A 107727-nucleotide genomic window follows, 5' to 3' on the forward strand; every position below is an offset into this window, starting at 1 on the left:
GCACCAAGACCTAGGACTGCCAGCGCATCCGTCCCAGGTGCACCAGGTTCGGCAGCGGGCACCAGGCGCCGATCTGCGGATGGTCGACGATGACGCCCGCGAGGCCGTGCTCCCCGAGCGACAGCACCCAGTCGATCGCGGCGGGCAGCGGCATCGAGAACAGCGGCACGGTCTCCCCCGGCGGCACGAGCCCGTTGGCCTCCGCCGCGGCACCGGCCCTCTCCTCGCTCGTGTAGAGGCAGACCAGCGGACCCTCGCCCGTCTGGAGCGCGAACGGTCGCGGCGCGTCCTCCGTGCCGCGGTTGATCAGGTACCACCGGTCGAGCGCCACCACGGCTTGCCAGAACCTGATCTGCCGATCCTGGTCCTCCGGGGCCGCCAGGTACTCGGCGTTGAGCGCGTCGATCTCCGCCACAGTCGGCGGCGCGGGATTCGCCGGCTGCGCGGCCTCCTCGCGCTGCGACAGCGGGCGCGGATCGCGCCCGCCAAACGCCCGCACGCGGTCCCAGAACCAGCCCGACAGGCTGGGAGCGATCACGACGTCCTCGGAGCCCTGACGCCGGAGCACCACCTCGTGCATCGTCGTGATGATGTAGCCGTCGGCGTCGTCGGTGAGGATCTGCACGTAGTAGTCGTCGAGGCTCTCCTGCGTCCACTGCGACCACGCCACGGGGTCGGCCTCCACCGCGTCGTCCATCGCGCCGATCTCTGCAGCCGACATGAGCCGGAAGTCGCCGCCGGTCTGCCAGAGCGCCCCGGTGCCCGGCTCCTGACCGTCGTGCCAGGCGAGCACGTCGCTCTCGCCGCCGGACTCCCGGGCCGCCTCCTCGTCGAGCGGCGGACGCAGCGCCGCGCGCAGGTCGTCCGGCAGCACCTCGTCGAGCGCCGCCAGCGCAGCCTGGAGGTCGATGCCGAGTATCTGGTCGCGCATCTGCACCCACACGGCCTCGACCGCACCGGCCTGGTGGAGGTCGGCCATCGTGATGTCCTGCTTCGCCGTGACCTCCCGCAGCTCACGGAGCATCGTGATCACGCCCCCGGCCAGCCCGTCCATCGGGTCCTGGCGGAGCGTGCGCAGCGCCAGCTCCTGCGCGTCGTCGAAACGCCCCTGGTGCACGTAGGCCCACATCAGCGGACCGACGACGGTGTCGCTCGACGGATCGGCCCGGATCGCCTCCTCGGCCGCGACGATGAATCGCTCGGACGGCGCGAAGCTCTGGAACAGGTAGATCGCGCGCCCGGCCAGCGCGTACCGCAGCTCGCTCTCCTCGGTGCGCGCACACTGCGCGACGGCCTCGTCGAGCATCTGCCACCCGCGCTCCATGTCGCCCGACATCGCCGAGGCGACGCCCAGCTCCATCAGGTCGTGCCAGCCCTCCTGGTCCTCCTGGAGCACGACCTCGGCCCAGCGCCGCGCCTCGACGAACTGGTTCTCGTGCTGCTCGAGGTCGCGCAGCGTGCGGGCGGCGTTGACGAAGTACTGGTCGCGCTGGCCGAGGATGTCGAGCAGGAGTCGGCGGGCCTCGTCGGCGTCGCCACACTGCTGGCGGTGCATCGCGAGCAGCATGCGGATGCCGTTGCGGCCCGGCTGCTGCGCGAGCACGCGACTCGCGAGGCGCCCGACCTCCGGGTGCGACGGCTGCACCTCGAACAGCTCCCACGCCAGCTCGACGTCTCGCTCCAGCGGATCCATCTCGTCGACGCCGCTCACGCCAGGCCCCGCTTCACCCGGTACGCCCGCAGCTGGTCGAACGTGCCGTCGTCGACGCCGTAGTCGAGCACGGGAGCCACCTGGTCGAACCACGACGTCGTCGACGGCGTCACCCCCGCCGCTGCGGCGAGCAGCGTCTCGGTCGTGACCGGGACGACGCTGCCGGCCTCCATCGACGCCGTCAGCGCCTGCTGCAGCGCGACCGTCGCCACGTGGCTGAGGTCCGCACCGGAGAAGCCCTCGGTGGACGCCGCCACGCGGGCGACGTCGACGTCGGCCGCAGGCTTGCCCTCGAGGGCGCTCTGCAGGATCGCGTGCCGGGCGACCTCGTCCGGCGGCAGCACCAGCACCGTCTTGTCGATGCGTCCGGGGCGTCGGAGCGCGGAGTCGATGTCCCACGGACGGTTGGTGGCGGCCAGGAAGTAGACGCCGTCGTTCACGCTCGACACGCCGTCGAGCTCCTCGAGCAGCTGCGTCACGATCATGCGCAGCGACTGCGCCCCGGCACCGCCGGACGTACGCCGACCGCCGAGCGCGTCGAACTCGTCCATGAAGATGACGCACGGCGCGGCGGCACGCGCGTTGCGGAACACGCTCCGGATGGCCTTCTCGCTGTCGCCGAGATACTTGCTCACCAGGTCGGCCAGCGTCACGTGGATGAACGACGCACCGAGGTCGCCCGCGATGGCCCGCGCGATGAAGGTCTTGCCGCAGCCGGGCGGGCCGTACATCAGGAGCGAGCCGCCGGGCGTCTGACCGAAGGCCGCCGCGAGCTCGGGGTTGCGCAGCGGCGCGAGGAAGGTCGAGTCGAGGTGCTGCTTGACCTCCGCGAGGCCGGCGACGTCGGACAGCGTGACCACGGGACGCTCGGCGTCCCAGTCCCCCGCCGTCGCCGCGTCGACCGGCTCGCGCTCAGCCGGGGACGGCGCAGGGATGGGCCCAGGCTCGGCCGGAGGCGTCGCGGATCCTCCGCGGAGCCGCGCCGCCATGACCCGCGCCCGCAGCACCTGCACCCGAGCCGGGTTGCCGCCGTTGGCCTCGAACACGGCCAGCTCCTGGGCGGCGCGGTCGGGGTCGACCTCCATCAGCAGGGTCACGAAGTCTTCCCGCAACGCCAGGTTGGACGGGTCGCGCGCCACCTCGGTCTCGATCACCCTGAGGAAGTCGTCGTCGGCCATCTCGTGCCCCCTGTTGTCGCCGTCCCAGACGGCACCATCATGGCCCATCCCCGACACGCGGATCCCGGAGCCTGGGTGGCCGCTGTGTGTCACTCCCACGCGCCATCATGAGGACATGACGATTCCCGAAGACCTCGCCGTGTGGCGTCGCCTGCAGGACGCCGGCCAGTCGAACCCGTGGTCCGAGAGCCTCCGCCTCCTCGGCGACGACGAGCAGCCTGCCGCCCTCGACACCGGCTACCTGACCGCCGAGGACCTGGCCAACCCCGACATCGCCGCCAACACCACGGCCATCGCCGAGACCGCCGAGCTCATCACCTGGGCCGCCGAGAACGAGGACGACGGCGTGGCCTTCGGCTACTGGCGCGGACCTCAGGACCTGCCCCTCGACCGCGCACCCGTCGTCACCCTCGACACGGAGGGCCAGTTCGAGCTGCTCCGCGGCACCAGCCTCAGCGAGGCCCTCACCGACGAGTACGGCCAGTGGTCGCAGGACGACTACGACGCGCTCGTCGCCCAGTGCCGGGCGCAGGGCGTGACGATCAGCGCCGACGACCCCGACGACCTGGTCGAGCCCGAGGTCTCGCCCACGCCGTCCGAGCACCACGAGGCCCGCTATCGCGAGCTGCTCGACGGCAGCTGACCTGCGTCAGTCGAACGCGGGCCGCAGCTCCTCGCGCATCTGCCGGAAGTTCGACGGTCGCGTCTTCCACCGCTCGGCGTCGGACTCCTCGAACGTCACCTCGTACCGCCCCTTCGCGCGGTCGAGCTGCACGAGGATCTTCAGCGGGAGCGGGTCACCGGGCTCGTAGTGGCTGCCCAGGTAGTCGTTCACCGCGTCCAGGATGCTCGGCCAGCTGCAAGCCACCGGGATCACGGTGCCGTCGGCCGCGTAGGCGTAGCCCGACGCGCTGCGATAGCCGTCGCCGAACTCGAGCACGATCGCGAAGGACTCCCAGGCGTCGCCGGGGCCGTCGGCCCCCGGCAGCCCCGACGGCTCGTTCATCGCCGCGACCAGCGACCGGATCAGCACCACGGTGACGTCGGACATGCCGTCCCTCACGCCCCGTCCAGGCTCACGCTGCGACGCTCGATCGAGAACAGGTCGGGCTGGCCCCGGTCGAACGCGTCGCCGATGGCGTCGAAGCCGTGCTTCAGGCAGTAGTCGGCCTCCGCGTCGGTCACGGGCACGAGCTGGAGCCACGTCACGTGGATGTCGGGGTCGCTGAACGACTCGAAGCTGCCCCAGAGGAACGGCGGCACCGACATGAGGTGCGGGGTCGAGGCCTCGGTGAAGCGGTCACCGATCGCGCCGCGGTAGATCGTGCCGGGCCGCACCTCGTTCGGCTCACCGATCTGGAAGGCGCACGCCGCCACGGCGTCGCCCACGAACGACCACCGCGAGTCGATGCCGGCCACCATCTCGACCCCGATCGGCCGACCGTCCGGCGTGCGGTACCCCGTCGGGAAGAAGCTCGCGGCAACGGTCGCCCACGTGGTGACCCCACGCGTGGGGCTGTCCGGCACCTCGACCATGCCGATCTTCCTCTCGCCGTCGGAACGCGTCATCGGCGGCGGCACCGACGCCAGGCCCAGTGCGCCGGAGACCCGGTGCACGACCTCGTAGGAATCGATCATTCGCATCACTCCTTCGTCACTTGACCAGGTACGTGTAGTAGTTGCCGAGCTGGTGGAGAGCGGTGTGGGACAGCTCCGGATGGCGGTCGCGCATCGCGTCGCGGACCTCGTCGCCGATCTCGGCGAGCGACTTCTGGCCCCACTCGACCCGGACGTGCATGGTCTCGTCGAGGATCGCTCGCACGGCCTCGCGCGTGGCGGCACTGCTGAACCGGGCGAGGAACTCCTCGTCGTTCGAGCTGGGATAGCGCTTGAGGTGCAGCACGACCGCCTCGCTGAGGTCGTCCGCCGGCTCGGTCATCGCCCGGTGTCCCGGCGCTTGCGGGCTCGCTCGAGCTCGTCGACGTCGAGCATCCACGGGCCGTGCGAGTCGAGCGCTCCGCAGCCGCCGCGCACGTAGTCGTTCACCACGGCGCGGTATCCGGCCATGCCGTCCACGAGCGCGTACTCGACCCGGTACTGCGGGTCCTTGCCGTTCCTGCCCGGCACCGCGGTCGTGACCCGGGCGACGGAGTCGGCGTAGAAGTGGAGCTGGATGCCCTCGCCGCGCTCCGCGTCCTCGATCGTGAACACCTCGTTCCGCGACCCGGAGCGCTGGGCGACGAACTCCCAGAACTCGACGCCCGCAGCGCGCTCGTCGCCGCGGTGCCACTTCTTCTCGGCGCCCTGGTCGTCGGTGAAGGTCAGCGCCGCCTGGTGCGCCGTGGTGTCGCCGCTCTCGTCCTCCGTCGCGTTGCGCGAGCGGTCGGCGGCCTCCGAGCACACCAGGAAGACCACCGACCGGACTGCGTCGTCGGCCAGCCGGCCGTGACGGCGACGCACGGCCGCGGTGACGGCCTTCGACATCCGGTTCCAGTCCTGCTTGTCCGTCGCCCGCTTCCCGCGGCGGGGATCGCGATGGATCACCATCCCCTCGGCCGCGCTCTCGGCCGTGGCGACGACCTCCAGCACCGCGGGCAGGAGGGCGGGGTCGACAGCGTCAGGATTGCGGCCGGGGCGCGTCGACGAGTGCAGGTACTGGCCGGTGAACCGCAGCACGGCCTCGTCGACCGAATCCAGGGTCACACCGCGCCGCTTCCGGTCACGGTTGGCCACGTAGGCCTGCACGGCCTGCGGATTCGACTCCTCCACCGCCGTGTGCAGCGACTCGAGGACCTGCCCGCGCTCGAGCATCCGGACGTCGGCGCCGTGGCCGACGAGCATGTTCGTGTTGATCCGCCGCTCCCGGATCAGCGCATCCACCTCGGCCGGCGAGCCGAGCAGGAACGGATCGAGCAGGGCGACGGCCGCGATCTCGTCGAGGTCGCCTCGCGTGCCGGCGGCGTCGCAGAGCGGCAGGATCGCGCACCACAGCACGAGGTGCCGGGCGAGGTCGTCGCGAATCACCTCGAGGTGGCGCTCCTCGATCGGGAACGCGAACTCCCGCGGATCGTGGTTCGAGTTCGCACCTGCGGCGAGCTCCAGCGTGAGGGCGCCGTCGTCGGCGCGCACGATGCGCGGGTACCACCCGAACCTGCGGACGACGACCTCGCTCATGCCTCGTACCTAGAGGTTCACCGCGCGGCGGCGAGCAGCTCCTCGGAGACGTCCCACAGTCGGCGGGCGTCGGCCGGATCGAGCGCGTGGGGCATGACCCCGTGGATGCCGTCGAGCTGGTCGACGACGTCGGCCTCGCGGCAGTCCTCGAAGTAGCGCCCGCCAACGCCCTCGACGAGCGGCGACGCGGCGAGGAAGACGGAGGTGGCCGCGCCCTGCTCGGGGGTCTTCATTCGGAAGAGCCCGGCCTGCTCGGCCTGCTGCGACTGCGCCTCGGCGGCGGCCCGCTTCTCGGCGCTCCAGTGGCGCTGAAGCGGCGTCCAGATGCCGCCCGGCATGAGGGCGTTGGCGGTGATGCCGTCGTCGGCCCAGCGACGGGTGGCCTCGACCGCGAACAGCGAGTTGGCGGTCTTGGACTGCCCGTAGGCCAGGCCCGGGTCGTAGTCGCGGCGCTCGAAGAAGAGGTCGTCGAAGACGATGGGCGACGCCGCGTGACCGCTGGAGGAGACCGCCACGATGCGCGCGCGGTCCGCGGCGGCGAGCGCTGCGTGGAGTCCGGTCGCGAGAGCGAAGTGGCCGAGGTGGTTCACACCGATCTGTGTCTCCCACCCCTGCGCCGTGGTGCCGAACGGGGTGTCCATCACGCCGGCGTTGTTGACCAGGATGTCGAGCGGTCCGGTCCAGGCGCTCGTGAGCGCGTCGACCGAGGAAAGGTCGGCCAGGTCGAGGCTCACGACCTGAACGTCGTCACGTCCGCTGGTGCGGGCGATGTCGGCCGCCGTGCTGTCGCCGGCCGCGGTGTCGCGTACCGCGAGCGTGACCTGCGCGCCGGCGTGGGCCAGGGCGCGGGCGGTCTCCACGCCGATGCCCGACGCGGCACCTGTGACGAGTGCGCGCTTGCCGGAGAGGTCGATGCCCTCGACCACCTCGAGGGCCGTCGTGGAGTCGTCGAACGGGCTGGTGATCTGTGCTGGTGCCGTCATGGCTCGATCATACCAACTAGTTGGTTGCGTGTACGATGACGTCATGGTCAGGGACGGAGACGCCAGCCGGCGACGACTGCTCGCGGCAGCGACCGAGGAGTTCGCCTCCCACGGCCTGGCCGGCGCGCGGGTCGACCGCATCGCCGCGGCCGCCGAGGTCAACAAGCAGCAGATGTACGCCTGGTTCGGCTCCAAGGACGGGCTGTTCGACGCCGTCTTCGCCGCGCAGCTCGACCGCATCGTCGACGCCGTGCCGTTCACCGCCGACGACCTCCCCGGCTACGCCGTCGACCTCTACGACAGCTACCTCACCGATCCGGAGATCATCCGCCTCGTCGGCTGGAACCGGCTCGAGCGGGTGCCGGTCGGCGACCTGCTGGCCGGTCACGGAGCGCTCACTGATCCCAAGCGGGCTGCGCTCGAGCGGGCCCAGCGCGACGGCGTGGTCGTCGACGGGATCGCCCCCGACGTCGTCTACGCGATGGTGATCGGCATCGCCGGCTCCTGGTCGCCGCTCAGCGGCACCGTCACCGCCGCCCCGGAGGACGACGAGGACGACCACGACCGCCGCCGCACGGCACTGCGCGAGACAGTGGCCCGCGCGTTCTCCCCCGCCCGGCCGTAGCGGTCTCGGATACGGCAGGACCTGCCGCGCGGGGCTACCGTGAGCCCATGCCGCACACCGCTCCCCAGAAGGTCGTGCTCCACGGCCACGAGCTCTCCTACGCCGACCGCGGCGAGGGGCCGGTGGTGCTCTTCATCCACGGCATCCTCGGCTCGCAGCAGCAGTGGTCGCACCTCGTCGACCGCATGGACGACGACCACCGCGTGATCCTGCCGGACCTCTTCGGTCACGGGGAATCGGCCAAGCCGATGGGCGACTACTCGCTCAGCTCGCATGCCGCGACGATGCGCGACCTGCTCGACCACCTCGGCGTCGAGCGCGTGACGCTCGTGGGGCACTCCCTCGGCGGCGGCATCGCGATGCAGTTCTTCTACCTCTTCCCCGAGCGCGTCGAGCGCCTCGTGCTGGTCTCCAGCGGCGGCCTGGGCCGCGAGGTGAACGTGGCTCTCCGCGCCGCGACACTCCCCGGCGCCGCCCAGGTGCTGAGCGTCGCGGCGTCGGCGCCCGTCCTGTCACAGGTGGAAGCCCTCGGACGCGTCGCCTCGAAGGCCGGCTGGCGGCCGGGCGCCGACATCGGCGCGATCTGGCGAGGCTTCAGCTCGCTCGGCGACCGCGAGAGCCGCCGCGCCTTCCTCGCCACGACCCGCGCCGTGATCGACATCGGCGGGCAGAGCATCAGCGCCCACGACCACCTCGAGGGCTCGCTGCCCATCCCCACGCTGATCGTGTGGGGCTCGAAGGACCACATGATCCCCGCGTCGCACGCCCGGAGCGTCGAGGCTGAGCTCCCCGACTGCCAGGTCGAGATCTTCGAGGGCGCGGGGCACTTCCCGCACCTGGACGACCCCGACCGGTTCGCGCGCGTGCTGCGCGAGTTCATCGCATCCGACGCCTGACCCTTCCATGGAGGCCGACATGACCGCTCCTGCTGACCACGACTCCTACATCGCCGCCGCTCCGGAAGCATTCCGCCCGGCGCTCGGCCACCTCCGAGACCTCGTGCGCAGCGCTCTCCCCGAGGCGGAGGAGATGACGGCCTACAACATGCCGGGATTCGCGGTGGGTGGTTCGGTCGTCGCCAGCTACGCCGCGTTCAGCAAGCAGATGGGGCTGTACGTCCTCGCTCCGGCGATCGCAGCCCACGCCGACGAGATCGCAGCGGCGGGCCTGCGAGCCACCAAGACCGGTGTCACCTTCTCACCACGCAAGCCGATCCCGGACGATCTCGTGGTGAGGCTCGCGCAGACGTCCCGCGAGCACGCCACCGCCTGACGCCGCGGCGCGACGACCTACTCCTCGAGCTGGGTCCGCACCGACTGCCACTGCTCCCAGGCACGCTCCGGGTCGAGATCGTCGTAGCCGCGCTGGGCGGTCACGGAGCTCATGGTCGAGATGGTGCCCAACAGGTTGAGGCCTTCGACCGAGCGGGTCGCGTCCCGCACCCGGAGGTGCTGCGGACGAGCGTCGTTGCCCTCCGGCGCTTAGCCTGAGTCATGGGAATCATGCGCAAGGCCGGAGCATTCGGAGTGGCCAAGATGGTCTACGACCAGGCCCGCAAGCCTCAGAACCAGGCCCGCATCAAGAAGGCGGTCGCGAACGTGCAGTCCCGCCGCAAGGGCGGCCAGCCGCCGCGCTGATCGCGAGAGCGATCAGATCCGGCACGAAGACTGAGGCTGTGTGACGTGATGTCCGACGCCTGGCTGTCCACCACCCGCGACTCGTACGACACCGATGCCCCTGGCTACGCCGAGAAGGTCCGGGGACTGCTCGACGGGTCGCCTCACCTGCGCGCGAGCCTGACGCTGTTCGCCGACCTGGCGCGCGAAGCCGGAGGTGGGCCGGTGGTCGACGTCGGCTGCGGCCCGGGATACGTCACTCGCCATCTCCACGATCTCGGCGTGGACGCCTTCGGCATCGACCTCTCCCCGGAGATGATCGCCCTCGCGCGGCGTGACTACCCCGATCTCCGGTTCGAGATCGGGACGATGACCGAGCTCGACCTCGCCGACGAATCCGTGGCCGGCGTGCTTGCCTTCTGGTCGGTCATCCACGTGCCCGACGACGCCGTGCCCGGCGTGTTCAGGGAGTTCCGCCGAGTGGTGCGCCCGGGCTGTCCGGTGCTGGTCGGCTTCCACGTCGGCGCCGAGGCGAGTCACGACACCGAGGGATACACGGGCCGCCCGATCGACGTCGTGAGCCACCGGCGCAGGCCGGAGCAGGTCGCCGAGTGGTTGCGCGAGGCAGGTCTGACGATCGAGTCCGAGTGGCTCATGAGACCGGACGACGACGTTCCCGGAGCAATCATCTTCGCGAGACGTCCGGTCTGAGAGCGCTCGACCGGGCGGCGCACGATGCACTCGGCGCCGCGGTCACTCGTCGCGCCCCAGGTCCCCGAAGCAACCCTCGCCCGGGTGCCAGACGGTCCACGATCCATCATCGAACCCTTGAAGCACCGCGATCTCGACGTAGACCTCCTCGATCGCCGGCTGGATCACGATGGCGCGACGATCGAACTCGAGGCGTAGTCCCGTCTTCGTCGACTCGGCGGTCGACCTCACGGTGGCCGGGATCAGACCGCGAAGGGCATCCGCGTATCCCAGGTCCGCTTCGCGCCACGACCGCACGCCGTCATCCACCCGCGGCCAGACGTAGCTGTTCAGGACGACCGGGCCACCCTTGATCTCATCGCCGTCGAATCGCAGCTGGACGTAGTCCAACACGAACTCGACGGAGTACATCCGAAGGCCCGAGAGACGTGTGAGCAGCCCGTCATCGACCCGCGGTGGCTCGCCCTGCCTCTCACCGAGAATCCGAGGACGACGCTTTCGCATGACCCGAGGTTAGTGCCGGTCCTCAGGCGAGCTAGACGTTGAACCTGAACTCCACCACGTCGCCGTCGGCCATCACGTAGTCCTTGCCCTCCATGCGGACCTTGCCCACAGACTTCGCGGCGTTCATGGAGCCGGCCTCGACGAGGTCGTCGAACGAGACGATCTCAGCCTTGATGAAGCCCCGCTCGAAGTCGGTGTGGATCACTCCGGCGGCCTGGGGCGCGGTGGCGCCCTTCGGGATCGTCCAGGCGCGCGACTCCTTGGGACCCGCGGTCAGGTAGGTCTGCAGGCCGAGGGTGTCGAAGCCGACGCGGGCCAGCGCGTCCAGGCCCGGCTCCTCGACGCCCATGTCGGCGAGCATCTCGGCACGCATCTGCTCGGCGTCCTCGTCGTCGCCCAGCTCGACCAGCTCGGCCTCGCCCTTCGCGTCGAGGAAGATCGCCTCGGACGGCGCGACCAGGGCGCGCATCTTGTCCTTGAGCGCGTCGTCGCCCAGCTCGTCGGCGTCGCAGTTGAAGACGTAGATGAAGCGCTTTGACGTCATCAGGTGCAGGTCGCGCAGCAGGTCGAGGTCGAGCCCCGCCTTGAGCACGCCGTCGCCGGCCTCGAGGGCGTCCTTGGCCTTCTTGGCCTCCTCGAACACCGCCACGAGCGACTTGTCCTTGCGCGACTCCTTGTCGAGGCGCGGCAGCGCGTTGTCGACGGTCTGCAGGTCGGCCAGCACGAGCTCGATCGAGATGGTCTCGATGTCGCTGCTGGGGTTCACCTCGCCGTCGACGTGGGTGACGTCCTCGTCGCGGAACACGCGGGTGACCTGGCAGATCGCGTCGGACTCGCGGATGTGCGACAGGAACTTGTTGCCCATGCCCTCGCCCTCGGACGCGCCGCGCACGATGCCGGCGATGTCGACGAACTGCACGGTCGCGGGGAGGATCTTCTCCGAGCTGAAGATCTCGGCGAGCTTGCCGAGCCGCTCGTCGGGCACCCCGACGACGCCGACGTTGGGCTCGATCGTGGCGAACGGGTAGTTCGCGGCGAGCACGTCGTTCTTGGTCAGAGCGTTGAAGAGCGTGGACTTGCCGGCGTTGGGCAGGCCGACGATGCCGATGGAGAGAGCCACGAGGAGACAGCCTACTGGCCGGGTCGGCTGGCCTCGAATCGCCGGTCGAGGGACCCGCTCGACGTCCGCGCGGCTCGTTAGGGTCGGACCGTGACCGACGACTACCTCGCGCTCAACCGCGCCATGTGGGACAGCCGCGCCGCTGCCCACGCCGGCTCCGTCGACTACGACGTCGAACGGTTCCACCGCGACCCCGCCGCCATCAGCGACGTGGTCCGCTTCGACCTGCCCCGGCTGGGCGACGTGACGGGACTCGACACCGCGCACCTGCAGTGCCACATCGGCACCGACACCCTGAGCCTGCACCGCCTCGGCGCGCGCGTGACCGGCCTCGACCTCTCCCCCGCGTCGCTCGAGCAGGCGCGCCGTCTCGCGACCGTGACCGGCGCCGACATCTCCTACGTCGAGGCCGACGCGTACGACGCCGTCGCGGCGCTCGGCGCGACGTACGACCTCGTCTACACCGGGATCGGCGCCATCATCTGGCTGCCGAGCATCGACCGGTGGGCCGAGGTCGTCGCCGAGCTGCTCCGGCCGGGCGGCCGGCTGTTCATCCGCGAGGGTCATCCCATGCTCGGGACGCTGGAGCCGGTCGACGGGCGCGCGGAGCTCACCTACCCCTACTTCGAGCACGAGGACCCGCTGGTCTTCGACGGCGACGAGACCTACGTCGACACCGACGAGCAGCTCGAGTCCCTGCCCAGCCACGAGTGGCAGCACGGCATCGGCGAGATCCTCACCGCCGTCCTGCGGCACGGCCTCGTCGTCGAGTCGTTCACCGAGCACGACAGCGTCCCGTGGCGCGCCCTGCAGGAGCTGATGGAGCCCCACCCCGACCACCCGGGCGAGTTCCGCCTCGCCGACCGGCCCGAGCGGCTCGCAGCCAGCTTCACGCTCACGGCACGCAAGCCGGGCTAGGCGACTTCCTCAGCGAGGAGCCGCTTCGGTGGCGAGGCGGAACGCCCGCACCGTCGTGTCGTACCAGTCGTCGCGCGGACCGAGGTCGGTCATGCCCAGCCGCCCGCACACCGCCTGGGAGGGAGCGTTCGCGGGATCGGTGACGGCGTACACCTCGGTGATGCCACCGGCAGCCGCTCGCTCCACGAGGGCTCGCGCCGCCTCGGTGGCGTAGCCGTGGCCCTGGGCGCGCGGGAAGAAGTGCCAGCCGATCTCGTGGTCGTGGCGGTCGACGCCCGAGCTGGCGGGCAGCGGCCCGAGCATGACCTGTCCGATCGGGCGGTCATCACCCTTCACGCACACCGCGAAGATCGCTGCGGCCGGATGCGTTCCGGCACGGCCGGGCTGGTTGGCCAGGCCGATGCGCACCTCCTCGCGGGTGCGCGGCCGGCGCGGCCCGCTCCAGCGCGCGACCTCGGGCAGAGCGAACAGCTCGGCGAGCACGTCGAGGTCGTGGCGGGTGAAGCGCCGCAGCACGAGCCGCTCGGTCTCGACGTGCGCGAGGTGCTCCGACCTCAGCGCGAAGAGCTGGCTGTCGCCGCCGTACCAGGGATCGGGCAGCACCCCGCGGTCGAAGGCACCGAGTCGACGAGCCACCGCGGCGGAGGCGACGTTCTCGGGATACATGCCGATGACCAGCTCGTCGAGGCCGGCGGTGAACGCCTGGTGCGCGAGGATGCGTGCCGCCGTGCTGGCGTAGCCGTGGCCGTGCGCGTCGGGATGGAGGTGCCAGCCCAGCTGGTACTCCCCCACGAATCCACCGTCGATGCGATCGCAGTGCGACACGAGCACCGTGCCCACGACCCGGCCGGTGTCGTGGGCGACGATCGCGCGGAACGCGCACAGCGGGTCGTCGGCCTCGATCCTGAGGTACTCGTCGACGCGGGCCACGGCCGCAGCCTCGTCGGGCATGAGGTGGAACGGCGGGTTGTCGAGCCAGCGCACGACCTCGAGCAGCGAGTGGATCGCGAGCACGTCCGCCGCGTCCTCGTGGCGATACGGGCGCAGCGTGAACCGCTCGGTCGTGACGTCGGGGTACCAGCCCCGCAGCTCATCCCGGGACTCCTCGGTGGTCGACACGGCTCCAGTCTGCCTTCCGCGTCCGACGGAACGTCAGACCCGGGGCCTACCGTCATGACATGGCTGGAATGGCGGCGCCTGCCGCCCTCGCGCAGCGCGACCTCACCCTCGCCGGGGCCGCGTGCGGAGCAGCGCTCCTGATCGGGGCAGCCGCACTGCTCGACCTGGCCGACGGGCGCCTCGGCGTCGTCACGTCCGTCGCGGTGGTCATGGCGTCGCTTACCGTGCCGCTCGCCGTGGCACCCCACCAGCTGTGGAACACGCTCTTCGCTCCCCCGGTGCTCCTGGTCGGCACCCTCGTCGTCGTGGCCATGGTCGCCCCGGGCGCCATCGCCCCCGACGGCATGCCCGAGTCGGCCGGTCGCGCGGGGCGGGTGCTCGCCGGCACCGTCAGCAACGGCATCACGCTCGCGCTCGCCGAGGTGCTTGCGCTGGCCGCGATCGGCCTGCGCCGCCTCGGGCTGCGCTAGCGAGCGAGGGGCCTAGCCGGTCTCCTCGTCGACGAAGCACCAGCGCCAGGCCTCGCCCGGCTCGAAGCTGCGCATCACCGGGTGACCGGAGTCGTGGAAGTGCTGCGTGGCGTGACGGCCCTCGGAGGAGTCGCAGCACCCGACGTGACCGCAGGTCATGCAGATGCGCAGGTGCACCCACGTGGCCCCGGTCTCCAGGCACTCCGCACAGCCCGTGGGCGTGAGGGGCTTGGGCACCTCGCACGCCTGACGCAGGTGCTCGCACGCGCCCGCGGGGTCGTAGCTCGAGCGGAGGTCGGTCTCGCGTCCCTCGGTCGACTCGTCCTCGGCCAGCCGGTCGAGGATCGACTCCTCCACGTCGAGCGCGTAGAGCACGCGCTGCAGCACGGACTGGTCGACGGTGCCCTCGCCGCGGATGCGGATCAGCTCAGCGCGCTCGCGTGCCAGGGTGGCGGCGCGGGCCCTGCTGTACTGCGCGGCAGGGGTGTCGACGCTGCCGAGGCGCTCCCAGATCGCGTTCGCCCGGTCGGCCGCGCGGTTGCGCAGTCGCTCGAGGACCTCGTCGGACACCGTGCCGGCGATCTCCTCCTCGAGGTAGCGCAGGCCCGCGTTCGAGGCGGCCTGGTGGACGGCGGCCTCCTGGAGGTGGTCCTCGTGCCGGTCCGGCCCGGTCACGCCCAGGATGCGCACGAGCCACGGGAGGGTGAGTCCCTGCAGCATGAGCGTCCCGACCGTGACGACGAACGCGATCACCACGAGCACGTCGCGGTGCGGCGTGTCGGCGGGCAGCAGGAAGACCGCGGCCAGCGTCACGACACCGCGCATGCCGGCCCAGCCGATCAGCAGCGGCGTCGTCCAGTGCGGGGCCGGGTCGCGGCGACGCACCGACGGGATCAGGCGCGGCAGGTAGGTCGCGGGGAAGATCCAGATCAGGCGGATGCCGATGACCGCGGCCAGCACGATGAGGCTCACCGCGATCACGCGGCCGGTGCTCAGCTCGCTCTCGCCGGCGTCGGAGAGGATCGACTGCACCTGCAGCCCGATCAGCAGGAACGTCGTGTTCTCCAGGACGAACGAGATCGTGGCCCAGTTCATGCGCTCGAACAGGCGCGACGTGGCCGACTGGATGATCGGCGACTTGTGGCCCAGCAGCAGCCCGGCCACGACGACCGCCAGCACGCCCGACGCGTGGGCGTCGGTGCCCGCCCAGTGGATCTCCTCGGCCGGCACGTAGGCGAGCCACGGGGTCAGCAGCGAGAGCGAGACGTCGGTGAGGTCGTCGGTGATCCGCTTGCGCACCTGCACCACCGCGAACGCCACGACCACGCCCACCAGCACGCCGCCGAGCGCGGAGACGACGAACTCGATGCCGATCTCGAACAGGCTGACCGAGCCCGCGATCGCGGCGATCGACGTGCGCAGCAGCACGATCGCGGTCGCGTCGTTGACGAGGCTCTCGCCCTCGAGGATCGTCACGACCCGTCGCGGCAGGCCGATGCGGCGCGCGACCGCCGTCGCGGCGACGGCGTCCGGCGGTGCCACGACCGCGCCCAGCGCGAGGCCGACGGCGAGCGGCACGTCGAGCAGTGCCTGGGTCAGGAAGCCGATCACGACCGCGGTCACGATCACGAGCGCGATGCTCAGCAGCGCGATGGGCCGGCGGTTCGCGCGGAAGTCGACCAGCGGGGTGCGGATCGCGGCGGCGTAGAGCAGCGGTGGCAGCAGGCCGACGAGCACGATCTCGGCCGTCAGCTCGACGTCCGGGATGAACGGCACGTACGAGGCGGCGATGCCGAAGACGATCAGCACGAGGGGCGCGGCGACGGGCAGCCGGCCGGCGACGGTCGAGACGGCGACCGCCAGGCTCACGGCGACGACGATGGTGAGGGCGGTGTCCACCGTCCTATGGTGTCAGGAAGGTCGTGGCGTCAGCCGACGATTCGCACCCAGAGCCCTCGCGCCCACCGTCGAGCGGTGAGTTATGAACCTTTCCTCGGGCCCGGCGGTGAGATTGTGACGTCAAACCCACCGTGACACGTCACTAGCTCACCGCTCCGGGGTTCGACACGTCAATAACTCACCGCCCCGGGGGTGGGACGGGGGTGGGTGGCGGTCGAGGGCCTGACAGGATCGGTCGCATGACCGTCATCAAGATCAATGCGATCACCGTTCCGAAGGATTCTGGCGACGAGCTCGCCCACCGCTTCGCCGCCCGCGCGGGTGCCGTCGACGGGGCCGAGGGGTTCGAGGGGTTCGAGCTGCTCAAGCCGACCGACGAGCGCGACCAGTGGCTCGTCCTCAGCCGCTGGCGCGACGAGGAGACCTTCCAGGCGTGGGTCGCCTCCCCCGCCTTCGCGCACGGGCACCGCTCCGCCTCCGAGCGCAGCGGCGGCGAGCCCGCCAAGCCCGTCTCGACCCACAGCGAAGTGTGGAGCTACGAGGTGGCCGGCGGTTCCGAGGGCTGACCACGCTGTGCGCCCAGATGTGCGGAGCTGAGCCTCAGAAATCGCACAACTGGGCGCACATCTGGGTCGGCGGGCGTCAGGGCTTGCTGGTGGCGGCGCCGGCGGCCTTCATGTCGCGGCGCAGCTCCGGCGGGAGCGCGAAGATCAGGCTCTCGTCGGCGGTGCGGATGGCGCGGGCGTCGCCGATGCCCCGCTCCGCGAGGTAGCCGAGCACGTCCTGCACGAGGTCGTCGGGCACCGAGGCGCCGGACGTGACCCCCACCGTGGAGACGCCTTCGAGCCAGGCGTCGTCGATCTCGGTGATGTCGTCGATGCGGTACGAGGCGGCGGCTCCGGCCTCGAGCGCGACCTCGACGAGGCGCACCGAGTTGGAGCTGTTGGCCGAGCCCACCACGATCACGAGGTCGGCGTCCTTCGCGATCTCCTTGACCGCCACCTGACGGTTCTGGGTGGCGTAGCAGATGTCGTCGGAGGGCGGGTCCTCCAGCTGCGGGAACTTCTCGCGCAGCCGGCGGACGGTCTCCATGGTCTCGTCGACGCTCAGCGTCGTCTGCGAGAGCCACGACAGCGCCGTGCCCTCGGGGAACTCGAGGGCGTCGACGTCGTCAGGGTGCTCGACGAGGGTGATGTGCTCGGGCGCCTCGCCCGCGGTGCCCTCGACCTCTTCGTGTCCCTCGTGCCCGATCAGCAGGATCTGCTTGCCCTCCTGGGCGAAGCGGCGGGCCTCGTGGTGGACCTTCGTGACGAGCGGGCACGTGGCGTCGATCGTCTTGAGGCTGCGCTCGGCGGCCTCCTCGTGCACCATCGGCGAGACGCCGTGGGCGCTGAACACGACCGTGGCACCCTCGGGCACCTCGTCGAGCTCCTCGACGAAGATCGCGCCGCGCGCGGCGAGGTCGTTCACGACGTGCTTGTTGTGCACGATCTGCTTGCGCACGTAGACGGGCGCGCCGTAGAGGTCGAGCGCCTTCTCGACGGTGATGACCGCGCGGTCGACGCCGGCGCAGTAGCCGCGGGGATCGGCAAGGAGCACCTGGCCGCCGACGGAGGGCATGCCGAGCGTGACCGAGGAAGACATGCGTCCATCGTAACGGCCCGACATGAGCGGGCGACGACGTCCGAGGCTCCCTCTAGGGTGGCCGCCATGGCCCTCGACACCAGCGCGGACTCCCCCGCGCCCCTGCGCACGATCTCGCAGGCCGTCGGCGAGTACATCGGCCGGCTCGGCGCGGTGTGGGTCGAGGCCGAGGTCGCCCAGCTCAACCGGCGCCCCGGCATCTGCTTCCTCACCCTGCGCGACCTCGAGGCGAAGGTGTCGATGGGCGCCAAGTGCCACGTGAGCGTGCTCGACGCGTGCGCCGCGCCCGTCACGGCCGGCGCCCGCGTCGTCGTGCACGCCAAGCCCACGTACTACGGCCCGAACGGCAGCCTGTCGCTCGACGTCCGCGAGATCCGTCCCGCCGGCGAGGGCGAGCTGCTCGCCCAGCTCGAGCGCCGCAAGCAGCTGCTCGCCGCCGAGGGTCTGTTCGAGCCGCGGTGGAAGAAGGCCCTGCCGGTCCTGCCGCTCGGCATCGGCCTGGTCACGGGGCGTGCCTCCGCGGCCGAGCGCGACGTGCTCGAGAACGTCCGCCTGCGCTGGGCCGCCGCGCCCATGCACGTGCGACACGCCCTCATGCAGGGGCCGGAGTCGGCGCGAGCGGTCATCGCCGCCGTGGCCGAGCTCGACGCAGACCCGACCGTCGACGTCATCGTCGTGGCCCGCGGCGGTGGTTCCGTCGAGGACCTCCTGCCGTTCAGCGACGAGGCGCTCGTGCGCGCCGTGTTCGCCTGCACCACGCCGGTCGTGTCGGCCATCGGCCACGAGCCCGACACCCCACTGCTCGACCTCGTTGCCGACCTGCGGGCCTCCACGCCCACCGACGCCGCCAAGCGCATCGTGCCCGACGCCGCGGTCGAGCTCGAGGCCATCGCCTCGGTGCGCCAGCGCTCCCGCCAAGCCGTGCACCGACTGCTCGACCGCGAGCTGCACGGCCTTGCCGCCATCCGCAGTCGTCCGGCGCTCGCCCGGCCCACCACCCTCGTCGACGCCCAGGCCGAGCTCGTGCTCACGGCCCGCGACCGCACCCGGCGCGCCCTCGAGCTGCGGCTCGACCGCGCCCGCGACGAGGTCGGCCACCACCTGGCTCGGGTCCGCGGGCTCTCGCCGCTGGCCACGCTGCAGCGCGGCTACGCCGTCGCCCAGGCACCCGACGGCACCGTCCTCACCTCGGTGCACGACACACCCGACGAGATCCACGTGCGGCTCGCCGACGGCCACGTCGTCACGCAGCGCACCTCCATCCACCCCGACCCGCAGGAGCACGTCGATGAGTGAGTCCCCCACGCCCCAGCAGCCCGAGATCAGCTACGAGCAGGCCCGCGACGAGCTCGTCGCCACGGTGCAGCGGCTCGAGACCGGCGGCACCACGCTCGAGGAGTCCCTCGCGCTGTGGGAGCGCGGCGAGGAGCTGGCGCGCATCTGTCAGACGTGGCTCGACGGTGCCCGCGAGCGGCTCGCCGCCGCCACGGGCGAGGGCGAGGACGACGAGTGACTCGCCGCTCTCAGTCGGCGGTCAGGAGGGTGACGTAGCGCTCGACGTCCTCGAACGGAGCCGTGCTGGTGGTCACGAGGGTCGTGACCTCGGGCGTCACCTGCACCAGCGTGATGCGGTCCTTCGGACCGTCGAAGCGCTGCCACGTCGCGCCGGCGATCTCGACCGTTCCGGCCTCCGTGGCGCCGTCGGCGTGCACCTCGAGCAGGTCGTCGAGCTCGACCTTCTCCTGCTCCAGACCGATGTAGCGGTCGTCCGCCGTCAGCACGCCGAGGTGCCACGGCTGCGTGCCGCCCGGGGTGAACCTCACGCCGTTGGCGCGCCAGTCCTTCGGCAGCGACGCGGGTGCGAGCAGCGGGTACGTGGCCGCCTGACGGGCACTTGTGGCGGTGCTGGCGTACTCGACGTCGCGCACCGGGTCGTCAGGGGTGTTGGTGTGCAGCAGCCCGAACGCCCAGATCGCGAGCACGATCAGGCCCATCACGACGACGCTGCGGACGATGTCGCCGATCGCGGGGTTGCCGCGCGAACGCTGCGGCGCCGGTGAGCTCATCGACTCACGCGGTCTGCGACTCGCGACGCCAGCGGATGCCGGCCTCGATGAACTCGTCGATCTCACCGTCGAGCACGGCCTGGGTGTTGCCCGACTCGTGCTCCGTGCGCAGGTCCTTGACCAGCTGGTACGGGTTCAGCACGTAGTTGCGCATCTGGTCGCCCCAGGAGGCGTTGGCGTCGCCGCGCAGCTCGTCGAGCTCGGCGCGCTCCTCGGCCTTCTTCAGGGCGAGCAGCTTGGCGCGGAGGATCACCATCGCGCTGGCCTTGTTCTGCAGCTGGCTCTTCTCGTTCTGGCAGCTCACGACGGTGCCCGTGGGGAGGTGGGTCAGGCGCACGGCCGAGTCGGTCGTGTTGACGCTCTGCCCGCCCGGTCCGCTCGAGCGGTAGACGTCGACGCGGATCTCCTCGTCGGGGATGTCGATCTCGTCGGTCTGCTCGAGCACCGGCACGACCTCGACGGCCGCGAACGACGTCTGGCGGCGGCCCTGGTTGTCGAACGGCGAGATGCGCACGAGGCGGTGGGTGCCCGACTCGACCGACAGCGTGCCGTAGGCGTAGGGCACCTTGACGGAGAACGTGGACGACTTGATGCCCGCGCCCTCGGCCCACGACGTGTCGTAGACCTCGACGGGGTACTTGTGGCGCTCGGCCCAGCGCACGTACATGCGCTGCAGCATCTCGGCGAAGTCGGTGGCGTCGTCGCCGCCGGCGCCGGAGCGGATCGTGACGATGGCCTCGCGCTCGTCGTACTCGCCCGAGAGCAGCGTGCGCACCTCGAGGCTCTCGACCAGCGCCCGCAGGCGACCGATCTCGGTCTCGGCCTCGGCGAGGGAGTCGGCGTCGCCCTCCTCCTGGGAGAGCTCGACCAGCACCTGCACGTCGTCGAGACGGGCGCGCAGCCCCTCGACCCGCTCGACCTCGGCCTGGAGCACTGAGAGCCGACCGGTCACGCGCTGGGCGTTGGCCTGGTCGTCCCAGAGGTCCGGTGCGCCGACCTGCTCCTGCAGCTCATCGATCTCGGCCTGCAGCTTGGGCAGGTCGAGGACCTTCTCGATCGACGTCATCGTCGTGTCGAGGTCCTTGATGAGCTCGGAGAAGTCAACGGCAGCCACGGGCTGAGGCTACCTCGTCGGGTCAGACGCTCTTGCGGCGGAACTCCGGCGACTGCGTCGGACCGTTGGCGCCGTGCGACTTCTCGCTGCCGTCGTGAGCGGCACCCTCGGCAGTCGCGTGGTGCTTGCTCTTCTTCTTCTCGAGAGCCTCGCGGAACTTGGCCTTCATGTCGGCCTTCGGGTCGTTCTCAGAGGAATCAGCCATGACCGCACCATAGCCCTGTTTCATCGGGCGAAGGTCTCGGCGACCACGCGCATCGCGTCGGCGACCGCCGCATCGACCGTGTCGGCGTCCTCGTCGTCGCGCGACGTGAGGATCGCGACGACGATCGGGTCGCGGCCCGGGGGCCACACCACGGCGATGTCGTTGCGGGTGCCGTAGCTGCCCGAGCCCGTCTTGTCGGCGACCTGCCAGTCGGCCGGCACCCCGGCGCGGATCAGCGCTTCGCCCGTGGTGTTGCGCAGCATCAGGTCGACGAGGACCTCGCGGTTCTCGGCCGCGGCGCCGTCGACCGCGTAGTACGTGAGCGTGTCGGCGATGGCCCGCGGCGTGGTGGTGTCGCGCTCGTCGCCGGGCGTCGCCTCGTTGAGACCCGGCTCGTTGCGGGAGGAGTTGGTGACGTCGTCGCCCACGGCTCGCAGCGCCGCCTGGAAGCCGGCCGGGCCCCCGAGCTGCTCCAGCAGCAGGTTGCCCGCCGCGTTGTCGCTGAACCGCACGGTCGCGTCGGCGAGCTCGCCGACCGTCATGCTCGTGCGTCCCGCGGCCAGCGCGGCCTCGACCTGCGGCGCGTACGCCACCAGGTCGGCCTCCGAGATCGGGATGCTCAGCTCGAGCACGCTCACGGACCGCTCCTCGACGAGAGCACCCACGAGCAGCGCCTTGAAGGTGGAGGCGAACGCGAAGCGCTCGTCGGCGCGCTGCTCGATGCGGTCTCCCGAGGCGGTGTCGATGGCGTAGACGCCCAGGCGCACGTCGTGCTGCTGCTCCACGGCGGCCAGCTCGGCGGACCGGTCGATCACCTCACCCTCCACCGGAGCAGCGGTCGACGGGTCGGGCCCAGGATCCGCATCATCACCTCCCGAGCACGCACCCGTGCCCACGAGCAGCACCACCGCCAGCGTCATCGCCCCGAATCCACGCATGCCCGACAGTCCATCACACGGTCACCGCGGTGAGACGTCCGGCGGATCGGTCGCCGGAACCGGCAGGATGCAGCAAGATGTTGCGCCAGGAGCGGGAACATTCCTCGTCACCGCTCGCTCTCAACGTTCGAACCAGTCCCCGAGCCGAAGGTGCGAACCATGTCGTCCCAGGTCCCCGGCCCTGTGCCACCGCCGTCAGAGCCCACTCCTCCCGGCTACGGCGCACCGGCGCCCACGCCCCCCGCGTACGGCGCCCCGGGCCAGCCCGCGTACGCCGCTCCCGGCGGTGGCGGTGGCTACGGCGGAGGCGGCTACCAGCCGCCGGCCCCGCCCAAGGGCGGTGGCGGAGGCGGCAAGACCGGCCTGATCATCGGCATCGTGGTCGCGGCCCTCGTACTGGTGGCCGGCGGCGCCACGGCGCTCATCCTGATCCTCACGGGTGGCGACGACTCCGACGACGAGGGCGGCGACGACACCACCACCGAGACCGACGAGGGCTACATCACCGCGGTCGAGGACTACTTCGCCGCGTACGACGACGGCGACTGCGCCACGATCCTCGACATCTACCCCGACCAGTTCGCGGACGTCGAGGAGTGCGAGGACGAGTACCCGTACACCGATCCCGACGACGTCGAGATCGAGATCTCGAGCATCGAGGCGACCGACGTCGACGACGAGGCCGACGCGACCGAGGCCACTGTCGAGGTCTCGTTCACCGAGGTCAACCTCGAGGACGACTCCGAGGACGACTACTCGGTCGAGTTCACCCTCGAGAAGGACGGCAACGCCTGGATCGTCGTCGAGTACGACTCGGTCTGACCCAGCACTTCTTCACCCACCCTCCTGCCCAGACGAAGGAATAGCGTGACGTCATGAGCTACGACCCGAACACCCCGCCGCCGTCCGGCAACTACCCGCCGGGGCAGGCCTCGCCGCCCCCCGGTGGAGGCTTCCCGCCCCCGGGTGGAGGCTTCCCGCCCCCCGGTGGTGGCGGATTCCCGCCTCCCGGCGGCCCCACCCCGCCCAACGGTGGTGGAGGCGGCTCGAAGACCGGCCTGATCATCGGCATCGTCGTCCTCGCCGTGCTGCTGCTCGGTGGCGGCGCGACGGCCGCCGTGCTGCTGCTCAGCGGTGGCGACGACGACAAGGACACGGACACGCGCTCGAGCACCGAGCCGACCGACGACCCGACCGACGAGCCCACCGATGACGACGAGGACGAAGAGGTCGATCTCGACGACGGCCCGTGGGTCGACACGGTCGAGGACTTCACCGTCGCGTACTACGACGGCGACTGCGCCGCCCTCCTCGAGATCGCCCCGGGCAACTGGCCGGACGAGGCAACCTGCCTCGGCGACCTGAACTCGGAGAACTTCTCGCTCGACGACTACGACATCACCACGACGTCGCTCGACGACGAGCAGGACCCGACCGAGGCGACCGTCGAGATCGAGTACTCGATCTCCGACGACACCTCGGGCGCCGAGGAGAACTACGTCACGACCTTCACGATCACGGACGACGGCAGCAACTGGGTCGTCACCGACTTCCGTACCGCCTGAGGTTCGAGCGTCAGCTCACGACTCCGCCCCGGCCACGCATCGCGTGGCCGGGGCGGAGTCACGTCCAGACCTGGCCCCTGCGTCTCCCCCACGCGGCAGCAGAGGCACTGGAGGTGAGGTGCCAAGCGCCGCGGCACTCTGCGCACGGATAGACGGCTCGTTCCACGCGGCCCTTGCGGCGCATGGCGTCGAGCGCGCGGACGGCGTGCCATCGACTCGGAAACGACTTCTTTGAACAGCCCATCGCGGGCTCCTCTCAACAGGTTTCGATGAGAGGTGCCCGTCCGACTTGAATGTCGTCGACACCACGGCGCCCGGCTAAATCCGTAGAGGCACTCGCGATGGATCGCGCTTCTCGCCCAGGCTACGACCGATCCGTGGCCGATGTCGATAGCCAGTATTCGCGCGACAGTCCACGCCACTGTGGCCCGGGACGGACCGTGACGATGTCTGGTGGTTGCTGCTCGGTACGAGTCCGCATCAGGAAGAATCAGCCCATGACGTACAAGCCCGGCGATCTGGTTCGGTACACGGCCGCTCCGGTCTTCGACGGAGTGATCGACACGGGCGACATCGGTGTGGTGACTCGGGTGGTCGACGGGTGGGTCCACGCGGTGTGGCCGTCGGGCGTCAAGGGCAGTGTTCCGACGTCCAACGTCTAACGGGCACGGCGAACCTGAGAGCCACGGAGCCGGCCGAGGTTTCGAGGCTCGCATCGCAGGCGGCGTTCGCACCTCAACCGGCGGGTGGTGGTGCGGGGCGGAGCTGGCCTGAGGCCTCGGCGACGATCGTGGTCGCGCCGGCGAGGCCGGGTGGTGCGAGCGGTAGCGTGATGTCGCGCTCGAGGCGGACGGTGACGGTGTCGTCACTGAGCCGAACGTCGACCACGCGCACTCCTGGCGACCCGGCGACGTGGTCGGCCACGCGAGCGCGAGCCGCTGCGGGGTCGATCGTCGTGACGCCCGAGGTGTAGAAGGCGTCGAGGTCGAGCGCGTCGGACGCGGCGATGACGGCACCGTCGGCGAGACCGTTGAGCCGTTGCCGCTCGAGAAAGGCGTCGGAGGCGTTGATGACGACGACCCCGAGCAGGCCGAGGACGGCGAAGAAGCCGACCGTGACGAGCGTGATCTGCCCTCCGTCGCGCCTCCTCACGGTCGGCCCTCGCGGTAAGTGCCGTAGGCCTCGACGTGGGTCGCGTCGACCGTGAGCACACCGATGCTCTCGCCGAGCACGGACGGCAGCAGTGGCAGCGGTTGGTCGACCGTCACGACCACCCGCACGCTCGAGCCGGGCTGTAGGCAGTCGGACGGCGTGGGCCGGCACTCGACGTCGACCTGCGCGTCCGTGACGTCGTGGTCGGCCAGAGCCACGAGGGCTGCCTGCTCGGCCCGCGCCTGACCAGTCACGACGTCCGGCGCGCGCACGAACGCGTGCCCGGCGGCCTGGCTGGCGGAGGAGACGGCGAAGGCGGCCCGCTGCGCCTCGAACACCGACAGCAGCAGGTAGACGAGCGGCACGATCAGCAGGACCGTCAGCCACACGAGCTCGACCGTGGCGGCGCCGCGCTCGCACCTCCCCCGCCTCACGGCGCGACCTCGCTGACCGCGTGACCCGTCACCTCGACGGTGAAGGCGGGTCCGAGGAGGCCGAGCGCTGGCACCTCGCTGACCACCGTGACCGCCACCCCCGGCGCTCCCGCGACCGTCGTCGGCGTGACCGAGACCTCCGTGACGAACCGGTCGCTGATGCCGGCGTCGACCTGCGCGCGCGTGCGCCGCTCCCCCGCTCCCGGAGGGGCGTCGAGCGCAGCTTGCGTGCGCGCACCCTCGGCCGCTGCGGCCGTCGTGACGTTGCGGACGTGCATCACGAGAGCGAGCTGCATGATGCCGAGCACGAGCGGGAGGACGAGCAGCATGACGAGCACGAAGTCGACCACGGCGGCACCACTCTCGGTGCTGCCGCGGCGAGCTCGGTGCCGCTGCTCAGCCACCGACCGACGCCAGCGCCTGCTCGAGGATGCGGGCGAGCTCCGGGCCGGCGATCGCCGTCAGGATGGCCACGATGCCCGCCGACATCACGGTGATCATGACCCAGCCGGGGACGTCTCCGTCCTCGCCGTGGTGCGGCGGTCTCAGCAACGGGGTGACGAGCTTGCGGGACATGGCGGTTCCTCTCACATCAGGACGTCAGGTGCAGGCCGACGAGGCCGGGGAAGAAGGCGAAGACGATCGTGACCGGGAGGATCGCGAAGACGACGGGGACCATCATGAGGACCTCACGACGACCGCCGGACTCGATGAGCGAGCGGCGGGCGGACTCGCGGACATCGGCGGACTGCGCGTGCAGGACGTCGATCAGCGGTGTGCCTCGCTCGACCGCTCCGGCCAGCGCCTCGGCGAAGCGGGCGATGCTGCCCACGCCCGTGCGCGAGGCGAGCGCGTCGAAGGCCTCGGCCACGGTGCCACCGGTGTGCACGTCGCCCATCACCCGCCGCAGCTCCTCGGCGAGCTCGCCGTGCGAGATGGTCGCGACCCGCTGGACCGCGGCCGCCGGGCTCTCGCCGGCTGCGACGGCCAGGGCGAGCATGTCGGCGACGGTCGGGAACTCCTGCTCCATCGAACGCTCGCGCTCGACCACCCGCCGCGTCAGGTCGTGGTCGCACCACCAGGCCGCGACAACGGTGACCGCCAGGCAGAAGACCAGGAGAGCGACGGGCTGCACGGGCCGGCGCGCGGCGACCAGGAGCGACAGTGCGATCGCGGCGGCCGCACCCGCGCCTGCCCAGCGCAGCTGGCGGAGTCGGAAGTCCTCGAGGCGAAGCGCCGACCCGAGCCGGTCGAGCCTGCGCTGCACGTCGGCAGGACCACCGATCACGTCGGCCACCGCGGTGACGAGACGGCGGGCCTGGTCCGACCACGTCAGCCGGCCGGGATCGGAGACGGCCGGCGGCGCGACGTCACGCACGTAGGGAGCGACACGGTCGTAGAGCGCAGGCCGTCGGGTCCCGAGCCAGCCGGCGACGACCAGCACGGCACCCAGCGCGATGGCGCCGGTCAGGAGCCCGCCGGCGCCGGCGGGTGTCATGCGAAGACCCTCCGCTCGGTCGGCAGGCGTCCGATCCGCATCATCAGCCGGTAGGCGACGGCACACACCACAGCCCCGCCCACCACGATGACGCCCCCCGTCGGCGTGGAGTAACGGTCGACCACCTCGGGCCGGCCCGCCATGCTGAGCAGCACGAGCCAGGGAGCCGCCGCGGCGATCCGCGCGCCGTTCACGGTCCAGGACTGACGCGCCTCGATCTCACCGCGGGTGCGGAGGTCGTCGCGCAGGAAGCCGGACAGGGATCGCAGCACCCGCCCGAGATCGTGCCCTCCGACGTGGCGCGTGAGCCTCAGGGCCTCCACGACGCGGTCGCCCGTGGGGTCGGCGAGCCGCACCTTGAGCCGGTCGAGGGCCTGGTCGAAGCGGCCCGACTCGCGGTGGTCACGGCCGAACAGCTCGAAGTACGGCCGCAGCTGCTCGGGGCCGCGACGCCCGAGGGCAGCCACCGCCTCGGGCAGCGACATGCCCGCGCGCACCGCAGCCGAGAGGTGGTCGACCGCGTCGGGCCACGCGGCACGGCGCTCACGCAGCTGCCGCTGCCGACGGGCGCGGCGGATCGCGCCCGGAAGCATCGAGGCGAGCAGAGCGACGCCGAGCCCGATCGTCGCCGCTCCCGTGACGCCGGCCACGAGCACCCCGGCCACTGCCGCACTTCCGAGCGCCAGACCCAGCTCGCGAGCAGGCACGCGTGACCGTTCGCGCGCGTTGCGTCGGCGGCTGATCGACGGCGCCTCGGGCGTCATCCACCACGAGGCGATCAGCGCGAGCCCGAGACCGATCACTAGGCCGACTAGCGCTCCCACGAGCGACCTCCCAGCAGTGAGTCGAGGTCGAGTCCCGCCCGCTCGAACGCCTCGGTGCGCACGGGTCGGCCCATGCCGCGCACGAGCTCGCCTCCCCGGCGCTCGAACACCACCTCGCTCTCGGCGCTTCCGGACTCGATGCGGCCGTTGACTGCGACGACCTCACGCACGGCGCGCTGCCCTCGCGAGTCCATCGCCGTGTGCACCACCAGGTCGACCGTGCTGGCGACCGTCGGCAGCACGAAGCCGATGCCGATGTTCTCGCCCGCGAGCAGCGGGAGGGTGCTGAGCTTCGCGAGCGCCTGTCGCGCCGAGCTCGCGTGGATTGATGCCAGGCCAGGCAGGCCCGAGTTCAGCGCCAGCAGGAGGTCGAGACACTCCGCGGCCCGGACCTCGCCGATGATGAGGCGCGTCGGTCGCATGCGCAGCGACTCCTTGACGAGCGCCCGGAGGTCGATGCCACCGGTGCCCTCGAGCCCCGGCGCCCGGCACTGGAGCTGCACCCAGTCGGGATGCGTGATCTGCAGCTCGTAGACCTCCTCGGCCGAGACGATGCGCTCGTGCCCCGGGATCGCGCCGGCCAGGCAGTTGAGCAACGTGGTCTTGCCCGCCTGGGTCGCGCCGGAGACGACGATGTTGAGGCCCGCGACCACCGCACCCCGCAGGAACCGGGCCGCCGCCGGATCGAGCGTGCCCAGATCGACGAGCGCCTCGAGGTCGTGGGCGCGGGCCACGAACTTGCGGATGTTGACTGCGGTGAAGCCCTTCGAGATGCCGTCCAGCACGGCGTGCAGCCGGTGCCCGCCGGGGAGGTTGGCGTCGACGAACGGCTGGCTGACGTCGAGACGACGACCGGTGGAGCTCAGCATCCGTTCGACGAGCTCGCGGACGCCGTCAGCGGTGAGGATCGTGCTCGTGAGCTCGTGGCGTCCGCCCCGCGCGACGAAGACCCGGTCGGGCGCGTTGATCCAGATCTCCTCGATCGTGGGGTCGTCGAGGTAGGGCTGCAGCACCCCGAGACCGGCGACGTCGGCCACGAGCCGGGCGACCTCGGCGTCGGTCTCGTCGAGCGTGCGGACGGCTCCCGTGAGGCTGGCGCGCTCGTGGTCGGCCACGACGTCCTGCGCCGCCTGACGCACCGCTGCCGGGTCGGCACGCGGGTCGATGCGTCGCTCGCGCACCAGCTCGCGCACACGCGTCGTGAGGGTCGTCGCAGGATCCATGACCGGTTCTTCCGTCGGAGGTGTGCGGAAACCGTGACGGGACGCCCGAGAACTCGGCAACCACCCAGGACTGCAATCAGGGGATAAACCGGCAGATGCTACGCAAGAGTCGCGAAATGCGACGGATGGGTCGCGTCACCATGTCCGTCTGCTGTGCACCGACCGAGGTTTCGAGGCTCGCGCCCTAGCGGGCACTCACACCTCAACCACCGGATGCTGCGAGGGCTTCGTCGAGGGAGTCGAAGACCTGGGGGACGTAGCCGTCGCGCGGGGTGTCGTCGCCGGGCTCGCTGACGTCGACGTCCGGGTCGGGCAGGAGGCCGTCAGGGTCGACGAGGCGGACCTCGTGACCGTCGATGCGGAGGCGGCGGACGCCCTCCAGGAGCATCCGGCGGGCGACGTCGTGCACGCGGTGGACGCGGTGGAGGTCGAGGACGACGACGCCGTCGCCCTCCGGCTCGGCCTCGAGCCCGCGCAGCACCCGCTCGGACTCCACGAAGCGCAGGTCGCCGGCCAGCTCGTGCACCGACGGCTCACCGTCGTCACGCACCCGCGGCGTGCGCACGACCGACCGAGCCGACTCGGGCGCCTCCATGAGGTGCAGGCCCATGTCGGCCGACAGCCGCTCGAACACCCGCACGCCGCGGCTGCTGTTGCCGTGCTGGTCGAGGCGCGGCGAGAACACCGCGATGCCGACCTGGCCCGGCAGCACCCCGATCAGCCCGCCGGCCACGCCGCTCTTGGCGGGGATGCCGACCGTGGTCAGCCAGTCCCCCGCCGCGTCGTACATGCCGCACGTCGCCATGACGCTGAGCACCTGACGCGTGACGGCCGGCTCCAGCACCCGCGTGCCGTCGGGCGACATGCCGTTGGCGGCCAGCGTCGCGGCCATGCGAGCGAGGTCCTCCACCGTGACCGAGACCGCGCACTGGCGCGTGTACCCGCGCACCACGTCGGCCGGGTCGTCCTCCAGCGTGCCGACGGTCTTGAGCATGTAGGCGATCGCCATGTTGCGGTCGGCGGTGTCGAGCTCGGACTCGAACACGCCCTCGTCGACCGACAGCTCACGCCCCGCGAGGCGGGAGTACAGCTCGAGGATGCGCTCGAACCGCTTCGGCGCGTCTCCGCCCTCGACGAGAGCGTGGGCCGCGATCGCACCCGCGTTGATCATCGGGTTGCGGGGGCGCCCGGTCGACGGCTCCAGCGAGATCTCGTTGAACGCGTCGCCCGACGGCTCGACGTCGATCCGCTCGAGCACCCCCTCGAGCCCGAGGTCGGTGATCGCGAGCGCGTAGGTGAAGGGCTTGGAGATCGACTGGATCGAGAACTCCACGTCGGCGTCGCCCGCGCTGTAGACCTGCCCGTCGAGTGTCGCGATCGCCACGGCCAGCCGATCGGGATCGGCCTGCGCCAGCTCCGGGATGTAGTCGGCCACCGCGCCGTCGTCCTCGCCACAGATGTCGAGGAGCTCGGTCAGGTAGTCGTTCATCGGCGCCTTCATGCCCCGATGCTGTCACGCCACGAACCGTCCGAGCCGCACGGCAGGATGACCTCATGAGATCCGACCTCGCTCCCTGGCGTCTCGGCCCGCAGCTGCTGGTCGGCAGCACGCTCGACACCCCCGCCGAGGTCGTCCGCCACTTCGGCGCCGTGCAGTCGCAGGAGCACCTGTGGGCGCCGTGGGCCGTCGGCCTGCGATGCGGCGCCACCTTCGAGCAGGTCCTCGACGGGCTGTGGCCGGCCGGGGTCGTGCGCACCCACGCCCTGCGCACCACGTGGCACTACGTCCACACCGACGACCTCCCCCACGTCATCGCCGCCACCGCCGACCGCGTCATGGGCCAGCTCGTCCCGCACGTGCGCCGCGCGGGGCTGGCCGAGGACCGTCTGCTCGCCGCCAGCGAGGTCGTCACCCAGGTGGTGCGAGAGAACCCGGGCTGCACCCGCACCCTCATCGCGGAGCGACTGGCCGAGGCCGGGTACGAGGAGAAGGGCGACCGCCTCGCCCACGTCGTCATGGCCGCCGAGCTTCGCGGCGACATCGGCGGCGAGCGCCGACCCGGCCAGCACGAGTACCACCCGCTCGAGCTCGGTCCCCTGCCGTCCACCGACGACGCCCTGGCCTGGATCGCACGCACCTACGCCCGTGGCCACGGGCCCGTCACCGCCCACGACCTCGCCTGGTGGTCGAGCCTCACGGTGCGGCAGGCCCGCCGCGCGATCGAGCTGGCCGAGCTGCGGCCCGTCACCCTCGCCGGGCAGGAGCTGTGGTCGCTCGGCGAGCCAGAGGCGGTCGAGGTGCCGCCGGTGCTGCTGCTCGCGAACTTCGACGAGGTCATCTCTCACGTGCGCGACGCCGCCGTGAAGGCCGACGCTGGCCACGGCTACGACGCCGCCATGTTCGCGACGGGCCTGCTGTTCCTCCACGGCCGCCTTCAGGGCCACTGGCGGCGGTCGGTCAAGGGCGACGAGGTCGATGTCGAGGTGTCCGCCGACCGACCCCTCACCCGGTCCGAGCAGCGGCACCTCGACGCCCAGGTCGAGCGCTATCGAGCCTTCTCGTCCTGACCTACTGACGGGTACACGACGGCTCTCGCACAGGCGACGCGTGAGTGTCGTCACGACACCCAGAACCCGGGAGTTCATCGTGTGTCCGGCGCGTTAAGGTGACTACAACAACCCCCGTGTTCACCGCGCTATCCGGAAGAGGCGATCTGGGCCGTGGCCGAGTCCTCCACCACTGAAAACTCCAACTCCTCAATGCCTGACTTCGGCACCAATCAGTGGCTCGTGGAGGAGATGTTCGAGCGCTACCAGGAAGACCCGAAGTCCGTCGACGGCGAGTGGGCCGACTTCTTCGCCAAGGGGGGCACGCCGAACGGCGCCTCCAACGGCAAGCCGGCGCAGGCCGCTCCGGCCGCCACCACCCCGGCATCGGGCAAGGCTCCGGCCGCCGCGGCTCCCAAGTCGGAGCCCACCACCGTGACGCCCACCAGCACCACGCCGGCCGCGTCGAACGGCACCGTCCCCGACGGCCGGTCCGCCCCCATCTCGAAGTCGACCCCGAGCGTCGTGAAGTCGACGACCGCCGCCACCTCGGCGCCGGCCGCCTCCGCCCCGGCCGAGGGCCCCGGTGAGGTCGACAAGGTCGTGCTGAAGGGCGCCGCCGCCCGCACGGCGCAGAACATGGACGCGAGCCTCGCGGTCCCCACCGCCACCTCGGTCCGCTCCGTCCCGGTCAAGCTGCTCTTCGACAACCGCACGGTCATGAACAACCACCTCGCCCGCGCTCGCGGTGGCAAGGTCTCGTTCACGCACATCATCGGCTACGCCGTGGTCCGCGCCGTCGCCTCGCTGCCGGAGATGAACACGGGCTACGAGACCAACGACGCCGGCAAGCCGGTGCAGCTCAAGCCCGAGCACGTCAACTTCGGCCTCGCGATCGACCTGCAGAAGAAGGACGGCTCGCGTCAGCTGCTCGTCCCGAGCATCAAGGCCGCCGAGACGATGAACTTCGCGCAGTTCTGGCAGGCCTACGAGGTCATGGTCAAGAAGGCGCGCGACGGCAAGCTCGAGGTCTCCGACTTCCAGGGCACCACGGTCTCGCTGACCAACCCGGGCGGCATCGGCACGAACCACTCGGTGCCGCGCCTCATGGCCGGCCAGGGCGTCATCGTCGGCGTCGGCTCGATGGAGTACCCGCCGGAGTTCCAGGGCGCGTCCGAGCACACGCTGGCCCAGATGGCGATCAGCAAGATGATGACGCTGACCTCCACCTACGACCACCGCGTCATCCAGGGCGCGCAGTCGGGCGAGTTCCTCAAGCGCGTGCACCAGCTGCTCATCGGCGGCGAGGGCTTCTACGACGAGATCTTCCAGGCGCTGCGCATCCCCTACGAGCCCATCCGCTGGGCCCAGGACATCGCGGTCAGCCACGACGACGACATCGACCGCCAGGCGCGCGTGCTCGAGCTCATCCACGCGTTCCGCGTGCGCGGCCACCTCATGGCCGACACGAACCCGCTGGAGTACAAGCAGCGCAGCCACCCCGACCTCGACACCGCCTCGCACGGCCTGACGCTGTGGGACCTCGACCGCGAGTTCCCCACCGGCCCGTCGTTCGGTGGCGAGCGCCGCTACATGAAGCTGCGCGAGATCCTCGGCATCCTGCGCGACTCGTACTCGCGCACGATCGGCACCGAGTACATGTACATCGAGGACCCGGCGGAGCGTCGCTGGTTCCAGGAGCGCCTCGAGCGCGGCTACACCAAGCCGCCGCGCGAGGAGCAGCTCCGCATCCTGGCCAAGCTCAACGAGGCCGAGGCGTTCGAGACGTTCCTGCAGACGAAGTTCGTCGGCCAGAAGCGCTTCAGCCTCGAGGGTGGCGAGACCACCATCCCGCTGCTCGACGAGATCTGCGAGGAGGCTGCCGGCGACGGCCTCGAGGAGGTCTGCATCGGCATGGCCCACCGTGGCCGCCTCAACGTGCTGGTCAACATCGCGGGCAAGAGCCCCGGCGCGGTCTTCCGCGAGTTCGAGGGCAACATCGACCCCCGCACGGTGCAGGGCTCGGGCGACGTCAAGTACCACCTGGGCGTCGAGGGCGAGTTCACCTCCGAGCACGGCGACACGATCAAGGTCTCCGTCGCGGCCAACCCGTCGCACCTCGAGGTCGTCGACCCGGTGCTGGAGGGCATCACCCGCGCCAAGCAGGACGTGCTGAACCGCGGCGAGGAGTTCCCGGTCCTGCCGGTCCTCGTGCACGGTGACGCCGCGTTCGCCGGCCAGGGCGTGGTGGCCGAGACGCTCAACCTCTCGCAGCTGCGCGGCTACCGCACCGGCGGCACGATCCACGTGATCGTCAACAACCAGGTCGGCTTCACCACCAGCCCGTCCTCGTCGCGCTCCTCGACGTACTGCACCGATGTCGCCCGGATGATCCAGGCGCCGGTCTTCCACGTCAACGGTGACGACCCCGAGGCCTGCATCCGCATCGCGGCGCTGGCCTACGAGTACCGCAAGACGTTCCACAAGGACGTCATCATCGACCTCATCTGCTACCGCCGTCGCGGTCACAACGAGGGCGACGACCCGTCGTTCACCCAGCCGCTGATGTACGACACGATCGAGAAGAAGAAGTCGGTGCGCAAGCTGTACACCGAGGCCCTCGTCGGTCGTGGCGACATCACGCTGGAGGAGGCCGAGGCGGCGCTGAACGACTACCAGGCCCGCCTGGAGCGCAACTTCAAGGACGTCAAGGACGCCGAGCACTCCGACCCGGCCTACAGCCGCACGCCGGACTACCCCGAGAAGCCCGAGATCCCGGGTGCGCTCGAGACCGCCATCACCCCCGAGGTGCTCAAGGCGATCGCCGACTCGTACACCAACGTGCCGGAGGGCTTCACGGTCCACCCGAAGGTGCTGCCGCAGCTGCAGCGTCGCGCGGCGTCGATCACGGCCGGCCCCATCGACTGGGGCACGGGCGAGATCCTCGCGATGGGCTCGCTGCTCCTCGACGGCCGCCCGGTGCGCATGGCGGGCCAGGACTCGCGTCGTGGCACGTTCTCCTCGCGCTTCGCGACGATCATCGACCGCCAGAACGCCGACGAGTGGACCCCGCTGTCCAACATCGCCGACGAGCAGGCGCCGTTCTTCATCTACGACTCGCTGCTCAGCGAGTACGCCGCGCTCGGCTTCGAGTACGGCTACTCGGTGGCGCGGCCCGAGGCCCTGACGGTCTGGGAGGCGCAGTTCGGCGACTTCATCAACGGCGCCCAGTCGGTCATCGACGAGTACCTCAGCTCGGGCGAGACCAAGTGGGGCCAGAAGTCCGGCGTCGTGCTGCTGCTGCCGCACGGCTACGAGGGCCAGGGCCCCGACCACTCCTCGGCCCGCATCGAGCGCTTCCTGGCACTCGCGGCGAACGACGAGATCACGCTCGCCCAGCCGTCGAGCCCGGCCTCGTACTTCCACCTGCTGCGCAAGCACACGCTGGAGGCCGAGCACCGCCCGCTGGTCGTCTTCACCCCGAAGTCGATGCTCCGCAGCAAGGCTGCGGCGTCGCAGCCCGACGAGTTCACGAGCGGCACGTTCAAGCCGGTCATCGGTGACGACTCGGTCGACCCGAACGAGGTCGAGCGCGTGCTGCTGGTCACGGGCAAGCTCACGTGGGAGCTGCTGGCCGAGCGCGCCAAGCGCGAGGACACCCGCACCGCGGTGGTCCGCGTCGAGCAGCTCTACCCGCGCCCCGAGGCCGAGCTGGCGCGCGAGATCGCCCGCTACCCGAAGGCCAACGAGGTCCGCTGGGTGCAGGACGAGCCGGAGAACCAGGGCGCCTGGCCGCACGTGAAGTACCACTTCTCGGGTGCCTTCGACGGCCTGCCGCTCAAGGGCGTCACGCGTCCGGAGTCGTCCACGACGGCCGTCGGCTCGCACCCGCGCCACGTCGCCGAGGCGCGCGAGCTGCTGGACCGCGCGTTCGCCTGAGCATGTACTTCACCGATCGCGGGATCGAGGAGCTGGCGTCACGCCGGGGTGACGAGACCGTCACCCTGGCGTGGCTCGCCGAGCGCCTCAGCGAGTTCGTCGACGTGAACCCCGAGTTCGAGGTCCCGACCGAACGCTTCGCCACCTGGCTCGCCCGCCTCGACGATGATGATGACGAGGACTGACCGAGCGCAGCGAGGGAAGCTCCGAGTCAGGTCGAGCGCGACACGCGCGCAGCGCGTCCGCTGACGAGACCCGGTCGGCTGAGGCACCCGCCGGCCACGGGCCGGTCCGACCGCACGCCCTTCGAGGGGCCGCCGTCAGCCGACGCGGCGGGCGAGCAGCGTGGCGTCCTCGATCTCCATCGTCTGACCGTCGCGCTCCGCGACACGCGGGCGCTGCTCGGCCACGACGACCTCGAAGTCATCCGGCAGGGCGGGCAGCAGGTCCTCCGCGCGCCACATGGCGGCGTGCTGGGCCGCGCTGAGCTGCGCGAAGACCTCCGACGGCGCGTGACCGACGACGAGCAGGTGCCCGCCGGGAGCCACGACCGAGGTGAGTGCGCGCACGACCTCGACCATCGGCCCACCCGGGTGCAGGAAGTGCGTCGTCACGAGGTCGAACTCGCGGCCGTCCGACGCGAAGGCGCGGGCGTAGACCTGCCACCAGTCGGTGCGATCCCCCACCCCGGCCTCCTCGGCGTGACGCGACGCGCGGGCCAGGCCCTCGGGCGAGAAGTCCGCGCCGGTCACGGTCCACCCCTGCTGCGCCAACCAGATGACGTCGCCGCCCTCACCGCAGCCGAGGTCCAGCGCGGTGCCCGGCGTCAGGGTGCCGACCTCGGCGACGAGCTGGGGATTCGGGTTGCCGCTCCAGATCTTGTCGGTACCGGAGTACCGCTCGTCCCAGCCTGCCTGCTCGAAGTAGTCGGGAGCGTCCTGCTGGTCGCCGTGGTCGTGCGAGTGCTGGGTCATGGAACCAGCCTCCCCCACCCCTTCCCAACGGGCAAACTTTCTTGCCGGTATGGCAACATCAGGGCCATGAAGGACAGTCGAGACCCGATCGACCATGTCGGACCACGCCTGCGCGCGCTGCGGGTCGCCCGCGGCACGACCCTGGCGACGCTGGCCGACGACACGGGCATCTCGGTCAGCACGCTCTCGCGCCTGGAGTCGGGGCAGCGGCGACCGACGCTGGAGCTGCTGCTCCCGCTCGCCCGGGCGCACCAGGTCTCGCTCGACGAGCTCGTCGACGCGCCCGAGACGGGTGACCCGCGGGTGCGGCCCAAACCGATCGTCCGACACGGGCGCACCTTCATCCCCCTCACCCGTCGTCCGGGCGGGCTGCAGGCCTTCAAGATGATCATCCCGGCACACGACCCGCCGGAGCCCTACGAGCCGCGGGTGCACGAGGGCTACGAGTGGATCTACGTGCTCTCCGGCCGCCTGCACCTCGAGCTCGCCGGAAAGGTCACCGACGTCGGACCGGGTGAGGTCGTCGAGTTCGACACCCGCACGCCCCACGTCGTCGCCAACCGCGGCGACACCCCGATCGAGCTCCTGGCCCTGTTCGGTCCGCAGGGCGAGCGGATGCACGTCAGGTCAGGTGGCTAGCGAGTCAGGACGATCTTGCCGAACAGCGAGCCGTCGATGACCTTGGCGAGGCCGTCGGCCGCCTGCTCCATCGGGATCTCGGAGTCGATCAGCGGACGCAGCCCCGTGACGTCGAGGAACTGGGCGAGGCGGTGCAGCTCGTCGCGCGTGCCCATCGTCGAACCGTGCACACGCATCTGCTGGAAGAAGATGCGCGTCAGCTCGGCGGGCGGAGCGTCGCCGGACGTCGCACCGGAGATCACGATGGTGCCGCCGGGACGCATCGAGCGCACCGAGTGCGACCACGTCGCAGCACCGACGGTCTCCATGACCGCGTCGACCTTGGACGGCAGGCGTGCGCCCGACTCGAACACCTCGTGTGCGCCGATCTCGAGCGCCTTGGCGCGCTTGTCCTCGTCGCGGCTCGTGGCGTAGACGCGGAAGCCGGCCGCGCGGGCGAGCGAGATCAGCGCCGTCGCGACGCCGCCACCGGCACCCTGCACCAGCACGGTGTCGCCCTGCTTCAGGTCGGACTGCGTGAAGAGCATGCGGTAGGCCGTGAGCCATGCGGTGGGCAGGCACGCAGCCTCGGCGAAGGAGAGACCCGCCGGCTTCGGGATGACGTTGCGCGCCGGCACGGCGACCTTCTCGGCGAACGTGCCCGGGTGGCGCTCGGAGAGCAGGGACCGCTTCGGGTCGAGCGTCTCGTCGCCGCGCCACGAGGGGTCGCTGATCACCGCGTGCACGAGGACCTCGTTGCCGTCCTCGTCGTAGCCCGCCGCGTCGCACCCGAGGATCATCGGCAGCGCATCCGACTTCAGCCCCACGCCCCGCAGGCTCCACACGTCGTGGTGGTTGATCGAGGCGGCCTTGACCGTGACGGTCGTCCAGCCGTCGGGGACCTCCGGGTCCGGCTGCTCCCCCACGACGAGCCCGGTCAGCGGGTCGTCGGGGTTGATGGATCCGGCGTAGACGGCGAACACAGAGCCTCCTGGGCGGGTCGGACGATCAGGGTCGGACGGTCAGGGTCGGACAGTCAGTACGGGCGGCGGGCGACGCCCTCGCGGCGGGCCGTCTCGGTGACGGCCCGGGAGACGGCCTGCGCCACCCGCGGGTCGAACGGCGACGGGATCACGTAGCCCTCGTGCAGGTCGTCGCCCACGAGCTCGGCGATGGCCTGGGCGGCCGCCAGCTTCATGTTCTCGGTGATGCGGGTGGCCCGCACGTCCAGCGCGCCGCGGAAGATGCCCGGGAAGACGAGCACGTTGTTGATCTGGTTCGGGAAGTCCGAGCGGCCCGTGGCCACGACGCGCGCGTACTTGCCGGCGACGTCCGGGTGCACCTCCGGGGTGGGGTTGGCCATCGCGAAGATGATGGCGTCCGGCGCCATCTGGGCGATGCCCTCCTCGGGCGTCGTGCCGCCGGAGACGCCGATGTACACGTCGGCGCCGTGCAGCGCGTCGACGATCGTGCCCGGACGGGCGTACTCGGCGGTCTGGTCGGCCAGCCACTGCTTGGCGGCGTTGAGGTCGGTGCGACCGGGATGGATCACGCCGGTGCGGTCCGTGACCTGAATCCGGCGCACGCCGGCGGCCTGGAGGATCTTGGTGATCGCGACACCGGCGGCGCCGGCTCCGGAGATCACGACCTTGAGCTCGGTGATGTCGCGCTCGGTCAGCCGCACCGCGTTGTAGAGCGCGGCGAGGGTCACCACCGCGGTGCCGTGCTGGTCGTCGTGGAAGACCGGGATGTCGAGCCGCTCGATGAGGCGCTGCTCGATCTCGAAGCACCGGGGAGCCGAGATGTCCTCGAGGTTGATCCCGCCGAAGGACGGCGCCAGGCGCACCACCGTCTCGACGATCTCGTCGACGTCGGTCGTGGCGAGCGCGATCGGGATGGCGTCGACCCCGCCGAACTGCTTGAACAGCACGGCCTTGCCCTCCATCACGGGCATCGAGGCCGCAGGACCGATGTCGCCGAGCCCGAGCACCGCGGTGCCGTCGGTGACGACCGCGACGGTGTTGGAGACCCACGTGTACTCGTGGGCGACCTCCGGGTCGGTGTGGATCGCCTCGCACACCTTGGCGACGCCAGGGGTGTACGACAGCGAGAGGTCCGCGGTGTCGCGCAGCGGGACCGTCGCCGTGATGGCCATCTTCCCGCCGCGGTGCAGCGCGAAGACCGGGTCCTCGGGGTCGATGGGGCTCGTGAGGTCGAGATCGGTGTCGATGTGCGGGGCAACCATGATGAAAGAGCAGCTCGAGTCTTCAGGTCCGGGCAGGGGCAGGGGGTCACGAGTGCGGAGGACGATCTCCGCGGCCGGCTCGGGACGCCGGAGGGATCGAGCCTCGGCGGAGCGGGCGGCACCCACCATCGGTGGGCGCCAGACGGGGCAGGTCGTGCCCGTCCGTCATCGTCTCACAGGGTCGATCAGGCGTCGTCGGAGGTCTCCCCGGCCGTCTCCGCCGCCTCGGCGGCCTCACGCTCCATGACGGAGCGGTTGACCGGCGGGGCGAGCACGCAGACCAGCACCACGACCGCGGCGAGCGCCACGAGCAGGGCCAGGCGCGGCACCACGAGCACGTCGGGGTCGACGTCGCGCAGGTTCCAGGCAATGCCGAGCTGCACGAGCTGGCTCGCGATGATCGGCCCGCGAGCACCCCAGCGTCCGCGCAGGAGGAGTACGGCGGCCACCAGCTGGGTACCCCCGTAGACGATGAGGAACACCGCCACGCCCACCCCGATCGCGACCCGGCTCGACGTCAACGACGCCAGGTCGGCCACGGCCAGGGCGATGAGGGCGAGCGCCTCGACCGCCACGACCGCGAAGGCCACGAGCAGGAGGCGTCGGACGTTCGGGGGCCAGGGTGACGACACGGCTCCAGCGTACGGAACGGGCGCTCCCGACCGCGGAGGGACCGAGTGAGGCCCCCCTGTGTGATGGATCGAACACGAACGGAATTGCTACATCCTTGTAAACACCCCGGAATGTTGAAAGCATGATCATTGAGCGCGGTCACCAATGTTTTCCTGCCCAGCATCTGGACAGCAACCCTCGCGCCACCCTTTACTTTTCACATCGCTACCCGAATGTTCGGGAAGGAGCATCCGCCATGGATTGGCGTCACAAGTCGGCATGTCTCGACGAGGACCCGGAGCTCTTCTTCCCGATCGGCAACACGGGGCCCGCGATCATGCAGATCGAAGAGGCCAAGCTCGTGTGCCGTCGCTGCGACGTCAGCGACCAGTGCCTCGCCTGGGCCCTCGAGTCGGGCCAGGACCACGGCGTCTGGGGCGGCCTCTCCGAGGACGAGCGTCGCGCGCTCAAGCGCCGCAACGCCCGCGCCCGCATCCGCACGGCCTGATCCTCCGCGGCTCGCTCGCGAGTCCTCGCTCGACGCTAGGCGTCGAGCGTGATCGACACGGTCGTGCCCCCGCTCGGCCGTGACTCGAACGTCAACGTGCCGTCGAGCTCGGTCTGCACCAGCGTCGTCACGATCGACAGCCCCAGGCTGCTGCTCGTGCGGAAGCCCTCGGGCATCCCGACGCCGTCGTCGCTGACGCGCAGGCGGATGCGGTCACGGATGCGGTTCACCGCGACGGTGATCTGACCGCCGTCGTCGCCGAAGGCGTGCTCGGCCGCGTTCTGGATGAGCTCGGTCAGCACCATCGACAGCGGCGTGGCGACCTCGCCGGACAGCGCCCCGAACGTGCCGATGCGCGTCGCGAGGATCTCGCGCTCGCCCGCCACGTCGAGCACCGTGCGCAGGAGCCGGTCGGCGATGTCGTCGAAGTCGACGACGTCGCCGAAGGACTGGCTCAGCGTCTCGTGCACCAGCGCGATCGAGCCGACGCGTCGCTCGGCCTCCTGCAGCGCGTGCCGCGCCTCGTCGGTCGACATGCGCCGGGCCTGGAGCCGCAGCAGCGCCGCCACGGTCTGCAGGTTGTTCTTGACCCGGTGGTGGATCTCGCGGATCGTCGCGTCCTTCGTCATGAGCTCGCGCTCACGCGAACGGAGCTCGGTGACGTCGCGCAGCAGGATCAGCGCACCGGCCGGCTCACCGGCCGAGCGCAGCGGGATGCGACGCACGTGCAGCGAGGCGGCCGCGTTCTCGAGCTCCCCCGAGCCGCCCTCGGCCCCCACGAGCAGACCCGGAACCGCGTGCCGCGGCGTGCGGCGGTCCATGAGTCCGGCCGTGACGTCGACCAGTCGGGTGCCGATCAGGTCGCCCACCAGGCCCAGCCGGCGATAGGCGGACAGGGCGTTGGGGCTGGCGAAGCGCACCGTGCCGTCGGCCTCGGTGCGCACGAAGCCGTCGCCGACGCGCAGCAGGTCGACGACCGCCGTGCGGTCCGCCGACTCGGGGAACTCGCCGGTGCGGATCATCTCGAGCAGGTCCGACGCCACGTCGAGGTACGCCGACTCCAGTGCCCCGGCGCTGCGCAGCCCGGGCGCCTCGCGTCTCCTCTCGACGACAGCCACGACGCGTGAGCCGCGGCGCACCGGCACGAACTGCGTCGAGCCCTCGATCGTGAGCCCCGTCGTCAGGGCCTGCTCGATGAGCGGCGCCGCGCCGGGAGCGAGCGAGAGTCCGACGACGTCCTCGAGCAGGGCCGTCGGCCCGGTCGTGGGGCGCACCTGCGCGACGGCGCAGACGCCCGTCTCCTCGGCCTCCGGCACCCAGAGCACCAGGTCGGAGAAGGCGAGGTCGGCGATGAGCTGCCAGTCCGAGACCAGGGCATTCAGCCATCGCGCATCGGTCGCGGACACGGCCGTGCGCGAGCGCGTCATGTCCTCGAGCTGGCCCACGGCCACAGACTACGTGGCACGATGGGGACGATGACCGAGTCGACCTGGGAGTCCGTCCGTTCCACGGGCATGGAAGTACCGGTCGACCGACCGCTCCACGAGATGACGGCCGAGCTCGTCTCGATGCTGGGCGACCCGGAGCCCCGTGTGCGCGAGGAGCTCGCCTACCCCGTGCTGACCTCCTGGCTCCAGCGCGGCGTCTACGACGACCTGCTCTCGGGTCTCGGCGACGGCATCGTCAGCGGGCTGGGGTTCGGCCTCGGCCGCGACGGCGACTCCTCCGTCATCCGGCGCTCGTACAGCGCGCTGATGCTGGCCGAGATCGTCGGTCGTGACAACGACCGGCACCTCGTCGAGGCCTCCTCGGTGCTGGCCTGGGGCGACGCCGCGACGAGCTGGTACGTCCGCGAGTTCGACCACCGCGGCTGGATCGCCGAGATGGGCTGGGCCCACGCCATCGCCCACGGCGCCGACCTGCTCGCCGCCCTCGCGAGGTCGCGACACTTCGGAGCCCTGGAGCTCACGGTGCTGCTCGACGTCATCGCCGACCGGGTGCTGGCCCCCACGGCGTACACCTGGCGCCACGGCGAGGACGACCGCCTCGCGTTCGCGGTCATGACCCTGCTGCACCGCAACTCCCTCGACACGACGCTCGTCGAGCCGTGGCTCGCCCGCCTCGGGGCCGGGCTCCAGCCACCGCCCACGCGGGGTCACCTCGAGATCGAGTGGCCGACGACCGAGGCGCGCAACACCTCGGCGTTCCTGCGGGCGCTGCACCTGCAGCTCGCGCTCGGCGTGCAGGGGCGTTCGGACCTGCGCGGCGACGCCGAGCTGTTCGCCGAGCAGCCCACCGACCGCGCCGACCTGCTGCTCGCCGTGCTCGACCAGATCCGCGCCGAGAGCCCGTGGCTGTACCGCCCCACGTCGCGCACGCCCGTCCCGTAATCTGCGTCACATGACTGACGCGGACCAGACCAGCCCCGACCAGCCCGTGCACGGCGGCGTCATCGCGACCGAGGTCGCGCGCGCCCACGGCGTGGAGGCCATGTTCACGCTCTCCGGAGCGCACGTCTTCCCGATGTACGACGGAGCGGTCAAGGCCGAGCCGCCGATGCCGATCATCGACGTGCGGCACGAGCCGTCCGCGGTGTTCGCGGCCGAGGCGATCGGCAAGCTGACCCGGAAGCCGGGTCTCGCGGTGCTCACGGCCGGTCCGGGTGTCACCAACGGCGTCAGCCCCATCGCGCAGGCCCAGTTCGCGGGCTCCCCGCTCGTCGTCATCGGCGGACGCGCGCCGGCCAACCGCTGGGGTCAGGGCAGTCTGCAGGAGCTCGACCACCCGCCGATCCTGAAGACCGTCACGGCCCTCTCCACCACCGCGCACACCACCGCCGACATCGGCCCCACGGTCGACGAGGCCTTCCGCGTCGCCGGGTCCTCGCACCGCGGACCGACCTTCCTGGACGTGCCGATGGACCAGTTCTTCGACACCGCCGCCCGCCACACCAGCGCGGGAGCCGTCGAGGCGATCGCGCCCGACGGCGACGCCCTCGCGAAGGTCGCGGCGCTGCTCGCCGGGTCCTCGCGCCCGCTCCTGATCCTCGGCACCGACGTCTGGGCCGACGGCGCCGAGGAGGCGGCGCTCCGCCTCGTGGAGGAGACCGGCGTCCCGGTCATCGCCAACGGCATGGGCCGCGGCATCGTGCCCGGCGGCCATCCGCAGCTCGTCACCAAGGCCCGGTCCGCGGCACTCAACGGCGCCGACCTGGTGATCGTGGTCGGCACTCCGCTCGACTTCCGCCTCGGCTACGGCGTGTTCGGCGGCAAGGACGACACGACGCCCGCCCGGGTCGTGCACCTGGCCGACTCCCCCGCCCAGGTCTCGACGCACGCGAGCCTGGCCGCCAGCGCCTCGGGCGACCTGACGCAGGTGCTCGACGGCGTGCTCTCCGGGCTGCAGTCGGCCAGCGGCGGCAAGCCCGACTGGACCGCCTGGCTGTCCGACCTGCAGGACCAGGTCAGGGCCGGCATCGAGCGCGACGACGCGCTGCTGACCGCCACGGCCGACCCCATCCACCCGGCCCGCATCTACGGTGAGCTGCTCCCCCGCCTGGCCGACGACGCCGTCGTGATCGGCGACGGCGGCGACTTCGTGTCGTTCGCCGGCAAGTTCGTGGAGCCGAAGCGGCCCGGCGGCTGGCTCGACCCCGGCCCCTACGGCTGCCTGGGCGCCGGCCTCGGTGCAGCCATCGCGGCCCGCATCGCGCGGCCGTCGAGCCAGGTCGTGCTGCTGTTCGGCGACGGCGCTGCGGGCATGTCGCTCATCGACGTCGACACCCTGGTCCGCCACAACCTCCCGGTCGTGATGATCGTCGGCAACAACAGCGCCTGGGGCCTGGAGAAGGGCCCGATGCAGATGCTCTACGGCTACGACGTCGCCGCCGACCTGGCGCCGGGCACGCGCTACGACCAGGTCGTCACGGCACTCGGCGGTGGTGGCGAGCTCGTCACCGACCCGAAGGAGATCGGCCCGGCGATCGACCGCGCCTTCGCCTCCGGCATCCCCTACCTCGTCAACGTGCTGACCGACGTCGACGCCGCCTACCCGCGGGCGACCTTCGGGATCTGATCAGCGGCGCGAGGTGCGCACGGCGGTCGTGCGCTCCTTGCGCCAGTAGCCGGCGATGTCGCAGGTGCCCCGAGCGAAGCCGTGCGCCCGGGCCCAGCGGCGGATCGGCTTGAGGACCCCCGCCTCGCCGGCGGCCCAGAGGAACACCTTCCGCTCGGCCGGGAGCTCCAGCGCCGCGAGGTGCGCACCCAGCACGTCGTCGCCCGCATCCGCGACCTCCGGGTCGTCGAGGTGGAACCACGTCACCCTCACCCCTGGACGCACCGCGAGCTCCTGCTCCTCGCCCGCGTCGGGCACGAGCACTGCGACCTCGGCGTGCACGTGTTCGGGCAGCTCCTCCAGCCACCGGGCGACCGCCGGCAGCGCTGTGTGGTCGGCCAGCAGCACGTGCAGGTCGAGCTCGGGCGGGACAGGATCGGTCGGGCGGGGGCCGGTCAGCCAGAGGGTGTCGCCGGGCTCGGCCCGCTGCGCCCAGTCCGACGCGAGACCGCCCGGGTGCACCACGAAGTCGATCCACACCTCACCGGAAACGGCGTCGAGGCGCCGGATCGTGTACTCCCGGAAGGGCGGGAAGGGGCGGGGCCACACGAGGGTCTCGCCGTCCTCGGCCAGGACCGGGGGCCGCGTCGCGCCGTCCGCATCGGGGAACACGAGCTTGACGTGCTCGTCGGGCGTGAGGCCGACCATCCCGGCGGCCTGGGGCCCACCGAGCACGACCCGCACCATGCGCGGCGTGACCGACTCACGGCGCAGCACCACGAGCTCGCGCACGCTCGGTCCGGCTCCCGTCGCAGTCATGTCCCCATTCTGCGACGAGGACCGCTCGGGCCCGGACCCGGACCGTTCCAGGGCGCGAAGGTGAGGGTAGCCTCATCAGGTGGTCACAGGAGCGAGCAAGGGTCGGGTCGCGCCCCGCTCCACCCGCCGGATCCTGTTCGGTCCGGTGTCGCGCAACCGCCGCCTCGTGCTCAGCGGGACGCCGCTGATCGTCCTGTGGCAGCTGTGCGAGGCCCTCGTGCCGGTCATGATCGGCGTGACCATCGACGTCGGCATCGAGACCGGTGCGCTCGGCCCGTTCGCCCTCGCCTGCGCCGGGATCGTCGTCGTGTTCCTCTGCCTCAGCTACGGCTACCGCTTCGGCGCCCTGTTCCTGATGCGGGCGCTGCAGGACGAGTCGCACCGCATCCGCGTGGAGGTCGCCGAGAAGGCCGTCGAGCCCGTCGACGACCCGCGGCTCGCCGGCGAGTGGCTCTCGCTCGCGACGGCCGACGCCGAGAAGGTCGCGGCGCTCGTGTTCCAGCTCGCGTTCACGGCCGCATCGATCGTGACCGTCCTCGCCACGGCCGTCTACCTCGCCCGCACCGACGTGACGCTCGCACTGGTGATCCTGCTCGGGCTGCCCGTCACCGTGGCGATCACGCAGATCGTCTCGCCAGCCATCGCCCGCCGCACCAGCCGCGAGCAGGCCGCCATCGCCCGCGTCGCCGGCATCGCGGGCGACCTGATCGCCGGCATCCGTCCGCTCAAGGGCATCGGCGCCGAGACCACGGCGAGCGGCCGCTACCGCGAGGCGAGCCGCGCCGCGCGGCACTCCAGCATCGTGACCGCCCGCTCCTGGGGCTACATGTCGGGCCTCACGACGCTGGTCTCCGGCCTCTTCCTCGCGCTGGTGGCCCTCCTGGCGGGCGGCCGCGCGATCGACGGCGAGCTGTCGCTCGGCGAGCTCGTCGCGATCGTCGGCCTGACCCAGTTCCTGGCCGAGCCGATCAAGCTGCTGGGTGACCTGTCGGCCCAGTTCGCCGCCAGCCGGGCCTCCGCCCAGCGCCTGCACGACGCCCTCGCTGCCGGGTCGCACGTGCTCGACGGCCCCGAGCGGCTCCCCGACGGCGCTCCGCGCGAGGTGAGGTTCGACGGGGTGACGGCGGGTCCGCTGGTCGGCGTCGACCTGACCTGCTCGCCCGGACGGCTCGTCGCGATCACGACCGACGGACCCGAGAGCGCCGACGCGGTGGTCGCCCTCCTCGAGGGCACCGTCCGCCCCGTCACCGGCTCGGTGCGGCTCGGCGGGGTCGACCTGCAGCAGCTGGACCGCGCCGACCGCCGTGGCGCCCTGCTGGTCGTGCCGCACGCCGCGACGCCTCCCGAGGGCACGGTGCGTGCCGCGATCGACCCGGACGCACGCCTCGACGAGACCGAGCTCGACGCCGTGCTGACCGCCTCGGCGTCGCACGACGTCGTCGACGCGCACCCCGATGGGCTCGACCACGCCGTGCGCATCGGGGGCAGCAGCCTCTCCGGTGGGCAGCGCCAGCGCCTGACGATCGCGCGATCGCTCGCGGTGGCGCCGCCCGTGCTCGTGCTGCGGGACCCCACGACCGCGATCGACGCCGTCACGGAGCAGCAGATCGCCCTGGGTCTGCGCACGCGCCGCGACGCGGGCACCGCCACGCTCGTCGTGACGTCCTCCCCCACGCTGCTGGCCGCCGCCGACACGGTCGTGTGGATCCGCGACGGCCGCGTCGTGGCCAGCGGCACCCACCACGACCTGCAGGACGACCCGGCCTACCGCGAGGACGTCCTGCGATGAGCCGCAACCTCCTGCCGGTCGCGACCGGACGCGACACGACCCGGCTGCTCGCGCAGCACTTCCGCCGGCGCCCGGCCGCCGTGACTCTCGCGGTCCTCGGCTTCCTCACGACCGGGGCCGCCGGCATCGTGGCGCCTCGAGCGCTCGGCGAGATCGTCGACGTCGTGCAGACCGGTGCCGAGCGGGGCGGGGGCGAGGCGTCCGACCTGGCCGGGCCGGTCATCGCGATCGTCATCGCCTCCGTCGTCGGCGCGATCGCCGCCGCCGTGGCGGTCGCCGCGCTCGCGCAGGCCACGATCCCGGTGCTGGCCGAGCTGCGCGAGACCGTGCTCGACCGCGCGCTGCACCTCGACGCGGGCCGCCTCGAGGAGGCCGGCACGGGCGACGTCATGGCCCGAGTCGGCGACGACGTACGCACCGTGACCGACTCCCTCGACGAGGCCGTGCCGCTGCTGCTGACCTCGCTCATGGCCATCGCGTTCACCGCCGGAGGGCTCTTCGCCCTCGACTGGCGGCTCGGCCTGGCCGGCCTGCTCGCGGTGCCCGGCTACGTCGGCGCGCTGCGCTGGTACCTGCCGCGCTCCGGGCCGGTGTACCGCGCCGAGCGGATCGCCCAGGGCGAGCGCGCGGAGTCGCTCATGGCCACGCTCGAGCACGCACCCACGATCCGGGCGTTCTCGCGGGAGACGCAGGCCGTCGGCGAGATCGAGCGGACGTCGTCGGACGCCCGTGGCCTCGCGATTAAGACCTTCTGGATGCTGATGCGCTACGGCGCCCGCACGAACCGCGCGGAGTGCATCGGCGTGCTGATCATCCTGGTCGCGGGCTTCCTGATGGTGCGCGGCGACGTCGTCACGATCGGCGCGGCGACCGCGGCCGCGCTGTACTTCCACCGCCTCTTCAACCCCATCGGCGGCGTGCTCAACGTCTTCGACGACGTGCAGTCGTCGGGGGCGTCGCTGACCCGGCTGGCCGGTGTCGCGCTGCTGCCCGCGCACGACGAGCGCTCGGAGCCGCTCGCGGGCGAGGCACGCCTCGAGCTGCTCGGGGTCGGTCACGAGTGGGAGCCCGGGACGCCGGTGCTGCACGAGGTCGACCTGGTCGTCGAGCCCGGTGAGCGCGTGGCGATCGTGGGCGCGAGCGGCGCGGGCAAGTCCACCGTCGCGTCGATCGCCTCCGGCATCACGACCCCGACGTCGGGTCGCACGCTCCTGGCGGGCCGCCCGATCGACGAACTCGGCCCCGGGACGGTGCGGCACCACGTCGCCGTGGTCAGCCAGGAGGTGCACGTGCTGACCGGCACCCTGCGCGACAACCTCACCCTCGCCGCTCCCGACGCGTCCGACGAGGACCTCGTGTCCGCGCTCGAGGTCGTGGCCGCTGCACGGTGGGTCGCGGCCCTCCCCGATCGGCTCGACACCCGCGTCGGCAGCTTCGGGCACGCGCTCACGAGCGCCCAGGCCCAGCAGCTCGCCCTCGCCCGGATCGTGCTGCGCGACCCGGCCGTCGTGGTGCTCGACGAGGCGACCGCCGAGGCCGGCTCGGCCGGCGCCCGGGAGCTGGAGGTGGCTGCCGCCAACGTCGTGCGCGGCCGCACCGCCATCGTCATCGCCCACCGCCTCACCCAGGCCCAGACCGCCGACCGCGTCGTCGTGATGGACCACGGCCGCATCGTCGAGCTCGGCACCCACGACGAGCTCGTCGCCGCCGGCGGCCGCTACGCCACCCTCTGGAACGCCTGGTCGGGGGTTTAGGGGTTCCGTTCGGGCCGGGCCGGGAAGGTTGCCGCTCGCGGTGGTGACGGACAAGCGGCATGGACCAGCGCGGTGGCGCCTCCGCTCCCTGAAAGCTTCCAGATGTGTGCGCTAAGCGACCTCCGAGGGCCTGATGGCGGTCGGTTTGTGCACAAATCGGCCACGCGCCGGCGGGTCGGTAACCTCGCTCCATGGCCAGCCTCACCCGCATCGTGACCGACGCCGACACCGCGATCGCCGTGGGCAGTGGTGACCTGGAGGTGCTGGGGACGCCCGTGGTGGTGGCGTGGTGCGAGGCCGCGACCTGTGCGGAGCTCGAGCTGGAGGCGCACCTGACCAGCGTCGGCACGCACGTCGACGTCCGACACCTGGCGCCGTCGCCGGTCGGCGCGACGATCGAGGTCACCGCGACGGTCACCGAGCGGAGCGACCGGGCTGCCACGTTCGCGGTCGAGGCGCGTCAGGGCGAGACCGTCGTGGCCGCGGGCACTGTCGTGCGCGCGGTCGTGGACCGGGCGCGATTCCTCTCACGCCTGTGAGGTGTGCGATCATGGGGGGTCCATTCTTCGAGGAGGCCACCATGGGTAAGACCGGTCGCAAGCGGCGCGCTCGCCGCAAGAAGGGCGCGAACCACGGCAAGCGCCCCAACGCGTGACTCACGCGTGATCAACGAAACCCCCGCACCTGGCGGGGGTTTCGTCGTTCCGGGGGCGTGCGGCGCCCGGATCAGTCGATGATGCGCGTCTCGGAGATCGTCGTGCGCGTGTAGCGCGTGCCGTCGATCTCGACCTGGACGGCCCGGATGGACTGCAGCACCTTCTGGCGCAGCGGCTCGGGCGCCGCCTCCTGGCAGGAGCGCGAGACCAGCGAGCGCACGACCTGCTCGAGGTCGTACTCGGTCAGGCAGTCGCTGCAGCTGTCGAGGTGCGACTGCACCTCCTCGCACGAGGCGTCGTCGATCTCGCGGTCGATGAACAGGTAGAGATTCTGCAGCGCGTCGCCGCAGTCGGGTCCGTCACAGCTCATGAGGACACCTCCTTCGAGGACGCCACGGCCATGCCGCGGTCGCGCGCGTAGTCCGACAGGAGCTCGCGGAGCTGGCGGCGACCCCGGTGCAGCCGCGACATCACGGTGCCGATCGGGGTGTCCATGATCTCGGCGATCTCCTTGTAGGGGAAGCCCTCGACGTCGGCGAGGTAGACCGCGTAGCGGAAGTCCTCGGGCAGCGCCTGGAGCGCGTCCTTGACGTCGGAGTCGGGCAGGTGCTCGAGCGCCACCATCTCGGCCGACTTCAGGCCCGACGAGGTGTGCGCGGCCGCGGCAGCGATCTGCCAGTCCTCGATGTCCTCGCTGACCTGCGTGGGCTGGCGCTGCTTCTTGCGGTACGAGTTGATGTACGTGTTCGTGAGGATCCGGTACAGCCACGCCTTGAGGTTGGTGCCGGGCCGGAACTGGTGGAACGACGAGAACGCCTTGGCGAACGTCTCCTGCACCAGGTCCTCGGCGTCGGCCGGGTTGCGGGTCATCCGCAGGGCGGCCGAGTACAGCTGGTCGAGGAACGGCAGAGCGTCGGCCTCGAACCGCGCCTGGCGCTGCTCGGGGCTCTCGTCGGCACTGACCGTGTCGGTCGTGCGGTCGATGTCATCCATTGCTGACGATCGTACCGGCCTCGTGCGTTCGGGTGCGTCACAGACGAGCATGGGCCCTCCTTTACACCGGTTCACAACGACGCCGGCGCGGAACCTATTCCGAAGGGCTACTCCGCGTCGAGCGGCCTCAGCAGCTCGGGACCGTTGTTGCGCACGTTGTTGACGGCGGTCGAGACCGGCCACGCCTGCAGCCGGCCCGGGGTGGCCGGGTGCAGCAGCGCGAAGAGCTCGTCCTTGCCGTGCGGGGCCGGGTCGAGCCAGGCGTCGAGGTGCTCAGCGGCCACGAGCCACGGCGCCCGGTCGTGCAGGCGACCGTCCTCGCCCTCGGCGGCGGTCGTGAGGATCGTGAAGCTCACGAGCCACTCGGCGTCAGGGTCGTCCTTGGGCTTCCAGAACTCGTAGAGGCCCGCGACGCCGAGACCCTCGCCCCCTCCGTCCGGGGTGTGACCCGTGATGAAGAACGGCTGCTTCGGCGGCTTGCCGGCACCCGTGTCGGGGCCCTGGTACCACTCGTAGAACCCGTCGAGCGGCACCACGGCGCGCCGCTTGGCGAAGGCCCGCTTGAACGACGGCTTCTCGTCGACGGTCTCCGAGCGCGCGTTGATCATCTTGTTGCCGATCGATGGGTCCTTGGCCCAGCTCGGCACCAGCCCCCACTTCGCCGTCAGCAGCTCGCGCGTGACCGCGGACGAGTCGTCGGCGGCACGGGCGATGACGAGCGGCGCCTGCTTGGTCGGGGCCATGTTGAAGTCGGCCGAGATCGCGTCCTCGGCGACGGCGAGCGTCGTGCCGAAGTCGTCGGTGAGCCGCTGGGCCGTCCGTGTCGTCGCATATCGACCGCACATGGGACCAGCAGACCAGATCAGGACGTCAAGCGCGAGAGCAGCCACGTGACGGCGTCGCCGTCGCGGGGCAGCCGCTCGACCCAGACCCGCGGTTCCGGCGCGTCCGTCAGGGCCTCGTGCAGCAGCCGTGCGAGCACCGTCAGCCCGAGCAGGTCGGCGTCACCGGAGCGCGTGAGCGCGGCGAAGCGGTCGACGGCGAGCCGTGCGACCGTCTCGTGCGCCGGGAACGCCACGGTCAGCGCGTGCGCGACCTCGAGCCCCCGCAGGGCGTCCTCGAGCTCGTGCGCTCCCTTCGCACCGAGCTCGACCACCACCAGGGAGTGGGACACCGCGGGCTCCCCACCGCGATGTGCCGCCTGCCGGTAGACGTCGTCGAGCCGGGTCCGCAGGTGCGGGACCGAGGCCAGCGACGTCAGGGGGTCATGACAGTCCGCGTCGGTGACGGCAGGCGGGGCGCTCCCCGTCCACGCCTGCGCCACCGCGCGGACTGCCACGTACGGGGGTTCGCGGCCGGGGCTGAGGTCGGCGATCGCCTCCATCGCCTCCACCAGCGGCACGCCCTGCGACGCTGCACTCGCTCCCACCTCGAGTGCAACGTCGACCAGGGACGGCCGACCGCTGTTCACGGCGCGGGCGAACGCGGCTGTCGCGACGTCGTAGTCGTTCATCCGGTCCCTCCTCGCTCGTGCCGTTCTCGGGAGTGGAACGGGCGGGACCCCGGGTCGTGACGCGGGTTCGGCCACCTTTTTTTCCGGACGGGCGGAGGGGGGCTCTCGACGCAACTTTCGCGGCCCCCGTGACACCAGGGGCGCACCGGTCGTTAACTGGGCCGGAGGAGGGAGTTTCGTGAGCGTTTCCGACACGGAGGCACGGGAGCAGGTCGGCGACGTCGACCTGATCGCCGCCGTGCGCGCCGGCGACACGGTCGCGTACGGCGTGCTCTTCGAGCGTCACCGCGCTGCCGCGGAACGGCTCGCGCGCCAGCTCGTGTCGGGTCTCGGTGCCGACGACCTCGTCTCGGACGCCTTCCTCAAGGTGCTGGGCGTGCTGCAGCGGGGCGGCGGCCCGGACGAGGCCTTCCGCGCGTACCTGCTGACCTCGGTGCGACGCCTGCACATCGACGGACTGCGCTCCTCCCAGCGCGAGCGCACGACCGACGACGAGCAGACGCTCGACCGTCCGGTCGAGTTCATCGACCCGGCCGCGATGGAGTTCGAGCGCGGCGCCGCGGGCGAGGCCTTCCGATCGCTCCCGGAGCGGTGGCAGCTCGTGCTCTGGCACCTGGACGTCGAGGGCCAGAACCCTGCCGACGTGGCTCCCCTGCTCGGCATGGCTCCCAACAGCGTCTCGGCCCTCGCGTACCGCGCCCGTGAGGGACTGCGGCGCGCCTACCTCCAGCAGCACCTCGCGCCGACGCTCGACGCCGAGTGCCGCGACACCACGACCAAGCTCGGTGCCCACGTCCGGCACGGGCTCGCGGCGCGCGACACCCGCAAGGTCGAGGAGCACCTCGACACGTGCGCCCGCTGCACCGGGCTCTACCTCGAGCTGCGCGACGTGAACTCCAGCCTGGGTGCCGTCCTCGGCCCGATCCTGCTGGGCTCGGCCGCCACCGGCTACCTGGGCGCCGCGACGACCGCCGGGACCGCCGGGGTGCTCGGAGCCGGCACCGCCGCCGGGCTCGCGCTCTCGACCAAGACGATCCTGGTCGAGACCGTCCGGGTGGCCTCGGCCCCGGCGCGCATCGCCGTCGGCACGAGCATGGTCAGCTCGGCCCCGGCCGCCGTGGCGACCGTCGCGCTGGCCAGTGCCGCCACCGTCGGCGTCGTCACCACCACCGCGGCCGTCACGAGCCCGTCGACGACCGCGGTGCTCTCCCCCATCCAGGAGCCGCCGCTCGACCCCCTGGACGACGGCATCCGCATCCCGGCCCCCGTGCCGACCGTGACGATGCCGGAGCCCTCCCCGTCGCCGACCCCGTCGCCCGAGCCCACCGCGACGCAGGAGCCGGAGCCCACTGCCGAGCCGGAGACGCCCGCCGAGCCCGAGCCCACGGCCGATCCCGAGCCGGAACCGACCGAGACGACGGAGCCTCCGCCTCCACCGCCCGTGGTCGGCACCGACTTCGCCCTCGGCGTCGCCGGCGCGGTCAACGACCGACCCGCCTTCCAGCGCACCCTGACCGTCCCCATCACAGGCACCACCACCGGCGGCGTCCCGGCCGACCGTGAGGTCTTCGTGCGCGTCGACTTCACCCGCCCGACCCTGTTCCGATCGGTCGGCGCGGGCTGGACGTGCTCGGCAACCCCCGAGCGCTGGACCACGACGCTCACCTGCACGACCACCGTCCCGGCCGGCGAGAACACCTCGCTGCAGCTCACGGTCGCCGGCGTGCGCCCGAGCGGCACCCTCACGCTGACGGCCGACGAGGACCCGGACACCAGCAACGACACGACGACCTTCGTCAGCCCGTCCTTCCTGCTGCTGTTCTGACGTGTTGCCGAGTGGGGCGAATGCGGTAGACAGGTGCCATGACAGTTCTGCGCACGGTGGCCCGCCCGATGCTCGCCTCGATGTTCGTCGTCGGAGGCATCAACTCGTTGCGTCACGCGAAGGCCCTCGCGCCCGCCGCGCAGCCCGTCTCCGACGCCATCGCCCCGCTCGCCCCGCAGCTCCCTGTGACCCCCACCAACGTCGTTCGCGCCCACGGCGCGATCAACGTGGTCGCCGGCGCGGCCCTCGCCACCGGACGCCTCCCGCGCCTGTCGGCACTCGTGCTGGCGGGCAACCTCGCGCCGGCCACCGTCCAGGGCCACCGCTTCTGGGCCGAGCCCGACGCCGCGGCCCGCTCCAACCAGCAGGTGCACTTCTTCAAGAACGTGTCGCTGCTCGGTGGGCTCCTGATGTCGACGCTCGACCCCGACCCGCACAAGAAGATCCTCGTGCGCCGAGCGAAGGACAAGGTCGTCGAGGCGGCCGACACCGTCGCCGACGCGATCTCCCGCTGACGCCCCTCGGTCGCCCGTCGCGGGCGCTAGTCTGACCCGCGATGAGTGAACCGTTGCCGTGGCTGGCTCCCACGCCCACAGAACCCGTCGTCGGCCAGATCATCGTGCCGGGCTCGAAGTCGCTGACCAACCGCGCGCTCGTGCTCGCCGCGGTCGCAGAACGTCCGTCGGTGCTGACCCGCGCCCTCGGCTCCCGCGACACCTCGCTGATGATCGCCGCGCTCACGGCACTCGGAGCCAGCGTCGACCGTGACGGCATCGAGTGGACCGTGCGGCCCGTCGACCCCTCGCGCGCCGCCCCCGTGACGATCGACTGCGGCCTCGCCGGCACCGTCATGCGGTTCGTTCCCGCCCTCGCGGCACTGGGCTCCGCCTCCGTGACCTTCGACGGCGACGATCGCGCCCGGGAGCGGCCGATGGACGTCACGATCTCCTCGCTCCGGGCCCTCGGGGTCGAGGTCGACGACGCCGGTGCCGACGGTCAGGGTCGCGGCACGCTCCCGTTCACGGTGCACGGCACCGGCGGCGTCGAGGGCGGGCCGATCTCGATCGACTCCTCCGCGTCCAGCCAGTTCGTCTCGGCCCTGCTGCTCGCCGCACCCCGTTTCGCCCGGGGGCTCGACCTCACGCACACGGGCCCGACCCTGCCGTCGGCGCCTCACATCGCGATGACCGTCGAGCAGCTCCGGGCCCGCGGCGTGACGATCGAGACCCCGGTCGACGGCGACCCCACACGGTGGCGCGTGCAGCCCGGCCCCGTGTCGCCGCTCGACACCGAGATCGAGCCGGACCTGTCGAACGCCGGCGTGTTCGTCGCCGCGGCCCTCGTGACGGCCGGCGAGGTGCGCGTGCGCAACTGGCCCGCCAGCACCGACCAGGCCGGGGACGCCTGGCGGCGGCTCGCCGTGGCGTTCGGTGGCACCGCCGAGCTCGACGGCGACGACCTGGTGGTGACCGGCCCGAAGAAGCTGTCCGGCGTCGACCTCGATCTGGGTGACGTGGGCGAGCTCGCGCCCGTCGTGGCAGCGGTGGCCGCCCTCGCCGAGACCCCCTCGCGCCTCACGGGCATCGCCCACCTGCGGGGTCACGAGACCGACCGCCTCGCGGCCATCGCCACCGAGTTCCGCCGCCTCGGTGGCGACGTCGACGAGCTCGACGACGGCCTGGAGATCCGGCCCCGCCCCCTCCACGGCGACGTCTTCCGCACGTACCACGACCACCGCATGGCCCATGCCGCCGTCGTGCTGGCCCTGAGGGTGCCCGACGTCTTCGTCGAGAACGTCGTGACGACGGTCAAGACCTACCCGAACTTCGCCCCCGTGTGGGAGCGGCTGGTCGACGCGTGAGTGTCCTCGGATGAGTCGCCGCGACGACGACGACCACGCCCGCTTCGAGCGGCCGCGACGACGCACGCGCCCGCGCACCAAGGAGCGGCCCGACTACTCCGAGCTCCCGCTGGGGCGGGTCGTCACGGTCGACCGCGGCCGCTACTCCGTGCGGCTCGAGCACGACCGGGCCGACGGCACGGGCGACGCCATCACCGCGGCGAAGGCACGCAGCATCCGCGGTGTCGTCGTGGGCGACCTGGTGCGCCTCGACGGCGACGTCACGGGTGCCGAGGGCACGCTGGCCCGCATCGCCGAGGTGCTGCCGCGCACCACCGTCCTGCGGCGCACCGCCGACGACGACGACCCGATCGAGCGCATCGTCGTCGCGAACGCCGAGCAGCTGGTGGTCGTCGCCGCCCTGGCCGATCCGCCGCCGCGACCTGCGCTGATCGACCGCTGCCTCGTGGCCGCGTTCGTCGCGGGCATGGACCCGCTCGTCATCCTCACGAAGTCCGACCTCGCGTCGCCGGAGGAGATGATCGCCGCCCTGGAGCCGCTCGACGTGCCGGTGCTCGTGATCGGTCCCGACTCCGACCTCTCGGAGGTCCGCGCGGCGCTCGCCGACCGCATCAGCGTGCTGCTGGGGCACAGCGGCGTCGGCAAGTCGACGCTCGTCAACCAGCTCGTGCCGGACGCCGACCGCACCACGAGCCACGTCAACGCCGTCACCGGCCGCGGGCGCCACACGTCGACCGGATCCGTCGTGCTCGACCTTCCCGGCGGCGGCCGCATCGTCGACACGCCCGGCTTCCGGTCCTTCGGCCTCGCGCACGTCGAGGTCGACGACGTCCTCAAGGCCTTCACCGACCTGCACGAGCTCACGCGCGACTGCCCTCGCGGGTGCACGCACCTGGTGGACGAGCCGGAGTGCGCGATGGACGTCGCCGTCGCCGAGGGCCGCCTCTCCCCCGCACGACTCGCCTCCTTTCGACGCATCCTTGAGAGCCGCGAGCAGGTCTGACCACTACCGTGGGCGCATGGCCCATTCGTACGCCGACGACCTCCGGCTCGCGCACGTCCTGGCCGACACCGCCGACAACCTGTCGATGGACCGGTTCGGGGCGATCGACCTCGAGGTCTCGACCAAGCCGGACATGACCTGGGTGACCGAGTCGGACCAGGCCGTCGAGCACGCGCTGCGCAAGACCCTGCGCTCCGCCCGCACCCGTGACGCCTTCTTCGGCGAGGAGAGCGGCGAGCAGGAGGGCGCAGCGACCTCGTCGCGCCGCTGGATCATCGACCCGATCGACGGCACGTCGAACTTCGTGCGCGGCGTGCCCGTGTGGGCGACGCTGATCGCGCTCGAGGAGGAGGGCGAGATCGTCGCCGGCGTCGTCTCGGCCCCGGCCCTCGGGCGCCGCTGGTGGGCCCACAAGGGCAGCGGCGCGTTCACCGGCAAGTCGGTCATGAACGGCCGCGAGATCCGCGTCTCGCGCGTGGGAGACCTCGGCGGTGCGTCGTTGTCGTTCAGCTCGGTCGAGAGCTGGGAGGACATCGGCAAGGCGCAGGCGTTCGCGGCCCTGACCCGTCAGTGCTGGCGCACCCGCGCGTACGGCGACTTCTGGTCGTACGTCCTGGTCGCCGAGGGCGCCGTCGACGTCGCGGCCGAGCCCGAGCTGAACCTGTGGGACATGGCGGCGCTCGACGTGATCGTGCGCGAGGCGGGCGGGCGGTTCACGTCCCTCGCCGGCCGCGAGGGGCCCTGGGGTGCGAACGCGATCGCGACCAACGGGCGCCTGCACGACGCGGCGATGGCCTACCTGGGCCACTTCCCCGACACCGAGCCCCCGGGCGACGGCTGGGACGACGAGACCGACCCCGGTCCCGATCCCGATCGCTCCCACGACCTCGGCAACGTCCTCGACTTCGGCCGCTGACCCGCCCTCCTCCCGAGAGTGGTCTTGACGTCGATGCACTCCCGATATATCGTTAATGCATCACCTACACATCGCCGACGCGTCGAGCCCGTCCCCGGCACTCCCCAGGACGCGACTCCGCGCCGGCCCCACTCCCCAGGAGAACCTCATGAACACCCCCTTCGACACCCACCCCCATGACCACGACCCCTTCGACCGTCACGACCGCCGCCAGCGCGGACCTCGTCGTGGCGGACCGCACCAGCGTGGCGGTCGCCGTCGCGGTCGCCGCGGCGGCGACGTGCGGGCCGCCGCCCTCCTGCTCCTCGCGGAGCAGCCCCGCCACGGCTACGACCTGATCCAGGAGATCCGCGAGCGCAGCAACGAGATGTGGACCCCGAGCCCCGGCTCGGTCTACCCCGTGCTGCAGCAGCTCGAGGACGAGGGACTCGTCGAGTTCGAGCGCGTCGACGGACGCAAGACCGCATCGCTCACCGCGGCCGGTCGCACGTTCGTCGAGGACAACGCCGACGAGCTCGGCACGCCCTGGGCGACGGCACAAGCCGGCAGCGAGGGCGTGCACGAGCTCGGCCACGCGCTGCGGTCCCTGATGGGCGCGTTCCGTCAGGTCACGTCCGACGGGACCCCGGAGCAGCGCCGCCAGGCGGCCGCCCTGCTGGACGACACGCGTCGTCAGCTCTACCGGGTGCTCGCCGGCGACGAGTCGTGATCCGCATCACCGATCCGGCGTCATGACTGACGTCTAGAGCCGTTCCTTGCGTCAGATCTTCACGGGCGCGGGGAACGGCTCTGGTGATACCTCGCCTGTCGGGTCCGGTGGGCGCAGGCGGCCGAGCAGTACCGGCGCCGGTGGTGCTCCGGCAGCAGCACGACGCGACACGTCGGCGTCGCGCAGGTCGTGAGGCGATCACGTCCCCCCGACCGGACCAGGTCGATGCAGTCGGCCGCGACGGTGCCGAGCCACGACTCCACGCCGGGGCCCCACAGCCGCCGGCTCACCTGCAGGTCGCCCCGACCGTCGAGGTCGAGACCCCACGAGGGCGCGGACTCGGTGTCGTAGCGGTTCACGACGGCCAACGACGAGGCCCGAGGGCGACCCAGCAGGATCTGCTCGACCGCCCCGCGCACCTGCCGCAGCGCGTCGAGCGCCTCGGCGTCGACCCCGAGGTCGTCGCCCAGCTCCCCGGGCGGCAGCGCCGCGGCCACGGCGTCGAACCAGGCCTCGGCCGTGTCGACGTCCGCAAGGGCGTCCGCCTCGTCCGGCGCCGCGATCGCGGAGCTGATCAGGACCAGTGACGGTCGGGTCTCCCCCTCGTCGGCTCCCAGGCGAAATCGCATGACTGACGGTAACACGACACTTTCACCGTCATCCGGATCTCAGGCATTCTTCCCATTCCTCGCCCACGCCCTGGCCCCGGGCTCTAGGCTGGGATGTCGTCCCTCCCTCACACGACGGATCCACTCATGCTTCTCTCGACCCGGCTCTCCCGGATCGTCGCCATCGCGGTCGTCGCGACGGTGGCCGTCGCGGCCGTCATCACGTTCGCGTTCACCAGTGACGCGATCGGCGGCCCGGGCACGCGCGCCGAGGCCGACGCCTCCTCGCCGTCGGTCTCGTCGGCGCCCGATCCCGCCACCTCGGCGCCGGGCACGATGGAGGCCGAGGCCTCACCGACCCCGGCAGCGACGCCGACAGCGACCCCGAGCCAGGCCGCCCAGGCGCCCGCCTCGCCCCAGCAGCCCGCGCCGACCGCTGCACCCACCACGGGAGCCCCGCCTGCGCCACAGCCGACCTTGCCGCCGGCACCCACGCCGACGCCGACGCAGTGCTACTTCCTGATCCTGCCCGTCGCGTGCCCATGACACCCTGGTGCGCGTGCTGACCGTTCTCCTCGTCATCGCGCTGGTCGTCGTCGCGGCGATCGCGCTCCTCGTCGGTCGTGCCCTCTGGGCCACCCGGCACGCCCGCCGCAGGCTCCGCGAGCTGGGCGCGCTCCGTCACCGCGAGGTCGCCCTCCTGCTCGGCCGTGCCTCGTCGCCGCGCGACGCCAAGCCCGCCGTGGGCACGCTCGTCCGCACCGACGACGCCGTCGCGCTCGTGCCGGCGACGCGGGGGCAGGAGGTGCTCATCCCCCTCGACACGGTCACCGCCGCGTCCGCCACGACCTCCTTCCGGGGTCGCACCTACGCCGAGCCCGTGCTGCTCGTGACGTGGGAGCAGCACGGGACCGGCGACGCCGCCGTCCTGAAGGTGGCCGACCCGGACGCGTGGGTCGAGGAGCTCAGCCGGCCGCGGTGAGCCTGCGGAGGTGGTGACCGATCTCGGCCGCCATCGCCGTCGCGAGCGCCGCCGGGGTGTCACCCGCCGGCTCGGGCAGCACGTGGTGCACCGTGCCCTCCTCGCGCAGCTCCAGCACCGAGACGCGCTGCTGCTCCGCCATCTGGGCGGCGTGCTCGACGTCGCCGTGGACGATCGCGCTCGCGCCCTCCGGGGGCAGCGGCGAGAGCCAGGCGTGCTCCGTGGCCAGCGTGACGTCGGCGGGCAGCAGCGCGAGTGCTCCGCCACCGCAGCCCTCGCCGAGCAGCACCGAGACCGTCGGCACCCGCATCGTCGACATCGTCGCGATGCAGCGGGCGATCTCCCCGGCGATCGAGCCCTGCTCGGCCTCGGCCGAGAGCTCGGCACCCGGGGTGTCGATGACCGACACGAGCGGCAGGCCCAGCTCGTTGGCCAGGCGCATGCCGCGACGGGCCTCGCGCAGGGCTGCAGGCCCCATCGGGGACTCCGGCGTCTGCGTCGTGCGGTCCTGACCGATCACGACGCACGGCACGCCGTCGAGTCGCGCCAGCACGACGAGCATCGCGCTGTCGCGCTCGCCCTCGTCGGTTCCCTGCAGCCGCAACGTCGTGTCGCTGCCGTGGCGCAGCAGGTCGCGCACTCCGGCTCGCTCCCGTCCGCGGGTGATCTCGATCGACGCCCACGTGTCGTGCGCGCCCGTCACCTCGCCCTCCCGGCGCTCGCGCGAGGAGTCCGTGACGGGATCGAGCAGGATGCCGAGCGCCTGCTCCACGACGGCGGGCAGGTCCTCGACCTTCACGACCGCGTCGATGATGCCGCGGTCCGCGAGGTTCTCGCTGACCTGCACGCCGGGCGGGAACGGCCGGCCGTTGAGCAGCTCGTAGACCTTCGGGCCGAGGAAGCCGACGAGGGCACCCGGCTCGGCCACCGTGACGTGCCCGAGCGATCCCCATGAGGCGAAGACGCCGCCGGTCGTCGGGTGGCGCAGGTGCACGAGGTACGGCAGGCCCGCGGCCCGGTGGTCCATGATCGCCCGGCTGATGTCGACCATCCGCACGAACGCCGGGGTGCCCTCCTGCATGCGGGTGCCGCCCGACGCGGTCGACGCCAGGATCGGCAGGCCCTCGGCGGTCGCCCTGCGCACGGCCGCGACGATGCGTGCCGCCGTGTCCCGGCCGATCGACCCGGCCAGGAAGCCGAACTCGTTGACGACGAACGCCACCTGCCGGCCGCTCACCGTGCCACGCCCGGTCAGGACGGACTCGTCGGAACCGCTGCGCTCCTCGGCCCGCTCGAGCTCGGCCCGGTACTGGTCGGAGTAGCCGCTGCGGTCGATCGGTGAGTCCCACGACTCGAACGAGCCCTCGTCGAGGACCCGTCCGATCAGGTCCCGCGCGGAGACGCGCTCAGCCATGCTCGAGCTCCGCCCGGATCTGCTCGCCGTGCTGGTCGAGCACCGGCGGCGCGACGTGCCCGCGGTACGTGGTCTCCTCGTCGCCGTCGAAGAAGCGCAGCGGCGGCCCGGGGAGCTGGATGCCCCCGAGCGTGGCGTGCTCGACGTCGATCAGCAGGCCCTGGCTGTGGGTCTGGTCCCACGCGAAGACCTCGTCGATCGTGCGCACCTTGCCGGCCGGGATGCCGACCTCGGCCAGGCGCGCCAGCAGCTTCTCGGCCTCCCACTCGGCGAAGACGCCCTCGACCATCTCGACGACCTCCTCGCGCCGCGCGACCCGCTCCGGGTTCGTCGCGAAGCCCGGCAGGTTCGGGTCGAGGTCGAAGCCCGCGCAGAAGTCGTGCCAGAGCCCCTCGCTGCCCACGGCGATCTGCACCGCACCGTCGGCGCAGCGGAACAGGCCGTACGGCGAGATCGACGCGTGGTGGTTGCCCGCCGCCTGGCCGACCGTCTCGGCGATCGTCCACCGGGTGCCCTGGAAGCCCAGGACGCCGACGGTGGCCGAGAGCAGCGACGTGCGCACGACCTGGCCCTTGCCCGTGCGCTCACGCTCGTGCAGCGCCGCCAGGAGCCCGTAGGCGCCGTACATGCCGCCGAGGATGTCGGAGATCGGCGTGCCGACCTTCTGCGGGTCGTCGGGCCCGGACCCGGTGATCGACATCAGGCCGGCCTCGCCCTGGGCGATCTGGTCGTAGCCCGACCGGCCGCCCTCGGGACCGTCGTGGCCGAAGCCCGTGATCGACAGCACGACGAGACGCGGGTTGCGCTCCATCAGCGTGTCGAAGCCAAGGCCCAGCCGATCGAGGACGCCGGTGCGGAAGTTCTCCACGAGCACGTCCGCGCGGTCGACGAGTCCCAGCAGGACCTCGCGATCGGCCTCGTCCTTGAGGTTGAGGGCGATCGACTCCTTGTTGCGGTTCGCCGACAGGAAGTACGTCGACTCCCGGTCCTCGGGGACGCCGTCGTCGGCCGAGCCCACGTGACCGTCTCCGTCGGACTCGGGCCACCGGAACGGCGGGCCCCAGCCACGGGTGTCGTCGCCGTGGCCCGGGTTCTCGACCTTGACGATGCGGGCACCGAGGTCGCCCAGCATCATCGTGGCGTGCGGGCCGGCGAGAGCGCGGGACAGGTCGACGACCAGGAGGTCGGACAGGGGTCCGGTGCCGCCCGCCATCAGGCGCCCCAGCCCGGCAGCACGAGCGCGGCCCAGACGAGCAGCGGTCCGACCAGCACGACGAGCACGCTGTAGCGGATGATCTGCTTGTAGTACGCCTGCTCGCTGATCGTGTCCGGACGGTTGGCCAGCATGAGCGCACCGTTGGTCGAGAACGGGCTGACGTCGACGATCGTGGAGCTGACCGCGAGCGCCGCGACGAACATCGCCGGGTGGATGCCACCGTCGACGATCAGCGGGATCGCGATCGGGACGATGACCGGCAGCAGGGCGGTCGAGGACGCGAACGCCGAGACGACGCCGCCGACGTAGCAGAGCACGAGCGCGCCGATCGCGACGGCGCCGAGGCCGGCGGCCCAGTTGCCCACGAACTCCGGCGAGCCGGCCTGCGTGAGGATCGCGGCGTACGTGCTGACGCCCGCGACGAGCAGGACCGTCGGCCAGGCGATCTGGTTGACCGCACCCTTGTGCTGGTTGCCCGAGAGCATCGCCAGGATGACGGCGGCGGTGATCGCGACGAAGCCGATGTTCTTGTCGAACGCCAGCGCGGTGACCGCGGTGCCGACGAACGCCAGGAGCGTCAGGACCTGCTCCATGCGGATGCCGGTGGTCTGCGTGCCCATCACCGTGTCAGTGCCCTGACCGCGGGTCGGCACGGCGTTGCCACCGGTCGAGCCGTCGGCGTGGACGCCGCCGTCGACGTCCTCGCCGGGATCGATGCGCTGCGACATGAGGCGGCGGCCACCGAGGGCGAAGAACAGGATCGTGGCCATGATGAGGTTGACGATCAGGCTCGCGAGGAACACCGTCATCTCGCTGACGGGCAGGCCGTTCTCCTCCATGACGGAGTTCGTGATGGTGCCGTAGATGCTGATCGGACTGAAGCCGCCGCCCTGGGCGCCGTGCACGACGAACATGCCCATCATGAGCGGGCTGATCTTGTAGCGGCCGGCGAAGCCGAGGGCGATCGGGCCGATGATGGCGCAGGCGGCCGGGCTCGCGGCGCCGATCGCGGTCAGCAGCGCGGTGACGCCGAACATGACCCACGGGATCAGCGCGACGCGGCCGCCGACGGCCTTCACGGCGGTCTCGACGATGAGGTCGACCGTGCCGTTGTTGCGCGCTATCGCGAACAGGTAGGTGACGCCGATCAGTGTCAGGACGAGATCACCGCTGATGCCGGCGAGGATCTCCTTCTCGTCGAGGTCGAGCGCGTACATGCCGACGAGCCACGCGGCGACGTACGCCAGCGCACCCATGTTGATCGGCAGCAGCGTGCCGATCACGAACAAGGCGACCAGCGCGATGATCGCTACCCATTCCGGTCCCATGGCGGGTCCTTCTTTCGTCCTGTGTGACAGCCGTCACGTCGAGTGGTTCAGTGGCCTAGCCAATAGGTCAATGTGACGAATGTCAATACGATGGCGCCATGGCCCGCCTGGAATCGCTTCGTCCCGTGCAGCGGCCCCGCCTGTACGAGCAGGTCGCGGGCCAGATCACGGAGTGGATCACCGCCAACGGTGTGCGCTCCGGTGACCGCCTTCCGCCCGAGCGCGAGCTCGCGACGCAGCTCGGCGTCAGCCGCGCGACCATCAGCCAGGCCCTCGTGGCCCTCGAGGTCGTCGGCGCCGTCGTGGTGCGTCACGGCGACGGCGCGATCGTGACCGACCTCGCGGGCACCCCGCGCATCGTCGACGCGATCCGCGCCCACGCGAAGCGGCTTCCCGAGATCATCGACGCCCGCGACGCCCTCGAGTCCAAGATCGCCGCCCTCGCGGCGGAGCGCCGCACCGAGGCGCACCTGGCCGAGATCGACGCCGCGCTCGACGCCATGGAGGCCGACATCGACGCCGGCGGACGCGGTGTCGAGGGCGACGAGCTGTTCCACGCCGCCGTCACGGCCGCGGCCGCCTCCGAGCTGCTCTCCAAGATGATGCGCGAGATCGGCGAGCTCGTGCTCGAGACCCGCATCGAGTCGCTGGGCCAGCCCGGCCGCCCGCGCGAGTCGCTCGCCGCCCACCGCCGCATCGCCGACGCGATCCGCGCTGCCGACCCGGCCGCCGCGGCCGCCGCGATGCACGCCCACGTCATGCGCGTCAGTGACGTCGCGATCCTGCACGACGGCGCGTGACCCTCCTCGAACAGCTCGCGATCGTGCTGGCTGGCCTGGGCGCCGGCATCGCGACCTCGTCGATCGGCGTCGCCTCGCTCGTGAGCTTTCCGGTGCTCATCGCGCTCGGGGTGCCTCCCGTGGCGGCCAGCTCGTCCAACACCGTCGGGCTGGTGCCGGCCGGCGTCAGCGGCACGTTCGGCTACCGCCGCGAGCTCGCGGGGCGACGCCGGCTCGTGTGGTCGGTGGTCGTCATCAGCGGGCTGTTCGCGATCGCGGGTGCGCTGCTCCTGCTGCAGCTGCCGTCCGACGTGTTCGAGAGCCTCGTGCCCTGGCTGATCCTGTTCGCCTGCACGCTCGTCGCGACCCAGCCGCGGATCTCGTCGTACCTGAAGCGACGCAAGGCCGACGCCTCGGGCGAGGAGTCTCCGGCCGACCGCACCGAGATGACTCCCGCCCTGGCCGCCGGCACCGCGGCCTGCGGCGTGTACGGCGGCTACTTCGGGGCCGGCCAGGGCGTCATGATGGTCGCGGTGCTGGCGTTCGGCCTCGACCTCTCGCTCGCCGTCATCAGCGCCCTGCGCACGCTCGCCGTGTTCGCCAGCAACGTCGTCGCGACCTGCGTGTTCCTGTTCATCGCCCCGCTCGACTGGCGGGTCATCGGCCTGCTCGCGGCCGGCTCCGTCGTCGGCGGCTGGGTCGGCGCACAGATCGGCCGGCACCTGCCCGCCGAGGTGTTCCGCGCCCTCGTGGTCGTCGCGGGCGTCGTGGTCGCCGTGTCGTACTGGGTCTAGGACTCGGCGTCGGCGCGGCGGGTCACGGACTCGATGCGCACCGTGAGGTCCTGCAGCTCGTCGAGGATCGCCGACGCGGTCCAGATGCGCTGGCTGCGGCGACCCTTCGCGGTCAGGACGCCCGCGGCCTGCAGCCGGTCGATACCGTGCCGCAGCTCGGCCCCCGCGTACCCCGTCTGCTGCGACGCCAGGTCGACCGTGATGATCGGCTCGGCCACGAGCAGCCGCAGGAGCCGGTGCTCCGGGCTGCCGACCACGACGCCGCCGAGCGACTCCTCCCACTCGCGGCCGATGTCGTGCAGGTTCGTCGCGGTGCGTCGCGCCTCGTGGCTCGAGATGAGCGTGGCGTTGGTCAGCATGCCGACCAGCGGGCGGGCGTGACCCTCGCGGTAGGCGCCGAGGGCGTCGAAGTAGCGGTCGCGGTGCGCGACCAGACCCGAGGCGATGGGCACCGTCAGGTTGCGGGTCGCCCGCCGGCGGCGGAGCACCGCGTGGATCAGGGTGCGACCGATGCGACCGTTGCCGTCGACGAACGGGTGGATCGACTCGAACTGGGCGTGCACGATCGCGGCCTGCACGAGCACCGGGACGTCGTCGCGGTTCGCGAAGGCGAAGAGGTCGGTGAGGTACCCCTCGACGGTCGCGGGCGGCGGCGGCACGAACAGCGCGTTGCGCGGCGAGTAGTCGCTGCCGCCGATCCAGTTCTGCACGGTGCGGGTCGTGCCCGCCTTCTCATGCAGGTCGGGGTGGCGCAGGAAGAGCTCCTTGTGCGCCGCGAGCATCGCGGAGAGACGCAGCTCGCCGGTGCGCCCGGCGTCGGCGATGACGTCCGCAAGCGCCCGTGTGGCCGCCGCCATCGAGACCGCCGAGGCGTTGGCCCTGCCGCCGTGCATCGCCTTGCCGTAGTCGCCGAGGCTGGCCTCGATGTTCTCGATCTTCGACGACGACACCGACTCCGTGCGGAGCAGCAGCTGGTCGAGCGCTCCGAGCTTGCGTCCGTGGGTCAGGTCGAGCTGCGCGAGGCCGGCCAGCGCGGCGTCCATCGTCACCTTGAGCGACCGGTCGTGCGTCATCGTCAGGTCGGCGATGGTCGGCGGCCGCCGCACGAGGATCTCGCGGACCTCGCGGTCGGCCTTCGGGCCCTGCGGCACGGTCTGCGACCACGCCACGGCCTCGTCGACGTGGGGCGCCCAGTCGAGCGGTGCGTCGCGGCCGGGGGCGTCGGGGGTCACGCGACCAGTCTGGCAGTCGCCGCCCGGAGGTCGCCCCGCCACGGTGCGCCGTGCCCGGGAACGACCACGTCGGCGTCGACCCGGCCGAGGGTCTCGAGCGCGTGGCGGGCCGCGGCGGTGTCGTGGTGGAAGAAGTCCGGCAGGAGCTGTGGACCCGTGCCGCGCAGGAGCGGGTGCCCGGTCACCAGGGCGTCGCCGGTGACGACGATCCCGGCCTCCGGCAGGACGAACGCCGCGCTGCCGGAGGTGTGCCCCGGCAGGTGGACCGGCACGGGGCGCCCGGGCAGGTCGAGCGGCACCCCCGGCTCGAAGCCGCGGGCGTGCGTCACCACGGGGTGCTGCGTGCCTCCGGCGCGGGTGATCGCCAGCGACCACCGCAGCACCGACGGTCGCCACGCGCGACGCGCCACGTCGGCCGGGGTCGCACTCTCGTGCCGCTCCCCCGTGGCGTTGGCCAGCTCGTCCGGATGCATCAGCACGGGCGTGCCGTACCGCTCGTGCAGGTGGTTCAGGGCTCCCACGTGGTCGACGTGCGCGTGGGTCACCAGCACGGCGCGCAGGTCCTCCGGCCGGTGCCCGATCGCGGCGACGGAGGCCAGCACCGCGTCGACGTCGCCGGGATACCCCGCGTCGATCAGCGTCAGGTCGCGACCCTCGCGCAGGATCACCCAGTTCACGGCGGTGCCCTCGGCACGGAAGACGCTGCTCGTCACGCGGTCCATGTCGTGCGACGCTAGCAACGTGCAGACCATCACGCCCAACCTCTGGTTCGCGAGCGGCATGACCGAGGCCGTCGACGCGCTGGTCGCGGCGTTCGACCCCGTCTCGCCCGGAGGCGCCCGGGTGACCCGACGGAACCACTACCCGACCGAGGGGCTGCTCGACTTCCAGGAGCACCTGGCCGGCGAGGTCCTGACGATCGACTTCGTGCTGGGCGACACCGCATTCACCGCGATCAACGGCGGCCCCGGCTTCACGCCCAACCCGTCGATCTCGTTCACCGTCTCGCTCATGGACCCCGCGGACGTCGACACCCTGTGGGACGCGCTGATCGACGGCGGCACGGCCCTGATGGAGCTCGGCGAGTACCCGTTCAACCCGCGGTACGGGTGGGTGCAGGACCGGTCGGGGTTCTCCTGGCAGCTCTCGCTCGCCGACCGCTCGGGCGAGCACCGGCCCTTCGTCATGCCGTCGCTGCTGCTGACGGGCGACCGCGTCGGACGCGCCGAGGAGACCCTGCGCCGCTACGTCGACGTGCTCGGCGGCGAGATCGGCACGCTGGCGACCTACCCCGAGCCCGCCGGACCGGCAGCCGCCGGTGACCTGATGTACGGCGACGCGCTGGTCGGCGGCACGTGGATCGTCGCGATGGACACCGGCGTCGAGATGGACGCGCCGTTCGGCGTCGCCGTGTCGCTGTCGGTCGCGTGCGACGGCCAGGACGAGATCGACCGGGTCTGGGGCGCGCTGTCACGGGTGCCGGAGGCCGAGCAGTGCGGATGGTGCGTCGACGAGGTCGGCGTGAGCTGGCAGGTCGTGCCGTCCAACCTCGACGAGCTGATGCAGCGCCCCGGCTCCTACGCCGCCCTCATGCAGATGCACAAGATCGTCATCGCCGACCTCTGACCAGACCCGGCAGGAGGTGCTCGGCCGCCAGCGGTGCGAGCCGGAGGTCGCCGGGATCGGCCGGGTCGACCCAGCGCGACTCCTCGATCTCGGCCGCCACGCGGTGATCGGCTGACGCGACGCGGAGCGTGAAGACGTGGGCGACCAGCAGGTGTCCCGGCTCGTTCGCCGCGTCGGTCTCGATCGTGCCGAGCGGCTCCAGCTCGGCGGGGTCGACCGTGAGGCCGATCTCCTCGTGCAGCTCGCGCACGAGCGCCTGCCGGTGCGACTCCCCCGGCTCCGGCTTCCCGCCGGGGTTCATGAAGGCGCTCGTGCCGCGCTTGCGCACCAGGAGCGTGCGGTCGTCGGGTCCGACGACGACGGCAGCCACGACCTCGATGACGGGAGGGACGCTCACGGGACCATGATGGCCCCATGTCGATCGGCACCCCGCTCAGCCCGTCCGCCACCCGCGTCCTCCTGCTCGGCTCCGGCGAGCTCGGCAAGGAGGTCACGATCGCCCTGCAGCGCCTCGGCGTGGAGACGATCGCGGTCGACCGGTACGCCGACGCCCCGGCGATGCAGGTCGCGCACCGCAGCCACGTCGTCGACATGACCGACCCGGCGGCCGTGCGCGCGGTCGTCGAGGCCGAGCGGCCGCACCTCGTGGTGCCGGAGATCGAGGCGATCGCGACCGAGGCGCTGCTGGCCATCGAGGCCGAGGGTCTCGCGACCGTGATCCCGACCGCTCGCGCGACGTCGCTGACGATGAACCGCGAGGGCATCCGTCGCCTGGCCGCCGAGGAGGTGGGCCTGCCGACGTCGCCGTACCGCTTCGCCGACTCGGCCGACGAGCTCGCGGCCGGGGCCGAGGCCGTCGGCTTCCCGTGCGTCGTCAAGCCCGTCATGTCGTCCTCCGGAAAGGGGCAGAGCGTCGTGCGCTCGCCCGAGGACGTGGCCGGCGCCTGGGCGTACGCGGCGGAGGGCGGGCGGGTCGACTCGGGCCGCGTCATCGTGGAGGGCTTCGTCGACTTCGACTACGAGATCACCCAGCTGACGGTGCGGGCGGTGGGTGCGTCGGGCGAGGTCGAGACGTTCTTCTGCGAGCCGATCGGGCACCGTCAGGTCGACGGCGACTACGTCGAGTCGTGGCAGCCGCAGGCCATGAGCGCGGCGGCGCTGGCGGCGGCCCGGGACCAGGCCGAGCGGATCACCGGCGCGCTCGGTGGGCGCGGGTTGTTCGGCGTCGAGCTGTTCGTGCGCGGCGACGAGGTGATCTTCTCGGAGGTCAGCCCGCGGCCCCACGACACCGGCCTGGTCACCCTGGCGACGCAGCGGCAGAACGAGTTCGAGCTGCACGCCCGCGCGATCCTCGGGCTGCCCGTCGACCCGACGCTGCGCCGACCGGGCGCGTCCGCGGTGATCTACGGCGGTGTCGAGGCGGTCGGCATCTCGTTCGACGGCGTGGCCGAGGCGCTCACGGTGCCCGAGAGCGACCTCCGCCTGTTCGGCAAGCCCGAGAGCTTGACGCGTCGCCGCATGGGTGTCGCGGTGGCCGGCGGCGACACGACCGACGAGGCCCGCGCCCGCGCCACCGACGCCGCCTCCCGCATCCACCCGGGGGCGGTGAGTTAATGACCTCTTGCGACCCTCGACAGGGCACTAACTCACCGCCCGCCCCAGCGAGAGGTCGACAAGTCACCGCCCGCGTCAGGTGAAGGTGCCGTGGCGGCCCTCGCCGCCGGCGAAGCGGGCGGCGCCCTGCGTCGCCTCCTGGAGCGAGACGACCCCGTGGTCCCACTCGCCGTCGATCGCGGCACCGAGATCGAGGCCGTCCTGCTCGTGCACCGAGAGGCGGTCCTGGCGCAGGCAGGTCTGCGGGAACGCGGCCAGCTCCTCCGCCAGAGCGACGGCAGCCTCCAGCACCCCGCCCGGCTCGCTCACCCGGTTGGCCAGGCCGATCGCCAGCGCCTCGTCGGCCTCCACGGCGCGACCCGTGAGCACCAGGTCGAGCGCGCGTGACTGCCCGATGAGCCGGGGCAGACGCACCGTCCCGCCGTCGATCAGCGGCACGCCCCAGCGGCGGCAGTAGACCCCGAAGATCGCGGACGGGTCGACCACCCGCAGGTCGCACCACACCGCGAGCTCGAGCCCACCCGCCACCGCGTGTCCGTCGACCGCGGCGACGACCGGCTTGCCGAGCAGCAGCCGTGTCGGTCCCATCGGCCCGGGCACCTCGTCCCCGCCCGGCGGCTCCACGTGCATGCGTCCCTCGCTCACCGCACCGAGGTCGGCCCCCGCGCAGAACGTGCCCCCGGCTCCGGCGAGCACGGCCACCGACGACGTCTCGTCGGCGTCGAACGCGCGGAAGGCGGCGTGCAGCGCGTGCGCGTGCTCGGTGTCGACCGCGTTGCGGACCTCGGGGCGGTTGATCGTGACGACCGTGACAGGGCCACGGTGCTCGACGTCGATGCTCATGACGACAGGGTGCCGCCTAGGCTCGGTCCATGGCCACCGTCATCCTCGTCCGCCACGGCCGGACGACCGCCAACGCGACGGGCCTGCTGGCCGGACGCACCCCCGGAGTCCTGCTGGACGAGACCGGCGAGGAGCAGGTCGACGCGACCGGCGACCGGCTCTCGGTCGTGCCGCTCGCCTCGATTGTCTCGAGCCCGCTGGACCGCTGCCGACAGACCACCGAGGCGATCGCGCGACGCCAGGCGACCCGCCCGCCGCTCGTCGTCGACGACGCGATCTCCGAGTGCGACTACGGCGAGTGGCAGGGCCGCTCGCTCGCCGACCTCGCGAGCGAGGACCTCTGGAAGGTCGTCCAGTCGCACCCGTCCGCCGCGGCCTTCCCCGGCGGCGAGTCGATCCACGCCATGCAGTCCCGCTCCGTCGCCGCGATCCGCGGGCACGACGCCGCGATCACCGCCGAGCACGGCCCCGAGGCGGTCTGGGCAGCCGTGAGCCATGGCGACATCATCAAGGCGGTCGTCGCCGACGCCTACGGCATGCACCTCGACCTCTTCCAGCGTGTGCAGGCCGACCCGGCGTCGGTCACGATCATCCGCTACGGCCGCGCGCGCCCCCACGTCGTCAGCGTCAACACGCACGCGGGAGACCTGGCATGGCTGGCTCCGAAGCCCGGGTCGGAGGCCCCGTCGGAGGATGCTGCGGTCGGTGGAGGGGCGGGACCAGGCGCGGCTCCACCGGAGGGCTCCTAGCATGGAGGACATGGCTCCCACCGTGCACGCCTTCGACTGGCCCGACCGCTTCGTGGTCGGCACCGTCGGCGCCCCCGGCGACCGCACGTTCTTCCTGCAGGTCCGCACGGGCCAGGACGTCGTGAGCGTCTCGCTGGAGAAGCAGCAGGCCTCCGCCCTGGCCGACCGCATCGACGAGGTGCTCGACAGCCTCATGGCCGAGGACGGCAACCCGTTCAGCGTCCCGTCCGGCACGCCGGTCGAGCTGGACGACACCGACCCGCTCGACGAGCCCGTCGCCGACCTGTTCCGCGCCGGGACCATGAGCCTTGGGTGGGACCCGAACATCTCCCAGCTCGTGATCGAGGCCTACGCGATCGCCGAGATCGACGTCGACGCGCTCGAGGGCGACGCGTCCGGCGAGATCGTCGAGATCGAGATCGAGCCCGACGAGGTCCTGCGGGTCAAGATCCCGGTCGGCAGCGCCCGCGCGTTCGCCAAGCGCGCCCGCGACGTCGTGTCGTCGGGACGACCGGTCTGCTCCCTGTGCGGGGAGCCGATGGAGGGCGATCACGTCTGCGAGCTCCCTGACGGGTTCCGGTGACCCCCGACCTGCTCGAGGACGAGCTGGTGCTCGTCGCGCAGGTCCGTTCCGCCTCCAACGTCACGCTCGTCGGCCGCATCGGCGACCCCGAGCAGGGCACGGCCGTCGTGTACAAGCCCGTCTCGGGCGAGCGGCCGCTGTGGGACTTCCCCGATGGCACGCTGGCCGGGCGTGAGGTCGCGGCCTACCTCGTCTCCGAGGCGACCGGCTGGGGCGTCGTGCCCCGCACGTGGCTGCGCGACGGGCCGGTCGGGCCTGGCATGGTGCAGCTCTGGTGCGAGCCCGACCGCACCCAGGAGGCCGTCACGCTCGTGCCCGCCGACGACCAGCCCGAGGGCTGGCACCACGTGATCGACGGTCTCGACGCGGAGGAGAACCTCGTCTCGCTGGTGCACGAGGAGTCCGCGGCCCTGCGACGCATGGCTGTGCTCGACGTCGTCACGAACAACGCCGACCGCAAGGGCGGCCACGTGCTGGAGATGGCGGACGGGCACCGCTTCGGCATCGACCACGGGCTCACGTTCCACGCCGAGCACAAGCTGCGCACCGTGCTGTGGGGATGGATCGGCGAGCCGCTCACGGCCGAGGAGCTCGCCGGCGTCGACCGCGTGCGCGACGCGCTGGTCGGTGACCTCGGCACCGCCCTGGCCGAGCACGTCACCGCCGAGGAGATCGAGGCGCTCGCGACCCGCTGCGACCGCCTCCACGACGTCGGCACGTTCCCCGCTCCGAGCGGCCACATGCCCGCCGTCCCCTGGCCTCCGTTCTAGGAGGTCCGGATGCGAGCGGCGGTCACCGAGGCGAGCAGCGCCACGCCGACCGCGAGGCCGATCAGCAGCGTCGCCCCCGTGACCGGTGTGGAGTCGACGAAGCCGGCGAAGACCACGCTGCCGACCGCCAGCACGGTGCTCGTGACGAGGTAGTCGTTGAGCTGCAGCGCCGAGGAGCTGGAGCCGTACGTGCCGCCTGCGGAGGCGTCGAGCACGAGCACGGAGATGGTCGAGAACGCCATGCCGATGCCCAGCCCGCCGATCCCCCAGAACGCGACCGGGACGGCCAGCGGCACCGCGGGCACGGCCGCGAGGGCCGAACCCGCGACACCCGTCGCCACTAGAGCGGCGCCGAGCCGCACGCGCAGGACCTTGTCGGCCAGCCGCCCCCAGCGCGCGGCGAGCACCGCGCCCAGGCACCAGGTCACGGCTCCCGAGGTCAGCACGGCGCCCACGGCCACCAGCGGGAGGTCGCGACCGAGCACCAGGAGCAGGGGCAGGTTGACCTCGGCGAGCGTGAAGGAGGCGCCGATGGCCCCGCGCGTGCCGATCATGCTCGGCAGCCCGCGCGCCCCGCTCCACGCACCACGCGGCAGGAGGCGTGCTCCGGCGCCGAGCGCCAGCAGCAGCCCGGCGGCCACGACGACCGGCCAGGCGTCGAGGTCACGCTGCCCGCCCGCGCTCACGGCGAGGACTCCCGTCGCGGCCAGCACCGCGAGCCACACGCGGGTGCCCGAGAGCCTGGTGGCCGGAGCACCGTCGCGGGGCACGACCCCGGCCGAGCGCACCATCCACCACGCCACGACGGCGAGCACGGGCACGGCGAGGAAGACCCAGCGCCAGCCCGCCACCGCGGCCACGCCGGCAGCGATGCTCGGCCCCACGACGGCCGGCAGCACCCAGGCGCTCGTGAGGATCGCGAACACCCGGGGCCTGAGCTCGCTCGGGTAGGCCTCGGCGATGACGACGTACAGCGCGATGCCGAGTGCCCCGCCGCCGGCGCCGTGGAGCAGACGTCCGGCGATGAAGACCTCCATCGACGGCGCCACGCCCGCCACGACCACCCCGACGCAGAAGACGACGAGCCCGACGTTCAGCACCGGGACAGGACCGTGCCGGTCCGCGGCGGGTCCCGCGACGACGAGCGCGAGGATGGACGCCGCGAGCGGCGCGGCGAACGCGACGGCGTAGAGCGAGAGGCCGTCGAGCTCGCGGACCACGTCCGGCATGACCGTCGCGACGGCGAGGGCCTCGAAGGCGAACAGGAACGCCAGCGAGAACACCCCGACCGTCACGCCGGCGTGCCCCCTCGACCACGGGGTCGCGGCCGTGCGCGGGTCGCTGACGGCCGTCACGAGGCGGACCCGGTCAGCAGCACGACCTTGCCCGTCGTGCGCCGCTCCTCCAGGGCCCGGTGCGCTGCGGCGGCATCGGCGAGGTCGAAGGCAGACACCGACGGCACCCGTGTCCCGTCTGCGGCTGCCGCGAGCGACTCCCGCTCAAACCGCGTGAGGTTCTCCAGCATGAACGGGCCGAGCACGTCCAGCACGCGACGCTCGGGGTCGGCGTAGGCGTTCTGCTCGCCCGACGACCAGCCGAACCGCACCAGCCGGCCGCCCTGGCGCAGCCGCGCGAACAGCTCCCGCCCGACGGCACCACCGACGCCGTCGAGCACGACGGAGAGCTCCGGCACGTCGCCGCCGTAGTCGACGAACTCGGCACCGAGCGACTCGACGAGCTCACGCTTGGCACGGCTGGCCAGGCCCACCACGCGCGCACCGGCACCCACGGCGCCCTGCACCAGCAGCACACCCAGCCCACCCGCGGCAGACGTCACGGCGACGACGTCGTCGTCGGTCAGCTCCGCGATCGTCAGGATCCCGGCGGCCGTGCGCCCGGTGCCGATCGCCGCGACGGCCAGAGCGGACGAGAGCCCGTCCGGCACCCGGTAGGCACGGTCGGCGGCCACGACGGCCATCTCGGCGTACCCACCGCTCGTGAACCCCAGGTGCGCGACGACGTGGCTGCCGATCCAGTCGGCCGACACCCCGGGGCCCACGGCGTCCACGACACCAGCGACCTCGCGCCCGGGCACCGTCGGCAGCTCGGGCAGGGCCATCGGCCCGTTCGGGTCCCCGGACCGGATCGTGGTGTCGAGGACGTGCACCCCGGCCGCCTCGACCACGATGCGGAGCTGCCCGTCCGCCGGCTCCGGAACGGGCACGTCGTCGAGCTGGAGGACGTCGGGGGGACCGAATCGATGGTGTCTGATCGCGCGCATGGTCCGATCGAACAACCTGAACTATGGTTGAGGTCAAATGAGCACTCCGGCGACCCTCACACCTGGCGACGTCGCGGCGCGGTCCGGCGTCGCGGTCTCCGCCCTCCACTTCTACGAGCGCAACGGGCTCATCGCGAGCGAGCGCACGGCCGGCAACCAGCGCCGCTACCGACGCGAGGTGCTGCGACGCATCGGCTTCATCCGGGTCTCGCAGCGCATCGGCATCCCACTGGCCGACATCCGCGACGCGCTGGCGACCCTGCCGGAGGGGCGCACGCCGACGAAGGCCGACTGGTCGCGGCTCTCGCGCTCGTGGCGCTCCGAGCTCGACGACCGGATCGCACGCCTCGAGGCCCTGCGCGACGACCTCGACGGCTGCATCGGCTGCGGCTGCCTGTCGTTGCGCTCGTGCACGCTCTACAACCCCGACGACACGCTCGCGGAGCGCGGTCCAGGAGCCGTCAGGCTGGAGCGTCCGCCGGCTCCCGCGGCCGGTACACGAACGTCACGAGCACGACCGAGATGATCATCAGCAGGAACCACGAGACGAACTTCGTGAAGGGCACCATCTCCCACCCGTCGAGCTGACTCGGGTAGAACCACGCGCCGGCCGCCGTGGCGACGTTCTCGGCGATCCAGATGAAGAACGCGACGAGCGCGAACGCCACCACCACCGGCATCCGCAGCACGTGTCGGTGCACCCTGAAGTGCATGACGCACCGCCCCCAGAGCAGCACGACCGCCGCGAGCAGCACGTATCGCGCGTCGAGCACGTAGTGGTGCGTGAAGAAGTTCACGTACACGCAGACCGCGACCACGGCCGAGGCCCACAAGGGCGGGTACCGCGAGAAGCGCAGGTCGAAGAGGCGCATGACGCGCACCATGTACGAACCGACAGCGGCGTACATGAAGCCGCTGTAGAGCGGCACGGACCCGAGGTGCAGCACGCCTCCGCCCTCGTAGCTCCACGAGCCGACCGAGGTCTTGAACAGCTCCATACCGGTTCCCGCGACGTGGAAGAGCACGACGACCCAGAGCTCGCGCCCCGTCTCGAGCCGGCCGAGCACCATGCCCAGCTGGATCAGGACCGCGAGGAGCACGAGTGCGTCGTTGCGATCGAGCGCCGCACCCTCCGGGTAGGCCACCGCCGTGACGACCAGCACGAGCAGCATGAGGGCCCCGAAGACGCAGGCCCAGGCCTGCTTGACGCCGAACACGAGCAGCTCGACGACACCACCCCGCCAGCCGGTCGAGGGCGCCCCCTCGAGCTGGCCTCGAGCCCACGCCAGGAGCCGCAGCTCGAGCGACGTCGCGTCGCCACCGGGTCCCTGCCGCACCGGCCCAGACTAGAGCGCGAGGGGCCGCGGAGCCGGCACCATTGTCGATACCCGCGGCGCATCAATCCATCCAGTAAGAGTGTTGGACGTGGATCAATCGGCTTCCTAGGGTCTGTGGTGAACGCCACACCCCTGTGCCGAGGAGCCGCACCCATGACCACGCTGACGCCCACCGAGCTCGCCGCCCATCTCGGGCAGGGGCTGCTCTCGTTCCCCGTCACGCACTTCACCGTCGACCTCGCGGTCGACGAGGCCGCCTACCGCGAGAACATCGAGTGGCTCGGCCAGTACGACGCCGCCGGGCTGTTCGCCGCGGGTGGCACGGGCGAGTTCTTCTCGCTCACGACCCCCGAGGTCGTGCAGGTCGTCACCGCCGCCGTGCAGAGCGCGCCCGAGGGCACGCCCGTGCTGGCCCCCGCCGGCTACGGCACGCGCACCGCGATCGAGCTGGCCCAGGCCGCCGAGGCCGCGGGCGCCGCGGGCATCCTGCTGTTCCCGCCCTACCTGACCGAGGCCGGCCAGGAGGGGCTCTTCCAGCACGTCAAGGCGGTCTGCGACGCGACCTCGCTCGGCGTCATCATCTACAACCGCGCCAACGCGATCTACTCCGACGTCACGGTCGCCCGTCTCGTGGAGGCGTGCCCCAACCTGATCGGCTTCAAGGACGGCGGCGGCGACGTCGACCAGATGACGCGCATCTACTCGCAGATCGGCGACCGCCTGCTCTACGTGGGTGGCCTGCCGACCGCCGAGATGTTCGCGCTCCCCTACCTGAGCCTGGGCCTGACGACCTACTCGTCGGCGATCTTCAACTTCGTGCCGCAGTTCGCGCTCGACTTCTACGCCGCGGTCCGCGCGAACGACACCGACCACGTGCGCACCGCGCTGAACGACTTCGTGATTCCCTACTGCAACCTGCGCAACCAGAGCGCCGGGTACGCCGTCAGCATCGTGAAGGCCGGCATGACGGCGATCGGCCGCACGGCCGGCCCGGTGCGCCCGCCCATCACCGACCTGACCGACAGCCAGCTCGCCGAGCTCACCGACCTCGTGAAGAAGGTGTCCTGACCCCATGACGTTCCACGCCACCAACCCCGCCACCGGCGAGGCCCTCGCCCCGGAGTTCCCGGAGCAGGGGCCCGCCGAGGTCGAGCGCGCGACGCGCCTCGCCGCGGAGGCGTTCCCCGCGTTCCGCGCGACCACCCCCGAGGCGCGCGCCGCGTTCCTCGAGAGCATCGCGGCCCACATCGAGGCGTCCACCGACGAGCTGTGGCCCCGCGTGCAGGCCGAGACCGGCCTGCCACTCGGTCGCGTGCAGGGCGAGACGGGCCGCACGGTCGGCCAGCTGCGGCTGTTCGCCGCGGTCGTGCGCGACGGCGCCTGGCGTGACGTGCGCATCGATCCCGCGCTCCCGGACCGCGCACCGCTCCCCCGTCCGGACCTGCGTCAGCGCGCCGTGCCGCTCGGCCCGGTCGCGGTCTTCGGCGCCAGCAACTTCCCGCTCGCGTTCTCGGTCGCCGGTGGCGACACCGCCTCGGCGTTCGCCGCCGGCTGCCCCGTGGTCGTCAAGGGCCACCCCGCACATCCGGGCACGTCGGAGATCGTCGGTCGCGCGATCAGCGCTGCCGTCGCCGAGGCCGGCCTGCCCGAGGGCGTCTTCTCGCTCCTGCAGGGCACGACGCACGAGCTGGGCACGGCCCTGGTGACCGACCCGCGCATCAAGGCCGTCGGCTTCACCGGCTCCCGCGGTGGCGGACTCGCGCTCGTCGCGGCTGCCCAGGCGCGCCCCGTACCGATCCCGGTCTACGCCGAGATGTCGGCCGTCAACCCGGTCTTCCTGCTCCCCGGCGCCCTCGAGGAGCGCGCCTGCGACGTCGCGCGCGGCTTCGTGACCTCCCTGACCGGCAGCGCCGGCCAGCTCTGCACCAAGCCCGGTCTCGTCTTCGTGGCCGACGGCGCCGGTGCGGACGTGTTCGTGAAGGCCGCGGGCGACGCCCTCGCCGACATCGCCGCCGGTCCCATGCTCACGGCGGGCATCGCCGGAGCGTTCGACGCCGCCACCGACCGCACCGGCGGCACCGACGGCGTCACGCAGGTCGGCGCCGGTCAGGCGCCGGGCGACGCGGCCGTGTCGTCCACGCCCCGCCTGTTCGAGACCACCGATGCGGTGCTGGACGAGAACCCGAACCTGCACGACGAGATGTTCGGCCCCGCCGCGCTCGTCGTGCGCGTCTCGGACCCGGCTCGCCTGCCGGAGCTGGCCGAGCGGCTCGAGGGCCAGCTCACCGCCACCCTCCACCTGGGCGACGGTGACGACGACCTGGCGCGCGACCTGATCGGCGAGCTCGAGCTCGTCGCCGGCCGCGTGCTCGTCAACGGCTGGCCCACCGGCGTCGACGTGGGCCACACGATGGTCCACGGCGGCCCGTACCCCGCCACCTCGGCCCCGGCGAGCACCTCGGTCGGCAGCCGCGCGATCGAGCGCTTCCTGCGCCCCGTCGCCTACCAGGACGTCCCCGCGGCGCTCCTGCCACCCGAGCTGCGTGACGAGAACCCCTATGGCGTCCCGCGCACCGTCGACGGCCGCCTCCAGCCGGCCCCCACCCAGGAGTGACATGACCGTGACGAACCCTGCATCCAGCACTGCGAGCACGACCCCCACGACCAGCGCCCTCTCGGGACCCGACGCCGCGATCCTGGCCGCCTCGGCCGGCCCGGCGACGGTCGACCGCATCGCGCACGTCAAGCTTTCCTCGGTCGTGCTGCCGCTGTCGACGCCGATCAGCGACGCCAAGGTCCTGACCGGCCGCCAGAAGCCCATGACCGAGGTCGTGTTCCTCGTCGTCGAGATCCAGACCGAGGGCGGCCACGAGGGCGTCGGCTTCTCGTACTCCAAGCGTGCGGGCGGCCCCGGCCAGTTCGCGCATGCCAAGGAGATCGGTGACGTCCTGATCGGCGAGGACCCGAGCGACATCGCCAAGCTGTGGGTCAAGCTCAGCTGGGCCGGCGCCTCGGTGGGCCGCAGCGGCCTGGCCACGCAGGCCATCGCCGCGTTCGACGTGGCGCTGTGGGACCTGAAGTCCAAGCGCGCGGGCCTGCCCCTGGCCAAGCTGATCGGCTCGCACCGCGACTCGGTGCGCACCTACAACACCTCGGGTGGCTTCCTGCACACCCCGATCGAGCAGGTCAAGGAGAACGCCGCGGCGTCGCTCGAGGCCGGCATCGGTGCGATCAAGCTCAAGGTCGGCCAGCCCGACTGGCGCACCGACGTCGCCCGCGTGACCGCCGTGCGTGAGTTCCTCGACGCCGACGTGCCGCTCATGGTCGACGCGAACCAGCAGTGGGACCGCGCCACCGCGATGCGCATGGGCCGGATCTTCGAGGAGTTCAACCTCGTCTGGATCGAGGAGCCGCTCGACGCGTACGACGCCGAGGGCCACGCCGAGCTGCGTCGCTCGCTCGACACCCCGATCGCGACCGGCGAGATGCTGGCGAGCGTCGCCGAGCACCTGCACCTCATCGAGGTCGGCGCCCAGGACATCGTGCAGCCCGACGCCCCGCGCATCGGTGGCATCACGCAGTTCCTCAAGCTGACGACCATCATGGAGTCCAAGCAGCTCGAGCTGGCCCCGCACTTCGCGATGGAGATCCACGTCCACCTCGCGGCGGCCTACTCGATCGAGCCGTGGGTCGAGCACTTCGACTGGCTCGACCCGCTGTTCAACGAGTCCCTCGAGACGCGCGACGGCCGCATGTGGGTCTCGGACCGTCCGGGCCTCGGCTTCACGCTCAGCGAGCAGGCCCGCGCCTGGACCGTCTCCACCGCCGAGTTCGGCAAGCGCGCCTGACGCACCCGCCCGCACGATCCGGCCCCCTCCACCCCGCGAGTGGAGGGGGTCTCGTGCATTCCGGACGAGATGTGTGACGCTCAGCGTCCCGCCGGCAGCGTCAGGTTGACCTTCGCCGCGCCGCCGCCGGCCCGCTTGGCCAGCACGACGGCCTCGTGCACGTCCTCGAGGTCGAGGAAGCGCTCGAGGTTGTGGTCGACCTGGATGTCGCCGGCCGCGATGAGGTCCATCGCCTCGCGGAAGGAGGCGAGCCCGGGCTCGAGCTGGGCGCCGTTGACCCACTCGATCGAGAGGTTGCGACGGAAGGCCAGGAACGACGGGTACGGGGCGTCGCCGGGCACCTCGGGGTAGCCGAAGAAGCCGACGGTGCCGCTGTGGCGCACGATCTCGATCGCCTCGGCGCGCAGGGCGTCGTAGCCGGCCGCCTCGATCACGAGGGCGGCTCCGGTGCCGTCGGACAGGTGCGCGACGACGTCGACCAGCGACTCGGTCGTCGGGTCCACGACCCGGGTCGAACCGAGCCGTCGGGCGAGGGCCCGGCGGGTGGGGTCGGGCTCCGACACGACGACCTCGGGGTAGCCGAGCTTCCGCAGGTGCTGCACGAAGTACAGGCCGGCCGAGCCGGCACCGATCACGACGGCGACGTCGCCGTCGGGGCGACCGAACTTCTTCATCGCGAACACGGTGGTGCCGAGCTGCTGGGCCATGAGCCCGCGCTGCAGCGACACGTCGTCCGGCACCGGCACGAGGTAGCCCTCCGGCACGACCTGCAGCTCCGCGAAGCACGCCCCGAGCCAGCCCGGAGGCACCGTCAGCACCCGGTCGCCGACGGCGAACCGGTCCGAGTGCGAGGCCTCCACGACCCCGACGCCCTCGTGCCCGGGGTAGCCGGGCTCGCCGAACCGCTCCGGACGGTGGAAGCCGTCGAGCACCACGTGGGTGTCGGAACCGCAGATCGACGCGTGGTGCATGCGGACCAGCACCTCCCCGGGCGCCGCGACGGGCTCGGGGAAGTCACCGACCTCCACGAGCCCCGCCTGCCGCATGAAGGCAGCGCGCATCAGGACGCTACGGCTTGACGGCGAGCACGGGCCGCGTGCTGTCGAGCAGCAGGCGCTGGGCGCTGCTGCCCATCAGGAGCTTCCCGACGACCGAGCGGTGACGCAGACCGATCACGATGACCGAGGCGTCGACCTCGTCGGCGATCGCGAGCACCGTGCCGGCGAGGTCGTCCTCGTGCGGGTCCTGCCGCACGACGAGCTCGACGCCCGCCTCGGAGGCCGCGGCCACGAGGGCGGCGAGCGACGCCTCGTCGGCCTGCGACGTCGTCACGGGGGCACCGGCGCGCGGTGAGTTGACCAGCGTCAGGCTCTCGCCACGCCGCTTCGCCTCGTCGATGCCGGCGCGGAACGCGGCCTCGCCCTCGGCGGTCGGGAGGAATCCCACCAGCACGGTCATACGAGCTCCTTCTGCTTGGTCTTGCTCTTCCACAGCTTCGCGATGAGCGGGAACGCGATCACGGCGACGAGGATCGCCACCAGCGTGCCCGAGATCGGCCGACCGATGAACCCGGTGGGGTCGCCACCGAACAGGATCAGCGAGCGGCGCAGCGCGGTCTCCAGCAGCACGCCGAGCACGAAGGCCAGCACCAGCGGGCCGGGCTCGAGGCCGACCTTCTTCATCAGGTAGCCGATCGCGCCGAAGAGGCAGACCAGGAAGATGTCGAAGACGCTGTTGGCGATCGTGTAGGCGCCGATCAGGGTGATCAGCACCGTGATGGGTGCGAGGATCGCGGCCCGCACCTGCAGGATCTTCACGAAGATGCCGATCAGCGGGATGCTCATGATCAGCAGGAAGACGTTGCCGATGTACATCGAGTTCACCACGCCCCAGAAGATGTCCGGGTTGTCCTCGACGAGCTGCGGACCGGGCGTCACGCCCTGGATCAGCAGCGCGCCGTAGATCACGGCGATCGTGGCGTTGGCGGGGATGCCGAGGGTCAGCAGCGGGATGAACGACGAGGTCGCGGCGGCGTTGTTGGCCGACTCCGGGGCGGCGACGCCCTCGATCGCACCCTGGCCGAAGCGCTCGGGGTTCTTGGAGCACTTCTTCTCGTAGGCGTAGGCCGCGAGGGAGGACAGGACCGCGCCGCCGCCGGGCAGGATGCCGAGGAAGAAGCCGATGACCGATCCGCGTCCGATGGCGCCGGAGGACTGCTTGATCTCCGCCTTGCTGGGCAGCACCTTGGTGACCTTGGTCGGCGCCTTGGTGTTGTTGTTGCGGTCCTCGAGGTTGTAGAGGATCTCGCCGAGGCCGAACACCCCCATCGCGATCGGCACGAAGTCGATGCCGTCGCTGAGCTGCAGGACGTCGAAGGTGAAGCGCTCGGAGCCGGTGAAGCCGTCACGGCCGATCGTGGCGAGCAGCAGGCCGATGCCCGCGGCGATCAGGGCCTTGACCAGCGTGCCGCTGCCGACCGAGGCGACCAGCAGGATGCCCAGGAGCGCGAGGATCGTGTACTCCGGCGGACCGAAGTCGAGCGCGAACGACGCGACGAGCGGGGCGAAGAAGGTCAGGCCGATGATGGCGATCGTGCCGCCCACGAACGAGCCGATGGCGGCGATGCCGAGGGCCGCGCCGGCGCGGCCCTGCCGGGCCATCGCGTAGCCGTCGAACACCGTGACGACCGATGACGCCTCGCCGGGCAGCCGCAGCAGGACCGACGTGATCGTGCCGCCGTACTGCGCGCCGTAGAAGATGCCGGCGAGCATGATGATGGCCGTGACGGGCTCGACCGTGAGCGTGATCGGCAGCAGGATCGCGACGGTGGCCGCCGGGCCGAGGCCCGGGAGCACGCCGATCAGCATGCCGACGGTGACGCCGATCAGGCAGAAGAGCAGGTTCTCGGGCTGCAGGACGACGCCGAAGCCGTCGATGACAGGTGCAAAGTCCATCGTGCGCGTCCTAGAAGTAGTGGGGGATGTTCGTCTTCAGGAGGGTGACGAAGATCAGGTAGAAGAAGACCGGCATCAGGACGGCGCCGACGGCCGACGATCGCCAGCCCTCGTTGCCGAGGACCTTGAGCCAGAAGAAGGCCAGCAGGGCGGCCGGGATCTCGAAGCCGATGTTCCCGATCAGCAGCGTGAACGCGATCATCGAGGCCAGGCCGGCCACGACGCGCCAGCTGTCGACGCTGAACTTCTCGCCGAAGCCTGCGGTCCGCGCCCGCGCCACCAGCAGCACGCCCAGGACGATCAGGGCGACCGAGACCACCAGGGGCCAGGTGCCCGGGCCGGGCTGCGAGGTGCTGCCCAGCCCGAGCGAGCGGGAGCCGATGACGCCGGCCACGCCGAGCAGGGCCACGAGGGCACCCGTCGCGACGTTGGTGAGCGGTCCCGAGGCGGGAGGCTTCTCGTCCTCCCACTGCGCGACGAGCTCCTCGACGGACTCGGGCTCGCCGCCCACCGGGGTCTCGGCGCGGTCCGGCGTCATCGGCGAGCTCACTCGGTCGACCCGAGGTCGATGCCGTACTCCTCCGTCAGCTGACGGTAGGTCTCGACGGACTGGTTCCAGACCTCGGTCAGCTCGTCGCCGTCGAGCTCCTGCGGACGCAGGAGGTTCTGCTCGTTGAAGCTCGTGTAGGCGTCCGTCTCGAAGGCCTTGGTGAAGGCCTCGCGCAGCTGGTCGACGACGTCCTGCGACATGTCCTTCGGACCGACGATGGCGCGGGCCTGGGCGACCTCGACGTCATAGCCCTCCTCGACGGCCGTGGGCACGTCGTCGAGGAACTCGTTGCGGTCGGCGGCGAAGGTGACGATCGGCGTGATCGTGCCGGCCTCGATCTGCGGCATGGCCTCGCCGAGCTGGATGCTCGCGACGTCGACCTGGTTGCCCAGGACCGCCGTCAGGGCCGGCGAGCCGCCGTCGAACGGCACCGCGGTGCCGTCGATCTCGGCGAGCTGGAACAGCAGCGCCGAGGAGAGCTGGCTGCCGGTACCGGTGCCGGTGGTGGCGTAGTTCAGCGCGCCGGCGCCCTTGAGGTCGTCGATCGTGTTCAGGCCGCTGTCGGCGTTGGACACGAGCACGTAGTCGTCCTCGGAGATGCCGGTGATGACGGTGTAGTCCTCGAGGTTGATCGCGTCGTCCTCGGGAACCGTCAGGCTCGTGATGGCCACGAGCGAGAGGTTCATGACCATGAGCTCCTGGCCGTTGGCCGACTTCGAGGCGAGCTCCTTGGCGGCCAGGGCGCCGTTGGCGCCGGGGCGGTTCAGGACCGGGACCTCGACGCCGAGGTCGTCGGAGACGGGGTTGGCGAGCGCACGCGCGATGAGGTCGGTGCTGCCTCCCGGGTCCTGGCCGACGGTCAGGTTGATCGCGCCGTCGGGGAAGTTCTCGCCCGAGTCGTCCGAGCCGAGGTTGCCGCCGCCGCAGGCCGAGAGGCCGAGGGCGAGCACGGCCACGCCGGCCAGCGCCCGCAGGCGTCGCGTGGGGGATGTCGTCATGATTTCTCCTTCACTCCGGCCCGGTCCGTTCGACCGTGTGACCGCCGCCATGTGAGCGGCGTCACGCCGATGGGCACGTGGTGACTCTAGGAACCTGAGTCATGCATGTCCAAGCCCAATGGAACATCAGGTGATACCTTGCCAGCATCATGTTTTCCCTGGACCAGCTGCGCGGTTTCGTCGCCGTCGCCGAGGAGCTGCACTTCGGCCGCGCCGCCGAGCGGCTGCTCATGACCCAACCACCCCTGAGCCGCCAGATCCAAAAGCTGGAGCGCTCCGTCGGCGTCCGCCTGCTCGACCGCGACAACCGCAAGGTGGCGCTCACCCCCGCAGGCGCGGCGTTCCTCACCGAGGCGCGCCGTCTGCTCACGCTGGCCGAGGTCGCCCCGGACCGTGCGCGCCGCATCGCCGCGGGCTCCACCGGCACCGTGCGCATCGGCTTCACCGCCGCCTCGACCTACGGCACCCTCACGCGGGTCCTGAACACGATCGCCAGTGCAGCACCCGACATCGACCTCGACCTGTACGAGATGGTCACGAGCGAGCAGGTCGCCGGGCTGCAGTCGGGTGAGCTCGACCTGGGCCTGGCCCGCCCCCCGTTCGACACCGAGCAGTTCGCCTCGCACCTCCTCCACACCGAGGAGATGGTGCTCGCGGTGCCCGAGGGCCACTGGATGACGACGCTCGGCCGCGACGTCACGGCCGACGACCTCGTGCAGGAACCGCTGATCATGCACTCCCCCACGAAGGCGCGGTACTTCTACAACCTCGTCGTACGGATGGTGCCGGTCGGCCACCAGAACGTCGTGCACACCGTCAGCCAGATCCTCACGATGCTCTGGCTCGTCGCCGGCCGCCGCGGCGTCGCCTTCGTCCCGGAGTCCGCGCAGGGCCTGCACATCGCCGGGGTGACCTACCTGTCACTGGCGGGCGTGACCGACCAGCAGGCCGAGCTCCACCTGCTGTGGCCGCGCGACTCCGACAACCCGGCCCTGCAGACGGTTCTGGCAGCCCTGCAGAACTGATACCCGGCCTGCATCACTCGATCCGGAGTTGATCTTGGACGGGAATCGCTGCGGATCGTAGTGTGACGCGCATGACAGCCGTGCCCACGATCGCGTCCGTCCGTGCCGTCCCCGTCGCGGGACACGACAGCATGCTGCTCAACCTGAGCGGTGCGCACGGGCCGTTCTTCACCCGCAACCTCGCGATCGTCACCGACAGCGAGGGGCGCTCCGGCGTCGGCGAGGTGCCGGGAGGCGAGTCGATCCGGCAGACGATCGACGACGCCGCCGGGCTGCTCGTCGGCCAGCCGGTCGGCCGCTACGGCTCGCTCCTGCGCCAGGTGGCCGCGACCTACGCCGACCGCGACGCCGGCGGCCGCGGTGTCCAGACCTTCGACCAGCGCACCACGATCCACGCGGTCACCGCACTGGAGTCGGCCCTGCTCGACCTGCACGGCCAGCACCTGGGCGTGCCCGTGGCCGAGCTGCTCGGCGAGGGCCAGCAGCGCACCCACGTACCGATGCTCGGCTACCTCTTCTTCGTCGGCGACCCCGACAAGACCGACCTCCCCTACCTGCGAGAGCACTCTGCCGTCGACGGGGGAAGCGCCGACGAGTGGGACCGCGTGCGCCGTGAGGAGGCCCTCGACCCGGAGGGCGTCGTGCGCCTCGCGAAGGCCGCCGCGGATCGGTACGGCTTCACCGACTTCAAGCTGAAGGGTGGCGTGCTGGCCGGTCGTGAGGAGGCCGAGAGCGTGCGCGCCCTCAAGGAGGCCTTCCCCGACGCGCGCATCACGCTCGACCCGAACGGCGGCTGGCTTCTCGCCGACGCGATCGAGATCGGCCTCAGCCTGCGCGACGTGCTGGCCTATGCCGAGGACCCGTGCGGTCCCGAGGGCCGGTTCTCCGGTCGCGAGACGATGGCGGAGTTCCGGCGAGCCACCGGGCTGCCCACCGCGACCAACATGATCGCGACCGACTGGCGCGAGATGGCGCACGCCGTGCGCGAGCAGTCGGTCGACATCCCGCTGGCCGACCCGCACTTCTGGACGATGCGGGGCTCCGTGCGCGTCGCGCAGCTGTGCCACGACTTCGGCCTGACCTGGGGCTCGCACTCGAACAACCACTTCGACGTCTCGCTCGCGATGTTCACCCAGGTCGGCGCTGCCGCCCCCGGTGAGATCACGGCCCTGGACACGCACTGGATCTGGCAGGACGGGCAGGGCCTCACGACCGCGCCGCTGCAGATCGAGGGCGGAGCGATCGAGGTGCCGACCACGCCGGGCCTCGGCGTGACCCTCGACGACGACCGGGTCGCCGCGGCGCACGAGCTCTACCTCGAGCACGGGCTCGGCGCTCGTGATGACGCCGTCGCGATGCAGTACCTCGTGCCCGGCTGGGAGTTCGACTCCAAGCGGCCCTGCCTCGTGCGCTGAGCTGGAGCGCTAAGCGAGCCAGGCCTCGACGGCGTTGCCGACCGCCTGGGCCGCCTCGACCGGCGCGAGGTGCCCGACGCCCGGCAGTGTCGTGACGGGCACGTCCCCCGGCAGCGCCTCGGCGAGACGACGAGCCTGCTCGACCGGGATCCACGGATCGTCCTCACCCCATCCGACCCGCACCGGGCACCGGACGCTGTCCAGGAGCTCGACCAGAGGACGCGTGTCATCGGGCGTGAGCGCCGCGATCTGACGGTAGAACGCCGCCTGCCCCTGCTCGGTGATCCACGGTGCCGCGAGCCGGTCGACCCACGCGTCGGGCAGCGCGTGGTTCGCGGCGCCGTCGACGTACTCGCGCACGAGCGCGCCGTGGAGCGCGGGCGGCAACGCCGCGAAGACCTCGGCGTTCTCGGCGACCAGGCGGAAGAACGGCGAGCCCCACGGGTCGAGGGTCACGACGTCCCACAGGACCAGCCGTCGGTACTCCGCGCCGTGCTGCAGGTGCGCCCCGAGCGCCACGGCTCCCCCGATGTCGTGGGCCACGACGTCGGGCGCCTCCAGGCCCCAGTGCTCCAGCAACCGCGGCAGCCGCTCCATCTGTGATGCCAGGTCGACCTCCACGTCCGCGCGCATCGTCGACCGCCCGTACCCGGGCATGTCCCACAGGTGCACGCGTCGCTGTCGTGCCAGCCGGGGCGCCACCTCGCGCCACACCTCCGCCGACCAGGGGGTGCCGTGGCACAGCACCACGTCCGGGAGCGGACCATCGGATCCGAGAGTCCAGGTCGCGATCTCGACGCCGTCGATGCTGACGATCTCCGGTTCCATGCGGCCCAGGCTAGAGCGCGAGGCGCACCGCGAGCCCCAGCCCGGCGATCGCCACGGCGATCCGGAACGGCTTCTCGGGCACCCGTCGCACGACCCACGGGCCGGCCGCGGCACCCACGACCGCGCCGGCCCCGAGGAGCAGTGCTGCCGTCCAGTCGACGTCGGCGACGAACACGAACACCAGCACGGCCGCCAGGTTCGAGACGCCCGTCGCCACGTTCTTGACGGCGTTGGTGATCGCGATGGGCTCGGAGTGGCGCACCGCGAGGATGGCGAGCGCGATGATGCCCACCCCGGCACCGAAGTACCCGCCGTAGACGCCGACGAGCACCATGAGGAGGGGCCCCGTCCAGCGCGGCCCCGGGACCCCGTCGCGTCGCTCCGCGCGCCGCACGGCCCAGGCACGGATGCGGTCGCGCGCGAGCAGCAGCAGCGAGCCGAGGGCGACGAGCCACGGCACGACGACCTCGAAGGCCTCGGCGGGCATCGACAGCAGGAGGGCGGCCCCCAGCAGGCCGCCGACGAAGGTCTGCACCACCAGCACGCCGACACGGCGGCCCTGGCCCTTCAGCTCGACCTGCGAGCCGCCGATGGAGCCGGCCGCCGTGCCCACCATCGCGGTCGTGTTGGTGACGTTCGCGACGAGCGGGGGCAGCCCGAACGCGAGCAGCGCGGGGTAGCTCACGAGCGACGCGAGACCGGCGACCGACCCGCAGAGGCCTGCACCGATCCCCGCGAGGACCAGGAGCGCCTCCGCCGCGCTCACGAGAGGGGCGTGACGAGCTCGCCGCGCTCCAGGAAGGCGTCGACGTTGGCAAGCACGAGGTCCGCCATCGCGCGTCGGGTCTCGCGCGTGCCCGATCCCACGTGCGGCACGAGCACGACGTTGTCGAGGGCGCGCAGCGCCTCGGGCACGTGCGGCTCGTCGGCGAACACGTCGAGGCCGGCACCGGCGATGGTGCCGTCGGTGAGCGCCGCGATCAGCGCGGGCTCGTCGACCAGGCTGCCTCGCCCGATGTTGACCACGTGGCCCTCGGCCCCGAGGGCCGCGAGCTCGTTCGCACCGACGACCGGGTCTCCCCCGCCCGGCGCCGCGAGCACCAGCACGTCGGCCCACGCGGCGAGCTCCGCGACGGACGAGTGGTACGCGTACGGCACGTCTGCGACGGACCTGTTGTGATAGCCGATCTCGCACCGGAAGCCGGCCAGACGATCGGCGATCGCGTGGCCGATGCGCCCCAGCCCGACGATGCCGACCTTGCGACCGGTCACCTGGCCGGTCAGCGGGTAGTTGCCGTCCGCGGCCCAGCGGCCCCCGCGCACGTAGCGGTCCGAGGCCGAGACCTGACGGACCGTGTCGATCAGGAGGCCGACGGCGAGGTCGGCGACCGCATCGGTCAGCACGCCCGGCGTGGTCGCGACCTGGATGCCGCGCGAGCGGACCGCCTCGAGGTCGATCGAGTCGTACCCGACCCCGAAGCTGACGATCGCCTCGAGCGCCGGGAGCGCCGCGACCTCGTCGGCCGAGAGGCCGAAGCGCGACGTCGTGACGGCCACCCGGACGCCGTCGGACGGGTCCGACACGGCGTCGTGCAGCCGCACCAGGTCGGCGGCCAGGTCGGCCTGCAGCGGGTGGGCGAGGAGCACGGGCGACGACATGCTCCGACGCTAGCAACGATCGTCGTGACGGCCGTCACGACCGCCTGCCGACGAGATCGTGATGACCAACCGACATGGCGTGATGCCAATGCAGTCCGACCCCCTCCCACGGTCACCTCGGCGCGCCGACTGGAGGATCATGGAGACCGTGACCGGTGTCGTCGAGGGATTCGCGACGATCATCGCCGTCATCTCGCTCGGGTGGATCCTGGCCCGGGTCGGCCTGTTCGACGTCGGCGCGCAGCACATGCTCTCGAAGCTCGCGTTCTTCGTCGCGAGCCCGGCCCTGATGCTCACGGTGCTGTCGGAGGCCGACGTCTCGACCGTGTTCTCGGCGAACCTCGTGGCGACGGTCGCCTCGGTGGTGGTCGTCGTGCTCGTCTACGCCCTGCTGGCGCGGTTCGTGTTCCGACAGGGGCTTGCCGACACCGTCGTCGGCGCCCTGTCGTCCTCCTACGTCAACGCCGGCAACCTCGGTCTGCCGATCGCCGCCTACGTGCTCGGCGACGCAGCCCTCGTGGCCCCGGCGCTGCTGCTGCAGATGCTGCTGATGCAGCCGCTCGCACTCACGATCCTCGACACTGCGGTCGCGGAGCAGCGCCTGCGGTGGACGCAGGTCGCGTCTCGGCCGTTCCGCAACCCCCTGACGCTCGGCTCGATCATCGGCGTGCTCCTGTCGGTGACCTCCACCCCGCTGCCGCGGGTCGTGCACGACCCGCTCGAGCTCGTGGGCGGGATGGCGGTGCCCGGGATGCTCATCGCGTACGGCATCTCGCTGCGACTCGGCCCGCGCCCGGGGACGGGCGACCGGCCCCGACTGCTGTGGACCATCGTGACGCTGAAGATGGTCGTGCAGCCGCTCGTGGCGTACGGGGTCGCCCGCTACGCGCTGGGCCTCGAGGGGTCCGAGCTGCTGGCGGTCACGGTGATCGCGGCACTGCCGACCGCGCAGAACATCTTCGTCATCGCGAGCCGCTACGGACGGGCGACGATCCTCTCGCGCGACGCGATCTTCGCCTCCACCCTGCTCTCGGTGCCGGCGGTGGCCCTCATCGCCGCGCTCCTGGCCTAGCCTCGGGGCATGTCTCTGTCGATGTCCCTCGCCCGCGCCGTGCTCGCACGTCGCCCCAAGACGCTCACCTCGATCGAGACCGCCCAGAAGCGGGTCGCCGGTCGCGAGGGCCCCGCGGAGGTCTCGCGGCGGCTGCGGAGCACCTGCGAGGTCACGACCGAGACGGTCGGCGGGTTCCCCGTCATCACGCTGACGCCGCGCCAGAAGAGCTCGGGCACCGAGCTGGTCTACCTGCACGGTGGCGCCTACATCGCCGCGATCATCCCCGCGCACTGGGCGTTCCTCGGCAAGATCGTGGCGCGGACGGGCGCGACGGTCACGGTGCCGCTCTACGGCCTCGCCCCCGAGCACACGGTCGACGACGCCTACGCGTTCGTGCCGCCCGTGCTCGAGGCCGTGCGGCGTCGCGCGGCAGGGCGGCCGGTCTTCCTCGGCGGCGACTCGGCCGGAGGCGGCCTTTCGGTGAGCCTCGCGCTGCACGGCCAGGAGGTCGACGGCCTGGTGCTGATCGCGCCCTGGCTCGACCCGTCGGCGTCCAACCCGGTCGCGCCCGGACTGGTGGAGGTCGACCCCATGCTCGACATCCCGGGCGCCGCCTGGGCGGGTCTGCAGTGGGCCGGCTCGCGCGACATCCAGGACCCGCGGGTGAGTCCGATCTTCTCCGACCCGACCGGACTCCCCCGCACGCTCGTGCTGCAGGGCGCCCACGACGTGCTGCTCGCCGACACCCTGAAGTTTTGCGAGCGTGCCCTCGAGGCGGGGGTCGACCTGGCCTTCCACGTCGAGCCGTCCGGCTTCCACGTCTACCCCGCAGCGACCTTCACCCCCGAGGCCCGCCGCGCCGTGCGGATGATCGCGGAGTTCATGCAGGGCTAGTCACGCTCGAGCGGGCGCTCCGGGTCGGCCGTCCAGGCGTTCATCGAGCCGTCGTAGATCGCGACGTCGCCGCGTCCGAGACCCTGCAGCGCGAACGCGACGGCCGTCGCTGCGATGCCGCCACCGCAGTAGGTGACCGGTGCGACGTCAGGGTCGAGCGCGCCGACCGACTCGAACAGCGGCCGCAGCTCCTCCAGCGGCCGGAGGTGACCCTGGTCGTCGACGAGCTCGTCGAACGGCACGTTGACGCTGCCCGGGATGCGGGCCTGGGCGAAGGAGTCACGCGTCAGCGAGTTGATCAGCAGCACGGAGGCATCGGACGTGGCGCTCTCGACCTGGGCGGTCGACGCGACGAGCTCGGGCCGGCGGGACGACACGAAAGTCGCCGCCGGGTAGGTCGCGTCGCCGGTCTCGGTCTCGAAGCCCGCCGCCTGCCACGCGGCGAGTCCGCCGTCGAGCACCACGACGTCGTCGTGCCCCTCGAACGTGAGCTGCCACCACAGGCGCGTCGCCCAGATGCCGTTGACGTGGTCGTAGACGACCACGGTGCTGTCGTTGCCGATGCCGAGTCCGCCGACCACCCGGGCGAACTCCTCCGAGGGAGCGGCCTCGAAGCCCGCCTCCCCGTCGTGGACCGTCAGGTCGGTCAGCTGGTCGGCGAACGTCGCGCCGGGCACGTGCGCCTCGCGATACGTCTCGCGGCCCGACTCGGTGTGGGCTCCGTCCGCGTCGAACGTCAGGTGGACCGTGGCGTCGACGACGCGGACGGTGGGGTCGGACAGGTGGTCGTGGAGCCACTGGGCGTCGACGAGACGCGGGTGCGAGGAGGTCATGCCCCGAGCCTAGGTACCGCGGACTACGGGGCGAGCGCGACGCCGATGGCTGAGACGTCGGCGACGAGCTGCTCGCGGGTGAGGTCCAGATCGCCGGCGAACCAGTGGCTGACGACGTCGGTGGTGCCCGCCACGACCAGCCGGGACGTCAGCCGCATGTGCGGGTCGTCGGGGTCGACGCGCAGGACGTCGGTCATGAGCAGCATCGCGTAGCCGTCGAGGGCTTCCTCGCGTCGCGTGCGGAGAGCGTCGTGCGCGCCGGTCTCGGCGTACAGGCGTGCGCGGCGCGGGTCGTCGGCGAGGGTGTCGACCAGCGCACGGACCGTGGCACTGACGCGGGCGCCGACGTCGTCGGGCACGCCGTCCAGGGCGCTGCCGATCGCGACGCGGACGTCGCCCAGCAGGTCGTCGACGAGCTCGCGCAGGAGCGCGTCGCGGTCGGTGAAGTTCTCGTAGAAGTAGCGCTTGGTCAGACCCGCCGTCGCGCAGACGGCCTCGGCGGTCACGGCGACCACCCCGCGCTCCCCCACGAGGTCGAGCCCGGCCTCGACGAGCTTGGCGCGGCGGACCGTACGGCGGTCTTCCGCACTGACGCCGCGATACGGGCGCTCGACCGGCTGGCTGCTCACCCGGACATCCTTCCATTGACATGGCCCGACGGAACCTGCATTCTGACACGCAACCGTGTCAGAGAGAGGTGGGTCACATGGGCTGCTGCCTGGCTGCCGCGCTGATCATCTCCTGGGTGCGGCGCATCTGGCGGGTCGGACGGGGTCCGGCCGACGAGCCGTTCCCGCCTCCCGCGCGGCGATCGGCGCCCGGCGCCGCCCGGCCCGAGGCCCCGCCACGCCCCGTGGCCCCGAAGCCCCTGGTCGCGGCCGGACCCGCCGGCGCCCTCGCCGTGCTGGCCTACGTGGGCACGGCCGAGCTCCTCGGCGACGCGAGCGGCGCCCACCTGCACTGGCTCGCGCGCGACCTGCTGTGGGCCGTCGTGCTGGTGGTGGTGCTCGTGGCAGTGCCCGCCTCGCGTCGACCCCGTGAGGGCTCCCGGGCCCTCGCCGTCGCAGGGGCGACGTGGACGTTCGTGATGCTCGTCGACGCCCACCTGCTCGGCCGCACCTACTCCCCCGTCCTCGACATCGCCCTGCACCTGCTCGGCTTCGCCACCATGGCCGTCGGCATGGCGCGGTGGTGGCCGACCCTCCTGTCCTCCTCCCCCACACCCGCACGATCTGGAGCGCCCACATGACCAGCACCCTCGAGCAGCGGCCCCTGCTGATCCCCGTTCCCGACGGCGCGTTCGGGCCCACGACCCGGCTGCGCATCACGTGGTCGATCGGTGTCTACACGGCGCTGTGGCTCGTCGTCCTGGTCGTGGCGGGCGCCGCGACCGATGACGGCTGGCGTGCCGCGGCCCTGGGACTCGTCTGGCCCGGCGGCGGCTTCGTGGCCGGTGGCTCGTTCGTCCTGGCCGCCGTGGTGCTGGCGATCTTCGTGCTCGGGCTCGTCGTCTGGTGGTTCTTCGGCGCCACGATCGTGCCGCCGCTCGTGCTGGCCGGCACCGCGTGGTGGGGCGCTGCGTCAGCCGACGACCTGGACCACGTAGGCCTGGCCCTCGCCATCGGCCCGACTCTGGTGGTCCTCGGGCTGCTCGTGCACCTGGCGCGCCACCGGTCGCAGAAGCGGATCGGTGCCGAGCTGAACCGCGAGCTGGCGACCGCGGGCCTCGTCGTGGGCGGCGCACCCGACCTCGACGCCGGGCTGCCCGTCGCCGAGAGCTCGGCCGAGGACCTCGCCCGGCTGCGGTTCGGCCTCGACCTCGCGCTGCAGCCGGTGGACGAGTTCACGGGGTTCACCCACCTCGACCAGTACCGCGAGGCCGCGCTCCGCTACCAGCTCAACGCCCTGTCGTACGGCCTCTCGATGGCCCAGTTCACGCGCACCCCGGCGTTCGGTGGCTACCTCGCCGAGGCGCAGCGCAACGCGATCGAGAAGATGCTGCGTCGCAAGGCCTGGGCGTACTGGGCGCACGAGAACGCCTGGGGCAACCTGAAGTGGGACCCGGAGCCGGTCGAGAACTCCGAGAACATCATGCTGACGGGCTTCTACGGGCTCCAGATCGGCATGTACGAGACCCTCAACGACGACCGCTACTCGCAGCCGGGCTCGCTGGCCTTCCGCTGGAACGCCAAGCGCACGTACGACCACAGCTTCGGCAGCCTGGCGTCCTCGATCCACCGCAACATGAACGCGTCGGAGTACACGCTCTTCCCGTGCGAGCCGAACTGGATCTACACGGTCTGCAACACGTTCGGCATCAACACGCTCGTGAGCCACGACCGCCTGCACGGCACGACCTATGCGGCCGAGGTGCAGCCGACGCTGCAGGCCGCCTATGACCGCGAGTTCGTGCGACCCGACGGCAAGCTGCTCGGCGTGCGCGCGGCCCACCTCGGCATGACCTGGAACTTCTGGGCGAGCCCCTCGGTGCAGACCACCACGACCTACTGGATGCACGCCGCACTGCCCGAGCTGTCGCTGCGCACGTGGTGGCTGCTCAAGCGGGGGCTCGAGATCCGCGACGGACTCCTGCACCTGCCGAAGTTCGCCACCAAGAACCTCGATCCCGGCAACTACCTGATGCTCCGCGACACCTTCGGCCACGTGGTGACGATGATGGCGGCGCGCGAGATCGGTGACGAGGAGTACGCGGCGGCGGCGCAGCGGACTCTCGACGAGCGCGAGCCGATCGAGGACCGCGACGGCGTGCGGCGCATGCAGCGGTCCTCGGGCCTGGCCAACCTGTACGCCTCGCTCGGGCGGTTCGGCCGCGAGAACGGGCTGCGCGACCTCGTCGCCCACGGCACGCCCGCGGCCTGGCGGACCGGGCCGGTCCTGGCCGAGTGCGCCTACCCGGACGTGCTCGTCGCGAAGGCGGTGACCGACGGTGAGGCCCTCGACCTGGTGCTGCTGCCGGGCGCCGGTCCGGTACGCACCGACCTGGCCATCGAGCGTCTCGTGCCGGGTCGCGACTACCAGGTGACGGGCGCAGCGACGAACACCGTGACCGCCGACCGCGAGGGCCGCGCGATCGTCACGGTCGAGCTGGGCGAGCGCCTCGAGGTGCGGGTGTACTAGCCCAGACCGTCAGCCCAGACCGTCAGCCCAGCGTCGCGACGACCTCACGCGCGACGCCGGCCGCCGACTGCGGGTTCTGGCCCGTGACGAGGCGGCCGTCGACGACGACATTCTCGTGGAAGTTCGGTCCGACCTGCACGTGGGCGCCGAGCTCCTCGAGCCGGGTCTGGAGCAGGAACGGGACGGCGTCGGTGAGTCCGGCGGCCTCCTCCTCGGCGTTCGTGAAGGCGGCGACGTTCTTCCCGGTGACCAGGGGTCGACCACTTCCGAGGGTGATGCCGACGAGAGCGGACGGGCCGTGGCAGACCGCGGCGACCACTCCGTCGTTCTCGTAGATCGTGCGGGCGACGGAAGCGACGCTGGGGTCGTCCGGGAAGTCCCACATCGTGCCGTGGCCACCGACGAAGTAGACGGTGTCGTAGTCGGTGGCGCTGATCTCGGAGAGGCGCGGGGTCGCGTCGAGCTGCTTCTGCACGGCCTCGTCGGCGAGGAACTCGGCCTGCACCGGATCGTCCTCGTCGCGACCGTCCTCGGGCGGACGACCGCCCTTGATCGACGCGAAGTCGACGGTGTAGCCGGCGTCGGTGAACACCTTCCAGGGGTGGGCGGCCTCGCCCACGAAGTACCCGGTGTCGCGGACGCCGCCGAGGTCGCTGTGGCTGGTGAGGACGAGGAGTGCCGCGCGGTTGCTCATGCCTTCCACGCTAACCACGCGGCCTGATCGCGCAAGGGGACGTCAGGCGATGGCGGTGCCGAGGAGGTCGTCGGCGGGGTCGTAGAGGGTCAGGCTCTTGGCGAGCTGGGCCTCGATGGGGCTGTGCTCGTGTTCGGGCGGGCGTCGTCGGTCTCGGTGCTCGTGGCTGGCCTTGGCTGCGTGGTGGCGGGCGATGATCTCGGCCAGGACGCCGTGACCCTTGAGCGCGTGCTCGCGCCTGCACTTGGGGTCGAGGTTGGTGCCCGAGGTCGGTCCTTCGGGCCACGGTTTCTCGTGGTCGAGGTCGCACTGGCTCGCGGGTCTGAGACAGCCGGGGCCGGAGCAGACGCCATCGCGCAGCACGATTGCGCGTTTCAACACTGCTGGTGGGCTGTAGCCGGGGTAGTCGTGAGCCAGGGTGTCGCCGGTGATGGGATCGACCAGGAGCCGGTGCCAGAACGCGTCGCCGGTCAGTGCCTCGTCGATGACCCACTCGCTCGGCACCTCCCAGGACCCGTCAGCAGCGGCCGCGTGACCCTGGGTCAGGCTGGCCAGCACGGGAGCGTCGATCAGGACGCCGATGTCGATCGCCATCCCCCTGCCGCGGGCCTGCTGGCTGTCGTCGGCGCTCATGAGCCACGCGACCAGAAGGTCGGCCTCGATCTGCGCGCGCGTGCGCCGCGGCGTGCCGGGCTGGCCGGTCGCCGCGTCCTCGGCGGCAGCGTGGTCGGCCTCGGCCGTGCGGGCCGCGATCGCACCCCGGCGCAGGCGCGCGGCGATCGCAGCCGCCTGATGCGCCGGGAGGTAGGCGTTCAACCAGGCCATGCCGTCCTCGACCTGCACGACCTCGACACGGCGCTTCTCGCGCTCGGCGTTGGCCCGCTCGATCGCCAGGTCGGCCTCGACCCGGTTGACGAACCGCTTCAACCACGCCCGCAGCTCGACCACCGTGTGCTTCGAGGCGTAGGAGATCACGGTGCCGTCGAGGTGCTCACGCGACTCCGGACGCTCCAACCGCGCAAGCGTCGAGCTGATCTCCTTGACCCGCGCCGCGTCCAGACGACCACGACTGAACGCCCACCAACACAGGGGCGCCTGCTCACGCAGCCGCTCGGCCGACGCCAACCGCATCTGCACCTGACCCACCGACAACCCCGACGCCATCGCGATCTCCAGCGCGATGCCCGAACGCTCCACGACCTTGCGCATCGACGAGGCCTCCATCGCCTCGATGCGCGCCACCTCGCCATCACGGAACTCCAGCATCGCCCGCTGCTCAGCGAACTCCGCGACCGCACGATCACGCGCCAGACCCATCAGGTCAGCAACAGAAGGAACGGCCCTCGACATACCCCCAACCTAACCACCACCACTGACACTTTTCGCCCGGCATAGCAGGCAATTCTGACCCTGTAGAGTTTCAGAATGCCGCCGCCCCGATTCCGCCACTACGTCGGCATCGACCTCGCGTGGGGGTCTCGCAACCGCACCGGGCTCGCCGTCGTCGACGACACCGGACGGCTGGTGGCCTCGGGATCGGCGCGGTCCGACGAGGACATCGACACCTGGCTCGCCGGCTACGCGCCCGAACCGGCCGTGGTCGGCGTCGACGCTCCGCTGGTGGTGCCGAACGAGACGGGCCAGCGGCGCGCCGAGTGGCTCGTCGGACAGGCGTACGGCCGCTTCGCCGCCGGCACCTATCCGTCGAACCGCAGCAACCCGCTGTTCGACCCGCCCCGCGGGGCCGTGCTGGCCGAGCGTCATGACTGGACCTGCGACCCCGACGACCGGAGCGGTCCCACGCAGTGCCTCGAGGTCTACCCGCACGCGGCCCTGATCGGCCTGTTCGAGCTGCCGGAGCGGATTCTCTACAAGAAGGGCACGAACCGGCAGCCCGGGTTCGCGCTCCTGGCGCAGTGCCTGGAGTCCGTGCCCGAGCTCGCGCTCACGGAGTCGGCACGGTGGGCCGAGATGCGCGCCATGATCGACGAACCGCGCCCCGGCGACCTGACCCGCATCGAGGACGAGATCGACGCGGTGGTGTGCGCCCACGTGGCGTGGCTGTGGCACCACCGGCCGCAGGCGCTGCAGGTGTACGGCACGTTCGCCGACGGCTACGTCGTCGCCCCGCCGCCACCCACGCACGCGCCCGGCCCCATCACGCGCGTGCGGCGCTGACCTCCTCCTGCGGGCGACGGAGGGCCACGGCGGCCAGACCCGTGGTGATCGGGACGGCCGCGATGAGTCCGAGCGTGCCCACCAGGCTGCGCACGATCTCCTGCGCGAGGAACTGGTCCGTCAGCACCTCGGCGAGCGACCCGTTGTCGGCGACGACGAGCACGAGCACCGGCAGGGACGAGCCGGCGTACGCGAGGATGATCGTGTTCACGACCGACGCGATGTGCGCGCGTCCGACCCGGGTGGCCGCGCGGTACAGCTGAAGGGTCCCGTAGTCGGGATTGGCCCGGGCGAGCTCGTCGACGGTCGCCGCCTGGGTCACGGTGATGTCGTCCAGCACCCCGAGCGTGCCGATGACGATGCCCGCCAGCAGCAGTCCGCGCATGTCGACGTCGTAGGTCGAGCCGACCGCCATGGAGAGGTCGTCGGTGACGCCCGTGAGGTGCAGCGCCGCGACCGAGACGGCGGCCAGCAGGCCCGTGAGCGCGAAGCTCGCGGTCGTGCCGAGCACCGCGACCGTGGTCGCGAGGGTGAGGCCGTGCGTCAGGTACAGGACCGAGACCATGATCGCCGCCGACCCGACGAGGGCGACGAGGACCGGTGACTCCCCCGCCAGGATCGCGGGCACGATGAACCAGAGCAGGATGCCGAAGGTCACCACGAGCCCGCCCACCGCGCTGAGCCCCCGCCAGCGTCCGAAGGCGAGCAGCGCCAGCACCGAGACGAGCACGAGCACCCACATCTCGGACCCGCGCTGGTGGTCGACGACCGAGTAGAGGTCGCCCTCCGGGGTGTCGCTGACGAGCACGACGACCGCGTCACCATCGGCGATCGTCGGGGCGCCGCTGCCGTTGGGCAGGTCGACCTCGATCGTGCGCCCCTCCTCCGGCCCGGAGTCGAGACGCACCTGCGCCGTCCCGCAGCCGTTGGTGTCCTCGGTCAGCTCCTCCTCGCACGGCTGGGCCTCGATCGACACGATCCGCCCGTCGACCTGCTCGCCCGCGAGCTCCTCGGCACCGGCGACGTCGCCCGACGGCCAGAGCCACACCATCGCGGCGATCGTCAGGACAGCGATCGGCGCGATCACGAGCACCGCGATCCTGCGCAGGCGTGCCGACTCCGGGGCGGGCCGGGCGTGGGAGTGACCTGCGGTCATCGGGTCTCCGGTTCTCGTCGCGGACGGGCAGGCGGTTGACGTACACCCTGCCCGACCCGACGCTGGGACCACCAACGACCCGCGAAGGAGCACCCATGCGCGTGCGCGCCGACCTCAACATCTCGCTCGACGGCATCGCGGCGCCGCCGGTCGGCACACCCGAGGAGCCCTTCGGCGAGGACTGGGGACGCCTCGTCGCCGCCTACGTCGCGACCCGCACGATGCAGGAGACGGTCTTCGACAACGCCGGGGCTGGCACCACGGGCGTGGACGACGCCTACGCCCGCCGGTACTTCGAGGGCACCGGTGCCGAGATCATGGGCGCCCACAAGTTCGGGCTCGACCTCTACGGCGACGACCCGGACTGGCAGGGGTGGTGGGGACCCAACCCGCCCTTCCACACACCCGTGTTCGTGCTGACCCACCAGGAGCGACCCTCGCTCGAGATGGAGGGCGGAACGACGTTCCACTTCATCAGCGCCCCGCCACGGGAGGCCCTGCGCCTCGCGTCGGAGGCCGCTGCCGGCCGTGACGTGCGCATCGGCGGAGGACCCACCGTCGTGCAGGAGTACCTCCGCGCCGGGCTCGTCGACGAGCTCCACGTGGCCATCGCGCCGATCGTGCTCAACCGCGGCATCTCGCTCTGGGACGACCTGCGTGGGCTCGACGAGGGCTACGACGTCCGGTCCGAGGCGTCCGAGAGCGGCACCTCGCACGTGACGTTCACGCGCAAGGTGACGCCCTAGCCTCAGACGGCCGCGACCGTGGCGCTCTCGTCGACGTCGTCCACCGGCTGCAGCGCCTCCGGGTCGGGACGACGCAGGCGCGGCACCAGGAGCGCGACGAGCGCACCCGCGAGCGCTGCTCCGGCACCGACGATGAAGCACAGCTGGAACGCACCCTCGCTCGGGATGGTCGTGCCCGGGGCGAGCTCGATCGTCTTGCTCGTCAGGATCGCGGCCATCACGGCACCGGCGATCGTCGTGCCGACCGAGCGCATCAGCGCGTTCACACCCACGCCCGATCCGGCCTCGTGCGCCGGGACGTTGTCGAGGATCAGGGTCGGCATCGCGGCGTAGCCGATGCCGACGCCCGCGGCACCGATGAGGGCGCCGATCATGAGCTGCCACGGCGAGCCCATCAGCATCAGCGAGGCGACGTAGCCGAGGCTCACGACGACCGCGCCGATCGAGAGGGTGATGCGGGCACCGATCTTCGTGAGCAGTCCGCTCGAGACCGGGGCGAACAGCATCATCATGAATCCGGCGGGCGCCATCCAGAGGCCGGCCTGCAGGATCGTCTGCCCCAGACCGAAGCCCGTGGCCTCGGGCAGCTGCAGCAGCTGCGGCATCACGATCGACTGCGCCATCATGCCGAAGCCGATCAGCACGGCCGCGAGGTTCGTGAACAGCACCGGGCGGCGGGCCGAGATGCGCAGGTCGACCAGCGGGTCGGAGGCACGCAGCTCGTACGCGCCCCACGCGATCAGCACCAGCACGCCACCGAGGATGCTGCCGACGGTCTCGGGATCGCCCCAGCCCCAGCTCGAGCCCTTGCTCACGCCGATCAGCGCGGCGCTCAGGCCGACGGCGAGTCCGACGATGCCGACGACGTCGATGTGCGCGGGGTGGCCGTCGGAGACGTTCGGCACGACCACCAGCGTCAGCACCAGGATCACGAGGGCGAGCACGGTCGAGAGCCAGAACAGCCCGTGCCAGGAGTAGCTGTCGGCGATCCAGGCCGAGAGCGGCAGGCCGAGGGCTCCGCCGACGCCGAGGGTCGCGCTGACCGTGGCGACGGCGCTGTTGGCCTTCTCCTTCGGCGCGATCTCGCGCACGAGGCTGATCGCGACCGGGATGTAGCCCATCGCGACGCCCTGCAGGGCACGGCCGGTGAGGAACGGCGCGAGCGTGCTCGCCATGGCCGCGACGAGCGAGCCGACCGCGAGGATGGCCGCCGAGGCGACGAGCACCCGCTTCTTGCCGTACATGTCGGCGAGACGCCCGCTGACGGGCATCGTGACGGCGGCCGCGAGCAGCGTGGCCGTGATGGCCCACGACGCGCTGCCCGGGTCGGTGTTCAGCAGCTCGGGGAGCTCGCTCTGGATCGGGATGACGAGCGACTGCATCAGCGCGCCGGAGAGGCTGCCGAGGCAGAGGACGGTGATGATCGCGGCCGGTGAGAAGACCCGCCGGGTGGGGGTGCTGGTGCTCATGGAGGTCCTTCGGGAAGTCTGGGGCACGGATGTGGTCCGCGCTCAATATGTAGACTACACATCGTTGCAGCAGAGAACCATCGAGGAGCGACATGACCCGGGTCACAGACGATCTCCGCGACACCCCCGAGGGGGTCGCGATCATCTCGATCTCACGGCTCGAGCGTGCCCAGCGCGCGGCCGAGGACGTGTCCGAGATGCGCGTTGCCGACCGGCGCCTGCTCTGGCTGCTCTCGGACGGCGTGCCCCGCACGATGCGCGAGGTCGCCGACGCCCTGGGCCTGGAGCAGTCCACGGTCAACCGCCAGGTGAACGCGGCCCTCGACCTCGGGCTCCTCGCCCGAGCCGACCCTGACGAGCACCACGCCCGGCCGCTCGTCGTGACCGAGGCGGGACAGTCGCTGTTCTCGCGGTCCTTCGACCGCCACATGGGATACGTCGAGCGGGCGCTCGCCGCCGTTCCCGACGTACGGCGCGCGGCCTTCCTCGACGACCTCGTCGCCTTCGTGGACGCCTACGAGGGCGCCATCGACGAGACGAGCCCCGCTCCCGGTCGATGACCGGAAGCGGGGCTCGTGAGGACTGACCCAGTGGGAGCGGGTCAGCCCAGGACGTCGGAGGCGTTGACGTCACCGTCAGCAGCGTCGATCGCCTGCGCAAGTCGATCGAGCTGGTCCTCCTCCACCGTCACGTCTGCCTCGTCGAGACCCTTGCGAAGCTCGTCAGCGACCGTGCCCTCGGGGGCACCGTCCTGGTAGCTCGACACGCGGTCGACGACGTTCTGGATCGCTTCCAGCTGGTCCTCGGTGAAAGTGCTCATGCCAGGCAGGTACCCCGAAATCCGCGCCTCATGCATGCGCCTTTGCGATTCGAGGTCCGGACGAGCCCGGTGCGTGGACCGGCGTCCTGCGGGTACTCCTCCCCCGTCCACGTCCACCCGATCCGAGGAGCCCCCATGAACGCGTCCCACCCCGACTCCGGGCCCGGCACCGACGGCACGGCGCCCGTCGACCCGAAGACGTCGCCCGACACCGAGCCCGACACCGACGAGCCGCCGACGCAGGCGTCGCCGGACGCCAGCGAGGTCGACGACGACGGCCGCCCGGCCGAGCCCCTCGAGCCCGCCAGCGGCTCCGACCGCGAGCCCGACGCGGACTCCTGAGACCGGTCCTCGTCGGCCGGTGCCCCCGGCCCGGCCGGCGAGCGACCACTGCAACTTCGCGGTTCACTGAGACATGCGAGCGATCTGGAAGGGCGCCATCAGCTTCGGCCTCGTCTCGGTGCCGGTGAAGGTCTACAGCGCGACGTCGTCGCACGACCTCCCCCTGCACCAGGTGCACTCCGAGGACGGCGGGCGCATCAAGTACCAGCGACGGTGCGAGGAGTGCGGCAAGGTCGTGCCCTACGAGGACATCGACCGCGCTTACGAGGAGGGCGGCCGCCGGGTCGTGCTGAGCGAGGACGACTTCGAGCTCCTCCCGGCCGAGCGCGACCACGAGATCGAGGTCGTCGAGTTCGTGCCGGCCGACCAGGTCGAGATCCTCCGTCTCGACAAGGCGTACTTCCTCGAGCCCGAGGACAAGGCGCTCAAGCCGTACACGCTGCTGCGCCGCGCCCTGGAGGACACCGACCGCACCGCGATCGTGCGCTTCGCCCTGCGCCGCAAGACGCGGCTCGCCGCCCTGCGCGTCCGCGGCGACGTGCTGGTGCTGCAGACCATGCTCTGGGACGACGAGGTCCGCTCCCCCGCGTTCGACGTCCTGGAGAACACGCCGAAGATCTCGCAGCGCGAGCGCGACATGGCCCAGCAGCTCGTCGAGTCGCTGTCCGACGACTTCGATCCCGGCGCGTTCACCGACGAGTACCAGGAGCAGCTGCGCGACCTCATCGCCCAGAAGCTCGAGAAGGGCGACGACGCCGAGGTGCTGGTGACCGACGACAGTGGCGACGACTCCGGCGACAACGTGATCGACCTGATGGACGCGCTCGAGCGCAGCCTGTCGAAGAAGGCCGGCGCGAAGAAGAAGGCACCCGCCAAGAAGTCGGCGGCGAAGAAGACCACCGCGAAGAAGACTCCGGCCAAGAAGACCCCGGCCAAGAAGGCGGCGACGAAGAAGACCACCGCGAAGAAGGCCCCCGCCAAGAAGGCCGCCGCGAAGAAGACGGCGCCCAAGAAGAAGTCTGCGTGACGTGGCAGCGGCCGTCACGACCGAGCTCGGCGGTCGGCAGCTGCGGCTGACCAACCCCGACAAGGTGCTGTACCCGGCCACGGGCACGACCAAGGCCGAGGTCATCGACTACTACCTCCAAGTCGCGCCGTACCTCCTCCCGCACGTGACGGGACGCATCGTGACGCGCAAGCGGTGGGTCGACGGCGTGGGCACCGCGGACGACCCGGGCGAGGTCTTCTTCGAGAAGAACCTGCCCGACTCGGCGCCCGACTGGATCCCTCGCGTCGGCATCGAGCACAAGGCGCGCACCACGACCTACCCGCTGTTCGTCGAGCCCGCGGCGCTCGCCTGGGCCGGACAGGTCGCAGCGCTCGAGCTGCACGTGCCGCAGTGGAGAGTCGGACCGAGCGGCACGCACGAGAACCCCGACCGCCTCGTGCTCGACCTCGACCCCGGCCCGGGCACCGGCCTGCCCGAGTGCGTCGTGGTGGCCAAGCGGGCGCGCGCCCTGCTGAAGGACATCGGCCTGGACCCGTTCCCGGTCACGAGTGGCAGCAAGGGCCTCCACCTGTACGCCGCGCTCGACGGCACCAACGACGCGGATTCCATCAACGCCTTCGCCAAGCGCGTCGCCCAGGCGCTCGAGGAGGAGCTGCCGGACCTCGTCGTCTCGTCGATGCGCAAGACCGACCGCACCGACAAGGTGCTCGTCGACTGGAGCCAGAACAATGGCGCCAAGACGACCATTGCGCCGTACTCGCTGCGCGGGCGTGACGAGCCGTTCGTCGCGGTGCCGCGCACCTGGCGCGAGCTCAACGACCCCGACCTGCGCCACCTGCGGCTCGACGAGGTGCTGGCCCGGATGAAGCGTCGCAAGGACCCGATGGCCGCCCTGGGCCGCTCAGCCGTTCACGACGGGGTCGAGGAGACCGACCGCCTCCAGGCGTACCGCGCCAAGCGCGACGCGTCACGCACGCCCGAGCCGGTGCCGAAGGGGCGGCCGAAGGGCTCGGGCGAGGGACGCGTCTTCGTGGTCCACGAGCACCACGCGAGCAGCCTCCACTGGGACCTGCGTCTCGAGCGCGACGGCGTGCTGCGGTGCTGGGCCCTGCCGAAGGGCATCCCGGACGACCCGCGCCGCAACCGGCTCGCGGTGCCCACCGAGGACCACCCGCTGGAGTACGCCACGTGGGAGGGCACGATCCCGCAGGGCGAGTACGGCGGCGGCGAGTCGCTGATCTGGGACTCCGGCACGTACGAGACCGAGAAGTGGAACGACGGAGAGGTCATCGTGACGCTCCGCGGGGGCGAGGACGGCGGGCTCGGCGGCGAGCGACGCATCGCGCTCGTGCGGACCGGCAAGAACTGGCTCGCCCACGTCATGAAGCCGGCCGGGGTGGGCGAGCGCGGCTCGCTGAGGAAGCTCGCCGTCGAGCCGATGCTGGCCAGTCCCGGCACCGCGTCCGACCTGTCCGGCGACGACTGGGCGTTCGAGATGAAGTGGGACGGCGTGCGCACGATCGCCGTGCTGGACGGTGGCGACGTGTCGCTCCTGAGCCGCACCGGCCGGCAGGTCGCCCCCACCTACCCCGAGGTGACGGAGGCGCTCGCCTCGATCGCCCCCGGGGAACCGATCGTGCTCGACGGCGAGGTCGTGGCCCTCGGCCGGCGCGGGGCGCCCGACTTCGGTCTGCTGCAGCAGCGCATCCAGCTCAGCGCACCGGCCGACGTCGCGGCAGCGCGCGAACAGGTGCCCGTCCGGTTCTTGGTGTTCGACGTGCTGCGCGCGGGCGGTCGCGACCTCACGTCGCTCGCCTACGCCAGGCGCCGCGAGGAGCTGGCCGACCTCGCGCTCGACGACCTGGAGTCCGTCGAGGTGCCCCCGGCGTTCACCGGGACGCTCGAGGAGGCGATCGAGGAGAGCCGCGGTCGTGGCCTGGAGGGAGTCCTGGCGAAGCGCGTGGGCTCCAAGTACCTGCCCGGGAAGCGGTCGAGCTCCTGGGTCAAGCTCAAGCACCAGCGCTCGCAGTCGGTCGTGATCGGCGGCTGGCGCCCCGGCAACGGGCGCCGGTCCGGTTCGATCGGCTCGCTGCTGGTCGGCGTGCCGGAGGACGGCGGCCTGACCTACCTGGGCCGGGTCGGCACCGGCTTCAGCGAGCGCGACCTCGAGGAGCTCGCCTCGCGCCTCCAGCGGTCCGAGCGCAAGACCTCGCCGTTCGCCGACGTCCCCCGCGACGTCGCGCGGGTGGCCCGGTGGGTCACGCCCCGCATCGTGGGCGAGGTCGACTTCACCGAGCTCACCGGCGACGGCCACCTTCGCCACCCCGTGTGGAAGGGCCTGCGCACGGACGTGGCGGCCGGCGACGTCCGACGGGAGTGACGGGGAGACCACCAGGTCCTGGAAGGCTCAGATGCGGGGGCCGCGGCCACCGACGACCTGGACGATCGTGGCGTTGAACGCCTCGAGGTCGTCGGGGTTGCGCGAGGTGATGAGGTCCCAGCCGTTGCCCGGGCAGTGGAAGACCGTCTCGTCCACCCAGGTGCCGCCCGCGTTGGTGATGTCGGTGCGCAGCGAGGGGAACGACGTGAGGGTCTTGCCCGGCAGCACCGCGGCCTCGACGAGCGCCCACGGTCCGTGGCAGATCGCCGCGACCGGCTTCTTCGCCTCGACGAAGGCCGTGACGATCGCGACCGAGGCGGCGTCCGCGCGGACGTGGTCGGCGTTCACCGTGCCGCCGGGGATGACGAGCGCGTCGTAGTCGGTCACCTGGACGTCGCCCACGGCGATGTCGGGGTCGAACGTGCTGTCCTTGTCGGTGTCGCCGACCATCGACTGCACGGGCTCCACCTTCGGCGCGGCGTGCACGGCGGTGCCTCCGGCCTCGCGGATCGCCGCCAGCGGCTGCTCCAGCTCGGCCTTCTCGACACCCTCCTGCGAGGTGAGGACGAGGATCTTCGTGCCGTTCAGGGTGCTCATGCGGGTTCTCCTTCGGATCGAGTACGTCGGAAAGGGAGTACCCCGTCGACGCTAACCCTCACCCAAGCGAGCCCGGACGTGCGAAAGGAGGGGCACGAGCCCCTCCGTGATCCAAGGTATAGCGCGAACCGGGGCTTGCCGCAAGACCCCCTCCCTGACCCAGAATGGCCGGCCGACGCTGCAATCCGAGGGGAAACGGGGCACCATGGCCAGCTCGCACGACACGATCTTCCACCTGCCGGACGGGCTCGCCGCCAAGGCGGACGCCGCGCTGGTGGCCGATGACGACCAGCACTTCGACCGGATCGGCAGGTCGCTCGCGACCCAGGTCGGCGAGCACACGGCTCGGCTCGACGAGGCGCGCAAGCGGCCGACCCGGGGCGGCACGGAGGCGCTCGAGCGCGACCAGGAGGTGCACCACCTGACGTCGCGTCTCGCGCTGCTGCGCCGGTTCGGCGTCGACCTGTGCCTGGGGCGCATGGTCACCACGGACGGCGAGCGGGTCTACGTGGGTCGGCTCGGCCTGCACGACGCCGGCGGCGAGCGGCTGATGGTCGACTGGCGCTCCCCCGTCGCCGAACCGTTCTTCGGCGCGACGCACGCCGACCCGATGGGGCTCGCCAGCCGCCGCCGGTACCGCTGGAGCCAGGGCCGCATCACCGACTACTGGGACGAGGCGTTCACGCAGGACGGCCTGGAGTCCTCGGTCGCGCTCGACGACCAGTCGGCCTTCATCGCGTCGCTCGGGACGAGCCGCTCCGAGCGGATGCGGGACGTGCTCGGCACGATCCAGTCCGACCAGGACGCGATCATCCGGGCCGGCTCCAGCGGTGCGCTCGTCATCGACGGAGGACCCGGCACCGGCAAGACCGTCGTCGCCCTGCACCGCACCGCCTACCTGCTGTACTCCGACCCTCGGCTCGGCCACCGCAGGGGCGGCGTGCTGTTCGTCGGGCCGC

At 71.7% G+C, this 107727-nt stretch carries 119 protein-coding genes (2 of these 119 cut by a window edge); 58 read left to right on the top strand and 61 right to left on the bottom strand.

Annotated elements, in window-relative coordinates:
- Positions 1–14, top strand: partial view of a hypothetical protein gene (locus LO931_RS01705; RefSeq protein ID WP_229051473.1) — the 3' end only. 739 nt of this gene lie to the left of the window's left edge; 14 of the gene's 753 nt are visible here — the last part of the coding sequence; its start codon lies beyond the left edge, outside the window; its stop codon occupies positions 12–14.
- On the opposite strand, the gene LO931_RS01710 is transcribed toward LO931_RS01705, so the two are convergent.
- Entirely contained in the window at positions 11–1711 is a 1701-nt protein-coding gene (locus LO931_RS01710) for a hypothetical protein (protein ID WP_229051474.1), read from the bottom strand. The two genes, LO931_RS01705 and LO931_RS01710, sit on opposite strands and share 4 nt — an antisense overlap.
- Positions 1708–2889 carry a 26S protease regulatory subunit gene (locus LO931_RS01715; protein ID WP_229051475.1) on the bottom strand — a complete coding sequence of 394 codons (1182 nt, stop codon included), beginning with the start codon at positions 2887–2889 and terminating at the stop codon, positions 1708–1710. Before LO931_RS01715 ends, LO931_RS01710 begins: the two co-directional genes overlap by 4 nt.
- 115 nt (positions 2890–3004) lie before the next feature.
- Here LO931_RS01715 and LO931_RS01720 point away from each other — a divergent pair, with 115 nt between their 5' ends.
- Complete coding sequence (locus tag LO931_RS01720; RefSeq protein ID WP_229051476.1) at positions 3005–3532, top strand: hypothetical protein; 528 nt, start codon at positions 3005–3007, stop codon at positions 3530–3532.
- 6 nt (positions 3533–3538) lie between these two features.
- Here LO931_RS01720 and LO931_RS01725 read toward each other — a convergent pair whose 3' ends face one another.
- Genes LO931_RS01725 through LO931_RS01745 form a run of 5 tightly spaced genes read right to left on the bottom strand, consistent with a single transcriptional unit; the run spans position 3539 to position 7046 of the window.
- Positions 3539–3940, bottom strand: a complete 402-nt coding sequence (locus LO931_RS01725) for a hypothetical protein (RefSeq protein WP_229051477.1) — start codon at positions 3938–3940, stop codon at positions 3539–3541.
- A gap of 8 nt (positions 3941–3948) precedes the next feature.
- Complete coding sequence (locus tag LO931_RS01730) at positions 3949–4527, bottom strand: suppressor of fused domain protein (RefSeq protein WP_229051478.1); 579 nt, start codon at positions 4525–4527, stop codon at positions 3949–3951.
- A 16-nt stretch (positions 4528–4543) separates the two neighbouring features.
- On the bottom strand, positions 4544–4828 hold the full coding sequence (locus LO931_RS01735) for a hypothetical protein (protein ID WP_229051479.1): 285 nt from the start codon (positions 4826–4828) through the stop codon (positions 4544–4546).
- Positions 4825–6063 (bottom strand): DUF6357 family protein, encoded by a 1239-nt coding sequence (locus tag LO931_RS01740; RefSeq protein WP_229051480.1) that lies wholly within the window; start codon positions 6061–6063, stop codon positions 4825–4827. The genes LO931_RS01735 and LO931_RS01740 overlap by 4 nt, the downstream gene beginning before the upstream one ends.
- A 17-nt stretch (positions 6064–6080) precedes the next feature.
- Positions 6081–7046 (bottom strand): SDR family NAD(P)-dependent oxidoreductase, encoded by a 966-nt coding sequence (locus LO931_RS01745; protein ID WP_229051481.1) that lies wholly within the window; start codon positions 7044–7046, stop codon positions 6081–6083.
- 43 nt (positions 7047–7089) lie between these two features.
- Between LO931_RS01745 and LO931_RS01750 the strand changes: the two genes are divergently transcribed.
- From LO931_RS01750 to LO931_RS01770, 5 genes are all read left to right on the top strand, one after another.
- Entirely contained in the window at positions 7090–7671 is a 582-nt protein-coding gene (locus LO931_RS01750) for a TetR family transcriptional regulator (RefSeq protein ID WP_229051482.1), read from the top strand.
- A gap of 47 nt (positions 7672–7718) precedes the next feature.
- Positions 7719–8567, top strand: coding sequence for an alpha/beta fold hydrolase (locus LO931_RS01755; protein WP_229051483.1), 849 nt, complete (start codon positions 7719–7721; stop codon positions 8565–8567).
- 19 nt (positions 8568–8586) lie between these two features.
- Complete coding sequence (locus LO931_RS01760; RefSeq protein ID WP_229051484.1) at positions 8587–8943, top strand: iron chaperone; 357 nt, start codon at positions 8587–8589, stop codon at positions 8941–8943.
- Between the two features lie 221 nt (positions 8944–9164).
- Entirely contained in the window at positions 9165–9308 is a 144-nt protein-coding gene (locus LO931_RS01765) for a hypothetical protein (RefSeq protein ID WP_229051485.1), read from the top strand.
- Between the two features lie 48 nt (positions 9309–9356).
- The gene (locus tag LO931_RS01770) at positions 9357–9998 is read left to right on the top strand and encodes a class I SAM-dependent methyltransferase (RefSeq protein ID WP_229053050.1); all 642 of its coding nucleotides are present in this window, start codon (positions 9357–9359) and stop codon (positions 9996–9998) included.
- A 42-nt stretch (positions 9999–10040) separates the two neighbouring features.
- Here LO931_RS01770 and LO931_RS01775 read toward each other — a convergent pair whose 3' ends face one another.
- Complete coding sequence (locus LO931_RS01775; RefSeq protein WP_229051486.1) at positions 10041–10409, bottom strand: hypothetical protein; 369 nt, start codon at positions 10407–10409, stop codon at positions 10041–10043.
- A gap of 124 nt (positions 10410–10533) precedes the next feature.
- The gene (gene ychF / locus LO931_RS01780; protein ID WP_229051487.1) at positions 10534–11622 is read right to left on the bottom strand and encodes a redox-regulated ATPase YchF; all 1089 of its coding nucleotides are present in this window, start codon (positions 11620–11622) and stop codon (positions 10534–10536) included.
- Positions 11623–11712: 90 nt separating this feature from the next.
- Here ychF and LO931_RS01785 point away from each other — a divergent pair, with 90 nt between their 5' ends.
- Positions 11713–12540: a bifunctional 2-polyprenyl-6-hydroxyphenol methylase/3-demethylubiquinol 3-O-methyltransferase UbiG gene (locus LO931_RS01785; protein ID WP_229051488.1), complete on the top strand. Its 828-nt coding sequence runs from the start codon at positions 11713–11715 to the stop codon at positions 12538–12540.
- A 9-nt stretch (positions 12541–12549) separates the two neighbouring features.
- Here the strand turns inward: LO931_RS01785 and LO931_RS01790 are convergent, their stop codons facing one another.
- Positions 12550–13659 (bottom strand): GNAT family N-acetyltransferase, encoded by a 1110-nt coding sequence (locus LO931_RS01790; protein WP_229051489.1) that lies wholly within the window; start codon positions 13657–13659, stop codon positions 12550–12552.
- A gap of 59 nt (positions 13660–13718) precedes the next feature.
- Here LO931_RS01790 and LO931_RS01795 point away from each other — a divergent pair, with 59 nt between their 5' ends.
- Positions 13719–14129, top strand: a complete 411-nt coding sequence (locus LO931_RS01795; RefSeq protein WP_229051490.1) for a hypothetical protein — start codon at positions 13719–13721, stop codon at positions 14127–14129.
- A gap of 12 nt (positions 14130–14141) precedes the next feature.
- Here the strand turns inward: LO931_RS01795 and LO931_RS01800 are convergent, their stop codons facing one another.
- Positions 14142–16028: a Na+/H+ antiporter gene (locus LO931_RS01800; RefSeq protein WP_229051491.1), complete on the bottom strand. Its 1887-nt coding sequence runs from the start codon at positions 16026–16028 to the stop codon at positions 14142–14144.
- Between the two features lie 239 nt (positions 16029–16267).
- Here LO931_RS01800 and LO931_RS01805 point away from each other — a divergent pair, with 239 nt between their 5' ends.
- Positions 16268–16594 (top strand): antibiotic biosynthesis monooxygenase, encoded by a 327-nt coding sequence (locus tag LO931_RS01805; RefSeq protein WP_229051492.1) that lies wholly within the window; start codon positions 16268–16270, stop codon positions 16592–16594.
- A 76-nt stretch (positions 16595–16670) separates the two neighbouring features.
- On the opposite strand, the gene LO931_RS01810 is transcribed toward LO931_RS01805, so the two are convergent.
- Complete coding sequence (locus LO931_RS01810) at positions 16671–17672, bottom strand: 4-hydroxy-3-methylbut-2-enyl diphosphate reductase (protein WP_229051493.1); 1002 nt, start codon at positions 17670–17672, stop codon at positions 16671–16673.
- 66 nt (positions 17673–17738) lie between these two features.
- On the opposite strand from LO931_RS01810, the gene xseA reads away from it, so the two are divergent.
- Together xseA and LO931_RS01820 are read left to right on the top strand one after the other, a co-directional pair.
- Entirely contained in the window at positions 17739–18968 is a 1230-nt protein-coding gene (gene xseA / locus LO931_RS01815; RefSeq protein ID WP_229051494.1) for an exodeoxyribonuclease VII large subunit, read from the top strand.
- Positions 18961–19185: an exodeoxyribonuclease VII small subunit gene (locus LO931_RS01820; protein ID WP_229051495.1), complete on the top strand. Its 225-nt coding sequence runs from the start codon at positions 18961–18963 to the stop codon at positions 19183–19185. The genes xseA and LO931_RS01820 overlap by 8 nt, the downstream gene beginning before the upstream one ends.
- A gap of 10 nt (positions 19186–19195) precedes the next feature.
- Here the strand turns inward: LO931_RS01820 and LO931_RS01825 are convergent, their stop codons facing one another.
- From LO931_RS01825 to bla, 4 genes are read right to left on the bottom strand one after another with little or no spacing between them, the layout of a single operon-like run.
- Positions 19196–19738 carry a DUF4245 domain-containing protein gene (locus LO931_RS01825; protein WP_229051496.1) on the bottom strand — a complete coding sequence of 181 codons (543 nt, stop codon included), beginning with the start codon at positions 19736–19738 and terminating at the stop codon, positions 19196–19198.
- Between the two features lie 4 nt (positions 19739–19742).
- On the bottom strand, positions 19743–20852 hold the full coding sequence (gene prfB / locus LO931_RS01830; protein WP_229051497.1) for a peptide chain release factor 2: 1110 nt from the start codon (positions 20850–20852) through the stop codon (positions 19743–19745).
- 22 nt (positions 20853–20874) lie between these two features.
- On the bottom strand, positions 20875–21057 hold the full coding sequence (locus LO931_RS01835; RefSeq protein ID WP_229051498.1) for a DUF5302 domain-containing protein: 183 nt from the start codon (positions 21055–21057) through the stop codon (positions 20875–20877).
- Between the two features lie 20 nt (positions 21058–21077).
- Positions 21078–21995, bottom strand: a complete 918-nt coding sequence (bla, locus tag LO931_RS01840; protein WP_229051499.1) for a class A beta-lactamase — start codon at positions 21993–21995, stop codon at positions 21078–21080.
- Between the two features lie 159 nt (positions 21996–22154).
- Between bla and LO931_RS01845 the strand changes: the two genes are divergently transcribed.
- The 3 genes from LO931_RS01845 (at position 22155) to LO931_RS01855 (ending at position 24222) form a co-directional block, all read left to right on the top strand.
- Complete coding sequence (locus tag LO931_RS01845) at positions 22155–22817, top strand: hypothetical protein (protein WP_229051500.1); 663 nt, start codon at positions 22155–22157, stop codon at positions 22815–22817.
- A gap of 53 nt (positions 22818–22870) precedes the next feature.
- Positions 22871–23560 carry a hypothetical protein gene (locus tag LO931_RS01850; protein ID WP_229051501.1) on the top strand — a complete coding sequence of 230 codons (690 nt, stop codon included), beginning with the start codon at positions 22871–22873 and terminating at the stop codon, positions 23558–23560.
- A gap of 497 nt (positions 23561–24057) precedes the next feature.
- Positions 24058–24222 carry a hypothetical protein gene (locus LO931_RS01855; protein WP_229051502.1) on the top strand — a complete coding sequence of 55 codons (165 nt, stop codon included), beginning with the start codon at positions 24058–24060 and terminating at the stop codon, positions 24220–24222.
- 73 nt (positions 24223–24295) lie between these two features.
- On the opposite strand, the gene LO931_RS01860 is transcribed toward LO931_RS01855, so the two are convergent.
- The 8 genes from LO931_RS01860 to LO931_RS01895 form a co-directional block, all read right to left on the bottom strand.
- Positions 24296–24712, bottom strand: coding sequence for a pilus assembly protein TadG-related protein (locus LO931_RS01860; RefSeq protein WP_229051503.1), 417 nt, complete (start codon positions 24710–24712; stop codon positions 24296–24298).
- On the bottom strand, positions 24709–25146 hold the full coding sequence (locus tag LO931_RS01865; protein WP_229051504.1) for a hypothetical protein: 438 nt from the start codon (positions 25144–25146) through the stop codon (positions 24709–24711). The genes LO931_RS01860 and LO931_RS01865 overlap by 4 nt, the downstream gene beginning before the upstream one ends.
- On the bottom strand, positions 25143–25550 hold the full coding sequence (locus tag LO931_RS01870; protein WP_229051505.1) for a TadE/TadG family type IV pilus assembly protein: 408 nt from the start codon (positions 25548–25550) through the stop codon (positions 25143–25145). The genes LO931_RS01865 and LO931_RS01870 overlap by 4 nt, the downstream gene beginning before the upstream one ends.
- Positions 25543–25722: a hypothetical protein gene (locus LO931_RS01875; protein ID WP_229051506.1), complete on the bottom strand. Its 180-nt coding sequence runs from the start codon at positions 25720–25722 to the stop codon at positions 25543–25545. Before LO931_RS01875 ends, LO931_RS01870 begins: the two co-directional genes overlap by 8 nt.
- Positions 25723–25738: 16 nt before the next feature.
- Positions 25739–26644, bottom strand: coding sequence for a type II secretion system F family protein (locus LO931_RS01880; protein ID WP_229051507.1), 906 nt, complete (start codon positions 26642–26644; stop codon positions 25739–25741).
- Positions 26641–27468 carry a type II secretion system F family protein gene (locus tag LO931_RS01885; RefSeq protein ID WP_229051508.1) on the bottom strand — a complete coding sequence of 276 codons (828 nt, stop codon included), beginning with the start codon at positions 27466–27468 and terminating at the stop codon, positions 26641–26643. Before LO931_RS01885 ends, LO931_RS01880 begins: the two co-directional genes overlap by 4 nt.
- Entirely contained in the window at positions 27456–28691 is a 1236-nt protein-coding gene (locus LO931_RS01890; RefSeq protein WP_229051509.1) for a CpaF family protein, read from the bottom strand. The genes LO931_RS01885 and LO931_RS01890 overlap by 13 nt, the downstream gene beginning before the upstream one ends.
- 202 nt (positions 28692–28893) lie before the next feature.
- A complete protein-coding gene (locus LO931_RS01895) occupies positions 28894–30192 on the bottom strand; it encodes a glutaminase (RefSeq protein ID WP_229051510.1) in 1299 nt (432 codons plus the stop codon).
- A 53-nt stretch (positions 30193–30245) separates the two neighbouring features.
- On the opposite strand from LO931_RS01895, the gene LO931_RS01900 reads away from it, so the two are divergent.
- From LO931_RS01900 to LO931_RS01910, 3 genes are all read left to right on the top strand, one after another.
- A complete protein-coding gene (locus tag LO931_RS01900) occupies positions 30246–31259 on the top strand; it encodes a winged helix DNA-binding domain-containing protein (protein WP_229051511.1) in 1014 nt (337 codons plus the stop codon).
- A gap of 153 nt (positions 31260–31412) precedes the next feature.
- Positions 31413–35177, top strand: a complete 3765-nt coding sequence (locus tag LO931_RS01905) for a multifunctional oxoglutarate decarboxylase/oxoglutarate dehydrogenase thiamine pyrophosphate-binding subunit/dihydrolipoyllysine-residue succinyltransferase subunit (protein WP_370636054.1) — start codon at positions 31413–31415, stop codon at positions 35175–35177.
- 2 nt (positions 35178–35179) lie between these two features.
- Entirely contained in the window at positions 35180–35362 is a 183-nt protein-coding gene (locus LO931_RS01910) for a DUF6104 family protein (protein ID WP_229051513.1), read from the top strand.
- Positions 35363–35497: 135 nt separating this feature from the next.
- On the opposite strand, the gene LO931_RS01915 is transcribed toward LO931_RS01910, so the two are convergent.
- Positions 35498–36151, bottom strand: coding sequence for a bifunctional 2-polyprenyl-6-hydroxyphenol methylase/3-demethylubiquinol 3-O-methyltransferase UbiG (locus tag LO931_RS01915; protein ID WP_229051514.1), 654 nt, complete (start codon positions 36149–36151; stop codon positions 35498–35500).
- A gap of 66 nt (positions 36152–36217) precedes the next feature.
- On the opposite strand from LO931_RS01915, the gene LO931_RS01920 reads away from it, so the two are divergent.
- Positions 36218–36790 (top strand): helix-turn-helix domain-containing protein, encoded by a 573-nt coding sequence (locus LO931_RS01920; protein WP_229051515.1) that lies wholly within the window; start codon positions 36218–36220, stop codon positions 36788–36790.
- On the opposite strand, the gene LO931_RS01925 is transcribed toward LO931_RS01920, so the two are convergent.
- From LO931_RS01925 to LO931_RS01935, 3 genes are all read right to left on the bottom strand, one after another.
- Positions 36787–37752 carry a zinc-binding dehydrogenase gene (locus tag LO931_RS01925; protein ID WP_229051516.1) on the bottom strand — a complete coding sequence of 322 codons (966 nt, stop codon included), beginning with the start codon at positions 37750–37752 and terminating at the stop codon, positions 36787–36789. The two genes, LO931_RS01920 and LO931_RS01925, sit on opposite strands and share 4 nt — an antisense overlap.
- A 53-nt stretch (positions 37753–37805) precedes the next feature.
- A complete protein-coding gene (locus LO931_RS01930; protein WP_304523487.1) occupies positions 37806–39014 on the bottom strand; it encodes an NADP-dependent malic enzyme in 1209 nt (402 codons plus the stop codon).
- Between the two features lie 185 nt (positions 39015–39199).
- Entirely contained in the window at positions 39200–39646 is a 447-nt protein-coding gene (locus LO931_RS01935) for a hypothetical protein (RefSeq protein ID WP_229051517.1), read from the bottom strand.
- A 236-nt stretch (positions 39647–39882) separates the two neighbouring features.
- Between LO931_RS01935 and LO931_RS01940 the strand changes: the two genes are divergently transcribed.
- Positions 39883–40134, top strand: a complete 252-nt coding sequence (locus LO931_RS01940; RefSeq protein ID WP_229051518.1) for a WhiB family transcriptional regulator — start codon at positions 39883–39885, stop codon at positions 40132–40134.
- A 35-nt stretch (positions 40135–40169) separates the two neighbouring features.
- Here the strand turns inward: LO931_RS01940 and LO931_RS01945 are convergent, their stop codons facing one another.
- Positions 40170–41579, bottom strand: a complete 1410-nt coding sequence (locus LO931_RS01945) for a sensor histidine kinase (RefSeq protein ID WP_229051519.1) — start codon at positions 41577–41579, stop codon at positions 40170–40172.
- A gap of 30 nt (positions 41580–41609) precedes the next feature.
- Here LO931_RS01945 and LO931_RS01950 point away from each other — a divergent pair, with 30 nt between their 5' ends.
- Both LO931_RS01950 and LO931_RS01955 read left to right on the top strand, forming a co-directional pair.
- The gene (locus LO931_RS01950; protein WP_229051520.1) at positions 41610–42524 is read left to right on the top strand and encodes a DUF2785 domain-containing protein; all 915 of its coding nucleotides are present in this window, start codon (positions 41610–41612) and stop codon (positions 42522–42524) included.
- A gap of 10 nt (positions 42525–42534) precedes the next feature.
- On the top strand, positions 42535–44208 hold the full coding sequence (locus LO931_RS01955; protein ID WP_229051521.1) for an acetolactate synthase: 1674 nt from the start codon (positions 42535–42537) through the stop codon (positions 44206–44208).
- Here LO931_RS01955 and LO931_RS01960 read toward each other — a convergent pair whose 3' ends face one another.
- A complete protein-coding gene (locus LO931_RS01960) occupies positions 44209–45006 on the bottom strand; it encodes a siderophore-interacting protein (protein WP_229051522.1) in 798 nt (265 codons plus the stop codon). It abuts the gene before it with no gap.
- A 79-nt stretch (positions 45007–45085) separates the two neighbouring features.
- Here LO931_RS01960 and LO931_RS01965 point away from each other — a divergent pair, with 79 nt between their 5' ends.
- From LO931_RS01965 to LO931_RS17615, 4 genes are all read left to right on the top strand, one after another.
- Positions 45086–46795, top strand: coding sequence for an ABC transporter ATP-binding protein (locus LO931_RS01965; protein ID WP_229051523.1), 1710 nt, complete (start codon positions 45086–45088; stop codon positions 46793–46795).
- A complete protein-coding gene (locus LO931_RS01970; RefSeq protein ID WP_229051524.1) occupies positions 46792–48549 on the top strand; it encodes an ABC transporter ATP-binding protein in 1758 nt (585 codons plus the stop codon). Before LO931_RS01965 ends, LO931_RS01970 begins: the two co-directional genes overlap by 4 nt.
- Positions 48550–48740: 191 nt before the next feature.
- Entirely contained in the window at positions 48741–49088 is a 348-nt protein-coding gene (locus LO931_RS01975) for a thioesterase family protein (protein WP_229051525.1), read from the top strand.
- Between the two features lie 41 nt (positions 49089–49129).
- Positions 49130–49204, top strand: coding sequence for a 50S ribosomal protein bL37 (locus LO931_RS17615; protein ID WP_369797015.1), 75 nt, complete (start codon positions 49130–49132; stop codon positions 49202–49204).
- Between the two features lie 71 nt (positions 49205–49275).
- On the opposite strand, the gene rsrA is transcribed toward LO931_RS17615, so the two are convergent.
- From rsrA to LO931_RS01995, 4 genes are all read right to left on the bottom strand, one after another.
- Positions 49276–49575, bottom strand: a complete 300-nt coding sequence (rsrA, locus tag LO931_RS01980) for a mycothiol system anti-sigma-R factor (protein ID WP_229051526.1) — start codon at positions 49573–49575, stop codon at positions 49276–49278.
- A complete protein-coding gene (locus LO931_RS01985) occupies positions 49572–50198 on the bottom strand; it encodes a sigma-70 family RNA polymerase sigma factor (protein WP_229051527.1) in 627 nt (208 codons plus the stop codon). The genes rsrA and LO931_RS01985 overlap by 4 nt, the downstream gene beginning before the upstream one ends.
- A 107-nt stretch (positions 50199–50305) precedes the next feature.
- Complete coding sequence (locus tag LO931_RS01990; protein WP_229051528.1) at positions 50306–51043, bottom strand: SOS response-associated peptidase; 738 nt, start codon at positions 51041–51043, stop codon at positions 50306–50308.
- Between the two features lie 17 nt (positions 51044–51060).
- Positions 51061–51711 (bottom strand): hypothetical protein, encoded by a 651-nt coding sequence (locus LO931_RS01995; protein ID WP_229051529.1) that lies wholly within the window; start codon positions 51709–51711, stop codon positions 51061–51063.
- Positions 51712–51889: 178 nt separating this feature from the next.
- Between LO931_RS01995 and LO931_RS02000 the strand changes: the two genes are divergently transcribed.
- From LO931_RS02000 to LO931_RS02025, 6 genes are all read left to right on the top strand, one after another.
- Positions 51890–53536: a sigma-70 family RNA polymerase sigma factor gene (locus tag LO931_RS02000; protein ID WP_229051530.1), complete on the top strand. Its 1647-nt coding sequence runs from the start codon at positions 51890–51892 to the stop codon at positions 53534–53536.
- 38 nt (positions 53537–53574) lie between these two features.
- Entirely contained in the window at positions 53575–54051 is a 477-nt protein-coding gene (locus LO931_RS02005) for a DoxX family protein (RefSeq protein WP_229051531.1), read from the top strand.
- 41 nt (positions 54052–54092) lie between these two features.
- Positions 54093–55397: a 3-phosphoshikimate 1-carboxyvinyltransferase gene (gene aroA / locus LO931_RS02010; protein WP_229051532.1), complete on the top strand. Its 1305-nt coding sequence runs from the start codon at positions 54093–54095 to the stop codon at positions 55395–55397.
- A 10-nt stretch (positions 55398–55407) separates the two neighbouring features.
- A complete protein-coding gene (rsgA, locus tag LO931_RS02015; RefSeq protein WP_229051533.1) occupies positions 55408–56400 on the top strand; it encodes a ribosome small subunit-dependent GTPase A in 993 nt (330 codons plus the stop codon).
- A gap of 16 nt (positions 56401–56416) precedes the next feature.
- Positions 56417–57316, top strand: coding sequence for a histidinol-phosphatase (gene hisN, locus LO931_RS02020; protein WP_229051534.1), 900 nt, complete (start codon positions 56417–56419; stop codon positions 57314–57316).
- Positions 57317–57464: 148 nt separating this feature from the next.
- Positions 57465–58025, top strand: coding sequence for a PadR family transcriptional regulator (locus LO931_RS02025; protein WP_229051535.1), 561 nt, complete (start codon positions 57465–57467; stop codon positions 58023–58025).
- Positions 58026–58084: 59 nt separating this feature from the next.
- On the opposite strand, the gene LO931_RS02030 is transcribed toward LO931_RS02025, so the two are convergent.
- Positions 58085–58654 (bottom strand): CGNR zinc finger domain-containing protein, encoded by a 570-nt coding sequence (locus LO931_RS02030; protein ID WP_229051536.1) that lies wholly within the window; start codon positions 58652–58654, stop codon positions 58085–58087.
- Between the two features lie 126 nt (positions 58655–58780).
- On the opposite strand from LO931_RS02030, the gene LO931_RS02035 reads away from it, so the two are divergent.
- Both LO931_RS02035 and LO931_RS02040 read left to right on the top strand, forming a co-directional pair.
- Positions 58781–59179, top strand: coding sequence for a hypothetical protein (locus LO931_RS02035; RefSeq protein ID WP_229051537.1), 399 nt, complete (start codon positions 58781–58783; stop codon positions 59177–59179).
- Between the two features lie 13 nt (positions 59180–59192).
- Positions 59193–59615 (top strand): hypothetical protein, encoded by a 423-nt coding sequence (locus LO931_RS02040; RefSeq protein WP_229051538.1) that lies wholly within the window; start codon positions 59193–59195, stop codon positions 59613–59615.
- Here LO931_RS02040 and LO931_RS02045 read toward each other — a convergent pair.
- From LO931_RS02045 to LO931_RS02055, 3 genes are read right to left on the bottom strand one after another with little or no spacing between them, the layout of a single operon-like run.
- Positions 59599–61029 carry an acetyl-CoA carboxylase carboxyltransferase subunit alpha/beta gene (locus LO931_RS02045; protein WP_229051539.1) on the bottom strand — a complete coding sequence of 477 codons (1431 nt, stop codon included), beginning with the start codon at positions 61027–61029 and terminating at the stop codon, positions 59599–59601. The two genes, LO931_RS02040 and LO931_RS02045, sit on opposite strands and share 17 nt — an antisense overlap.
- Positions 61022–62242: a CaiB/BaiF CoA-transferase family protein gene (locus LO931_RS02050; protein WP_229051540.1), complete on the bottom strand. Its 1221-nt coding sequence runs from the start codon at positions 62240–62242 to the stop codon at positions 61022–61024. The genes LO931_RS02045 and LO931_RS02050 overlap by 8 nt, the downstream gene beginning before the upstream one ends.
- Positions 62242–63573: an SLC13 family permease gene (locus LO931_RS02055; RefSeq protein ID WP_229051541.1), complete on the bottom strand. Its 1332-nt coding sequence runs from the start codon at positions 63571–63573 to the stop codon at positions 62242–62244. Before LO931_RS02055 ends, LO931_RS02050 begins: the two co-directional genes overlap by 1 nt.
- A gap of 98 nt (positions 63574–63671) precedes the next feature.
- Here LO931_RS02055 and LO931_RS02060 point away from each other — a divergent pair, with 98 nt between their 5' ends.
- Positions 63672–64373, top strand: coding sequence for a FadR/GntR family transcriptional regulator (locus tag LO931_RS02060; protein WP_229051542.1), 702 nt, complete (start codon positions 63672–63674; stop codon positions 64371–64373).
- The gene (locus LO931_RS02065; RefSeq protein WP_229051543.1) at positions 64370–65146 is read left to right on the top strand and encodes a sulfite exporter TauE/SafE family protein; all 777 of its coding nucleotides are present in this window, start codon (positions 64370–64372) and stop codon (positions 65144–65146) included. The genes LO931_RS02060 and LO931_RS02065 overlap by 4 nt, the downstream gene beginning before the upstream one ends.
- Here LO931_RS02065 and LO931_RS02070 read toward each other — a convergent pair.
- Both LO931_RS02070 and LO931_RS02075 read right to left on the bottom strand, forming a co-directional pair.
- The gene (locus tag LO931_RS02070) at positions 65143–66378 is read right to left on the bottom strand and encodes a Fic family protein (RefSeq protein WP_229051544.1); all 1236 of its coding nucleotides are present in this window, start codon (positions 66376–66378) and stop codon (positions 65143–65145) included. The two genes, LO931_RS02065 and LO931_RS02070, sit on opposite strands and share 4 nt — an antisense overlap.
- Complete coding sequence (locus LO931_RS02075) at positions 66375–67100, bottom strand: MBL fold metallo-hydrolase (protein ID WP_229051545.1); 726 nt, start codon at positions 67098–67100, stop codon at positions 66375–66377. The genes LO931_RS02070 and LO931_RS02075 overlap by 4 nt, the downstream gene beginning before the upstream one ends.
- A gap of 19 nt (positions 67101–67119) precedes the next feature.
- Between LO931_RS02075 and LO931_RS02080 the strand changes: the two genes are divergently transcribed.
- Positions 67120–68004, top strand: coding sequence for a VOC family protein (locus tag LO931_RS02080; protein WP_229051546.1), 885 nt, complete (start codon positions 67120–67122; stop codon positions 68002–68004).
- On the opposite strand, the gene LO931_RS02085 is transcribed toward LO931_RS02080, so the two are convergent.
- Positions 67988–68401, bottom strand: a complete 414-nt coding sequence (locus LO931_RS02085) for an NUDIX domain-containing protein (protein WP_229051547.1) — start codon at positions 68399–68401, stop codon at positions 67988–67990. The two genes, LO931_RS02080 and LO931_RS02085, sit on opposite strands and share 17 nt — an antisense overlap.
- Before the next feature lie 17 nt (positions 68402–68418).
- On the opposite strand from LO931_RS02085, the gene purT reads away from it, so the two are divergent.
- The gene (gene purT / locus LO931_RS02090; RefSeq protein ID WP_229051548.1) at positions 68419–69618 is read left to right on the top strand and encodes a formate-dependent phosphoribosylglycinamide formyltransferase; all 1200 of its coding nucleotides are present in this window, start codon (positions 68419–68421) and stop codon (positions 69616–69618) included.
- A gap of 75 nt (positions 69619–69693) precedes the next feature.
- On the opposite strand, the gene LO931_RS02095 is transcribed toward purT, so the two are convergent.
- Positions 69694–70461 carry a crotonase/enoyl-CoA hydratase family protein gene (locus LO931_RS02095; protein WP_229051549.1) on the bottom strand — a complete coding sequence of 256 codons (768 nt, stop codon included), beginning with the start codon at positions 70459–70461 and terminating at the stop codon, positions 69694–69696.
- A gap of 29 nt (positions 70462–70490) precedes the next feature.
- On the opposite strand from LO931_RS02095, the gene LO931_RS02100 reads away from it, so the two are divergent.
- Genes LO931_RS02100 through LO931_RS02110 form a run of 3 tightly spaced genes read left to right on the top strand, consistent with a single transcriptional unit; the run spans position 70491 to position 72563 of the window.
- Positions 70491–71210: a histidine phosphatase family protein gene (locus LO931_RS02100; RefSeq protein WP_229051550.1), complete on the top strand. Its 720-nt coding sequence runs from the start codon at positions 70491–70493 to the stop codon at positions 71208–71210.
- Positions 71211–71220: 10 nt separating this feature from the next.
- Positions 71221–71793, top strand: a complete 573-nt coding sequence (locus tag LO931_RS02105; protein ID WP_229051551.1) for a DUF3090 domain-containing protein — start codon at positions 71221–71223, stop codon at positions 71791–71793.
- Positions 71790–72563, top strand: coding sequence for an SCO1664 family protein (locus LO931_RS02110; RefSeq protein ID WP_229051552.1), 774 nt, complete (start codon positions 71790–71792; stop codon positions 72561–72563). Before LO931_RS02105 ends, LO931_RS02110 begins: the two co-directional genes overlap by 4 nt.
- On the opposite strand, the gene LO931_RS02115 is transcribed toward LO931_RS02110, so the two are convergent.
- Entirely contained in the window at positions 72560–73918 is a 1359-nt protein-coding gene (locus LO931_RS02115) for an MFS transporter (RefSeq protein WP_229051553.1), read from the bottom strand. The two genes, LO931_RS02110 and LO931_RS02115, sit on opposite strands and share 4 nt — an antisense overlap.
- A complete protein-coding gene (locus tag LO931_RS02120; RefSeq protein ID WP_229051554.1) occupies positions 73915–74844 on the bottom strand; it encodes a zinc-binding dehydrogenase in 930 nt (309 codons plus the stop codon). The genes LO931_RS02115 and LO931_RS02120 overlap by 4 nt, the downstream gene beginning before the upstream one ends.
- Before the next feature lie 37 nt (positions 74845–74881).
- Here LO931_RS02120 and soxR point away from each other — a divergent pair, with 37 nt between their 5' ends.
- A complete protein-coding gene (soxR, locus tag LO931_RS02125) occupies positions 74882–75370 on the top strand; it encodes a redox-sensitive transcriptional activator SoxR (protein WP_229051555.1) in 489 nt (162 codons plus the stop codon).
- Here the strand turns inward: soxR and LO931_RS02130 are convergent.
- On the bottom strand, positions 75306–76181 hold the full coding sequence (locus tag LO931_RS02130; protein ID WP_229051556.1) for a DUF817 domain-containing protein: 876 nt from the start codon (positions 76179–76181) through the stop codon (positions 75306–75308). The two genes, soxR and LO931_RS02130, sit on opposite strands and share 65 nt — an antisense overlap.
- 153 nt (positions 76182–76334) lie before the next feature.
- On the opposite strand from LO931_RS02130, the gene kdgD reads away from it, so the two are divergent.
- The 3 genes from kdgD to LO931_RS02145 are packed head-to-tail and all read left to right on the top strand — an operon-like array spanning position 76335 to position 80029.
- Entirely contained in the window at positions 76335–77249 is a 915-nt protein-coding gene (gene kdgD / locus LO931_RS02135; RefSeq protein WP_229051557.1) for a 5-dehydro-4-deoxyglucarate dehydratase, read from the top strand.
- A gap of 4 nt (positions 77250–77253) precedes the next feature.
- Positions 77254–78795 carry an aldehyde dehydrogenase (NADP(+)) gene (locus tag LO931_RS02140; protein WP_229051558.1) on the top strand — a complete coding sequence of 514 codons (1542 nt, stop codon included), beginning with the start codon at positions 77254–77256 and terminating at the stop codon, positions 78793–78795.
- 1 nt (position 78796) lies between these two features.
- Positions 78797–80029, top strand: coding sequence for a mandelate racemase/muconate lactonizing enzyme family protein (locus LO931_RS02145; protein WP_229051559.1), 1233 nt, complete (start codon positions 78797–78799; stop codon positions 80027–80029).
- Positions 80030–80109: 80 nt separating this feature from the next.
- Here LO931_RS02145 and LO931_RS02150 read toward each other — a convergent pair whose 3' ends face one another.
- From LO931_RS02150 to LO931_RS02170, 5 genes are read right to left on the bottom strand one after another with little or no spacing between them, the layout of a single operon-like run.
- On the bottom strand, positions 80110–81090 hold the full coding sequence (locus tag LO931_RS02150; protein ID WP_229051560.1) for a zinc-binding dehydrogenase: 981 nt from the start codon (positions 81088–81090) through the stop codon (positions 80110–80112).
- Positions 81091–81097: 7 nt separating this feature from the next.
- On the bottom strand, positions 81098–81487 hold the full coding sequence (locus LO931_RS02155; protein ID WP_229051561.1) for a universal stress protein: 390 nt from the start codon (positions 81485–81487) through the stop codon (positions 81098–81100).
- On the bottom strand, positions 81484–82983 hold the full coding sequence (locus tag LO931_RS02160; protein ID WP_229051562.1) for a tripartite tricarboxylate transporter permease: 1500 nt from the start codon (positions 82981–82983) through the stop codon (positions 81484–81486). Before LO931_RS02160 ends, LO931_RS02155 begins: the two co-directional genes overlap by 4 nt.
- 10 nt (positions 82984–82993) lie before the next feature.
- The gene (locus tag LO931_RS02165) at positions 82994–83521 is read right to left on the bottom strand and encodes a tripartite tricarboxylate transporter TctB family protein (protein WP_229051563.1); all 528 of its coding nucleotides are present in this window, start codon (positions 83519–83521) and stop codon (positions 82994–82996) included.
- 8 nt (positions 83522–83529) lie between these two features.
- Positions 83530–84531: a tripartite tricarboxylate transporter substrate binding protein gene (locus tag LO931_RS02170; protein ID WP_229051564.1), complete on the bottom strand. Its 1002-nt coding sequence runs from the start codon at positions 84529–84531 to the stop codon at positions 83530–83532.
- A 149-nt stretch (positions 84532–84680) separates the two neighbouring features.
- Between LO931_RS02170 and LO931_RS02175 the strand changes: the two genes are divergently transcribed.
- Positions 84681–85556: a LysR family transcriptional regulator gene (locus LO931_RS02175; protein WP_229051565.1), complete on the top strand. Its 876-nt coding sequence runs from the start codon at positions 84681–84683 to the stop codon at positions 85554–85556.
- A gap of 71 nt (positions 85557–85627) precedes the next feature.
- On the top strand, positions 85628–86971 hold the full coding sequence (locus tag LO931_RS02180; RefSeq protein WP_229051566.1) for an enolase C-terminal domain-like protein: 1344 nt from the start codon (positions 85628–85630) through the stop codon (positions 86969–86971).
- Positions 86972–86980: 9 nt separating this feature from the next.
- On the opposite strand, the gene LO931_RS02185 is transcribed toward LO931_RS02180, so the two are convergent.
- From LO931_RS02185 to LO931_RS02195, 3 genes are read right to left on the bottom strand one after another with little or no spacing between them, the layout of a single operon-like run.
- Positions 86981–87799: an alpha/beta fold hydrolase gene (locus LO931_RS02185; protein WP_229051567.1), complete on the bottom strand. Its 819-nt coding sequence runs from the start codon at positions 87797–87799 to the stop codon at positions 86981–86983.
- 10 nt (positions 87800–87809) lie between these two features.
- Positions 87810–88565: a sulfite exporter TauE/SafE family protein gene (locus tag LO931_RS02190; protein WP_229051568.1), complete on the bottom strand. Its 756-nt coding sequence runs from the start codon at positions 88563–88565 to the stop codon at positions 87810–87812.
- Entirely contained in the window at positions 88562–89458 is an 897-nt protein-coding gene (locus LO931_RS02195; protein WP_229051569.1) for a 2-hydroxyacid dehydrogenase, read from the bottom strand. Before LO931_RS02195 ends, LO931_RS02190 begins: the two co-directional genes overlap by 4 nt.
- Before the next feature lie 139 nt (positions 89459–89597).
- Between LO931_RS02195 and LO931_RS02200 the strand changes: the two genes are divergently transcribed.
- Together LO931_RS02200 and LO931_RS02205 are read left to right on the top strand one after the other, a co-directional pair.
- Positions 89598–90530, top strand: a complete 933-nt coding sequence (locus tag LO931_RS02200) for an AEC family transporter (protein WP_229051570.1) — start codon at positions 89598–89600, stop codon at positions 90528–90530.
- A 9-nt stretch (positions 90531–90539) separates the two neighbouring features.
- On the top strand, positions 90540–91406 hold the full coding sequence (locus LO931_RS02205) for an alpha/beta hydrolase fold domain-containing protein (RefSeq protein ID WP_229051571.1): 867 nt from the start codon (positions 90540–90542) through the stop codon (positions 91404–91406).
- On the opposite strand, the gene LO931_RS02210 is transcribed toward LO931_RS02205, so the two are convergent.
- Together LO931_RS02210 and LO931_RS02215 are read right to left on the bottom strand one after the other, a co-directional pair.
- Positions 91403–92239: a sulfurtransferase gene (locus LO931_RS02210; RefSeq protein ID WP_229051572.1), complete on the bottom strand. Its 837-nt coding sequence runs from the start codon at positions 92237–92239 to the stop codon at positions 91403–91405. The genes LO931_RS02205 and LO931_RS02210 overlap by 4 nt on opposite strands.
- Positions 92240–92262: 23 nt before the next feature.
- Positions 92263–92868, bottom strand: coding sequence for a TetR/AcrR family transcriptional regulator (locus tag LO931_RS02215; protein ID WP_229051573.1), 606 nt, complete (start codon positions 92866–92868; stop codon positions 92263–92265).
- 77 nt (positions 92869–92945) lie between these two features.
- On the opposite strand from LO931_RS02215, the gene LO931_RS02220 reads away from it, so the two are divergent.
- A complete protein-coding gene (locus tag LO931_RS02220; RefSeq protein ID WP_229051574.1) occupies positions 92946–93488 on the top strand; it encodes a hypothetical protein in 543 nt (180 codons plus the stop codon).
- On the top strand, positions 93485–95377 hold the full coding sequence (locus LO931_RS02225; protein ID WP_229051575.1) for a hypothetical protein: 1893 nt from the start codon (positions 93485–93487) through the stop codon (positions 95375–95377). The genes LO931_RS02220 and LO931_RS02225 overlap by 4 nt, the downstream gene beginning before the upstream one ends.
- A gap of 22 nt (positions 95378–95399) precedes the next feature.
- Here the strand turns inward: LO931_RS02225 and LO931_RS02230 are convergent, their stop codons facing one another.
- The gene (locus LO931_RS02230; RefSeq protein ID WP_229051576.1) at positions 95400–96071 is read right to left on the bottom strand and encodes a type 1 glutamine amidotransferase domain-containing protein; all 672 of its coding nucleotides are present in this window, start codon (positions 96069–96071) and stop codon (positions 95400–95402) included.
- Positions 96072–96113: 42 nt separating this feature from the next.
- A complete protein-coding gene (locus LO931_RS02235; RefSeq protein ID WP_229051577.1) occupies positions 96114–97421 on the bottom strand; it encodes an HNH endonuclease signature motif containing protein in 1308 nt (435 codons plus the stop codon).
- Between the two features lie 75 nt (positions 97422–97496).
- On the opposite strand from LO931_RS02235, the gene LO931_RS02240 reads away from it, so the two are divergent.
- The gene (locus LO931_RS02240; protein WP_229051578.1) at positions 97497–98249 is read left to right on the top strand and encodes a DUF429 domain-containing protein; all 753 of its coding nucleotides are present in this window, start codon (positions 97497–97499) and stop codon (positions 98247–98249) included.
- On the opposite strand, the gene LO931_RS02245 is transcribed toward LO931_RS02240, so the two are convergent.
- A complete protein-coding gene (locus LO931_RS02245; protein WP_229051579.1) occupies positions 98230–99405 on the bottom strand; it encodes a YibE/F family protein in 1176 nt (391 codons plus the stop codon). The two genes, LO931_RS02240 and LO931_RS02245, sit on opposite strands and share 20 nt — an antisense overlap.
- 95 nt (positions 99406–99500) lie before the next feature.
- Here LO931_RS02245 and LO931_RS02250 point away from each other — a divergent pair, with 95 nt between their 5' ends.
- On the top strand, positions 99501–100151 hold the full coding sequence (locus LO931_RS02250) for a dihydrofolate reductase family protein (RefSeq protein ID WP_229051580.1): 651 nt from the start codon (positions 99501–99503) through the stop codon (positions 100149–100151).
- Between the two features lie 2 nt (positions 100152–100153).
- Here LO931_RS02250 and LO931_RS02255 read toward each other — a convergent pair whose 3' ends face one another.
- Positions 100154–101620, bottom strand: a complete 1467-nt coding sequence (locus tag LO931_RS02255) for an MFS transporter (RefSeq protein ID WP_229051581.1) — start codon at positions 101618–101620, stop codon at positions 100154–100156.
- Positions 101621–101712: 92 nt separating this feature from the next.
- Here LO931_RS02255 and LO931_RS02260 point away from each other — a divergent pair, with 92 nt between their 5' ends.
- Positions 101713–102180: a MarR family winged helix-turn-helix transcriptional regulator gene (locus LO931_RS02260; RefSeq protein WP_229051582.1), complete on the top strand. Its 468-nt coding sequence runs from the start codon at positions 101713–101715 to the stop codon at positions 102178–102180.
- Positions 102181–102221: 41 nt separating this feature from the next.
- Here the strand turns inward: LO931_RS02260 and LO931_RS02265 are convergent, their stop codons facing one another.
- Entirely contained in the window at positions 102222–102440 is a 219-nt protein-coding gene (locus LO931_RS02265; protein ID WP_229051583.1) for a hypothetical protein, read from the bottom strand.
- A gap of 135 nt (positions 102441–102575) precedes the next feature.
- On the opposite strand from LO931_RS02265, the gene LO931_RS02270 reads away from it, so the two are divergent.
- The 3 genes from LO931_RS02270 (at position 102576) to LO931_RS02280 (ending at position 106171) form a co-directional block, all read left to right on the top strand.
- Positions 102576–102782 (top strand): hypothetical protein, encoded by a 207-nt coding sequence (locus tag LO931_RS02270; RefSeq protein ID WP_229051584.1) that lies wholly within the window; start codon positions 102576–102578, stop codon positions 102780–102782.
- Positions 102783–102855: 73 nt separating this feature from the next.
- Positions 102856–103809 carry a Ku protein gene (locus LO931_RS02275; protein WP_229051586.1) on the top strand — a complete coding sequence of 318 codons (954 nt, stop codon included), beginning with the start codon at positions 102856–102858 and terminating at the stop codon, positions 103807–103809.
- A 1-nt stretch (position 103810) separates the two neighbouring features.
- Positions 103811–106171: an ATP-dependent DNA ligase gene (locus LO931_RS02280; RefSeq protein WP_229051588.1), complete on the top strand. Its 2361-nt coding sequence runs from the start codon at positions 103811–103813 to the stop codon at positions 106169–106171.
- A 27-nt stretch (positions 106172–106198) separates the two neighbouring features.
- On the opposite strand, the gene LO931_RS02285 is transcribed toward LO931_RS02280, so the two are convergent.
- Positions 106199–106768 carry a type 1 glutamine amidotransferase domain-containing protein gene (locus LO931_RS02285; protein ID WP_229051589.1) on the bottom strand — a complete coding sequence of 190 codons (570 nt, stop codon included), beginning with the start codon at positions 106766–106768 and terminating at the stop codon, positions 106199–106201.
- 205 nt (positions 106769–106973) lie between these two features.
- Between LO931_RS02285 and helR the strand changes: the two genes are divergently transcribed.
- On the top strand, positions 106974–107727 hold the start of the coding sequence (gene helR, locus LO931_RS02290; protein WP_229051591.1) for an RNA polymerase recycling motor ATPase HelR. The gene runs 1442 nt beyond the window's last position; only the first 754 of its 2196 coding nucleotides appear in the window; it begins with the start codon at positions 106974–106976; its stop codon lies off the right edge, out of view.

This window comes from Aeromicrobium sp. Leaf350, assembly GCF_916858655.1.
GTDB lineage: Bacteria > Actinomycetota > Actinomycetes > Propionibacteriales > Nocardioidaceae > Aeromicrobium.

Bases quoted from the DNA above. Each gene is read 5' to 3' on its own strand.
- LO931_RS01715 (WP_229051475.1), bottom strand. From the start codon at position 2,889: ATGGCCGACGACGACTTCCTCAGGGTGATCGAGACCGAGGTGGCGCGC.
- LO931_RS01720 (WP_229051476.1), top strand. From the start codon at position 3,005: ATGACGATTCCCGAAGACCTCGCCGTGTGGCGTCGCCTGCAGGACGCC.
- LO931_RS01725 (WP_229051477.1), bottom strand. From the start codon at position 3,940: ATGTCCGACGTCACCGTGGTGCTGATCCGGTCGCTGGTCGCGGCGATG.
- LO931_RS01730 (WP_229051478.1), bottom strand. From the start codon at position 4,527: ATGATCGATTCCTACGAGGTCGTGCACCGGGTCTCCGGCGCACTGGGC.
- LO931_RS01735 (WP_229051479.1), bottom strand. From the start codon at position 4,828: ATGACCGAGCCGGCGGACGACCTCAGCGAGGCGGTCGTGCTGCACCTC.
- LO931_RS01740 (WP_229051480.1), bottom strand. From the start codon at position 6,063: ATGAGCGAGGTCGTCGTCCGCAGGTTCGGGTGGTACCCGCGCATCGTG.
- LO931_RS01745 (WP_229051481.1), bottom strand. From the start codon at position 7,046: ATGACGGCACCAGCACAGATCACCAGCCCGTTCGACGACTCCACGACG.
- LO931_RS01750 (WP_229051482.1), top strand. From the start codon at position 7,090: ATGGTCAGGGACGGAGACGCCAGCCGGCGACGACTGCTCGCGGCAGCG.
- LO931_RS01755 (WP_229051483.1), top strand. From the start codon at position 7,719: ATGCCGCACACCGCTCCCCAGAAGGTCGTGCTCCACGGCCACGAGCTC.
- LO931_RS01760 (WP_229051484.1), top strand. From the start codon at position 8,587: ATGACCGCTCCTGCTGACCACGACTCCTACATCGCCGCCGCTCCGGAA.
- LO931_RS01765 (WP_229051485.1), top strand. From the start codon at position 9,165: ATGGGAATCATGCGCAAGGCCGGAGCATTCGGAGTGGCCAAGATGGTC.
- LO931_RS01770 (WP_229053050.1), top strand. From the start codon at position 9,357: ATGTCCGACGCCTGGCTGTCCACCACCCGCGACTCGTACGACACCGAT.
- LO931_RS01775 (WP_229051486.1), bottom strand. From the start codon at position 10,409: ATGTACTCCGTCGAGTTCGTGTTGGACTACGTCCAGCTGCGATTCGAC.
- LO931_RS01795 (WP_229051490.1), top strand. From the start codon at position 13,719: ATGGCTGGAATGGCGGCGCCTGCCGCCCTCGCGCAGCGCGACCTCACC.
- LO931_RS01805 (WP_229051492.1), top strand. From the start codon at position 16,268: ATGACCGTCATCAAGATCAATGCGATCACCGTTCCGAAGGATTCTGGC.
- LO931_RS01810 (WP_229051493.1), bottom strand. From the start codon at position 17,672: ATGTCTTCCTCGGTCACGCTCGGCATGCCCTCCGTCGGCGGCCAGGTG.
- xseA (WP_229051494.1), top strand. From the start codon at position 17,739: ATGGCCCTCGACACCAGCGCGGACTCCCCCGCGCCCCTGCGCACGATC.
- LO931_RS01820 (WP_229051495.1), top strand. From the start codon at position 18,961: ATGAGTGAGTCCCCCACGCCCCAGCAGCCCGAGATCAGCTACGAGCAG.
- LO931_RS01825 (WP_229051496.1), bottom strand. From the start codon at position 19,738: ATGAGCTCACCGGCGCCGCAGCGTTCGCGCGGCAACCCCGCGATCGGC.
- LO931_RS01835 (WP_229051498.1), bottom strand. From the start codon at position 21,057: ATGGCTGATTCCTCTGAGAACGACCCGAAGGCCGACATGAAGGCCAAG.
- bla (WP_229051499.1), bottom strand. From the start codon at position 21,995: ATGCGTGGATTCGGGGCGATGACGCTGGCGGTGGTGCTGCTCGTGGGC.
- LO931_RS01845 (WP_229051500.1), top strand. From the start codon at position 22,155: ATGTCGTCCCAGGTCCCCGGCCCTGTGCCACCGCCGTCAGAGCCCACT.
- LO931_RS01850 (WP_229051501.1), top strand. From the start codon at position 22,871: ATGAGCTACGACCCGAACACCCCGCCGCCGTCCGGCAACTACCCGCCG.
- LO931_RS01855 (WP_229051502.1), top strand. From the start codon at position 24,058: ATGACGTACAAGCCCGGCGATCTGGTTCGGTACACGGCCGCTCCGGTC.
- LO931_RS01875 (WP_229051506.1), bottom strand. From the start codon at position 25,722: ATGTCCCGCAAGCTCGTCACCCCGTTGCTGAGACCGCCGCACCACGGC.
- LO931_RS01880 (WP_229051507.1), bottom strand. From the start codon at position 26,644: ATGACACCCGCCGGCGCCGGCGGGCTCCTGACCGGCGCCATCGCGCTG.
- LO931_RS01890 (WP_229051509.1), bottom strand. From the start codon at position 28,691: ATGGATCCTGCGACGACCCTCACGACGCGTGTGCGCGAGCTGGTGCGC.
- LO931_RS01895 (WP_229051510.1), bottom strand. From the start codon at position 30,192: ATGAAGGCGCCGATGAACGACTACCTGACCGAGCTCCTCGACATCTGT.
- LO931_RS01900 (WP_229051511.1), top strand. From the start codon at position 30,246: ATGAGATCCGACCTCGCTCCCTGGCGTCTCGGCCCGCAGCTGCTGGTC.
- LO931_RS01910 (WP_229051513.1), top strand. From the start codon at position 35,180: ATGTACTTCACCGATCGCGGGATCGAGGAGCTGGCGTCACGCCGGGGT.
- LO931_RS01915 (WP_229051514.1), bottom strand. From the start codon at position 36,151: ATGACCCAGCACTCGCACGACCACGGCGACCAGCAGGACGCTCCCGAC.
- LO931_RS01920 (WP_229051515.1), top strand. From the start codon at position 36,218: ATGAAGGACAGTCGAGACCCGATCGACCATGTCGGACCACGCCTGCGC.
- LO931_RS01930 (WP_304523487.1), bottom strand. From the start codon at position 39,014: ATGGTTGCCCCGCACATCGACACCGATCTCGACCTCACGAGCCCCATC.
- LO931_RS01940 (WP_229051518.1), top strand. From the start codon at position 39,883: ATGGATTGGCGTCACAAGTCGGCATGTCTCGACGAGGACCCGGAGCTC.
- LO931_RS01950 (WP_229051520.1), top strand. From the start codon at position 41,610: ATGACCGAGTCGACCTGGGAGTCCGTCCGTTCCACGGGCATGGAAGTA.
- LO931_RS01955 (WP_229051521.1), top strand. From the start codon at position 42,535: ATGACTGACGCGGACCAGACCAGCCCCGACCAGCCCGTGCACGGCGGC.
- LO931_RS01960 (WP_229051522.1), bottom strand. From the start codon at position 45,006: ATGACTGCGACGGGAGCCGGACCGAGCGTGCGCGAGCTCGTGGTGCTG.
- LO931_RS01970 (WP_229051524.1), top strand. From the start codon at position 46,792: ATGAGCCGCAACCTCCTGCCGGTCGCGACCGGACGCGACACGACCCGG.
- LO931_RS01975 (WP_229051525.1), top strand. From the start codon at position 48,741: ATGGCCAGCCTCACCCGCATCGTGACCGACGCCGACACCGCGATCGCC.
- rsrA (WP_229051526.1), bottom strand. From the start codon at position 49,575: ATGAGCTGTGACGGACCCGACTGCGGCGACGCGCTGCAGAATCTCTAC.
- LO931_RS01985 (WP_229051527.1), bottom strand. From the start codon at position 50,198: ATGGATGACATCGACCGCACGACCGACACGGTCAGTGCCGACGAGAGC.
- LO931_RS01990 (WP_229051528.1), bottom strand. From the start codon at position 51,043: ATGTGCGGTCGATATGCGACGACACGGACGGCCCAGCGGCTCACCGAC.
- LO931_RS01995 (WP_229051529.1), bottom strand. From the start codon at position 51,711: ATGAACGACTACGACGTCGCGACAGCCGCGTTCGCCCGCGCCGTGAAC.
- LO931_RS02005 (WP_229051531.1), top strand. From the start codon at position 53,575: ATGACAGTTCTGCGCACGGTGGCCCGCCCGATGCTCGCCTCGATGTTC.
- aroA (WP_229051532.1), top strand. From the start codon at position 54,093: ATGAGTGAACCGTTGCCGTGGCTGGCTCCCACGCCCACAGAACCCGTC.
- rsgA (WP_229051533.1), top strand. From the start codon at position 55,408: ATGAGTCGCCGCGACGACGACGACCACGCCCGCTTCGAGCGGCCGCGA.
- hisN (WP_229051534.1), top strand. From the start codon at position 56,417: ATGGCCCATTCGTACGCCGACGACCTCCGGCTCGCGCACGTCCTGGCC.
- LO931_RS02025 (WP_229051535.1), top strand. From the start codon at position 57,465: ATGAACACCCCCTTCGACACCCACCCCCATGACCACGACCCCTTCGAC.
- LO931_RS02030 (WP_229051536.1), bottom strand. From the start codon at position 58,654: ATGCGATTTCGCCTGGGAGCCGACGAGGGGGAGACCCGACCGTCACTG.
- LO931_RS02035 (WP_229051537.1), top strand. From the start codon at position 58,781: ATGCTTCTCTCGACCCGGCTCTCCCGGATCGTCGCCATCGCGGTCGTC.
- LO931_RS02045 (WP_229051539.1), bottom strand. From the start codon at position 61,029: ATGGCTGAGCGCGTCTCCGCGCGGGACCTGATCGGACGGGTCCTCGAC.
- LO931_RS02050 (WP_229051540.1), bottom strand. From the start codon at position 62,242: ATGGCGGGCGGCACCGGACCCCTGTCCGACCTCCTGGTCGTCGACCTG.
- LO931_RS02055 (WP_229051541.1), bottom strand. From the start codon at position 63,573: ATGGGACCGGAATGGGTAGCGATCATCGCGCTGGTCGCCTTGTTCGTG.
- LO931_RS02060 (WP_229051542.1), top strand. From the start codon at position 63,672: ATGGCCCGCCTGGAATCGCTTCGTCCCGTGCAGCGGCCCCGCCTGTAC.
- LO931_RS02075 (WP_229051545.1), bottom strand. From the start codon at position 67,100: ATGGACCGCGTGACGAGCAGCGTCTTCCGTGCCGAGGGCACCGCCGTG.
- purT (WP_229051548.1), top strand. From the start codon at position 68,419: ATGTCGATCGGCACCCCGCTCAGCCCGTCCGCCACCCGCGTCCTCCTG.
- LO931_RS02095 (WP_229051549.1), bottom strand. From the start codon at position 70,461: ATGAGCATCGACGTCGAGCACCGTGGCCCTGTCACGGTCGTCACGATC.
- LO931_RS02100 (WP_229051550.1), top strand. From the start codon at position 70,491: ATGGCCACCGTCATCCTCGTCCGCCACGGCCGGACGACCGCCAACGCG.
- LO931_RS02105 (WP_229051551.1), top strand. From the start codon at position 71,221: ATGGCTCCCACCGTGCACGCCTTCGACTGGCCCGACCGCTTCGTGGTC.
- LO931_RS02120 (WP_229051554.1), bottom strand. From the start codon at position 74,844: ATGCGCGCGATCAGACACCATCGATTCGGTCCCCCCGACGTCCTCCAG.
- soxR (WP_229051555.1), top strand. From the start codon at position 74,882: ATGAGCACTCCGGCGACCCTCACACCTGGCGACGTCGCGGCGCGGTCC.
- kdgD (WP_229051557.1), top strand. From the start codon at position 76,335: ATGACCACGCTGACGCCCACCGAGCTCGCCGCCCATCTCGGGCAGGGG.
- LO931_RS02140 (WP_229051558.1), top strand. From the start codon at position 77,254: ATGACGTTCCACGCCACCAACCCCGCCACCGGCGAGGCCCTCGCCCCG.
- LO931_RS02145 (WP_229051559.1), top strand. From the start codon at position 78,797: ATGACCGTGACGAACCCTGCATCCAGCACTGCGAGCACGACCCCCACG.
- LO931_RS02150 (WP_229051560.1), bottom strand. From the start codon at position 81,090: ATGCGCGCTGCCTTCATGCGGCAGGCGGGGCTCGTGGAGGTCGGTGAC.
- LO931_RS02155 (WP_229051561.1), bottom strand. From the start codon at position 81,487: ATGACCGTGCTGGTGGGATTCCTCCCGACCGCCGAGGGCGAGGCCGCG.
- LO931_RS02160 (WP_229051562.1), bottom strand. From the start codon at position 82,983: ATGGACTTTGCACCTGTCATCGACGGCTTCGGCGTCGTCCTGCAGCCC.
- LO931_RS02165 (WP_229051563.1), bottom strand. From the start codon at position 83,521: ATGACGCCGGACCGCGCCGAGACCCCGGTGGGCGGCGAGCCCGAGTCC.
- LO931_RS02170 (WP_229051564.1), bottom strand. From the start codon at position 84,531: ATGACGACATCCCCCACGCGACGCCTGCGGGCGCTGGCCGGCGTGGCC.
- LO931_RS02175 (WP_229051565.1), top strand. From the start codon at position 84,681: ATGTTTTCCCTGGACCAGCTGCGCGGTTTCGTCGCCGTCGCCGAGGAG.
- LO931_RS02180 (WP_229051566.1), top strand. From the start codon at position 85,628: ATGACAGCCGTGCCCACGATCGCGTCCGTCCGTGCCGTCCCCGTCGCG.
- LO931_RS02185 (WP_229051567.1), bottom strand. From the start codon at position 87,799: ATGGAACCGGAGATCGTCAGCATCGACGGCGTCGAGATCGCGACCTGG.
- LO931_RS02195 (WP_229051569.1), bottom strand. From the start codon at position 89,458: ATGTCGTCGCCCGTGCTCCTCGCCCACCCGCTGCAGGCCGACCTGGCC.
- LO931_RS02200 (WP_229051570.1), top strand. From the start codon at position 89,598: ATGGAGACCGTGACCGGTGTCGTCGAGGGATTCGCGACGATCATCGCC.
- LO931_RS02205 (WP_229051571.1), top strand. From the start codon at position 90,540: ATGTCTCTGTCGATGTCCCTCGCCCGCGCCGTGCTCGCACGTCGCCCC.
- LO931_RS02210 (WP_229051572.1), bottom strand. From the start codon at position 92,239: ATGACCTCCTCGCACCCGCGTCTCGTCGACGCCCAGTGGCTCCACGAC.
- LO931_RS02220 (WP_229051574.1), top strand. From the start codon at position 92,946: ATGGGCTGCTGCCTGGCTGCCGCGCTGATCATCTCCTGGGTGCGGCGC.
- LO931_RS02225 (WP_229051575.1), top strand. From the start codon at position 93,485: ATGACCAGCACCCTCGAGCAGCGGCCCCTGCTGATCCCCGTTCCCGAC.
- LO931_RS02230 (WP_229051576.1), bottom strand. From the start codon at position 96,071: ATGAGCAACCGCGCGGCACTCCTCGTCCTCACCAGCCACAGCGACCTC.
- LO931_RS02235 (WP_229051577.1), bottom strand. From the start codon at position 97,421: ATGTCGAGGGCCGTTCCTTCTGTTGCTGACCTGATGGGTCTGGCGCGT.
- LO931_RS02240 (WP_229051578.1), top strand. From the start codon at position 97,497: ATGCCGCCGCCCCGATTCCGCCACTACGTCGGCATCGACCTCGCGTGG.
- LO931_RS02245 (WP_229051579.1), bottom strand. From the start codon at position 99,405: ATGACCGCAGGTCACTCCCACGCCCGGCCCGCCCCGGAGTCGGCACGC.
- LO931_RS02250 (WP_229051580.1), top strand. From the start codon at position 99,501: ATGCGCGTGCGCGCCGACCTCAACATCTCGCTCGACGGCATCGCGGCG.
- LO931_RS02255 (WP_229051581.1), bottom strand. From the start codon at position 101,620: ATGAGCACCAGCACCCCCACCCGGCGGGTCTTCTCACCGGCCGCGATC.
- LO931_RS02260 (WP_229051582.1), top strand. From the start codon at position 101,713: ATGACCCGGGTCACAGACGATCTCCGCGACACCCCCGAGGGGGTCGCG.
- LO931_RS02265 (WP_229051583.1), bottom strand. From the start codon at position 102,440: ATGAGCACTTTCACCGAGGACCAGCTGGAAGCGATCCAGAACGTCGTC.
- LO931_RS02270 (WP_229051584.1), top strand. From the start codon at position 102,576: ATGAACGCGTCCCACCCCGACTCCGGGCCCGGCACCGACGGCACGGCG.
- LO931_RS02275 (WP_229051586.1), top strand. From the start codon at position 102,856: ATGCGAGCGATCTGGAAGGGCGCCATCAGCTTCGGCCTCGTCTCGGTG.
- LO931_RS02285 (WP_229051589.1), bottom strand. From the start codon at position 106,768: ATGAGCACCCTGAACGGCACGAAGATCCTCGTCCTCACCTCGCAGGAG.